99 protein-coding genes (1 of these 99 running past the window's edge) are annotated in these 115343 nt (G+C 59.9%); 53 read left to right on the top strand and 46 right to left on the bottom strand.

The window, feature by feature from the left end:
• From glnD to WJU23_RS13235, 4 genes are all read left to right on the top strand, one after another.
• Positions 1-1703: the 3' portion of a [protein-PII] uridylyltransferase gene (gene glnD, locus WJU23_RS13250; protein ID WP_346333062.1), read on the top strand. It extends 1072 nt beyond the left edge of the window; only the last 1703 of its 2775 coding nucleotides appear in the window; its start codon lies off the left edge, out of view; its stop codon occupies positions 1701-1703.
• 106 nt (positions 1704-1809) lie between these two features.
• The gene (locus tag WJU23_RS13245) at positions 1810-2790 is read left to right on the top strand and encodes a trypsin-like peptidase domain-containing protein (protein WP_346333061.1); all 981 of its coding nucleotides are present in this window, start codon (positions 1810-1812) and stop codon (positions 2788-2790) included.
• Positions 2787-4613: a hypothetical protein gene (locus tag WJU23_RS13240; protein WP_346333060.1), complete on the top strand. Its 1827-nt coding sequence runs from the start codon at positions 2787-2789 to the stop codon at positions 4611-4613. The genes WJU23_RS13245 and WJU23_RS13240 overlap by 4 nt, the downstream gene beginning before the upstream one ends.
• Before the next feature lie 46 nt (positions 4614-4659).
• Complete coding sequence (locus WJU23_RS13235) at positions 4660-6927, top strand: VCBS repeat-containing protein (RefSeq protein WP_346333059.1); 2268 nt, start codon at positions 4660-4662, stop codon at positions 6925-6927.
• A gap of 126 nt (positions 6928-7053) precedes the next feature.
• On the opposite strand, the gene WJU23_RS13230 is transcribed toward WJU23_RS13235, so the two are convergent.
• The 3 genes from WJU23_RS13230 to WJU23_RS13220 all read right to left on the bottom strand — a co-directional run bounded on the left by WJU23_RS13230 (position 7054) and on the right by WJU23_RS13220 (position 15424).
• Positions 7054-8877, bottom strand: a complete 1824-nt coding sequence (locus tag WJU23_RS13230; protein WP_346333058.1) for an SLC13 family permease — start codon at positions 8875-8877, stop codon at positions 7054-7056.
• 78 nt (positions 8878-8955) lie between these two features.
• Positions 8956-10389, bottom strand: coding sequence for a DUF1501 domain-containing protein (locus WJU23_RS13225; RefSeq protein ID WP_346333057.1), 1434 nt, complete (start codon positions 10387-10389; stop codon positions 8956-8958).
• Positions 10390-10405: 16 nt separating this feature from the next.
• The gene (locus tag WJU23_RS13220) at positions 10406-15424 is read right to left on the bottom strand and encodes a DUF1800 family protein (protein ID WP_346333055.1); all 5019 of its coding nucleotides are present in this window, start codon (positions 15422-15424) and stop codon (positions 10406-10408) included.
• Positions 15425-15618: 194 nt separating this feature from the next.
• Here WJU23_RS13220 and WJU23_RS13215 point away from each other — a divergent pair, with 194 nt between their 5' ends.
• Positions 15619-17157 carry a glycosyltransferase gene (locus tag WJU23_RS13215; RefSeq protein ID WP_346333054.1) on the top strand — a complete coding sequence of 513 codons (1539 nt, stop codon included), beginning with the start codon at positions 15619-15621 and terminating at the stop codon, positions 17155-17157.
• 167 nt (positions 17158-17324) lie between these two features.
• Here the strand turns inward: WJU23_RS13215 and WJU23_RS13210 are convergent, their stop codons facing one another.
• From WJU23_RS13210 to WJU23_RS13195, 4 genes are all read right to left on the bottom strand, one after another.
• Entirely contained in the window at positions 17325-20360 is a 3036-nt protein-coding gene (locus WJU23_RS13210) for a PSD1 and planctomycete cytochrome C domain-containing protein (protein WP_346333053.1), read from the bottom strand.
• A 56-nt stretch (positions 20361-20416) separates the two neighbouring features.
• The gene (locus tag WJU23_RS13205; RefSeq protein ID WP_346333052.1) at positions 20417-21829 is read right to left on the bottom strand and encodes a DUF1501 domain-containing protein; all 1413 of its coding nucleotides are present in this window, start codon (positions 21827-21829) and stop codon (positions 20417-20419) included.
• A gap of 67 nt (positions 21830-21896) precedes the next feature.
• On the bottom strand, positions 21897-24887 hold the full coding sequence (locus tag WJU23_RS13200) for a PSD1 and planctomycete cytochrome C domain-containing protein (RefSeq protein WP_346333051.1): 2991 nt from the start codon (positions 24885-24887) through the stop codon (positions 21897-21899).
• 188 nt (positions 24888-25075) lie between these two features.
• Positions 25076-25516: a 3-hydroxyacyl-ACP dehydratase FabZ family protein gene (locus WJU23_RS13195; RefSeq protein ID WP_346333050.1), complete on the bottom strand. Its 441-nt coding sequence runs from the start codon at positions 25514-25516 to the stop codon at positions 25076-25078.
• Between the two features lie 109 nt (positions 25517-25625).
• Between WJU23_RS13195 and WJU23_RS13190 the strand changes: the two genes are divergently transcribed.
• The 17 genes from WJU23_RS13190 to WJU23_RS13110 all read left to right on the top strand — a co-directional run bounded on the left by WJU23_RS13190 (position 25626) and on the right by WJU23_RS13110 (position 40250).
• Positions 25626-26375 carry a lysophospholipid acyltransferase family protein gene (locus WJU23_RS13190; protein WP_346333049.1) on the top strand — a complete coding sequence of 250 codons (750 nt, stop codon included), beginning with the start codon at positions 25626-25628 and terminating at the stop codon, positions 26373-26375.
• Positions 26372-27142 carry a glycosyltransferase family 2 protein gene (locus tag WJU23_RS13185; protein ID WP_346333048.1) on the top strand — a complete coding sequence of 257 codons (771 nt, stop codon included), beginning with the start codon at positions 26372-26374 and terminating at the stop codon, positions 27140-27142. The genes WJU23_RS13190 and WJU23_RS13185 overlap by 4 nt, the downstream gene beginning before the upstream one ends.
• A complete protein-coding gene (locus WJU23_RS13180; protein WP_346333047.1) occupies positions 27139-27795 on the top strand; it encodes a class I SAM-dependent methyltransferase in 657 nt (218 codons plus the stop codon). The genes WJU23_RS13185 and WJU23_RS13180 overlap by 4 nt, the downstream gene beginning before the upstream one ends.
• A gap of 59 nt (positions 27796-27854) precedes the next feature.
• Positions 27855-28568 carry a hypothetical protein gene (locus WJU23_RS13175; protein WP_346333046.1) on the top strand — a complete coding sequence of 238 codons (714 nt, stop codon included), beginning with the start codon at positions 27855-27857 and terminating at the stop codon, positions 28566-28568.
• On the top strand, positions 28568-30277 hold the full coding sequence (locus WJU23_RS13170; protein WP_346333045.1) for a GspE/PulE family protein: 1710 nt from the start codon (positions 28568-28570) through the stop codon (positions 30275-30277). The genes WJU23_RS13175 and WJU23_RS13170 overlap by 1 nt, the downstream gene beginning before the upstream one ends.
• A 259-nt stretch (positions 30278-30536) precedes the next feature.
• Positions 30537-30716: a hypothetical protein gene (locus WJU23_RS13165; RefSeq protein WP_346333044.1), complete on the top strand. Its 180-nt coding sequence runs from the start codon at positions 30537-30539 to the stop codon at positions 30714-30716.
• A gap of 11 nt (positions 30717-30727) precedes the next feature.
• Positions 30728-30988: a hypothetical protein gene (locus WJU23_RS13160; RefSeq protein WP_346333043.1), complete on the top strand. Its 261-nt coding sequence runs from the start codon at positions 30728-30730 to the stop codon at positions 30986-30988.
• Positions 30989-31037: 49 nt separating this feature from the next.
• Positions 31038-31187: a lmo0937 family membrane protein gene (locus tag WJU23_RS13155; RefSeq protein ID WP_346333042.1), complete on the top strand. Its 150-nt coding sequence runs from the start codon at positions 31038-31040 to the stop codon at positions 31185-31187.
• Positions 31188-31225: 38 nt separating this feature from the next.
• A complete protein-coding gene (locus WJU23_RS13150) occupies positions 31226-31540 on the top strand; it encodes a hypothetical protein (protein ID WP_346333041.1) in 315 nt (104 codons plus the stop codon).
• Between the two features lie 53 nt (positions 31541-31593).
• Positions 31594-33357 (top strand): AI-2E family transporter, encoded by a 1764-nt coding sequence (locus WJU23_RS13145; RefSeq protein WP_346333040.1) that lies wholly within the window; start codon positions 31594-31596, stop codon positions 33355-33357.
• Positions 33358-33447: 90 nt separating this feature from the next.
• Positions 33448-34560 carry a putative zinc-binding metallopeptidase gene (locus WJU23_RS13140; RefSeq protein ID WP_346333038.1) on the top strand — a complete coding sequence of 371 codons (1113 nt, stop codon included), beginning with the start codon at positions 33448-33450 and terminating at the stop codon, positions 34558-34560.
• Positions 34561-34801: 241 nt separating this feature from the next.
• Positions 34802-35017, top strand: a complete 216-nt coding sequence (locus WJU23_RS13135) for an entericidin A/B family lipoprotein (protein ID WP_346333037.1) — start codon at positions 34802-34804, stop codon at positions 35015-35017.
• 30 nt (positions 35018-35047) lie between these two features.
• Complete coding sequence (locus WJU23_RS13130) at positions 35048-35176, top strand: DUF3096 domain-containing protein (protein WP_346333036.1); 129 nt, start codon at positions 35048-35050, stop codon at positions 35174-35176.
• A 39-nt stretch (positions 35177-35215) separates the two neighbouring features.
• The gene (locus WJU23_RS13125) at positions 35216-35476 is read left to right on the top strand and encodes a hypothetical protein (RefSeq protein ID WP_346333035.1); all 261 of its coding nucleotides are present in this window, start codon (positions 35216-35218) and stop codon (positions 35474-35476) included.
• Between the two features lie 108 nt (positions 35477-35584).
• Positions 35585-37741 (top strand): ATP-binding protein, encoded by a 2157-nt coding sequence (locus WJU23_RS13120; RefSeq protein WP_346333034.1) that lies wholly within the window; start codon positions 35585-35587, stop codon positions 37739-37741.
• Positions 37734-38867, top strand: a complete 1134-nt coding sequence (locus tag WJU23_RS13115; protein WP_346333033.1) for a response regulator — start codon at positions 37734-37736, stop codon at positions 38865-38867. Before WJU23_RS13120 ends, WJU23_RS13115 begins: the two co-directional genes overlap by 8 nt.
• Before the next feature lie 30 nt (positions 38868-38897).
• Positions 38898-40250 (top strand): sigma-54 dependent transcriptional regulator, encoded by a 1353-nt coding sequence (locus WJU23_RS13110; RefSeq protein ID WP_346333032.1) that lies wholly within the window; start codon positions 38898-38900, stop codon positions 40248-40250.
• 8 nt (positions 40251-40258) lie between these two features.
• Here the strand turns inward: WJU23_RS13110 and WJU23_RS13105 are convergent, their stop codons facing one another.
• Positions 40259-41422, bottom strand: coding sequence for a cysteine desulfurase family protein (locus tag WJU23_RS13105; RefSeq protein ID WP_346333031.1), 1164 nt, complete (start codon positions 41420-41422; stop codon positions 40259-40261).
• A 27-nt stretch (positions 41423-41449) separates the two neighbouring features.
• Positions 41450-42007, bottom strand: coding sequence for a DNA repair protein RecO (gene recO, locus WJU23_RS13100; RefSeq protein ID WP_346333030.1), 558 nt, complete (start codon positions 42005-42007; stop codon positions 41450-41452).
• A gap of 146 nt (positions 42008-42153) precedes the next feature.
• Between recO and WJU23_RS13095 the strand changes: the two genes are divergently transcribed.
• Positions 42154-43278, top strand: a complete 1125-nt coding sequence (locus tag WJU23_RS13095; protein WP_346333029.1) for an aminotransferase class V-fold PLP-dependent enzyme — start codon at positions 42154-42156, stop codon at positions 43276-43278.
• 6 nt (positions 43279-43284) lie between these two features.
• Here WJU23_RS13095 and WJU23_RS13090 read toward each other — a convergent pair whose 3' ends face one another.
• From WJU23_RS13090 to WJU23_RS13070, 5 genes are all read right to left on the bottom strand, one after another.
• A complete protein-coding gene (locus tag WJU23_RS13090; protein WP_346333028.1) occupies positions 43285-43914 on the bottom strand; it encodes a class I SAM-dependent methyltransferase in 630 nt (209 codons plus the stop codon).
• Positions 43911-45095, bottom strand: a complete 1185-nt coding sequence (locus tag WJU23_RS13085; RefSeq protein WP_346333027.1) for a BtaA family protein — start codon at positions 45093-45095, stop codon at positions 43911-43913. Before WJU23_RS13085 ends, WJU23_RS13090 begins: the two co-directional genes overlap by 4 nt.
• Positions 45096-45228: 133 nt before the next feature.
• On the bottom strand, positions 45229-46893 hold the full coding sequence (locus tag WJU23_RS13080) for an AarF/UbiB family protein (protein ID WP_346333026.1): 1665 nt from the start codon (positions 46891-46893) through the stop codon (positions 45229-45231).
• Positions 46894-46936: 43 nt separating this feature from the next.
• On the bottom strand, positions 46937-47221 hold the full coding sequence (locus tag WJU23_RS13075) for a hypothetical protein (protein WP_346333025.1): 285 nt from the start codon (positions 47219-47221) through the stop codon (positions 46937-46939).
• Between the two features lie 109 nt (positions 47222-47330).
• The gene (locus WJU23_RS13070) at positions 47331-48797 is read right to left on the bottom strand and encodes a right-handed parallel beta-helix repeat-containing protein (protein WP_346333024.1); all 1467 of its coding nucleotides are present in this window, start codon (positions 48795-48797) and stop codon (positions 47331-47333) included.
• Positions 48798-48918: 121 nt separating this feature from the next.
• Here WJU23_RS13070 and WJU23_RS13065 point away from each other — a divergent pair, with 121 nt between their 5' ends.
• Entirely contained in the window at positions 48919-50667 is a 1749-nt protein-coding gene (locus WJU23_RS13065; protein WP_346333023.1) for an SUMF1/EgtB/PvdO family nonheme iron enzyme, read from the top strand.
• A 279-nt stretch (positions 50668-50946) separates the two neighbouring features.
• Entirely contained in the window at positions 50947-51525 is a 579-nt protein-coding gene (locus tag WJU23_RS13060; protein ID WP_346333022.1) for a cyclic nucleotide-binding domain-containing protein, read from the top strand.
• 56 nt (positions 51526-51581) lie between these two features.
• On the opposite strand, the gene WJU23_RS13055 is transcribed toward WJU23_RS13060, so the two are convergent.
• The 5 genes from WJU23_RS13055 to ssb form a co-directional block, all read right to left on the bottom strand.
• On the bottom strand, positions 51582-52175 hold the full coding sequence (locus tag WJU23_RS13055; RefSeq protein WP_346333021.1) for a sigma-70 family RNA polymerase sigma factor: 594 nt from the start codon (positions 52173-52175) through the stop codon (positions 51582-51584).
• 297 nt (positions 52176-52472) lie between these two features.
• Positions 52473-53465 (bottom strand): Gfo/Idh/MocA family oxidoreductase, encoded by a 993-nt coding sequence (locus WJU23_RS13050; protein ID WP_346333020.1) that lies wholly within the window; start codon positions 53463-53465, stop codon positions 52473-52475.
• Between the two features lie 115 nt (positions 53466-53580).
• Positions 53581-54888: a dicarboxylate/amino acid:cation symporter gene (locus tag WJU23_RS13045; protein WP_346333019.1), complete on the bottom strand. Its 1308-nt coding sequence runs from the start codon at positions 54886-54888 to the stop codon at positions 53581-53583.
• Positions 54889-54942: 54 nt separating this feature from the next.
• A complete protein-coding gene (locus WJU23_RS13040) occupies positions 54943-55173 on the bottom strand; it encodes a hypothetical protein (protein ID WP_346333018.1) in 231 nt (76 codons plus the stop codon).
• Positions 55174-55309: 136 nt separating this feature from the next.
• Positions 55310-55900: a single-stranded DNA-binding protein gene (gene ssb, locus WJU23_RS13035; protein ID WP_346333017.1), complete on the bottom strand. Its 591-nt coding sequence runs from the start codon at positions 55898-55900 to the stop codon at positions 55310-55312.
• A 200-nt stretch (positions 55901-56100) separates the two neighbouring features.
• Between ssb and WJU23_RS13030 the strand changes: the two genes are divergently transcribed.
• Positions 56101-57885 carry a 2-oxoacid:acceptor oxidoreductase subunit alpha gene (locus WJU23_RS13030; RefSeq protein WP_346333016.1) on the top strand — a complete coding sequence of 595 codons (1785 nt, stop codon included), beginning with the start codon at positions 56101-56103 and terminating at the stop codon, positions 57883-57885.
• Between the two features lie 107 nt (positions 57886-57992).
• Here the strand turns inward: WJU23_RS13030 and WJU23_RS13025 are convergent, their stop codons facing one another.
• Positions 57993-58769 carry a hypothetical protein gene (locus WJU23_RS13025; protein ID WP_346333015.1) on the bottom strand — a complete coding sequence of 259 codons (777 nt, stop codon included), beginning with the start codon at positions 58767-58769 and terminating at the stop codon, positions 57993-57995.
• A 154-nt stretch (positions 58770-58923) separates the two neighbouring features.
• On the opposite strand from WJU23_RS13025, the gene WJU23_RS13020 reads away from it, so the two are divergent.
• The 3 genes from WJU23_RS13020 to WJU23_RS13010 all read left to right on the top strand — a co-directional run bounded on the left by WJU23_RS13020 (position 58924) and on the right by WJU23_RS13010 (position 64755).
• Positions 58924-59370, top strand: coding sequence for a 23S rRNA (pseudouridine(1915)-N(3))-methyltransferase RlmH (locus tag WJU23_RS13020; protein ID WP_346333014.1), 447 nt, complete (start codon positions 58924-58926; stop codon positions 59368-59370).
• 142 nt (positions 59371-59512) lie between these two features.
• On the top strand, positions 59513-62422 hold the full coding sequence (locus tag WJU23_RS13015; RefSeq protein WP_346333013.1) for a PAS domain-containing protein: 2910 nt from the start codon (positions 59513-59515) through the stop codon (positions 62420-62422).
• Positions 62423-62448: 26 nt separating this feature from the next.
• On the top strand, positions 62449-64755 hold the full coding sequence (locus WJU23_RS13010) for a response regulator (RefSeq protein WP_346333012.1): 2307 nt from the start codon (positions 62449-62451) through the stop codon (positions 64753-64755).
• 61 nt (positions 64756-64816) lie between these two features.
• On the opposite strand, the gene WJU23_RS13005 is transcribed toward WJU23_RS13010, so the two are convergent.
• The gene (locus WJU23_RS13005) at positions 64817-65338 is read right to left on the bottom strand and encodes a peroxiredoxin (protein WP_346333011.1); all 522 of its coding nucleotides are present in this window, start codon (positions 65336-65338) and stop codon (positions 64817-64819) included.
• A gap of 82 nt (positions 65339-65420) precedes the next feature.
• On the opposite strand from WJU23_RS13005, the gene WJU23_RS13000 reads away from it, so the two are divergent.
• Complete coding sequence (locus WJU23_RS13000) at positions 65421-66209, top strand: TatD family hydrolase (protein ID WP_346333010.1); 789 nt, start codon at positions 65421-65423, stop codon at positions 66207-66209.
• A 177-nt stretch (positions 66210-66386) separates the two neighbouring features.
• Positions 66387-67259, top strand: a complete 873-nt coding sequence (locus WJU23_RS12995; RefSeq protein WP_346333009.1) for a LysR substrate-binding domain-containing protein — start codon at positions 66387-66389, stop codon at positions 67257-67259.
• A 25-nt stretch (positions 67260-67284) separates the two neighbouring features.
• Here the strand turns inward: WJU23_RS12995 and WJU23_RS12990 are convergent, their stop codons facing one another.
• The 6 genes from WJU23_RS12990 to WJU23_RS12965 all read right to left on the bottom strand — a co-directional run bounded on the left by WJU23_RS12990 (position 67285) and on the right by WJU23_RS12965 (position 71912).
• The gene (locus WJU23_RS12990; RefSeq protein ID WP_346333008.1) at positions 67285-68337 is read right to left on the bottom strand and encodes an MBL fold metallo-hydrolase; all 1053 of its coding nucleotides are present in this window, start codon (positions 68335-68337) and stop codon (positions 67285-67287) included.
• A 106-nt stretch (positions 68338-68443) separates the two neighbouring features.
• Positions 68444-68845, bottom strand: coding sequence for a TM2 domain-containing protein (locus WJU23_RS12985; RefSeq protein WP_346333007.1), 402 nt, complete (start codon positions 68843-68845; stop codon positions 68444-68446).
• 94 nt (positions 68846-68939) lie between these two features.
• A complete protein-coding gene (gene gcvH, locus WJU23_RS12980) occupies positions 68940-69317 on the bottom strand; it encodes a glycine cleavage system protein GcvH (protein WP_346333006.1) in 378 nt (125 codons plus the stop codon).
• Positions 69318-69351: 34 nt separating this feature from the next.
• Positions 69352-69948, bottom strand: a complete 597-nt coding sequence (gene leuD / locus WJU23_RS12975; RefSeq protein ID WP_346333005.1) for a 3-isopropylmalate dehydratase small subunit — start codon at positions 69946-69948, stop codon at positions 69352-69354.
• Between the two features lie 36 nt (positions 69949-69984).
• Positions 69985-70587: a hypothetical protein gene (locus tag WJU23_RS12970; protein WP_346333004.1), complete on the bottom strand. Its 603-nt coding sequence runs from the start codon at positions 70585-70587 to the stop codon at positions 69985-69987.
• A gap of 53 nt (positions 70588-70640) precedes the next feature.
• Positions 70641-71912 (bottom strand): PQQ-binding-like beta-propeller repeat protein, encoded by a 1272-nt coding sequence (locus WJU23_RS12965; RefSeq protein ID WP_346333003.1) that lies wholly within the window; start codon positions 71910-71912, stop codon positions 70641-70643.
• Between the two features lie 409 nt (positions 71913-72321).
• Here WJU23_RS12965 and WJU23_RS12960 point away from each other — a divergent pair, with 409 nt between their 5' ends.
• From WJU23_RS12960 to WJU23_RS12950, 3 genes are read left to right on the top strand one after another with little or no spacing between them, the layout of a single operon-like run.
• Entirely contained in the window at positions 72322-72540 is a 219-nt protein-coding gene (locus tag WJU23_RS12960; protein WP_346333002.1) for a type II toxin-antitoxin system HicB family antitoxin, read from the top strand.
• The gene (locus WJU23_RS12955; protein WP_346333001.1) at positions 72537-72722 is read left to right on the top strand and encodes a type II toxin-antitoxin system HicA family toxin; all 186 of its coding nucleotides are present in this window, start codon (positions 72537-72539) and stop codon (positions 72720-72722) included. Before WJU23_RS12960 ends, WJU23_RS12955 begins: the two co-directional genes overlap by 4 nt.
• A gap of 2 nt (positions 72723-72724) precedes the next feature.
• Complete coding sequence (locus WJU23_RS12950; protein WP_346333000.1) at positions 72725-74932, top strand: excinuclease ABC subunit UvrB; 2208 nt, start codon at positions 72725-72727, stop codon at positions 74930-74932.
• Positions 74933-74964: 32 nt separating this feature from the next.
• On the opposite strand, the gene WJU23_RS12945 is transcribed toward WJU23_RS12950, so the two are convergent.
• From WJU23_RS12945 to WJU23_RS12935, 3 genes are all read right to left on the bottom strand, one after another.
• The gene (locus WJU23_RS12945) at positions 74965-75846 is read right to left on the bottom strand and encodes a hypothetical protein (protein ID WP_346332999.1); all 882 of its coding nucleotides are present in this window, start codon (positions 75844-75846) and stop codon (positions 74965-74967) included.
• 78 nt (positions 75847-75924) lie between these two features.
• Positions 75925-76509 (bottom strand): hypothetical protein, encoded by a 585-nt coding sequence (locus WJU23_RS12940; RefSeq protein ID WP_346332998.1) that lies wholly within the window; start codon positions 76507-76509, stop codon positions 75925-75927.
• A gap of 23 nt (positions 76510-76532) precedes the next feature.
• Positions 76533-77573 carry an aldo/keto reductase gene (locus tag WJU23_RS12935; RefSeq protein WP_346332997.1) on the bottom strand — a complete coding sequence of 347 codons (1041 nt, stop codon included), beginning with the start codon at positions 77571-77573 and terminating at the stop codon, positions 76533-76535.
• Positions 77574-77864: 291 nt separating this feature from the next.
• On the opposite strand from WJU23_RS12935, the gene WJU23_RS12930 reads away from it, so the two are divergent.
• Positions 77865-79289 carry a porin gene (locus tag WJU23_RS12930; protein ID WP_346332996.1) on the top strand — a complete coding sequence of 475 codons (1425 nt, stop codon included), beginning with the start codon at positions 77865-77867 and terminating at the stop codon, positions 79287-79289.
• A 46-nt stretch (positions 79290-79335) separates the two neighbouring features.
• Here WJU23_RS12930 and WJU23_RS12925 read toward each other — a convergent pair whose 3' ends face one another.
• From WJU23_RS12925 to WJU23_RS12895, 7 genes are all read right to left on the bottom strand, one after another.
• Positions 79336-80265, bottom strand: a complete 930-nt coding sequence (locus tag WJU23_RS12925; protein ID WP_346332995.1) for a ribokinase — start codon at positions 80263-80265, stop codon at positions 79336-79338.
• 128 nt (positions 80266-80393) lie between these two features.
• Entirely contained in the window at positions 80394-81404 is a 1011-nt protein-coding gene (locus WJU23_RS12920; RefSeq protein ID WP_346332994.1) for a nucleoside hydrolase, read from the bottom strand.
• Positions 81405-81426: 22 nt separating this feature from the next.
• Positions 81427-82665, bottom strand: a complete 1239-nt coding sequence (locus tag WJU23_RS12915) for a PDDEXK nuclease domain-containing protein (RefSeq protein ID WP_346332993.1) — start codon at positions 82663-82665, stop codon at positions 81427-81429.
• Positions 82666-82673: 8 nt separating this feature from the next.
• On the bottom strand, positions 82674-83603 hold the full coding sequence (locus tag WJU23_RS12910; RefSeq protein ID WP_346332992.1) for an ABC transporter permease: 930 nt from the start codon (positions 83601-83603) through the stop codon (positions 82674-82676).
• A gap of 24 nt (positions 83604-83627) precedes the next feature.
• Positions 83628-84563, bottom strand: a complete 936-nt coding sequence (locus WJU23_RS12905) for a sugar ABC transporter substrate-binding protein (protein WP_346332991.1) — start codon at positions 84561-84563, stop codon at positions 83628-83630.
• An 11-nt stretch (positions 84564-84574) separates the two neighbouring features.
• On the bottom strand, positions 84575-85486 hold the full coding sequence (locus WJU23_RS12900) for a ThuA domain-containing protein (RefSeq protein ID WP_346332990.1): 912 nt from the start codon (positions 85484-85486) through the stop codon (positions 84575-84577).
• 155 nt (positions 85487-85641) lie between these two features.
• Positions 85642-87111 carry a DEAD/DEAH box helicase gene (locus WJU23_RS12895; RefSeq protein ID WP_346332989.1) on the bottom strand — a complete coding sequence of 490 codons (1470 nt, stop codon included), beginning with the start codon at positions 87109-87111 and terminating at the stop codon, positions 85642-85644.
• Between the two features lie 144 nt (positions 87112-87255).
• Here WJU23_RS12895 and WJU23_RS12890 point away from each other — a divergent pair, with 144 nt between their 5' ends.
• The 4 genes from WJU23_RS12890 to WJU23_RS12875 are packed head-to-tail and all read left to right on the top strand — an operon-like array spanning position 87256 to position 90168.
• Positions 87256-88542: a hypothetical protein gene (locus WJU23_RS12890; protein ID WP_346332988.1), complete on the top strand. Its 1287-nt coding sequence runs from the start codon at positions 87256-87258 to the stop codon at positions 88540-88542.
• Positions 88543-88574: 32 nt separating this feature from the next.
• The gene (locus tag WJU23_RS12885) at positions 88575-88778 is read left to right on the top strand and encodes a hypothetical protein (protein WP_346332987.1); all 204 of its coding nucleotides are present in this window, start codon (positions 88575-88577) and stop codon (positions 88776-88778) included.
• Positions 88779-88805: 27 nt separating this feature from the next.
• On the top strand, positions 88806-89564 hold the full coding sequence (locus WJU23_RS12880) for a Nif3-like dinuclear metal center hexameric protein (protein ID WP_346332986.1): 759 nt from the start codon (positions 88806-88808) through the stop codon (positions 89562-89564).
• Position 89565: 1 nt separating this feature from the next.
• On the top strand, positions 89566-90168 hold the full coding sequence (locus WJU23_RS12875; protein ID WP_346332985.1) for a DNA-3-methyladenine glycosylase: 603 nt from the start codon (positions 89566-89568) through the stop codon (positions 90166-90168).
• Here the strand turns inward: WJU23_RS12875 and WJU23_RS12870 are convergent.
• From WJU23_RS12870 to WJU23_RS12860, 3 genes are all read right to left on the bottom strand, one after another.
• Complete coding sequence (locus WJU23_RS12870; protein WP_346332984.1) at positions 90161-90379, bottom strand: hypothetical protein; 219 nt, start codon at positions 90377-90379, stop codon at positions 90161-90163. The two genes, WJU23_RS12875 and WJU23_RS12870, sit on opposite strands and share 8 nt — an antisense overlap.
• A 93-nt stretch (positions 90380-90472) precedes the next feature.
• Positions 90473-91711 carry an SMP-30/gluconolactonase/LRE family protein gene (locus tag WJU23_RS12865; RefSeq protein ID WP_346332983.1) on the bottom strand — a complete coding sequence of 413 codons (1239 nt, stop codon included), beginning with the start codon at positions 91709-91711 and terminating at the stop codon, positions 90473-90475.
• Entirely contained in the window at positions 91708-93546 is a 1839-nt protein-coding gene (locus WJU23_RS12860) for a prenyltransferase/squalene oxidase repeat-containing protein (RefSeq protein WP_346332982.1), read from the bottom strand. The genes WJU23_RS12865 and WJU23_RS12860 overlap by 4 nt, the downstream gene beginning before the upstream one ends.
• Before the next feature lie 48 nt (positions 93547-93594).
• Between WJU23_RS12860 and WJU23_RS12855 the strand changes: the two genes are divergently transcribed.
• The 4 genes from WJU23_RS12855 (at position 93595) to WJU23_RS12840 (ending at position 97591) form a co-directional block, all read left to right on the top strand.
• Positions 93595-94872 carry a hypothetical protein gene (locus WJU23_RS12855; protein WP_346332981.1) on the top strand — a complete coding sequence of 426 codons (1278 nt, stop codon included), beginning with the start codon at positions 93595-93597 and terminating at the stop codon, positions 94870-94872.
• 82 nt (positions 94873-94954) lie between these two features.
• Positions 94955-95761, top strand: coding sequence for an ABC transporter permease (locus tag WJU23_RS12850; protein ID WP_346332980.1), 807 nt, complete (start codon positions 94955-94957; stop codon positions 95759-95761).
• A complete protein-coding gene (locus WJU23_RS12845; RefSeq protein ID WP_346332979.1) occupies positions 95761-96531 on the top strand; it encodes an ABC transporter ATP-binding protein in 771 nt (256 codons plus the stop codon). The genes WJU23_RS12850 and WJU23_RS12845 overlap by 1 nt, the downstream gene beginning before the upstream one ends.
• Before the next feature lie 16 nt (positions 96532-96547).
• Positions 96548-97591 carry an MlaD family protein gene (locus WJU23_RS12840; protein WP_346332978.1) on the top strand — a complete coding sequence of 348 codons (1044 nt, stop codon included), beginning with the start codon at positions 96548-96550 and terminating at the stop codon, positions 97589-97591.
• Here WJU23_RS12840 and WJU23_RS12835 read toward each other — a convergent pair.
• Both WJU23_RS12835 and WJU23_RS12830 read right to left on the bottom strand, forming a co-directional pair.
• Positions 97588-97824 carry a hypothetical protein gene (locus WJU23_RS12835; RefSeq protein WP_346332977.1) on the bottom strand — a complete coding sequence of 79 codons (237 nt, stop codon included), beginning with the start codon at positions 97822-97824 and terminating at the stop codon, positions 97588-97590. The genes WJU23_RS12840 and WJU23_RS12835 overlap by 4 nt on opposite strands.
• A 62-nt stretch (positions 97825-97886) precedes the next feature.
• Positions 97887-98972, bottom strand: coding sequence for an OmpA family protein (locus WJU23_RS12830; RefSeq protein ID WP_346332976.1), 1086 nt, complete (start codon positions 98970-98972; stop codon positions 97887-97889).
• 120 nt (positions 98973-99092) lie between these two features.
• Between WJU23_RS12830 and WJU23_RS12825 the strand changes: the two genes are divergently transcribed.
• Positions 99093-100397 carry an SGNH/GDSL hydrolase family protein gene (locus WJU23_RS12825; protein WP_346332975.1) on the top strand — a complete coding sequence of 435 codons (1305 nt, stop codon included), beginning with the start codon at positions 99093-99095 and terminating at the stop codon, positions 100395-100397.
• Here the strand turns inward: WJU23_RS12825 and WJU23_RS12820 are convergent.
• On the bottom strand, positions 100387-100944 hold the full coding sequence (locus WJU23_RS12820; protein ID WP_346332974.1) for a hypothetical protein: 558 nt from the start codon (positions 100942-100944) through the stop codon (positions 100387-100389). The genes WJU23_RS12825 and WJU23_RS12820 overlap by 11 nt on opposite strands.
• 96 nt (positions 100945-101040) lie before the next feature.
• Complete coding sequence (locus tag WJU23_RS12815) at positions 101041-103698, bottom strand: DEAD/DEAH box helicase (RefSeq protein WP_346332973.1); 2658 nt, start codon at positions 103696-103698, stop codon at positions 101041-101043.
• A 168-nt stretch (positions 103699-103866) separates the two neighbouring features.
• Here WJU23_RS12815 and WJU23_RS12810 point away from each other — a divergent pair, with 168 nt between their 5' ends.
• The 4 genes from WJU23_RS12810 to WJU23_RS12795 all read left to right on the top strand — a co-directional run bounded on the left by WJU23_RS12810 (position 103867) and on the right by WJU23_RS12795 (position 107158).
• Positions 103867-104130: a hypothetical protein gene (locus tag WJU23_RS12810; protein ID WP_346332972.1), complete on the top strand. Its 264-nt coding sequence runs from the start codon at positions 103867-103869 to the stop codon at positions 104128-104130.
• Positions 104131-104341: 211 nt separating this feature from the next.
• The gene (locus WJU23_RS12805) at positions 104342-105589 is read left to right on the top strand and encodes an argininosuccinate synthase (RefSeq protein ID WP_346333308.1); all 1248 of its coding nucleotides are present in this window, start codon (positions 104342-104344) and stop codon (positions 105587-105589) included.
• Between the two features lie 74 nt (positions 105590-105663).
• On the top strand, positions 105664-105981 hold the full coding sequence (locus WJU23_RS12800) for a hypothetical protein (RefSeq protein ID WP_346332971.1): 318 nt from the start codon (positions 105664-105666) through the stop codon (positions 105979-105981).
• Positions 105982-106696: 715 nt separating this feature from the next.
• Entirely contained in the window at positions 106697-107158 is a 462-nt protein-coding gene (locus tag WJU23_RS12795) for a hypothetical protein (RefSeq protein ID WP_346332970.1), read from the top strand.
• Between the two features lie 87 nt (positions 107159-107245).
• Here the strand turns inward: WJU23_RS12795 and WJU23_RS12790 are convergent, their stop codons facing one another.
• Complete coding sequence (locus WJU23_RS12790) at positions 107246-108205, bottom strand: hypothetical protein (RefSeq protein ID WP_346332969.1); 960 nt, start codon at positions 108203-108205, stop codon at positions 107246-107248.
• 310 nt (positions 108206-108515) lie between these two features.
• Between WJU23_RS12790 and WJU23_RS12785 the strand changes: the two genes are divergently transcribed.
• On the top strand, positions 108516-108869 hold the full coding sequence (locus WJU23_RS12785) for a DUF2200 domain-containing protein (protein WP_346332968.1): 354 nt from the start codon (positions 108516-108518) through the stop codon (positions 108867-108869).
• Between the two features lie 4 nt (positions 108870-108873).
• Here WJU23_RS12785 and mutS read toward each other — a convergent pair whose 3' ends face one another.
• Positions 108874-111378, bottom strand: coding sequence for a DNA mismatch repair protein MutS (gene mutS, locus WJU23_RS12780; protein ID WP_346332967.1), 2505 nt, complete (start codon positions 111376-111378; stop codon positions 108874-108876).
• 274 nt (positions 111379-111652) lie between these two features.
• Here mutS and WJU23_RS12775 point away from each other — a divergent pair, with 274 nt between their 5' ends.
• The 4 genes from WJU23_RS12775 (at position 111653) to accC (ending at position 115182) form a co-directional block, all read left to right on the top strand.
• Positions 111653-111805, top strand: coding sequence for a small basic protein (locus WJU23_RS12775; RefSeq protein WP_346332966.1), 153 nt, complete (start codon positions 111653-111655; stop codon positions 111803-111805).
• 28 nt (positions 111806-111833) lie between these two features.
• A complete protein-coding gene (locus WJU23_RS12770; protein ID WP_346332965.1) occupies positions 111834-113108 on the top strand; it encodes a pseudouridine synthase in 1275 nt (424 codons plus the stop codon).
• A 78-nt stretch (positions 113109-113186) separates the two neighbouring features.
• Complete coding sequence (gene accB, locus WJU23_RS12765; protein ID WP_346332964.1) at positions 113187-113711, top strand: acetyl-CoA carboxylase biotin carboxyl carrier protein; 525 nt, start codon at positions 113187-113189, stop codon at positions 113709-113711.
• A 109-nt stretch (positions 113712-113820) separates the two neighbouring features.
• Complete coding sequence (gene accC, locus WJU23_RS12760) at positions 113821-115182, top strand: acetyl-CoA carboxylase biotin carboxylase subunit (RefSeq protein WP_345736802.1); 1362 nt, start codon at positions 113821-113823, stop codon at positions 115180-115182.
• Positions 115183-115343: the final 161 nt, after the last annotated feature.

Raw genomic sequence — 115343 nt, 5'->3', positions numbered from 1 at the left:
TGCTCAGTTTCATGGTGCGGCGCAAGACGGCGCAAAAGCGGGCAGATAAATTCGATGGTTTCATCGCCAGAAACGAGCGCCTCTATGCCGAAGAAAAAACGCTTTTCAAAGATGATCCATCACGGCTCATGCGCCTCTTCCTGCACACGCAGAAGCGCCATTTGCGGCTCAGTCCGGAGCTTTTCCAGATCGTCCAGGAAAGTTTCCGCCTGGTGAACGCCAGCTTCCGGTATAACAAAGGCATCCGCGAGACTTTTGAGGCCATCCTTTCCAACAAGGGAGATGTGGCCCGCGTGATGCGCCAGATGCACCGCGTGGGTTTTTTGGGGCGTTACATGCCGGAGTTTGGTGCTCTGACCTGCCTGGTCCAGCATGAGTTCTTCCACCGCTACACCGCAGATGAGCATACGCTGCGCACGCTTGACATGCTGGATGAGCTCAGCGGTCCGCCCAAAGCCGGGCTCAGCCTTTACCAGACCCTCTTCCATGAGGTAAACCAGCCTTCCATCCTTTACCTGGCGCTGCTTCTTCATGATGCAGGCCGCGCTGCCAATGCCAAGGCGCACGATGCGGAAAGCACCCTCATGGCCGATGCCGTCTGCCGCCGACTCCAGATCAAAGGCGAGCGGCGCAAGATGCTTCTGTTCCTGGTGGACAACCACCTGCTGATGTACCGCACGGCCACCACCACTAATCTGGATGACCCCAAGGTCATTGGCGAATTCTCCCGCATCGTCCGCACCAAGGAATATTTGGACGCCCTCTTGGTCATGACCTATGCGGATTCCAAAGGCACCAGCGAGGCGAGCTGGTCCGGGTACAAGGAGGCGTCCATCCGCCAGCTATATCACAACACCCTCCAGTTCATGGATGCCCCGGCGGACTTCATGCGCCGCGCCGCCGTGCCCATGGATAAAGTGCGAGCCGAGGTGGTCAAAGAACTTGGCCCCGATTTTGATCTGGAAATCAGCGCCCACTTCCAGTACATGCCGCGCAGTTATTTCAACTTCCGCGAGACGGCCCAGATCGCCGAGCACATCCGCCAGTTCCGGCAGTTCTTCACCCAGTTGATGAAGGAGGAGGCCGAAGCCGGCCTGCTTTCCGTCATGACCTGGACCGACCATGTCGAGCAGGGTTATAGCGAACTCACCGTCACCTGCTGGGACCGCCATCTTCTCCTCGCCCGCATTTCTGGTGCCCTCTCGGCGGAAAGCATCAACATCCTCAGTGCGGACCTCTACCAGCGCGGGGATAACGTCGTTCTGGATATCTTCCGGGTCTGCAACACCAACTTCGCCGCCGTGACCAGCAAGACGGCCCGCCAGCGGGTGGAGGCCTCCGTCAGGCAGGCCTTCCTGGCCCAGAAGTTTGACTTTGGTCAGGCCATAGCCAAAACCCGCAAATCCCTCCCCGGTTATGACGAGGTGATGGCTGAGATTCCTCAGCGAGTTTACATCAACAACGAGCTGTCACCGGACCAGACGATCATCGAGCTTCAGGTCGTGGACCGTCTGGGGCTTTTGTATGACGTCTTCATGGCCATCGGCAACATGGGCCACAACGTCACCCATGCCCGCATCGGCACGGAAAAGGGCGTCGCCATTGACTCCATTTATGTCCAGGATGAAAATGGACGGAAGCTCAAGGACCGGGAAATTCTGGACGCCCTGCAAAGGAGAATCGAAGAAGCGGTATTCGGCTGACGAAGGCGGTGAAATTTGGCACGCATCTGGGACCCGGACCCCAATAAACGCGTTTTTCTACACAAAATCCTCGTATCCCGCCTGCCTCTCGCTAACCTCCCGACCCGTGATCATAAAAAGGACCAGGGGTATTTGGGGAGCGCTCTTTATCAGCGTTGCAGGCAGCGCCATTTTTGCAGCCCCGCCCGTCAAGGTCACTCTCAAAAACGGTGCCCAGGTGCAGGGAGAGATCCTGCGCGAGCGGGATGACGTCCTCATGCTGGACCTCGGTTTTACCGTCTTGAACGTCCCCCGGCAGGAGATCGCCGCCCAGGAAGTCACCGGTCCGCAGAAGCAGGCCGCCGCCAGCGTCGTCCAGGGAGAGGACATGTATTTTGTCGAGCCTGGCAGGGAGCCTCTGCCCATGGATAAAAATGTCCTGAGAGTCGGTGAAGCCGTCGTGCAGATCCAGACCTCTTCCGGCCTTGGCTCCGGCTTCATCATCAACCGCCTCGGCCACGTTGTCACCAACCAGCACGTCATCGCCGGAGAGCGCGAAATTTCCGTGGTCGTCTATCGCGAGAAAAATGGCGGCCTGGAAAAGCAAGTGTTCCCCAAGATCCGCATCATCGCCATGAACGGTTTCCTGGATCTCGCCATCCTGCAAATTGATGATGTTGCCGCAAAAAAGCTGTCCTTTGTGCCGCTGGGCGATTCGGATCTGCTCACGCAGGGCCAGCCGGTTTTTGCCATCGGCAGCCCCCTGGGGCTGGAGCGTTCCGTTTCCCAGGGCATCGTCAGTGTGCGCGCACGCGAGACCCGCGGTGCCTGGTCCATCCAGAGCACCACCCAGATCAATCCAGGCAATTCCGGCGGCCCCCTTTTCAATGCCCGGGGGGAGGTGGTGGGCGTTAATAACATGAAGCTCGCCGGTGTGGGCGTGGAGGGCCTCGGCTTTTCCATTCCTGCCAACTTGCTGAAACAATTCCTGAAAAACCGGGATGCTTTTGCTTTCGACCCGCGCAATCCCAACAGCGGCTTCCGTTACCTCAGTCCCCCGGCCCCAGCCTCTGCCAAATCTCCTAAACCCCAAGACCCCCAGTCATGAGACGCCCCCCTTTCCACACCCTTTTTGCCTTGCTCAGCCTGGCCTGCACCTTTACCGCCCGTGCGGACAAGCTGGACGACTGGTTCAAGCTCCTTCCCAACAACACCGTCGGCGTCATCGCCATCAAAGATGTCCCCGAGCTCATCGCCGACTGGGACAAAAGCAGCTTCGCCAAGCTCATGGAGGACGAGGAGTTTAAAAAATGGACCGCCCCGATGATGCAGGATGGCGAGGCCCCCTGGGACAAGGCTTTTAAAGAAAATGGCGGCGAAGGCCTCCGTGATACCCTCTCCCGCTACCCCGGTGCCAGCATGGCCTTTTTTATGGGTGATGGCCCTGAAGATTTCACCGGTGAAAAACCACCCCTTTGCTCCCTCAGCGATGCCACAGGCCGGGAGAAAGAGCTGGAGGAAATGAAATCCCGCGATGTGGAGGCTGCCATCAAGGAGGACGACACGCTGAAACTGCGCACGCAGGATGTCTCCGGTGTCACGATCCACATCCTCGCGGCGGCAGATGATGCCGAAGAAGGCTGGGCGGACGGCTACGCTTTTGTGGATGGCACCCTCATTGAGGCTCCGTCTCTGAAAGACATGGCCTATCTCATCACCGCCCTGAAAAGCGGCTCTGGCGAAGGCTCGGAAGTGGTCAACAGCCACTTGGTGCGCCTGGCTGCGCTCACCGGGGGCCACACCGATGTTCTCGTTTATATGAATGGCGAGATCCTCATAGAATGGGCAGTTGCCGCCGCCAAGGCCGCCGCTTCCAGCTCAGAAAGCGCCATGCCCGTCACCCCGGATTCCATCATCGCCGCCCTGGGGGTGGAGGAGTTGCAGTCCCTCGCCCTCGTCCTGGACATCACCGATGAGCAGTCCCGCATGGAAATGGCCGTGCTGCATCCTGAGAAGCCCGCAGGTCTGGTCAACCTCATGCGCGGCACTGATGGAGAGGTCAACCTGCCTGCATTCATCCCCGCCGGCGTGCTCAGCGGCAGTGTTATGCGCTACAGCATGGTGGACCTTTGGGACAACCTCCTTGGCATGATCAACAAGCTCGGCCCCATCGCCGCCATGGCCACCATGCAGCTTGGCGGTGCCGAAGCCCAGGCCGGCATCAACCTCCGCGATGACTTCTTTGCCAGCCTCGACAGCGAATACGTTGAGGTCACAGACGGTACTCTGGACAAGCAGAGCCAGGTGCTCGCTTTCAAGGTCAAGGACCGCGAGCGTTTCGGCGGTGCTCTGGAGGGCGTGAAGCGCTTTGCCGGTGGCGGTTTTGCCGCCTTTGAGGAGATTGAATACATGGGCTCGCAGATCAATGTCATGAAGTCCGCCAATGCCCAGCCAGGTGGCACTGAGCTGGCCTTCTGCCTCACGGATGACTATTTCCTTTTCAGCACCGGACCCCAGGCGCTGCTGAAAAAAATCCTCGCGCGCATGAAGGAGCCTGTCGGTCCCAGCATTTGGGAAAATGACCGTGTCCAGGACCTCATTGGCCGGCTGCCTGCAGGTTATTCCGGCCTCGGCATCGCCGATGGCGGTAAGATGATGAAGGTCATTGTGGATGCCATGGGTATGGTCCAGGACCAGGCTGCCAAGAAGACCAAGAAAAAATCCAAGACCAAAAAGGGCAAAGGCAAAGGTCCTGGATCCGGCATCACCGAGGATGCTGCAGAAGACGAGGCCCAAGAATGGTTCGACCCCAACGCCACCCCGTCTGATGACATGTGGAAGCGTTACTTCGGTACCAGCATCAGCGGTTATTACAGCCCGGCAGATGCCATCCATTACCGCAGCGTCACCACCCCTGTCGCAGCTCCTTGATGTAGCCGCGCTCGCAAGAGCGTGCCTCTCCTTGATTCCCTCCATTATGCTCCGCCTCCTTCTCCTCGCCGCCCTCAGCGTTCAGGCTGCGGAGCCCTCCGGCCTCTATTTTGACGGCCCGGAGGTCCTCAAGCTGGACTGGAACACCTCCAGCCCGCGCGCCGGTGATTTTAATGGAGACGGCTTGCAAGACCTTGTCCTCCTCAACCAGGACCGTGCCCGTATTGAGTTCCTGCTTCAGCGCAAGGACGGCCCGCAGCCCGGCCAGCCGGAGCGCATGTCCCGCACGGACCGCTGGAATCCCGTGCTGGAAATTTCCCGCCTCAAAAAAGAACCCCTCGTCATCGGACACAGCGCCTGGTCATTGGCTGTGGGGGACTGGAATGGCGACGGCCGCCCGGACATCGCCTACACGACGGACCAGGACAAGCTCGTGCTGCGCACCCAGGGCAAGCCCGGCGACTGGAGCCAGAAAAAGGAGTTTGTCCTCGATTCCACCGCCGATGATTCCGATGTCCTCCTCGCGGTGGATCTCAACGGTGACGGTCGCCATGATCTCGCCCTCCTCACGGAGACCCGGCTCATGCTCTGGCTGCAAGATTCTCCAGGCACCTGGAGCGAACCCAAAACCTACGTTCTGGGCGAGAGCGGTTGTGGGGGGCTCCGTTTTGGGGATCTGAATGGCGATGGCAAAACGGACCTGTTTTATACCGCACCAGATGCGGATGCCCTCTGGGTCCGCCTGCAAAAAAGCGGCACCAGTTTTGGGGAAGAGTGGCGTCTGGAAATGCCGGAAAGCCGCTGCTGGGTCCATCCTGTCCGTCTGGGTAAAGAAACCGGTCTCGCCTGGATCCGCAAGGACACAGGCATGGTGGAAATCTCCCGTCTCACCACCGCCGCCACCGAGCCGGATTCCGACCGCGCCGCCACCATCCGCCACGCCATGCCCTCCACCGGCAGCAAAGGAGGGGCCACTGCCTATGGCGACCTGAATGGTGACGGCATCCAGGATGTCGTCCTTGCCGAACCCAAAAACGCCCGCCTCTGGTTCTTCGCCGGCCGTCCAGGCGGCACCTTTGCGGAGGGACGTGAGTTTCCCGCTCTCAGCGGTATTGACGGTCTTGACATCGCTGATGTGGATGCCGATGGCAAAGCCGAGCTTCTCATCCTCAGCCCGGCGGAAAAAAGCATTGGCCTGTCCCGCTGGCGGAAAAACCGTCTCACTTATCCGGAGGTCATCCATCAGACCCCGGACACCCTGCTCACTCTCCAAACTGGACGCGTGGGGGAGGCAGCCCAGCCTGCGGTGCTGGCCCTCACCGAGGTCAAAAGCAAGATCAGCCTCCTGTCCCTGCGCTGGAATGCCGCAGAGAAAAAATTCGTCCCCACTGCCCAGGAACTTCCGAGCTCGCCCATCAAGCCCAACGGCCTGCGCATTGTCGATGCCAACCAGGACGGCCTGGGGGATCTCGCCGTCTTTTCACCCATCGCCTCCATGCAGCTTCTGCTCAGTCAGAAGGATGCCAAAACCCCCTTCAAGCGTGCCGAAGGCCTCCCGGACAATTTACTCAACAAGCTTGCCCCCACCGCCTTCAGCACCGCCGATCTGGATGGCGATGGCAAGCCGGAGATCATCATCGCCCGGGACCAGATCGCCCGCGCCTTCCGCATCGGGACGGATGGCAAGGCTGTGACGGTGGAGCAGTTCAACGCGCCCGATTCCACCGCCCAGATCAGCTCCGTCATCAGCCTTCCCGGGCAGGACCGCCCCACCGTCCTCCTGGCGGATACGGCCAATGGCAAATTGTATGAGATGACCCCTGGCAGCGATGCCGTCTATCGAGCCAGCCATACCCACGCACTGTCCAGCCTCACTCCGGATGAAACCCATCTCATCACCACCGGCCAGGACGTCGGCCTCCTCCTCATCTCCAAAACCAGCTTTGAAATCACCCCGCTCCATGGCCGCGCCCTCAAGCTGGAGACCATAACTACCCTGGACAGCGAGCTGAAGGACACCTCCGCCACCGACCTCCTCATCGCTCCCTTCACCAATGCCGGCACCGATGACCTCATGCTGGTGGATTCCGGTAAAAGCCGCGTGCTTGAGATCCTCCAGGCCGATCCCCAAATGCCCCACACCTGGACCAGCGCCCTCTACTTCCGCGTCTTCGAAACCGACCCTCAGTATCGTGGCAAAACCGGTCTCGTCAGCGAGCCTCACGACTACACCGCCATTGACCTCAATGGCGATGGCCGGCTCGACCTCGCCCTCCTTGTCCACGACCGGCTCCTCCTCTACGTCAGGAAGTAACGGCCTCCCTGCCATCCGTAGGCCGGTATGTGTTCTGCGGAAAACAGGCTCGCGGTCCCGCATCAGCCCGCTCGCAGAACTATCCGGCTTTCCCCGATGGCGCCCCATTCCCCAAGTCGCCGCGCCTCACAACGGCCAGAACACCAGCAGCAGCGGGATCGCCACGACCATCACCAGAATCTCCAGCGGCAGTCCCAGCTTCCAGTAATCGCCAAACCGGAACCCGCCTGGACCCAGGATAATCGTGTTGTTCTGGTGCCCGATCGGCGTCAGAAACGCACATGAGGCCCCTAGCGCCACCGCCATCAGGAAGGGGTCGCTCTTCACCCCCAGCTCGGCGGCGATGCTGATCGCCACCGGGCACATCACGGCTGCGGTGGCCGCATTGTTCATGAAGTCGGACAGTGTCATGGTTACGATCAGCAGGAGCGCCAGTGAAAAGACCGGGCTGCCGCTCGCCACATTGGCCACAAGCATCTGTGCGAGCAAATCCGCAGCGCCCGTCGTCTCCATTGCCCCGGCCACAGGGATGAGTGCGCCCAGCAGTACGATCACGGGCCAGTCCACCGCATCGTAAACATTCCTCAGGGACACCACCCGGAAAGACATCATTGCCAGTACTCCCGCCGCAAAGGAGATCGCCGCTGGCAGCAGCCCCAGTGCGGCCCCGCTCACCGCCGCCAGCATCACCAGGGCAGAGATGAGCGCCGCCCGTTTGTCCGGAATGCGGATGGCCCGCTCCGCCAGCGGCACACAGCCAAACTCACTCGCAAAACCCAGGATGGCGTCCGCAGGTCCCTGCATTAGCAGCACGTCTCCTGCACGAATGGGTTCAGACCGCATCCGGCGGATGGACCGCTGTCCCTTTCGCGAAAGCGCCAGCAGATTGATGCCAAACCGTGTCCTCAACTGGATGTCCGCTGCTGAGCGCGAAACCAGGTCAGTCCCCGGCAGCACGGTCAGTTCCATCAGGGAGATTTCCTCACCCGCCCGTTTCTTGCTTTCCCCCTCGGCGTTTGGAACTTCTGACGATTTCTCTGGATCGGTGGCCGCCTTGGGGTCCTTGATGGCGTCCAGTTCCAATCCCACTGAGCTGAGTGCATGCGCCAGGTTATCTGGCTCCGCTTCAATGACCAGGACGTCACCTTCCTGCAGGATACGGTCCGGGTTTGGCACAGTCACCCGGAAGTTATTGCGAACCATGCCAATGACCTGTGCATCTGCCGCATCAAATAGAGGTCCTATCTCGCGCAGCGTCTTGCCCACCGCTTTCGCATCTTTGCCGATCCGGGCCTCGGTGATGTAGGCATCCGTCTCGAAGCCCTCCACCCCGGAACGCTCACGTGCAGGGACCAGCCGCCAGCCCACCAGTGCCACAAACACCACACCCGCCCCGGCCACCGCCAGGCCCACCGGGGTGAAGTCAAACATGGCAAACCCGCCCCCGCCCATCTGAGCCCGAAACCCGGAGACGATCAAATTTGGCGGCGTGCCGATCAGCGTCGTCATTCCGCCCAGGATGGAGCCGAAGGCCACTGGCATCAGTATCTTTCCAGGCGGCAGCCCCTTTCGCTGTGCCGCCTGGATGGACACCGGCATCAGCAGCGCCAGGGCACCGACATTGTTCATGAAGGCCGAAAGCACCGCCGCCACCCCGGTCAGGATGCCGATGGTCAAAGTCGGCCCCTTGTCCCGGGGGATCAGCCGGCGGGTGATCTGGTCAATCGCGCCTGTAGTTTGGAGAGCCCGGCTCAGCACCAGCACACACGCCACCGTGATGACCGCCGGGTGGCCGAAACCTGCAAAGGTCACCTCTGCAGGCACCAGCCCGCACGCCACACAGGCCAGCAGGGAGCCCATCGCCACCATGTCATGCCGCCATTTAGCCCATAAAAACATCCCCACCGTTGCGGTCAGGATGAGCAGGATCAGCACTTGGTCTTGAGTCATGGAGCCCTTCTTAATGAGGTGTTGCTCAAATAGCAAATACCAGCCTCTTCCTTGCTCCACTTCCTCTGCCGGATCGTGTTATGGCCTCAAAAAACCGACCGGTGGCACCGCAGAATGCACGTCATAAAAGTTGGCGATGTTTGGCAGCACATGATCCATGCTGGCCGCTGGCACGCCAAACCATTGAAGCATCTCCGCAAAGAAAGCATCCACGGAGGTGGTGGGGATGGTCCGGCCTCCGTAGCCTGTATCGTCCTGGCCCTCCAGGGTCAGGTCGGGGAAGGTCCCATAGATGCGCCCGCCCTGTACCGGCCCGCCCATCACCAGCGCATTGGCGCCCCAGGCGTGGTCCGTGCCGCGCCCGTTGCTGCGCAGCGTCCGGCCAAAGTCGGAAGCCGTATAAGTCACCACTCTGTCTTGCAGGCCCATCTGGTCCAGCGCCCGCTGAAAGGCAGCCAGTGCCGCGTCCAGCAGCACCAGCATTTCCGCCTGCGTTTCCAGCAGTTCAGCATGATGGTCCCAGCCGCCAAAGCTTAAAAACAAGGTCTGTCTGTGCAGCCCCAGCCCCGTCCGCAGGGCGATCATTTTGGCCGCCGCGCGGAACTGCTGCGCCACCCAGTTCCCTGCCGGAAAAAGGCTACCCACCGCGCTGTCATCGTAGCTGTTGAACTGCTCCAGGAAGAACTCCTGCAGCTCAATGCTGCTGCGCGTCAGTTGCGCATAGGACTGCTGCATCAGGCTGGCATAGTTCTCCTCGATGATGCTGCGGTGCGCGGCGTTCTTCAGTCGCATGGGATGCAGTTCATCGCCGATGTCGCTGCCGCTGAAAGTCAGTGCTCCGCTGTCTGTCACCACAAACTGCGTCGTGCTGTTGCCCACCTGCCAGAGGTTGTTGCCAGCCAGGGAAATGTTCATGGAGATGCTGCCTGCATTGACTGTCCCATGCAGCACATCCGCCGCCCGCCCCGCCCATCCGCTGAGCTGCGTCAGCCCCTGCGGCACCGAGGTCTGCCACTGGTCTGTCTGGTCGCTGTGGGAATACAGAGCCCGTGGCAGCGGTACGGTTTCGGCCAGATACTGCGCCTTCGTCACCGGCTGGATCAGGGTGCCCACATTGGCCACAAAGGCCGCCCGCCTTTTCGATGTGTCCCCGCCCAGTCCATTGAACATTTCCTGCAATCCGGCACAACTGGGATGGATTCCATAAAGCTGCCCGTCTCCGCCGTCCTGGTTCAGCGCCCGCAGATCTCCCAGGCCCAGCGCCAGCTCGCTGCGGGTCTGGGAATAAATGGCATGGCGGTCTGTGTCACGCGGGACTAACCAATTGTATGAATCATTGCCGCCGTGCAGAAAAATGCAGACCAGCGTCCGGTAGTCCGCCGGGGCCTCCTGGGCGGCCGCACGGCCGGCCAGCTTTAAATTCAGCAGCGTGTTTAGCACCGGCACACTGCTCAGCGCCGAGCAGGCGGACTGTCCGATGAATCGGCGGCGGGTGGGAGAAAAAGGGTTCATAGCGTTAATACTCCGTTCACTTCATTACCGCCCCTTCCGGGCACACAAGGGCCAGGTAGGCCGCCACCTGTGCGCGGTCTGCTGCCCGGTCAGCCGGAATCTGCTGAATCGTTTCCAGAATCAGACTGCGCGTGGCCGGGCGCATTTTGCCCGCGCAGAAAAGCAGGTTCACATGGTCCACCAGCAGCACCGGTGTGTCCGCCAGCGCTTTCTCACGGGAAAGGTTCAGCGGGAAGCGATACGTCTCCCACATGGAAAATCCTTCCCTCACCGTCTGCCACAGGCGGTTGGGGAAAGCGATGGCGCTGAAGCTGTCCGTGATCTGGAAAACCGGTCCGGCCAGTTTGTTTTGCGTGAGCAGTCCAGGAGCGCGGTAGTCCGGCCTGTAAAAGTTGAAGACGCTGGGCGAGTAAGTTGGTTCCTGACGGCTGGCATTGAAAAACTCCCCCCAGTCCCACCACAGCAGGTCCGGCACATCCTTGAGCCCCATTGCGCGGGCCAGTGCCATGGTGCGGATGACTGGCTCCTTCAGCCGCCCATAGGAGGGACGTTCCGTCAGGCGCGGATCACGGGCTTCCCCATCCAGGAGAATGGCTTTCACCACCGCTCCCAGATCTCCACGCACTCCCTGTCCATTGTCTGCAAACACGGCAGCAATGCGCTGGATGAAGGCCGGTTCCGGATTGTCCGTGACCAGAAACTGGATGAGCTGGCGGCTGATGAACACCGGCGTGTTGGAATGCTCAAAAAGGTGGCGGACCGCATCCCGCACATCCCGTTCCGCATTGGCATTGGTGGCCGCACGGGCGGGTATCACATAGCCGCCTAACAGGGTTTTCTTGCCAAAGTCATGGTAGTCTGAGCGCAGCGTCATCGGGGTGGCCATGTCAGATTCCGTCCAGCCGCCTCCGCCCCAGTTGTGCCCGCCAAACCAGAAGCCCGTCATCACCCGCGCCAGCTGGGTGATCTCCGCATTTCCATAGGTGGGTATGGGCTGCCCCTCACCATCCAGTTTCTGGCTTCCGTCCGGATTCAGCTCCCACAGGCCGATAGTGAAAAGCTGCATGATTTCCCGCGCGTAGTTTTCATCCGGGTAGCGGTTGATGGAAGGATCCGCCTTCTGGTTGCCCACATGGCTCAGATACCGGCCCATCACTGGGTGCATCGTCACGTCCATCAGCAGGTCATGATAATTCCCAAATGCCTGCTTCACAAAGAGGTCATAATAATCCGCCATGCCAATGCAGCGGCTTTCCAGATTCGCATCCCGCCGCGAGGTCACTAAAATCTGGCTCAGCGCAAAGGCGACCCGCTGGCGCAACTGGTCCTCCCCCTGGATGCTCGCGCGCGCAAAGGCGGTCATCATGTTGTTGCCAAACAGGAACGGCGCCTCAATCTCGCCCCCCCGGCTGAAGTTGCTCTGCGAGCGCTGGCCCAGCATGTCCTCATAGATGCCCCGGATGTAAGTGGAGTGCAGTGTCTGCGGCCGGGCGGCCTGGTCGGCAATCCAGCCGGCATAACCAAGAGTTTGTACGCGATGGATGTCCTCCGGCGTCGGCCCGAAGGAGGCCTGCATCAGGAATCGTGCCGCCTGCGGACGTGAGATGCCGTGCCCGCCCCCGCCTGTTCCCTCAGTGCCGGCTGCAAATTCCTCCATCAGCCGCACATAGTCGCCGCCCAGCTCACCATCTGGGGTGCCGTCGCCGTTGGCATCCGTGCTCACCGGACTGCGCAGGCTGCTGGCCACGTTGGGGTCGGAGCCCAGCACGTTCAATTCCGTCCAGTCGCTCACGCCGTCGCCATCCGTGTCCACATCCTCAATCGCCATGCGGAAAAAGGTCGGCACGGGATTCTCCAGCACATTGGCAAAGGTCTGTACGAACTCATTCCCCGCCTGCACAGGCACCCCCTCCGCCGCTGCCCAGTCTTCCAGATCATGTGACTGCCTCACGCTGGAAACCTTGTGCAGCAAGGAAGGCCAGCGGACGATAAAGTCATTTCCCTGCCGGGAAAAGTCTGGCCGGTAGCCTGATCCGGCATCGAAAGGATCTGTGCCGGCCGCCGCCTCTCCGCTGTTGGTCAGGCCGTCGCCGTCCGCATCCAGCAGCGGATTTAAAAGGCTGCCCGTCCACTGCTCCCACGCATCGGACATGCCGTTTCCATTGAAGTCTTCTCCCTGCATCCCGGTCCCCCCATAGTAGGGAGGCCGGCTGGCCGCCAGCAGCGGATCACTGCCGCTTTGCACTTCCAGCCCGTCCGGCGCTCCGTCATTGTCACTGTCCCGGTTACGCGGATTCGTGCCCGCCAGGTATTCGCGCAGGTTGCTCAGGCCGTCCACGTCGCTGTCATCCCCCGCATCCGCAGGCAGGTTTTTGTTAAACTGATGCAGGTCCTCCCACACATCCGGCATGCCGTCATGGTCACTGTCTTTGTAGGCGGCAAAAGCAGCCGTCTCCTCCAGGGGCGTGCTCAGAAAATAAACCTGCACCCCGTCATGCTGCCACAGCTCCAGCCGGTTGGCATGGGGCGGGTCGCTGCGGTCCTGCCAGGTTGCCGTATTGTGGTGCACATTGGCAGCCAGGCGGCAGCCGTTGAAAGGGCGGCTGATGACCGTCTGTCCTGTGTCCTGGTTGGAAATGCTGAACGTGAAGTTCCAGTTGGTTTGCGAGCCCGTGCTGCTGCCAATGATCTGGAAGCGCAGCCTGGCGGAGATGTCCGCACGCCCATGCCCGCTGAATCCAAGCGCCGTTTTATAATCCACCGGCTGGCTGGTCCAGTCCGCATCCCAGATGTCGCTAGCATCATTGTCCGGGTGGCTAAAGCCGCTTTCCGCGCTGGAGTAGAGAAAATGCGTCACCCGTCCCGCCTTCACCCTCAGCCCGATGTTAAACGCATCGCTGTTGGGCTGCGCGGCATTGGCAATCTGGAAGTTAATCAGGTGATTGTCCCCCCAGGGTTGATCCACCACATGCCCGCGGGTGTGGTCCCACACCACTTGCACATTGTCCACCACCCAGATGAAGTTGCGAGGTGAGGTGGTGATCACGGGCATCTGCGAGGCCGGGGCATCAAACTCCAGCGGATTGCTCCGCCGCTGCACCTCTTCCGCATCATCCCGCCCGTCGCTGTCAGTGTCTGCCAGGTTAGGATTGGTCGGCAGGGGTTTAAGGGTCACTTCAAATCCGTCCGTTAGGCCATCCCCGTCACTGTCTGCAATGAGCGGATTCGATCCTGTGTCCGTCTGGCTGATCCACACCCCGGTATGGGTCTCCACCAGGTCTGTCAGCCCGTCGCCATCCGTATCCGCTAGCCTGGGGTTCGTCTGCCGCGCCCATTCGCCGGCATTGTTCAGACCATCCCCGTCCGGATCCCCGGCTGCATCGTTGATCCGTGGATCCAGCCGGTGTGCCAGCTCCCACCAGGTCGGCAGGTCATCCCCGTCTGCATCCTCCTCCGCATTGACAATCTGCACCCCGTGGATGCCCACCTCATGCCAGGACGTGCGAAACAGCTTCAGATTAAAACTGCTGCCTGTCACCTGACGAAAACGAATTGTATTTCCCCGCCAGGGCACGGCCTGGCTGGAGACCAGCGGCTCGATGAACTGCGTTTCCGGCGCGGTGCTGGCGGTGACAAACCAGCGGTCATCTGCCTCCTCATCATTCAGCCGCAGATGCCCCAGGCCCCCGTCATACACGGAGCCCACATAGACAATGACATCATACGTTTCATACGGCACATTGCCGAAGGCCAGCGTCCCTCCCGCATCGTTGTTGACGCTGAAAAATCCGTCAAAAAGCTGCCCTGTAGAGCTGCCCCCATTCCCGCTGGCGTAAAAGCCCGAGCTCGAACTCCAGCTAAAAGTCAGGCCGGTGCTGGCCCCCGCACTGTTGACGACCTCCCCCGGCTGCGGATACGCGATAGCCTCTTGCGTTCCTGTAGGAGATCCCCAGCCGGTCAGCGGCATCGTGCTGTTCCAGTTCACTTGCGGGGCATACCCCGTCACCGCCGTCGTGGCCAGCCGGCTCAGCGGATTGAGTTCAGAGACAAAGTGGATGCCGATGGCCCCGTCCCACGTCGGGGGTTTGCTGGCATTCAGCATCGGATTGTAGCCCGTCCGCAGTTCCCACGCATCTGCTGCGCCCTCGCCATCACTGTCCGCCAACAGCGGGTTGGTGGCGGGAGTTCCATAGACCTCTTCTCCATCCTTCAGGGTATCGCCGTCGGTATCTGCCAGCAGCGGGTTCGTTCCCAGCTCCATCTCCTGGCCGTCCGTCAGCCCGTCGTCATCCGTATCCGCCTCATGGGGCAGGGTCTGGGCCAAATATTCCTGGAGGTTATTCATCCCGTCCCGGTCCGGATCCAGCGCAGCATCCCCTGCTACGGTATCTTCCAGGTTATGGTCCTCCTCCCACCAGCGCGGCAGGCCGTCCCCGTCGTCATCCCGCATGGCGGTGGGGTGGACCTCAAAGGTCAGCGCATCAAACTGCAGCCAGGCACTTGGGGATCCGCCCGTCCGGCTCAGTTCCAGCACATTGGCCCCTTCGTTCGGGGTGAAGCTGCCGGCATTCGCCTCCACCACCAGGGTACCCCGGGCGCTCACGGTCTCTGTTTTGACCAGGCTGCCATTGAGCCGCACCTCCAGATGATGCTGTCCATACCCGGCCTGCTCCCATCCCCCCCAGACATGATGCAGGACAAATCTCATCCGTAACGTCCCCGTGGCCTGCTGGGCAGAGAGGTTGAAATGAAACCGGGTGGCTGGATTGCCGCTGCTGATGGCGCGCTCCAGGTCTGTCCACGGTTCAGAGACCGCCACGCTTCCTACAGGTGGCGGGTAAACGCCGGCAAAGTAAAAATCATTGTCCCGTTCCGTGGCGCTGCCCGGGGCCGCATTGTTTCCCCAGGTTTCATTTCCAAACTCCAGGGGGTTGCTGTCCTGGGTGCCCAAGGACCAGAGGGGGCTATACTCAGCCCTGATCTCTGGCGACGCCAGCAATAGAGCCAGGGCAAGCGAAAGGGCAGGACGGGTCATGGTAAGTGATAAAAACCATAAACGGTGCCTAACCATCTGGCAATGGCGGCCATCAAAAGGGCAAAAAATGGGTGTCCCTTCCCCACATTTCATGCCTGACTTGGGGGAATCTTTAACCCACCCGGTGCCCCCTTATTGCCACTTGACGGAAGTGAACCGGCAGGGATTGGTTCGCCCGGACATCCGGACTCCCTATGATCGAGTGGGAAAAGCTTCTCTGGTTAACCAGCTACATCACTGTTTCCGTCGGATTGTCCGCTTTTGGCGCGCACAAGGTCAAAGTCCTGTACACCTACTGGAAGCACCGGAAAAACCGCCCGCAGCCCCTGCGGGAATTCGCCGAACTGCCGTCGGTGACCATCCAGCTGCCGCTTTTCAATGAGGCCGATGTCATGGAGCAGCTCGTTTCTTCCATCGCCGCTCTCGACTATCCCAAAGACCGGCTGCAGATCCAGTTCCTGGATGATTCCACCGATGAGACCGCCCAGGCCTGTGAGCAGTACGCCCAGAACCTGAGCCGCCAGGGATTCGATGTCGAATACCGCCACCGCGTCAACCGTATAGGCTTCAAAGCCGGTGCCCTGGATGCCGGTATGGCCACCGTGAAGGGGGAATACATCTGCATCTTCGATGCCGACTTCCAGCCCGCCCCGGACTACCTGAAGCAGACCATCCATTACTTCACCGACCCCCAGGTTGGCATCGTCCAGGCGCGCTGGGGTCATAGCAATTTGAAGTTTTCCCTCCTCACCCGCCTCCAGGGCATCCTGCTGGACGGACACCTCATGATGGAGCAGACCTCCCGCAGCCGGCAGGGAGAGTTTTGCAATTTCAACGGCACCGCCGGGCTCTGGCGCCGCAGCGTCATTGATGAGGCTGGCGGCTGGAAACACGACACCCTGACCGAGGACCTGGACCTGAGCTACCGCGCCCAGTTGCTTGGCTGGCGCTTCATTTATCTCAATGACGTCATCGTCCCTGCCGAGCTGCCCCCGGACATGGACGGCTTCAAATCCCAGCAGCACCGCTGGACCAAAGGCTCCGTCCAGGTCTGCAAGAAGGTGCTCGGCCGAGTTTGGCGCAGCAATGAGCCCTTCATGAAAAAGGTGGAGGCCACCGCCCACCTCACCGCCAACTTCGCCAACCTGCTCACCCTCTGCACCCTGGTGCTGCTCTATCCGGTGGATTTCCTGCCCTCCAACTCCTGGCAGAAGGCCCTCTTTGTGGACCTGCCCGTCTTCCTCTTTGCCACCGTCGCCGTTATCGCCTTCTACCTTACCGCCCAGGGCGCTCAGACCCGCTGGGGCTGGCTGAAAACCATCCCTTACATCCCTCTCTTCATGGCCCTCGGCATTGGGATGTCCATCAACAATGGCAAGGCCGTCATTGAGGCGCTGCTCGGTCAGGAGTCCGACTTCATCCGCACCCCCAAGTATGGGGTCAACAGCAAAGCCCAGGCTCAGGCCACCAAAAAATCCTTCCGTTATAAGGCCGGCAAGTCGCTCTGTTTGTGGATCGAACTGGCCCTCGTGGGTTACTTTGGCCATCTGTTCTGGCTCGCCGTCGAGCGCGAGCAATGGGGCTCGCTGCCCTTTCTGGCCCTCTTCCTTTCAGGCTTCCTCTACGTCTCCCTCAGCTCCCTGCTGAAACGCTTCTCCATGGCCACCTTCACCCCCCAGCCACCATCCGATGGCTCCCCGGAAACCGAAGAAGCCGAAGTTGTGGTTGCTTGAGTCGCGATAGCGTCCTGGAGTGCGGTGAAAGCGCAGAGCGCATCACCGCTCTTCTTTGAAGGTGCCTGACGGCCTAACAGGTAATGTGTTAAAGAGGGTGTTCCAGGGCGGCTCCGCACATCGGGACTTGGCAAGTCCCGCTCCTTGATTTTTACGCTGTCGCTTCGTTACTCTTTCGTGATGGTCTCGTCCAGGTTCAGAAGCACGCGGGCCACGATCACCATCGGCGGGGCGTCTTCGGGAGTTCTGGATGATCGCTGGCGCTGAAGCAGGCCTGTCAGCAAATCGGCTTCGGTGTCTGTTGGCTGGCGGGAGGTACAAAGGCTGAAGCCGTGGGCGATGGCTTTGGCATCGTCTCCGGCACCGGCTTCCTCCATGCGCCGGGCCAGGTGCTGGGCGGCTTCCATGCTGAGGGTTTCGTTCAGGGTCATCAGCGCCTGCAGCGGCGTGTTGCTGCGGGAGCGCTTCACGCAGGCGGTTTCTCCGGTAGGAACATCAAAGGTGCCCAGGAAAGGAAAGGGCGTGCTGCGGCGGCGGAAGACATAGACACTGCGGCGGTACTTCTGGTCATCGCCTTCCACCTTCCAGGGGAAGGGTGCGTAGCTGACAGGCTTTTCAAAGAGATACTGCGGAGCCGGTGGCATCACACTCCGGCCGCCTAACTGGGGGTTCAACAAGCCGCTGACGGCGAGCTGGATGTCGCGCACCACTTCGCCTTCCACCCGGAAGCGCGGACCGCGTGCGAGCAGGCGGTTGTAAGGGTCCTTTTCCAGAAGGGCTGGCGTCATGCGGCTGTCCTGGCGGTAGGTGGCGCTGGTGACGAGGAGGCGGTGAAGCTCTTTGTTAGACCAGCCCTTGTCCATGAACTCGGCAGCCAGCCAGTCCAGCAGTTCAGGATGGCTGGGCAGGCTACCCTGAATGCCAAAGTCTTCCGGGGTCTCCACCAGGCCGGTGCCAAAGTAAGCCTGCCAGACGCGGTTCACCCAGGCGCGCGCGGTGGTGGGGGATTCACGGGAGACCATCCATTTGGCTAATGTCAGGCGTGAGCCGTCGGCATCCTTGGGCAGGGGATTGTTCAGCATGGCCGGCACCCCGGTGGTGACGCGGTCGCCGGGTTTAAGGAAGTCACCGCGTTTCAGCAGATGCGTCATGCGCGGTTCCTCGCGGGAATCCAGGACGAGGGAGGTGGTGCCTTCGGGATGCTGTTTCCACAAGGCTTCGATCTCGTCGTTGACGGGTTTCCATTCAGCGATGGTGCTGCGGAAGTGGGCAAACGGAGCGCGGAGGCCCTCCTCCGCATTCATCGCGTCTCCCTGGTGGGAGCCTTTCTCCACCCAGGCTCGCACACTTGCTGGCAGAGGATCTGCTTCAGCATCCGGGGCATCGGTGGCGCTGATACGGTAGCGGCCCAGGTTCATGGTCTGCAAGTCGTCACTGTTCCAGCCGCCATGTTTCATGCTGAGGCCGACGGTCAGCTCCGTATCAGCCGCAAGCTCCAGGGGCGTTTCCAAAACAAAAACGGCCTTGCGAGGCACATTGCGGCGGCCCGGGCCGGCATTGATGCCCCAGGCGGTTTTCGCATCGCCATCAATGGCATAGGTGACCGGGCCAGTGACGCGCTTGTCTTTATCCGTGTCCTTGTCGCGAGCATACTCGGCCAGCGGGGTGTTCTCAGGCTCGCCATGATCGGCGGTGGCTTTGATGAATTTTAATGGGGTGAGCTTGTCACCGGTTTTGACCTCGGCGGTGAACTCCGTGAGAGCGGCCAGGCCCTGGATAGAGCGGCCCGGTCCATAAGCGGGAAGGTTCGGATCGTTGAGAAGTTCTAGACGGAAGGCGGTGATTTTTTTCGGGGTGTCCTTCTGCAGTTTCACTACAAATTTGACGTGGGACTTGGTGGGGGCGTAGCCTTGGGCCAGGATGCTGCCGTCTTTTTGGCGGATGGCTTTTTCGCCGCCGGAAGGATCGTCTTCAAACTGGAGGGTGGTCCATTTCGGCTGGTTGCCCTTGAGGCTGGCGGCCCAATTTTTCAGGCGCTGCGGCCAGTCGGGGGTTTCGTGTTTGAGCTTGTCTTCCAGCTCCTGGATTCTTTGCAGGATCTTCGCGCGCTGCATCTGCTCGCTGCTGGTATAAACGACGCGCCACGGCTCGTTGTCGTTGTTGAGGAAGGCGAACATCTGAAAGTATTCCTCCTGGCTGATGGGGTCATACTTGTGGTTATGGCACTGGGTGCAGCCGATGGTGAGGCCGAGGATGCTTTTGCCGATGGTGTCCATGCGGTCGAACATGGCCTCCATGCGGAACTGCTCCGGGTCCACGCCACCTTCTTCATTGATCATCGAATTGCGCAGAAATCCTGTGGCGACGATCTGGTCCTGGGTGGCTTTGGGCAACTGGTCACCGGCAAGCTGCTCGATGATGAACTGGTCGTACGGCAGGTCGCGATTGAAGGCGTTGATGACCCAGTCGCGATAAAACCAGATGTGGCGCATGGGGTCCTTTTCGTAACCGTTGCTGTCCGCATACCGCGCGGCATCCAGCCAGTGACGGCCCCAGCGTTCGCCATAGTGCGGGCTGGCCAGCAGCTTTTCCACCAGGCTTTCATAGGCTTTGGGAGTGGCTTTGAAATCCCGGACAAAAGCCGCCACTTCTTCGGGTGTGGGCGGCAGGCCGACGAGGTCGAGATAAAGGCGACGAATGAGCGTTTCAGGCGCGGCTTCAGGAGCGGGTTTGAGACCTTCATTGGCCAGGCGCTGCTGGATGAAGGCGTCCACGGGATGCGCCTCGGCAGGAAGCGGAGGTTTGACCGGAGCCTTGAAGGCCCAGTGGTTGATGTTGGTTTCAAGCATCACGCTGGCGCTGTCCGGCCACTCGGCACCGGCATCGATCCAGGCTTTGATCTTGGTGATTTCTTCAGCGGAAAGCGGGTCGCCCTTGCGGGGCATTCTCATTTTCGGGTCCCTGCCTTCGATGGCATGGACGAGGATGGAATCGGAACTGTGGCCTGGTTTGATGGCAGTACCGAAGTCGCCGCCTTTGAGCGCGCTGGGTTTGTGGTCCAGCCGGAAGGCGGCCTCCTGCTTGCTGCCACCGTGGCAGCTGTAGCAGCGTTCTTCAAAAATGGGCTGGATGTCCGCCACGAAGTCCACGGCTGCGGCAGCGGGCAGCGTGAGGGTGGAGAGAAGAATGAAGGAGCGGAGCATTGTGGGAGATGAAAGGGACTCGCGGGGAAAATCAGTTGAGGCCCAACTGAACTACTTTAGGCGAGGATCTTTTTCACTACGTGGCCGTGGACGTCGGTGAGGCGGTAGTCGCGGCCTTGGGCATGGAAGGTGAGGCGTTCGTGGTCGAAGCCCATGAGATGAAGCATGGTGGCCTGCACGTCGTGGACGTGGACGGGGTCTTCGACGACGTTGAAGCCGAGCTCGTCGGTGGCGCCGATGGTCTGACCGCCTTTCACACCGCCGCCGGCCATCCAAATGGTGAAGGCTTGCGGGTGGTGGTCGCGGCCGAGGGCGCGGCCTAACGCGGGATTGGTCTCCACCATCGGCGTGCGGCCAAATTCGCCGCCCCAGACGACGAGGGTGTCATCCAGGAGGCCGCGTTGTTTGAGATCCTTGACCAGCGCGGCACTGGCCTGGTCGGTCTCTTTGCAGTTTTTGGTGACGTTGCCTTCGACGTTGGAATGGGCGTCCCAGCCTTCGTGGTAGATGTTGATGAAACGGACGCCGCGCTCGATCATGCGGCGGGCGAGCAGGCAGGCGCGGGCGAAGTCGGGCTTGTCAGGATTGCAGCCGTACATCTCCAGGGTTTCCTTGCTTTCGCTGCGGAGGTCGGTGAGCTCCGGCGCGCTGGTCTGCATGCGGAAGGCCATTTCATAAGAGGCGATGCGGGTGGCGATCTCGGGGTCGCCGACGACACCGAGGCGCTTTTGGTTGAGGGCGCTAACGAGGTCCAGGGTATCGCGCTGGGCGTGGGCATCAATGCCGGCGGGGCTGGAGACATTCAGGATGGGATCGCCGCTGTTGCGGAAGCGGACGCCATTATAGATGGTGGGCAGGAAGCCGCTGGACATCAGGGCGGTGCCGCCGCTGAGGCCGGAGCCGGTGGACATGACGACAAAGGCGGGCAGGTTTTGCGTTTCGGAGCCGAGGCCATAAAGCGCCCAGGAGCCGATGCAGGGGCGGCCGGGCTGGCCGAAACCGGTCTGGAAAAAGAGCTGTGCGGGGGCGTGATTAAACTGGTCCGTCTTGACCGAGCGGACGATGCAAAGGTCATCGGCGACCTTGGCGAGGTGGGGCATGACTTCGGAGATCCAGGCTCCGCTCTGGCCATGCTGGGCAAATTTGAAGCGCGGGCCGAGGGCGGCGGCGTCCGGGCGGATGAAGGCATACCGCTGGCCGCCGATGATCTCCGGCGGGATAGGGCGGCCCTCATACTTGGTGAGCATAGGCTTGGGGTCAAAGGTCTCCAACTGGCTGGGGGCACCGGCCATGAAGAGATGAATGACGCGCTTGGCCTTGGGCGCGTAGTGCGGGCCACGGGCCTGGAGGGGATTCGTAGCGCTGGCGTGGGCCAGGGAATCAGTGAGCAGACCGGCGGCGGCCACCTTGCCCAGACCGTAAGTGCAGTCGCGCAGGAAGTGACGGCGGGAGTAAAAGGTGGGGGACATGGCCGGTTTTCAGTGTTCGGTTTTCAGTATTCAGAGCTCCAGAAGAAGGGGAAAAAGACTCTTCTCTTTAATTTTTGGTGATGAACTCGTCGGTGTTGAAGAGGGCGCGGGAGGCGAGGGTCCAGGGGGCGGCGGCAAGGGCCTTGTCGTCTTTGACGTTGGTGATTTGCTGGGCGTTGAGGTCGCCGGATTTAAGGCGGGCGCGCTGCTGGGTGAGGAAGGTCTGCATAAGCTGGATTTCCTCGGCATCGGGGAGGCGGGAGAGGATGCGGAGGTAAAGCTGGCGGATGGTAGTTTCATCATCGGCGCCGGCTTTGGCGAGGAGGGCACCAAGGGCCTGGGCACCTTCGGTGAAGATGACGTCGTTCATGATGGTGAGGGCCTGGAGGGCGGAGTTGGAGGACTCGCGTTTGACCAGGCAGGACTCGCCAGTGGGGGCGTCAAAGGTAGTGTAAAGGGCGAAGGGGGCGGTGCGCTTGCTGAAGGTATACAGACTGCGGCGGTAGCGGTCTTCGCCGGTGCTCGGTGTCCACTGGAATTTGCCATAGGCGACCTCGGTGACGCTGTCGGGCTGGGGTGGATAGACGCTGGGGCCGCCTAACTTGGGATTCAACAATCCGGCGGCCTTGAGCATGGAGTCACGGATGATTTCGGCTTCCAGTCGGACGCGGGGAAAATGCGAATAGAGTTCGTTTTCGGGATCCTTCTGAACACTGGAATCTGAAGACTGAACACTCTGGCGATAAACGGCGCTGGTGACGATGAGACGATGCAGCTTCTTCATGGACCAGCCCTGCCTGACAAACTCCACGGCAAGATAATCGAGCAGCTCGGGATGAGAAGGAAGCGAGCCTTGGTAGCCGAAGTCGTCCACGGTTTTGACCAGGCCTTTGCCAAAGAAGGTGGCCCACTGGCGGTTGACGATGACACGGGCGGTGAGGGGATTTTCCGGGGACATGAGCCAGCGGGCAAACTCGAGCCGGGTCTTGGGTGCTTTTTCCGGGAAGGGATGCAGGACGGAAAGGGTGACGGGTTCCACGGCTTCTTTCGGCTGGGTGAACTCGCCACGATGATGGCGGAAGGTGGGGCGGGTGTGATCGGCGGGGCGCTCACGCATGACCAGGGTGGTGGGCATGGCAGGCGGGGTACGGAGCTGATGGACGGTTTTTGAATGCGCGGCCAGCTCTGGCGCGGTGAGAAGGAAATGCTCCCACAAAGGCTGTTTTTCGGACTCGTTCAGCTCAGGTTTTAGCAGCAGCGCGATGAGGTTGTTGTCCATGTCGCGGGCGATGGCTTTGGCATCGGATGAGGCGGACAGGCGGAAGTGGCCCAAGGGGCAGGCGTAATGGCGGCCAAAGAACATCCGGATATGAATCTGCGCGCCTGCGGGGATGGGCTCGGCCAGGACAAAGACGGCTTCGTGACGCTCGCCATAGCGGGCGGCGCAGCTCCAGCCGGTCTGCGGATCGCCATCAGTGGCGAGCATGGCGGTGGCAGGATTTTTGCCGAAATTGTTCTTGGAATAGCTCTCGGTGGCGGAGGTGATTTTGACGGGCTGGTCATTCACCAGGACTTGGAACTCGCCCATGAAAAAGTCGCCCTTGGGCCCTTCATAATTGCACATGCCAGGACCGTGGGCGGGCAGGCTGTCGTGAGGGAGCGCTTCCAGGCGGATAGCGGAGACGGGCTGTGCCGAGGGGGCGAGGGTGAGGTCGTAGGTATCGGTTTTGGTGATATCGCCCGAGCCAAGAACGGAGCCATCGGGCTGGATGGTGAGCAGTGGGAGATTGGACGTGGCTTTTTGAGGTTTTAGCGTTTCCCAGGCGACGGAGCGGGCGCGTTCGGTTTCCAGCCATTTGGCGAAGGCGGTTTCGGCGTTGTTTTCCGGTGTGGCCTTGGGCCATTTGGCGGGGAGCCGTTTGAGGAAATTGGCGGCGCGGGTGAGGTTGGCCTTTTGCTGCGCGGCGAGCTTGGGATCGGGAAGGTCCAGGTCGGGCTCGTCCGCATTGTTGAGGAAGGCCATCATTCCATAATATTCGGTATGGGTGATGGGGTCGAATTTATGCGTGTGGCACTGGGTGCACTGCATGGTTAGGCCCAGCCAGGTGGCACCGGTGGTGGCGACGCGGTCCGTCATGGCATGGAAACGGAATTCCAGGGGATCAATGCCACCTTCTTCGTTGAGCATCGTATTGCGATGAAAACCGGTGGCGATGCGCTGGTCCAGCGTGGCCCTGGGAAGCATGTCACCGGCGAGCTGCTCGATGCTGAACTGGTCAAAGGGCATGTCGTTGTTAAGCGCCTTAATGACCCAGTCGCGATAGGGCCAGATGCTGCGCTCGCGGTCTTTTTCATACCCGTTGGTATCGGCATACCGGGCAAGGTCCAGCCAGCGGCGTGCCCAGCGCTCGCCATAAGCAGGAGAGGCGAGGAGGCGGTCCACCAGGGAGAGGAATGACGAATGACGAATTTCGAATGACGAATTCTCGGATTGCTCGCGGACGAAGGATTGGACTTCTTCGGGGGTGGGGGGAAGGCCGGTGAGGTCGAGTGAGACGCGGCGGATGAGGGCTTCCGGGGAGGCAGGAGGGGCGGGGGTGAGGCCGACGGACTGCAGTTTATCCAGGATGAAGTGGTCTATTGGATGAATGCCGGAGGGGACAGGGGCGGCGACGGGTTTGGCAAAGGCCCAGTGAGGGGCATATTCGGCCCCGGCGGCGACCCAGCGTTTCAGGATGTCCTTTTGGGCGTCGGTGATGGGTTTTTTGGCCTCGGGCGGCGGCATGATCTCGTCCTGATCATGGCTGAGGATGCGGCGGATGATTTCGCTGGTGTCGGCCTGGCCGGGGACGATGGCGACTTCGCCTGATCTGCCGGCTTTGAGGGCGTCCTCGCGGATGTCGAGGCGGAGCTTGCCTTTACGGGACTGCTCATCCGGGCCGTGGCAGTGGTAGCAGTGGTTGGAAAGAATGGGACGGACGTCACGCTGAAAATCCGGTGCGGCTGCGGCAAGCGTTGCTGGCAGGGCGAGGGCGAGAATGGCGGTCAGGCGCGGCATGGCTTAGGGGTCGATGATGGGTAACGCGCGGCAGAGGAAGATTGTGCAGGGATTGCAGGATCTTCCATGGAATCGGTGTTCGGGATGCGGTGTTCAGTTTTCAGAGATCTGAGGGCACAGGACAATGGAATATAGTTGATAATAATATTCGGGAAGGTGGAAATGGCTTTTGATACTGAGGACGGATTTTATTCTTCGCCGCTGAGGATGATGCTGCCAGTGGCGAGGCGGGTCCCGGTGGAGGTAAGGATTTCACCGCTGACCTGGACGAGGCCGGGCATGACGGCATCCCGTTTGGCGCTGATGGTGAGGGTCTCGCCGGGAGGGATGCTGCCGAGGATCTTGAACTGGCGGACGGCGGTGAGACGGACGTTTTTGAGGGGGTTTTCACCCCGGTCGCTCTGGGCGAGGATGCCGCCGAGCTGGGCCAGGGACTCGATCATGATGACGCCGGGCAGGAGGGGCCGGCCGGGAAAATGGCCTTCGAGAAAGGCCTCATCGCCCTTGAGTGTCCAGCGGGCGGTGGCGGAAACGCCGGGGTCCATGGAGATGATCTCATCAATAAAACGGAAGGCCGGACCGTGAGGGAGTGAGGAAAGGGCTTGGACAAGCGGGGCGGGCTGCAACATAATCGGCCCCCTTCTTACCGCATGCTTAAGCCTCGTGCTACTCTTGAAAATTTACCCCCGTCGTACCGCTCTGCCGCCGGGGCTTTGTGATATGGATTTTTTCCGCTGCATGTTGAACCGACTACGACTGATCTGTGCCTGGGTGACCAGCCTGCTCTATTGGGTGGTCGGGGGGGCGGGATTTTTGCTGCTATGTGTGCTGCTGCCGGTGTTCTTTGAGGAGGAGCGGGCGAGGGGGATCGGGCAGGGGAGTCTGAGGCTGGCATTCCGGGGTTTTGTGGGGGTGCTGAGGATGTTTGACATCGTGGAGTGCCGGTATGTGGGGTTTGAGAAGCTGCGGGAGCATCAGGGGGGGATGATCGTGGCACCCAATCATCCGGCGCTGTGGGATGCAGTGTTTGTGCTGGCCGAGGTTGACCACATGGCTTGCGTGTTGAAAGCATCCCTGATGTGCAATCCGATTTTGTTCGGGGGGGCCACAGCCGCAGGCTTCATCCCCAACGAACCTATCCATAAAATGCTGCGACAGTGTATTGATACCCTGAAGGGAGGCGGACGCCTGCTGTTCTTCCCGGAAGGGACACGCACGCGGGCGGAGAACGGACAGATGAACCCTTTTCAGGGCGGACTTGCCCTGGTGGCGAAAAATGCGGCGGTGCCGGTGTGGCCGGTGTCGGTGCAGACCAACAGCCGTTACCTGAGCAAAGGCTGGCCCCTTTGGCGGCTGCCGACAGAGAAGATACGCATCACCATGACAGCCGGTGAGCCGCTGCACTATGACGAGACAGTGGGTGCCCAGGCTTTCCTGGATGAACTGCGGCAACACTATCTCAAGGCTGAGGAACCCGACGCGGCATGAAGATTCTTGTCCTCATCCCCAGCTTCAATACAGGGCGCATCCTGCCGCAGACGGTGGCGGATGTGTTGAGCCGCTGGCCGGAGGTGTGGGTGGTGATGGATGGCAGCACGGACGGCAGTGCTGCGTTGTTGGAGCCCCTGAAGGAAAAGGCCCCAGGCCTGAAGGTGATCACACTGGAAAAAAACCAGGGCAAAGGGGCGGCGGTACTGCATGGGACGAAACTGGCGCATGAGGCTGGCTACACGCATGTGCTGACAATAGACGCTGACGGGCAGCACCCCGCACAGGACATCCCGCGCTTCCTGGCGCTGGCGGAAAAGTACCCGGAGGCGGTGATGATGGGGACACCTGTCTTTGGCCCGGAAGCACCGCAACTGAGGGTGCAGGGCCGCAAGATTTCCAATATGTGGGCCAACTTGGAGACGCTGAACTGGGGCATCCCGGACACCCTTTTCGGCATGCGGCTGTATCCGGTGGCGAAGCTGCTGAAAGCCTTTCGCGGCACGCTCTGTGCGCGGCGTTTCGACTATGATACGGAAATTGCCGTGCGGCTGGCCTGGCAGGGCGTTCCGATGCTGAGGGTGCCGACGACGGTGCGTTACCTGACCAAGGAAGAGGGAGGCGTTTCCCAGTTTCGCTATTTTCGTGACAACAGTGTGCTAACGTGGATGCATGCAAGGCTGCTGATCGGTTTTGGCTGGCGGCTGCCCCTTTTGCTGCTGCGGCTGGGCCGTGGCGGCAACCCCCTACGCAACGAGACCGCATGACGCCCACCCTGGCCCAACTTGAAAACATCGCCGCGCTCTGTGACAGACGCTGGGACTTCTTTTACACCCGTTCCAAACTGGCCAGCGATCCGGTTTACCAGGCGGTGGTACGGGAGATCGGTCAGAGCGACCTGCCAGTGCTGGACATCGGCTGCGGCATCGGCCTGCTGGCGCATTACCTGCGCACCTGCGGACATACGGCACCGATCACGGGATTTGACTATGACAAGCGCAAGATCACCAGCGCTGAGGAAATGGTGGTGAAGTCAGGGCATCAGGGGCTGGCTTTTTCTGCCGGCGATGCGCGTACGGGCCTGCCGGACTTTGACGGGCATGTGGTGATTTTGGACATTTTGCAGTTTTTCACGCCGGATGAGCAGAATGCGCTGCTGACGGCGGCGGCGGCACGGGTGGCCCCCGGGGGAAAGCTGGTCATCCGCACCTGCCTGCGGGACAGCTCTGGGCGGTATAAGATCACGGTGCTGGGCGATTACATCGCCAAATTCACCTTCTGGATGAAAGATGCGCCGACGGCGTATCCGGATGCGCAGCAGTTCAATGAGGTGCTTTCGGCGGCAGGCTTGCAGGTGAAGATTTCGCCACTCTGGGGGGGGACGCCTTTCAATAATCATCTGATTGTGGCCCAACGATGAACCTCAGATTCAACGCCTTGCTCGACAACGCTGTCCATCTCGGCTAGAAAACCGCCCGCATGTTGTCCACCTATCGTTTACATACTCTCTTATGCGCAGCCCTGCTCTGGCTGGGCGGGGCCGCAGGTGTTTCCGCACAATGGCTGATTTATGAGCTGGGTTTCACGCCGGAGGAGGAGTCGGTCAATTTCAGTTTTTACACAGGCGGATACATCGTGGTGCCGGCCCAGGGCGGTGCGGCCACCATTGTCCTGACGACAGAAGAAGGCGGGCGCTTTTATGCCGTGGCGGAGAGCAGCGGAAAATACTTCGTGGCGGCAAATGCCAGCGTGCGCAAGGCGGTCTTCGCTGCCGGGGCGGTGACGGCCAGTTCGCAGTCCTTTTACACCGCCTCCGGACCAATGAACCGGTCGCTCCTGCTGCGTTCTGAGGGCTCTGATCGGTCCTGGCGGGTGGCGGAAATTTTGACCGGACGGCTGATGACGGCGGATGATGAATCCCTGACCGGCCCGGCCCCGGACGGTTCTTTTGGCGTCGTTGGCAGCGCTTTGATCACGGCCACCCTGCGGGAGGACCTGACAGGCAATGCGAGCGCGGCTTTTAACACGCAGAATGCGGCAACGGCCTACCTGATCGAGCTGCTGGAAAAATACGGGTATGCGCCGGATGAAGGCAGTCTGGCGGCTCCAATGATCACTTCTGAAGAGGCAGCGGTGATTGACGCCAGTCTCTTTCCTGTCGCAACCCACGGCCAGGCTCCCGCCAACGACTGATGAAAAATATTCGCCAAGCCCTGGTGCAGTGTCTTGAGGCCTCCGGCGGATCCGGCATCCCGCTGCCTGTCGCCACCCCCAGCTCCTCCGTCATCAACCAGCTCCTGGATACCGGGGCGCTGGATGAAGAATCCTTTCTTTCCCAGTTGGCCGCGCGGGTGGGCCTGGGCTACGTCTCCGTACCTCTGCCAGACAGCGCGGATGCGCCTGAAATGAAGCGCCTGCTGCCTCCGCGTGTAGCTTTGAAGCACCGTCTGCTGCCCTTGAAGATCGAGGAAAACGAGGACACGGGGAGCAAGAAGCTCATCGTGGCCGCCTATGATCCCTTTGACCTCATCGGCCGGCAGGCCGTGGCCCGCGAGGTGGACGCGCCCGTGCGCTGGCAGATCGCCCCGCGTAAAAGGCTGCTGAATGCGATGCGTGACTTTTACGGGGTGGGGGCGGACACATTTGAAGAAATTCTCAAAGGCCGCGACGTGGACGGCTCTGACCTGGAGCAGCGGGATGAGGCCAACATCATTGACGCGGATGATGAAGAGGCCTCCGTGGTGAAGTTTGTGAACACGGTCATCCGTGAGGCGCTGGAGCAGCAGGCCACGGACATTCACGTGGAGCCGATGGAAGAAAAGCTGCGCATGCGCTACCGCATTGACGGCCGCCTGCGTGAGGTGCCGGTACCAGAGAACATCAAGCAGCTCCAGCAGTCCGTGATCGCACGTCTGAAGGTGATGGCCAAGCTGGACATCGCCGAGCGCCGCCTGCCGCAGGACGGACGCATCAGTTTGCAGATCGCCGGACAGCTCATTGACGTGCGTGTGGCGACGATCCCGAGCGTGGAAGGGGAGAGCATTTCGCTTCGTTTGTTAGGCCAGGAAAAGTTCAACCTGGACAAGTTGCGGATCGAGACGGACCTGCGGGGTGAAATTGAAGTGCTGCTCAAGAAACCCAACGGTATCATCCTGGTGACAGGTCCCACGGGGTCCGGCAAGTCCACGACACTTTACACTTTCCTGAGCCAGCTCAATACGGAGCACCGGCGCATCGTGACTATTGAAGACCCGGTTGAAAACAAGCTGCCGGGCGTGGTGCAGATCGCCGTGAGGCCTGAGATTGAGCTGACTTTTGCCACCGGCCTGCGCAGCATTCTGCGTGGTGACCCCAACGTGGTCATGGTGGGGGAAATGCGCGACCTGGAGACGGCGGAAATCGCCATCCGTGCCGCCCTGACGGGGCATTTGGTGTTCAGCACGCTGCACACCAATAACGCCATCGGCGGCATCATGCGTCTGGTGGACATGGGTGTGGAGCCGTTCCTGGTGGCCACGTCCGTGCGGGCCTTCATTGCCCAGCGCCTGGTGCGGCTTTTGTGCACCGTTTGCCGCGAGCCTGAGCCAGATGCTGAGATGAAGCTGCGCGAGCTGAAATACACCGGTCCCATTCGCACGCAGGTTTACCGTGCCAAAGAAGGCGGCTGCGAAGCCTGTCGTCATACCGGGTATAAAGGCCGTATGTCCATCTATGAACTCGTGCGGCTGACGCCGGCGATGGGAGAGCTGATCACCCACAAGGCCAGCAGCTCACAGCTCATGGTACAGGCCTACAAAGACGGTTACCGGCCCATGCGTGAATACGGCGTGCGCAAGGTGCTCGACGGGAATACCACCATTGAGGAAGTCATCAGCGTGACGGTAGCGGAATCCGAGCAGTGAGAGTTGGCAGCGGGTTTGTCATATCCTGACCCTATGCGCCCCGGTGGCTGCTGACTGTAGCCGTAACATCTCCAAGACATCCATGGCGTGTTGCAATGTGCAATTAAATAGTCGGGTTAATTGCATGAAGTGATGGTTTTGCATCTCCTGTAGGAGGTTTGCTTTACGTGTTAGTTTGTTGGTTATCAACGCATTCGTCTGAGGATGCCTGCCTTGGCATCCCCTGTGCGATAGAGGAACCCGCAACCCAATGACTCCCATGATAAACACGAACCCAAACCACGGCTACTCGCAGCTTCGTGTGGCCTCTGCAGCCGTCGCGGCCTTGGCGATGATTGCAATCCTCACCGGGTTGGCAGGTAACGCCGCAGTTCTTGCCGGGGTGGTTGCTGCCATCGCGATCACAACCTTCCTGGCCAGTTTTTATCTCAAACCTTGATTCCATTCCTTATGACACCGACACCACGCACCAACGAAGTCCTTCACGACACTGCCAACGACTTTCGCGCTCTTGGCGACGCCGTGAAACAGGACTTGAACACCCTCCGCGAGGAGGCCCGCACCCGCATTGACACCGCCGCCCATAAAGTGGTCCAGGATGCCAATAACAACCTGGAACAGGTCCGCGATTACACGGTCCAGAACCCCATGCGCGCTCTGGGCTATGCGGCCCTCGGCGGTGTTCTTCTCGGTCTTTTCATGCGCCGCTAATCGTCACTTTCCTTTTCCCATCTGAACCAACCTCAAACCTGACACCCATATGTTATACACCATCGCCGTCATTCTTCTTATCCTCTGGCTGCTGGGTCTTGTGACCAGCTACACCCTCAGTGGTTTCATTCACATCCTGCTGGTGATCGCCATCGTGGTCATCCTGCTGCGCGTCATCCAGGGCCGCAAACCTCTTTGATCGCCCTGGTCATCGTTAACCCTTAAACACATTTTCTCATGAGCCTCCTCTTTAAACGCAAACCTCTGAACACCACAGATCGCATCCATCACAGCCTGCGCACCATCTCGCATGAGGCCAAAGGCATTCTGGACAGCATCGGCAAAGATTCCCAGGCTTACACCGGCCAGGTCAAAGAACGCCTCGCCGGCATCGCAGACTATGCCGGGGAAGCCAGCCAGGACATCGAGCGCCAGCTCCGCAGCAAAGCCTCGGACCTGGATACTCTCATCCACAAGCGTCCCTATGAATGCCTAGGCATTGCCATCGGTGTCGGTCTTCTGTTTGGCCTGATGGCCAGCAGCCGCCGTTAAGTAAATAACAACGCAGATTTCCCCCCAACAACCAAGACCGGCGGAACCCATCTATGGAAGCCCTGCAACTTCAGCTGGCTCCGCTTATCCGGCTCGCCACGGTGTTTCTCACCGTGGCGATGCTGTCCATGGGCAGGGAGTTTTTCATCCCTCTGGCATTGGCGGCGCTGTTCGCCTTTTTGCTGAAGCCTGTCGTCTCCTTTTTCAACCACAAGCTCCACTTCACCCGCAGCCTGGCCGTCGTCACGGTCACCATCCTATCCTTTTCAGTTCTGGGCGCTCTCATTTGGGGGCTCGGTGTGCAGCTTCATGAGCTGGCCAAAGACCTGCCTGGCTATCGCAATACCATGCATCAGCGCATGCTCGCCTTCCGTCAGGTGGGGGAGGGCGGTGTGCTGGAGCGGCTGCAGAGCCTCGTGACTGAGATCTCCAACGCCCCAGCCAGCCAGGAGCGTGAAGCTTTTGGTGTGGAGAAGGAAGAAACTCCTGTCCTCATCGAAAAATCGACCAGCCGCCTGGAGGAAGGTGCCATGTCCGCAGTCGGCTACATCGCGGACAGCCTCGGCATAGCCGCAGTGGTCATCGTCTTTGTCATCTTCATGCTGCTGCGCCAGCAGGATGTTCGCAACCGCGTCATCCATCTTGTCGGTTACAGCCGCCTCACCACCACCACCCGCGCCCTGGATGAAGCCGCCTCCCGTGTCAGCCGTTATCTGCTCATGCAGACGCTCATCAACAGCGTGTATGGCCTCCTGCTCGCATTAGGCTTCTGGGCCATCGGACTTCCGTATATGATCCTTTGGGGCGCCATGGCTGCCATTCTGCGTTTTGTGCCTTACATTGGTCCCTGGATTGCCGCCATTCTCCCCCTCGCTCTCAGTCTTGCCGTCTTTGACGGGTGGACCCAGCCCCTCCTGGTCCTCACTTTGATTACCAGTTTGGAATTGCTCACCAACATGATTCTGGAGCCCATGCTTTATGGTCAGAGTGCGGGTGTTTCCGACTTGTCCCTGCTGGTTGCCATCGTTTTCTGGACATGGGTCTGGGGTCCGGTGGGCCTGCTTCTCGCCACTCCATTGACCGTCTGCCTCGTCGTCTTTGCCAAATACATCCCAGAACTCCGTTTCATCGAAATCCTCATGGGTGAAAAATCAGAGGTCCAGCCCGCCCTGCTGGTTTATCAGCGGCTCCTCGTCGGGGATATTGAAGAGGCTGAGCAGTTCGTCCGCGAATCCGCCAAAGACATCGGCCAGGAAAAAACCGTGGATACCGTCCTGTTGCCCGCTGCGGTTCATGCCCGCCGTGAAATGCTGGCCGGACGCCTTACCAAAGAGGAGTCCAAGGAGATTCTGGATACCCTCGCAACCCTTTCCTCAGATTCCATCATGGATGAGAGCCTTGCCCCGTCGTTTGTAGCAAAGCGGCCTCTGGTTCTCTGCCGAAGTTTTGATACGGCCGCAGATGCCATTGCCCTGCGCTGGCTCTCTCAGACCCTGGCGCCCAGCGGCGTTCAGTGGGAGTCCATTCCAAACTCCGCCCTCGTCTCAGAAGTCATCGCCCAGGTGGAGGAGCTTAAGCCCGACATGGTTTGCATCAGCGCCATGCCTCCCGGCGTCAGCAGCACCGCCCAGCTTCTCTGCAAACGCCTGCGTCATCGCTTTCCGGAATTGAAAATCCTCCTGGCCCGCTGGGGTGCGCGCAGGGTGGAGGCAACAACCGATACCGGGGCCTCCTGGGTCGTCAGTACCACAGAAAGCGCACGCGAACGTTTTCAGGACGCTTTTCATCTGGAAAAGACGGACCTGCCTGCGGAATGAAAAGAGATCGCTGCCACCTGGATCTGCCCTTCATCACACCTGTGCTCCACCACTCCGGAACCATTCTGCTTCACCCCTGTTTTTCAAGTCATGAGGACCTACCTTTGCATCTGCGGCCAGCCAGTCTTCTTTAACAACAGCGTCTGCATTTCCTGCGGACGTGCTGTCGGTTTTGACCCCGTGTCCCGGGACATGCGCGAGTTGGACATGACCGGTGAAGAAGGTGTACTTCAGCAGGCACTTGTTCCCGCCCCTCAGAAGCGCAGCCTCTTCCGCCGTGCCCCGAAGGCCCCCGCGCCTCCATTGTACCGGTTCTGTGGCAATCTCCACACCTGCGGCTGCAACTGGCTCCTTCCCGCTGATACGGATCCCGCCGCCCTCTGCCCTTCCTGTGTCACCACCCGGGTCATCCCCGACCTCTCACTGACTGGAAATTCCGAACGCTGGATCCGCCTGGAAACGGCCAAGCGCCGGCTGCTTTTTACACTGCTGGATCTAGGTCTTTGGGGCCCGAATGCCCCCGTGCAGCCTGTGCTGCCCATGACCTTTGATTTCCTGCAAAACCTCCCCGGCCAGCCAGCCGTGCTCACCGGCCATGTCAATGGCGTCATCACCCTGAATGTCGAGGAAGCCGACGATGCGTTGCGGGAAAAAACCCGCTTGGAAATGCGTGAGCCCTACCGCTCCCTTCTCGGTCACTTCCGCCATGAGTCCGGCCATTATTATTGGGAAATTCTGATCCGTGGCACCCCCTGGATTGAAGAATACCGCGCCCTTTTTGGGGATGAAAGCTCCGACTATGCAGCCGCCCTCCAGAACAACTACACCCAGGGTCCTCCCCCCGGCTGGGAGGAAAATCACATCAGCGCTTATGCCGCCTCCCATCCCTGGGAAGACTGGGCTGAAACCTGGGCCCACTGGCTCCACATGCGCGATACCCTGGAGACTGCCGAGGCCGCTCAATGCCAGAGCAATATCGTTCAGCCGAAGATTGATGCGGCTCTGCTCTGTGAGGAAGGCCAGACCCCCACTCCGGAAATGCAGGCATTTTGTGACCGCATCAGCCGCTGGGTGGCTCTCACCACCCTCGTCAATGAACTCACCCGCAGCATGGGCCAGCCAGATGCCTACCCCTTCGTCTGCGGCGGGCAGGTGCTCAAAAAGCTCTACTTCATAGACCGCGTCATCAGCTCGGTGAAGTGAACCTGTTTCTCGGTTATCATTGCAGAACAGGCATTTCGGTCTCGGCACGGCAAGCATTGAATATTGCAAAAAGCAATATCAGGCTTCTAAAAATTCGTGCGTATTGCCCGAACAGTCAGTTTTACAAAGGTCGGTTTCTCTGCCTAAGAGACTGAAATTCAACGGTTTAAAGGGGAGTTTATTACTTTGGCAAGCCGCGTGCACTAAACACACTCAGCAACCCATTAAAACTGCTTCCGCCATGAACACCTCCAATACCCCCAATCCCGTCTTCAATGCAGGTGGTGAAGAAAACACCGCCCGGAACCTCGGCTACTTCATCTTCGTTTTTGGCATGTTCATTTTGACCATGTCTTTCCTCAGCAGCTGCAACACCACCCGCGGTTTTGGCCGCGACGTCCAGAAAGTCGGGAACACCATCGAGCAAGAGGCTGCACGCGTTCAGTCTGGTCGTTAACCCCCTCTGAATCCCCGATACCCTCCTCTCATGAATGTCCACATTACACCCATCATGTCCATCATCGCAGGGCTCTGCGTGCTCATCTTTCCCCACCTGCTGAACTACGTCGTGGGCATCTATCTCGTCCTCACCGGGGTGCTTGCCCTCATTAACTAACCGTCTCCTCCACCCATCCGATAACCATCCATTCATACCATGAACGCTACCCAACAAAAGATCCAGACCGCCTTCGCTGCCACGCTTGCCCTGCTTTTCGGGCTCACCCTCACCCTGGTCAGCTGCAAGGAGAAACCCATCGTCATAGAAAAGCATGACACCGTCGGTGAAAAAGTTGAAGACAGGATCAAAGACGGTCTCGACGCCCGGCCTAACGAAAAGGTTCGTGATGCTGTCGAAGACATCGAGGACGCCGCCAAAGAGGCCAGGGAAGACGTGAAAGACGCTGTCAACAACTGACCGCTATCCATGGTTTGCACCCCTGTCTTGCGGAGACACTGTTTCCAGCCAGGCAGGGGTGCGGATAGTATGACAAGGCGCTGTCATTAAACCCGCCTACCCCTTTTTATGCTTCGTTCCTGGCACGGCCTTTTTCTGATTTTCACCACCCTCCTTCTTCTGTTGGTCATGGGTACGGTGATCCGCAGCGGACGGCTGGCAGAAGAAGGCAGCGAGCTTGTGGCGCACACCGACCAGGTCATTGGTGAATACCTCAAACTTCGTTCGGTCATCACGGAAGCTGAATCTTCCACCCGCGGCTACGCCATGACCCGCCAGGCTGGTCTTCTTGAACCCTTGAAGGGGGTCGGCGCACAGACCCGCGTGCTCATGGAAAAGCTCGTTCGCCTCACAGCTGATAATCCCACCCAGCAGCGCCTCCTGCCTGAACTCCAGACCCTCGTCAATCAGCGCCTGGAGTCCCTGCAAACCCTCGCGGACACCGCCGCCGCCAGCGATGCCGATCTCCCGCTGCGTCAGATCATCATTGAGGAATCGGGGGTCACTGACCAGATGCTGCAGAAAATGGATGAAGGCATCCTGACTGAGCGCCGCCTTCACTCGGACCGCGAGGACCAGCTCCAGAATGTCCTCCGCACCATGACCGTCACCGGCATCGGCGGGAGTGTTCTGGCCGTCATCACCGGAACCGTCAGTTTCATCATGCTCCAGCGCAGTTACCGCGTCGCCCTCCGCACCGCCGAGCTCGAATCTGAAAAGGAACGTGCCATTGAGGCCGATGTCCAAAAGTCGCGCTTCCTGGCCAACATGAGCCACGAAATCCGCACCCCGATGAATGCCATCATCGGTTTTGCCGACCTGCTCAACGGCCTCGTTCATGACGAACGCGCACGCGGTTACCTCCGCGCCATCCAGAGCAGCGGACGCTCCCTCCTGGACCTCATCAATGATATTCTGGACATCTCCCGCATTGAAGCCGGTAAGCTCTCCCTGCGGCCCGAGCCGGCGAATGTCCACGAAATCGTCGAAGGGGTCGCCATCGTCGTCAAAAAACTGGCTGAGGACAAAGGCCTCGCCCTGGAAACCAAGATCGAAAAACAGGTCCCCAAAATGCTGGAAGTGGATGCCCTCCGCCTCCGCCAGATCCTGCTGAACCTCACCAGCAACGCCGTCAAATTTACCCATAAAGGCAAGGTGAAGATCCACGTTAGCACCTTGAATGAAGTGAAGCCAGGTGCCGCGTGTGACCTCCAAATAACCGTTAGCGACACCGGCGTCGGCATTGCCGATGAAGACCGCGAGCGCATCTTCTCCGCCTTTGAGCAGATCAGCTCCCAGAGCCGCAGCGGGGCCCAGGGGACCGGCCTCGGCCTCAGCATCACCCGCCGTCTGGTGGAGCTCATGGATGGCGATATCAGCGTCGTCAGCGAGCCTGGAAAAGGCAGCACCTTCACCCTCCTCCTTCCCGGCATTCCCCAAAGTATAGAGACCAATGATCCCCCCAGCGACCACTCGGCGGATTTCAACCGCCTTCGTCCTGCCACGATTCTCGTCGTGGATGACAATGCCACCAACCGCGAGCTTATTGCCGGTTACCTTCATGGTACCCATCACGAAATGCTCTTCGCTCAGGATGGCATGGAGGCGCTGGAGCTGGCCCGCACCGCCAAGCCGGATGTCATCCTCATGGACATCCGCATGCCCCGCATGGACGGTAAATGGGCCCGGCAGATTTTGCGGGAGGATGACCGCACTTCCAGCATTCCCGTCATCGCCCAGACCGCCTCCTCCATGCCGGAGGAATCTGCCCGGTTGAGAGAAATGTTCGACGGTTACCTGCGCAAGCCCTTCCACCAGAACCAGCTCTACCGTGAGCTGGAATCCGTGCTCGGCCATGTCACCATGCGCTTCACCACCCCCCGTCCGGACGAGCACCCGCCCGTGGACCTTCCTGGCCTCGTCATGGAGTCGCTGGATGCCAGCACCACCGCTTCCTGGCCGGGCCTCGCCGCCCGCCTTCAAGTGCTGGAAGACGGGGACATCTCCCGTTTCCTGGACACCTTCCCCATGCTGGAAATCGCCAGCTTTGGCCACCAGCTCCATCAGGAGGCAGCCCGCCACGACTGTCCGCCCCTGGCCCGCTACGCCAGCGCCCTCTTTGAGGCCGCTGAAGCTTTTGAGGTGGACCAGGTAGAGCGTCTTCTGCGCGATTTCCCCGCCTTTTCCCGTCGCATCACCGGCATCAAAAAATCAACTCATGACTGAAGAACCCCAGCCTCCCCTTTGTCCCAGCACCGCCCGCGGCGTCGTGCTTGTGGTGGATGACCAGATGCAAAACATCCAGGTCGTCGGTACCGTGCTCACCCGGGAGGGGTATGAAGTCATCCCTGCCACCAGCGGCGTCCAGGCCCTTCAGCGCATCGCCGCCCGTCTGCCGGATCTCGTCCTGCTGGATGTCGTCATGCCGGACATGGACGGCTTCGCCGTTTGCAAACGTCTCCGTGACCATCCGGACACCGCCGGTCTTCCCGTCATCTTCGTCTCCGCCGCCAATGATTCAGAAACCATCGTCCGCGGCCTGGAGGCCGGCGGCGTGGACTACATTACGAAGCCCTTTAACAAGGCCGAGCTGCTCGCCCGCGTCCGCACCCAGGTGGACCTCCAGCGTGCCCGCGAAACCACCTCCCGCATCCTTCGCGAGCGGGAAAACATCGTCAGCATGGTCGCCCATGATTTGAAGAATCCCCTCGGGGCCATCCGCTTCAGCGCCCAGACCCTCATGGAGCTGCCACCGGAAAAGTACAGCACCGCCAACGACCTCACCAGCCACATCGTCACGACCTGTGACCAGATGCTCAAGTTCATTGACCGCTTCCTCAACAACCGCGCCCAGGAGGCTGACCGCGACCGCATGAACACGGTCCACATCACCACCGCGCAGCTTAAAGAAATGCTCAGTGCCTGGTATCCCACTGCCAAGCGCAAAAATACCACCCTTTCAGTTAGGCTGCCGGATGAGCCTTTGCTCGCCAGCGGTGACCTTTTCACCGTCCGCCAGGTCGTGGACAATCTGATGAGCAATGCCGTCAAGTTCTCCCCCCTCGGCAGCCAGATCGTCTCCCGCATTCATCCCAAGGACGGCCACCTTTTCATTGATATCGAGGACGAAGGCCCCGGTTTTACCGATAGCGACCTCGCCCGCATTTTCCAGGATTACACCCGTCTCAGCGCCCGCCCCACCGGTGGCGAATCCTCCACCGGCCTTGGCCTTGCCATCGCCAAACGCGGCGCTGCCCGCATGGGTGCTGAGCTCACCATTGATAACCGGCCTAACCGTCAGGGTGCCATCGCCAGCCTCAGGCTGCCATTGGCCGCAAACATCACCCCCTGACCCAAAAATAACTCCAACCCCCCAATCATTATGGACATTCTTATTGTTGATGACGAAGCCAGCATCCGCCGTGCCACCAGCCTGGCACTCGATGCCGCTGGACACTATGTTGAGACCGCAGAGAACGGTGCCGTTGCTCTGAAAAGTCTCAAAGAATCCTCCTTCGACCTCGTCTTGCTCGACCTTTATTTGGGCGAGGAAAGCGGCCTCCAGGTCCTGGAAACCATCCGCCGTGACCATCCCGGCGTGCACGTGGTCATTTTCACAGCCAATGCCACCATTCCCAATGCCATCGAGGCCACCCGCCTTGGTGCGGTGGATTTCCTGGAAAAGCCCTTCAGCCCGGACCAGCTCCGGCAGGCCCTCAAGCGCATCGCTACCCTCCGCACCCTGGAGCGCAAGGTCGAAGAGCTGACCACCGAAGTCCGCACGCAGGCCCCGCCAGCCCAGGTCGTCTCCAAAAACCCCGGCCTCCAGCGCCAGCTCGACGTTCTCTTTCGTGCTGCGGATACCCAGGCCTCCATCCTCATCCTTGGGGAAAGTGGCACCGGTAAAAGCATGATCGCGCGTGCCATCCATGACCAGAGCCCTTTCCGTGACAAACCTTTCGTCACCGTCAGCTGCCCCAGCCTCTCCCGGGAGCTTCTGGAAAGCGACCTCTTCGGCCACGTCAAAGGTTCCTTCACCGGCGCCATGCGTGACACTTGGGGCAAGGTCAAAGCGGCCGAAGGCGGCACATTGTTTCTGGATGAGATCGGCGAGCTGCCTCTCGAAATCCAGCCCAAGCTCCTCCGCCTCCTCCAGGAGCGCGAATACGAGCGCCTCGGCGAAACCACCCCGCGCAAGGCCAATGTCCGCGTCATCGCCGCCACTAACCGCGACCTCAAGCAATGGGCCTCCGAGGGTCGCTTCCGCGAAGACCTCTTCTATCGCCTCAACGTCATTTCCGCCACCATGCCTCCTCTGCGTGACCGGCCTGAGGATCTCGTGGCCTGCGCCGAAAACTTCCTGAAGTTCTTTGCCGACCAGTTCCGCCGCAAGGTCCGCCGCTTCAGCCCTGCGGCTATGGTCGCTGTCCGCAACCACCCCTGGCCGGGTAACATCCGCGAGCTGCGCAATGCCATCGAGCGCGCCGTCATCCTCGCCGAAGGTGATGAAATCACTCCTCGTGACCTCCCTGAAGCGTCGGCCAGTGCCTCCGCCCTCAACGGCCACGATCATGGGGCCGAAGTCGGCCAGCGCATCAGCATCGAGAAGCTGGAGTGCGAGCACATCCGCCGCATCATGGCCGCCACCGACTCCCTCCAGGAAGCCGCCGAAGTCCTCGGCATTGACGCCGCCACCCTCTACCGCAAACGCAAACGCTACCAGCTCGACAACTGAGCCGGCACTCACCCCGCCACCGTCACCACCACCCCGGGATCCCATTGCTCCCGGAGGTGGCTGACTGCCGCCAGGATTTCCACCGCCGCCTGCTCGATCTCCACACTTGTCGTTAGGCGCGACAGTGAAAAACGCAGCGTGCTCCCCGCATGCCGCGCATCATATCCCATCGCCTCCAGTACGTGAGAAGGTTGCAGCGCCCCCGCATGACAGGCAGACCCGCCTGAGCACGCTACGCCTTTCTGGTCCAGCCGGATCATCAGCCCGGCCGAGTCCACCCCTGGGAAGCAAACCGATGCCGTATTCGGCAGTCGCGGCGCATCTTTTCCGTGAATATGAATCTCCGGCAGCGCCGTTTGCAGCCGCTCCTCCAGCAGATCCCGCAGCCCGCGTACCCCTGATTCATCCACCTGTTGCATCGCCAGCTCCGCCGCCTTGCCCAGCGCTACCATCCCCGGCACATTCTCCGTACCGCTGCGTCGCTCCCGCTCCTGCCCGCCGCCGATGATCAGTGGTTCATACCCCGCGTACCGGTTCACATAAAGCGCCCCGATCCCCTTCGGCGCATGCATCTTGTGCCCGCTCAGGCTCAGGAAATCCACGCCCGCCGCCCGCACATCCACCGGCACCTTGCCCGCCATCTGCACTGCATCCGCATGCACCAGTGCCCCCGCCTCATGCGCCAGGTGGGAGATCTCCGCCATCGGCTGGATCACTCCCGTTTCATTGTTCCCCCACAGCATGGACACCAGCGCCGTCCTCCCCGCCTCCAGCGCACTTTCCAGCGCCTCCAGGTTCAGCAGCCCGTTCGGATAAACCGGGATCATCTTCACTCTTCCGCCCTGCGCCTTCCATCGCTCCGCACAGGCCAGCGTCGCCGCATGTTCCGTCGTGCTCATCACCAGTAGCGGCCGCTCTGGCATCGTCCGCTGCGCAGAAAAATGCACACTGTTGATGCTCTCCGTCGCCCCGTTGGTAAAAAGAATCTCCTCCGCCTCCGCGCCAATCATTGCTGCCACCTGCCCCCGCGCCTTTTCCACCGCCCTCCGCGCATAGCGTCCGCCTGCATACGTTGCCGAGGGATTTCCAAAATGCTGAGTCAGAAACGGCAGCATGGCTTCGATCACCGCTGGGTCGGGCGGTGTCGTCGCATTGGCATCCAGGTAGATCATCAGGGTAGGGGAGGGGATACGGCTGCATCAGCCAGGGTGTTGCTCCATCCACGTCATGAGCTGTTTTCGCTGCACCGGCAGGCGTCGGTGAAAGCTGTCTTCAATCGCATACGCCGCCTCGCTGCCTCTTGCCCCTTGCGGCCCCACCAGCCCCAGATCCTCCGCCAGCCTCAGCTCAAATCGCTCCATAAACGCCCGGCTCGGATCCCGCTCATTCAGAAAATCCAGTGCCTTGGTCAGTAGTTCATAGATCGCCGGCAGCGGCGCATGCGGCTCCACCACCAGCGCCATCAGTTTCACCAGATACGTCGCCGCCAGCACCCTCCCGTAGTTGCTGCGCATCCCCAGCCGCGGGTTCAGCCAGTGCGCCTCCACCAGCGTATGCAGGTCACTCTTTCGCGCCGGAGTATAACGGATGTCCGCCGTCACAAACAGATCCAGCAGCCCCGCAAACGCCGACTTCGGCCTCAGCGCACCCTTCGCAATCGTCCGGAAAAGCCCCTGCTCAGCACTGCACCACTGGACGATCAAAGTCGTCTCCGAGTACTTCATGCGCCCGATCAGGATGGCCTCCGTCTTTTCCATTCCCACCCATCCCATTCAAAATCCTATCCCGCAAGCCCCCCTCTTCCCCTCATAAATCTTCATCCTGATCTTGTTCCAAACCTTCATCTTCACCGGCCCACTTCCTCTGCTTGCAATCCCCTCCGCTCCCCGTTCTATCCTCACCCATGCTCACCGACTCCTCCCGCCTCCGCGATTTCCCCTCCCTGCAAGGCCGCACTTATCTGAACACCGCTGCCGAAAGCATCCCGCCGCTCTGTGTCGGCCAGGCGCTGGAGGCTTACTGGCAGGACAAACTGCGCGGCATGGCCGGTCGTGAGGGCCACTTTGCTGCGGTCGAGTCCTGCCGCGAGATCAGCGCCCAGATGCTCGGCCTCACCCCCGCTGAAGTGTCCTTCTGCTCCTGCAGCTCCGAGGCGTATAACCTCCTCGCCAGTGCGCTGGATCTCACCAACGCTGACGAAGTCGTCGTCACCGATCTGGATTTTCCCGCCGGGGCCACTCCTTGGCTCCGCGCCGCACGTCCTCCCGTCGTCCGCCTCTGGCAGGCCCAGGCTGGTGAGCTTCTCGCCGACGACATGCTCCCTCTTTTGAACGAAAAAACCCGCCTCGTCCAGGTCTCCCTGATCAGCTTTTACAATGGTCACCGCATTGATTGGCCAGCCCTTCACGAAGCCGTCCGCACCCACGCCCCCAATGCCCTCATCTCCGTGGACATTACCCAGGCCTTCGGCCGTGTGGAGCTGAACTGCCCTGGCGCAGACATCCTCATCAGCAGCACGCATAAATGGACCCTTGGCGTCCATGGCGGCTGCATCATCGGCATCCCGGTGCACAATGCCAGCCGCCTCACCACTCATGCGGGTGGCTGGTATCATCTGGAGAACGCTTTCGAGTCTGACCGATTCCAGCGCGCCATCACCAAAAACGGCGCACTCAGCTTCTCCGTCGGCATGCCGAATTTCGCCGCCCTTTACGCCCTCAATGCCGCGCTTCGTTACGTCGCGGCTGTCAGCGTCGCCGCCATCTCCGCCCACGCCGATCCCCTCGTCCGCACCTTGTACGACGGATTGTTAGACCTCGGCCTCGCCCCCATGTGCCCCCTGCATGACGACCACCCCACCGGCATCCTCGCCTTCATGCACCCCCGCAGCGTGGAACTCCACGCCGCCCTGGAAAGCGAAAACGTCCACGTCATGCACAGCGCCGGCCGCATCCGCCTTGCCGTCCATGGCTACAACACCCCCGCCGATATCCAGCACGCCCTCGACATTTTGAAGAAGCTCCTTTGATCCCCCTCACCCCGCCTTTCGCCCCAAAAACATCACATACCGCCACAGGTCCCCGTAGCCATGGTGTACCTGACACACCAGCGGCTGAAAGTGATGCCTCAGGCAGTCCAGCACCTGGCCCTCCATGCGCACGTGGTTCACCCCCATCCAGCGTTGAAACCACCGCCAGCGGCTTTCATGAAAGTCCACCACCGCCACCATTCCGCGCTCGCTCAGATCCTTCTGGCACTGCCTTAAAACCTCATCATACCCGGGATTGATCATCGTTAGCGAGTAGCTGAAAACGATCAGGTCAAACTTCGCTTCGCCACCCACCGGTCCCTCATAGGCCTGGTGCATCAGCTTCACCCGCTCTCCGTATTTGGCCACTTTTGGCCGTGCCCGCTCCAGCATGTCGGCGGACAGGTCCAGGCCGGTGATCTGCGCCTTCGGAAAAGCCTCCGCCAGGTGCACCAAGTTCTTTCCCGTCCCGCAGCCGATCTCCAGGACCCTCCCCGGCTCCCCCGCCAGCGCCGCCGCCTGTCTGATGATCTTGTGCCGGCCAAACAGGAAGGCCCAGCGCGTCAGATCATAGATCCGCGCATGCCAGCGATAATAGCCTGTGAGAGACTTGTTGTTAGGCGCTTCCGTGCTCATGCCGTGACATCTGCCAAAAGGGTGCAGCCATAGGTCCCCACCCGGTCCTTCAAATGCAGCGCCTCCGCCACTGGCCGGTTCAGCTTAAGCCGTTCCAGCGCAAAGTCTGGGATGAAATCAATCACCGGGCTCGCCGACCGCATCAGGATGCGCGTGCCCGCCCGGCTGTTTTCCAGGATCAGCCGCCACTCCTCCTCCAGCGCCTGCGGCTGGTGCGCCGCCAGCCAGTCCTGATGGTCCAGCAGCACGTAGTGTGAATAGGCGGCCGGGTTCTCCCGCAGAAAATTCGCCACCGTCGTGCTGTGCGTGGTGATCCTCTCTCCCAGCGCCTGCATCAGCGGCTGGTGCTCTTCCTTCAAATAATTCGGGCAGCACTCTCTTGTATAATAACCTGTTAGGTAGCCCCGCCAGAAGTAGTTGTCCTGAAACGAAACCTCCGTCAGTACCTGCTCCATTTTTGACTGGATGAAGCCCGTCAGCCCGCCCGGAAACTGTGTCTCGATCAGCCTGATCTGCGCCCTCGGTACCCCCAGCATCGTCATCGCCATCGGCTGCCGTACCAGCCAGGACACCAGCCCGTTCCACAGCGCCGGTTTCACATGCTCATACAGCCGCTTCTGTTCATCCAGACTCTTCGCATGCAGCAGCGCCTCCACATAGTCCCGCACCCGCCCACTCCTGAAAAACGTCTGCAAAGCGATCCAAGCCATCTGCCCCGCCGTCCCCCGGTAATAAAAGGAGGGGTTCATCGGCGACGCCTGGAAATAGTAGTGCTTCGCATCCCAATACTTTTTGGCAAAGGGATGCAGCGTCCCGTCCAGCTCCCTCAGCACCCGTTTAAAATCCGCATGGCTGCCGCTGCCAAAAAGCCGGAACAGGTCCTCAAAATTCCCCCTCTGGATCATCGCCAGCTTCAGTTGCAGCAGGGCATTTTGGCGCGGGTTCATGTCCACCGCATGGATCTGCGCCGGGGCATCCAGCAGATAGTCCAGCGCATTGCATCCCGCGCTGGTGATCATCACCACCCGGCTCTCCGGCTTCAGCTCCATCATCTCCCGGTCCAGCCTCGGGTCCTCCCAGCACATGTTATACACCAGGTTCCCCCCATGCACCCGGTTGAAAATGGCATCATGTGCCTTTTGCACAAAGGGCGGCTTGGATCGGGGAGCGCTGACAACCATGGCCCTCATCAAAACCTCACTCGCCACACTTCGCAGTCACCTTCGTGCAACGAATTCGCCAGAGTCCCACCCTCAAAATCCCTTTCCTGTAAATCCTGACAATTCTGTAATCCTGTCCAAAATCAGTGTCCCCTCAATCCCTCGAATCAATGTTCCCCGATTTCCGGATCGCCCTCAGCAGCCGCCATCCGAGATAAACACTCACCACATACCCCAGTGCCCCAAAGACAGATACCCCCCACAGCAGCGGTTTCGCTTCGCTGCTCCACAGTTGGGATGACCCCAGAAAAATCGCCGCTGTGAGCACCCCGAGCACCAGCCGGTTCACAATCGGGTCCAGGTGCCGATGGTCCAGATGAACGGTTAGTGTCCCGTCGCGAAACCGCGCCAGCAGATCCGTCAGATCTCGCGGCAGCGCACTGATCAGCCGGTCCCAGTCGCGATACGTCCGCCGCACCCGCCTAACCATCCGTTTAGGAGAAAGCCGCCGCAAAACCATCCGTTGACAGAAAGGCTGCATCAGCTCCGCCAGGCTCAGCTCGGGATTAAACCGGCGGCTTGTACCTTCCAGCACAATGATCGTCTTCAGCAGCACCGCCAGCGGCGGCGGCAGGGTGATGTGGTAGCGCCGGATGATCTCGATGAGCGATGTCAGCGCATGGCCCACATTGATCTCGCTCAGCGGATGCCCCACATAGTCCGCCATGAAGTCATCCAGGTCCGTGCGCAGCCGCTCCCGGTTAAAGTCCGGCGGCACCGAGCCGAGGCTCAGCACCTGCTCCGTCACCTGCGTGGAGTCATTCTCCACAATCGCCAGCAGCAGCGTTTCTACCTCATCTCGCAGCTCATCGTCAATGCGCCCCACCTGCCCGCAGTCAATCACCCCTACCACACAGCCTGGCAGCATCATCAGATTTCCTGGGTGCGGATCCGCATGGTAAAAGCCGTCCCGGAACACCATCTCCAGATACATGTTTGCGCCTCGTTTCGCAAATTCCGCCAGGTCCTCTCCGCAGGCCCGCAGCGCCTCAATGTCCGTCCCTGAAATCCCGTCCAGCCGCTCCATCGTGATGATCTGGTGCGAGCACAGCTCCGCATGCACCGCCGGGATGCGCACCGTCGGGTCTCCCGCAAAATGTTGCGTGAACTCTTCGATGTTCCGCTTCTCATACGTGAAGTCCATCTCCCGCAGCAGCGCCTTGCGGAACTGCCGCACAATCGCCACCGGCTGATACGGCCGCAGGGCAGGGGAGTGCTTTTCCATCAGCTCCGCCATCGCCTGTACAATCTCCAGGTCCGTCGTCGCCTTCTTCTCGATTCCACCCCGCCTCACCTTCACCACCACCCGCTCCCCCGTATGCAGGCGCGCCGCATACACCTGCGCAATGGACGCCGCCGCCAGCGGCACCGTTTCAAATTCCGCATACAGTTCCTCCAGCGGCCGCCCCAGATCCGCCAGGATGATAGCCCTTGCCGACTCCACACCCTCCGCAGGCACATTCGATTGCAGTTCCGCCAGTTCGTCCGCCATCTCCAGCCCCACCAGGTCAGGCCGCGTGCTCAGCATCTGCCCCAGCTTGATAAAGGTCGTCCCCAGTTCCGTCATCGCCAGCCGCACTCGCGCCGGAGTCGTCATATCAGACAGCATCTGTCCGTCAGAGCTCAGCAGCCGCTTGTTCAACCAGGGATAGTCAAAGCCGCCAAAAAGATCCGCCAGCCCATACTTGCCCAGCACCCCTGCAATCTCCCCCAGGCGTTTCGCGTGGCGTTCCAGTCGGGCGAGCGGTTCAATCTTCATCCCTCAAATGTATCCGTCATTCTCCCTCCGTCATTCGTCATTCCTACAACTTCGATTCCCCCTGCAAAATCCTTTTCAAGAGCTGCCCCCTCACTCCCACTCCATCCTGCGTCAGCTTCAGCAGCTTGGCATCCACCTTGTCCTGTTCCACCAGCGGCAGATTCGCCCACGGCAGGGTGATGCTGTGCGGCCCCTGGCAAAGAGCATCATAGCGGATCAGTCCTTTGACATAGGCCGACCAGGAGGGATAGCCCAGTACTTTGGCCCGCTTTTCTGCAACATCGAGTAGATCCGGGGGCAGTTTGAGAGATCGGGTGCTGGAAGCCATAAGGAAATTATTTTATGGGGTGATCCGAAGGAATGCCACATTCTTGCACGCCTTTTTCTCTTGTCGAAGCTGTTCTTTTGAACTTCCGTGCACCACAGGGCACCTATTTTCACTGCTCCACTTTAAACCCATCCACCTCCCTTAAAGTCGCTCCAATGACCGTGGGGTTGATCAGCCGGATGTTCAGTTCCGCCTTTTGTGCCCGGTCACTTGTGGAAAAGCCCACCTCCATCGTTTTTGGATAGGCCACATTTTCCGCCCGGCAGTCCCGCAACGTGATGTTCCTGGGCGAATGCCCTTCATCAAAACTCAGATCAAAACCGGCAATCCCATTTCTTGCCCGTCCCTCCCGCACCCAGCGGCCATGCAGCCCAGTTTCCAGCGCGGCACAGTTGATAAACTCGATGTTCTCACACTCTGCCCCGATGGTAAAACTGCGGTAATCCGCCCGCTCGGAGGTGCAATTGATCACCTTGCCGTTTTTTTGCGGATGCGCGTACTTGAAGCCGTAGGCAAAGGTGTCGCGGATGTGGATGTTTTCCTGGATAAACCCGTCCACTCCCTGGCCGGTAAAATCAATGCCCTCCCAAGCCTGGCTGATCTCACAATCCCGCATGACCAGTCCCTTGACGCCGGAGATGGTCATGGCATCTGCTTGCCAGGGCAGGAATTCCCCATCAACAATGCTGCCGATCCGCTCAACACGCGTGTTCAGAATCTCAACATTTGCGCAGTCTCCCAGGGTCAGTCCCGTGAGCTGCTCCTGGACCCGCACGCGGATGAACCGGCCCGCCCTTTCGTCAAAGTCATAGATGGGGCTGTTGTTCCAGCCGAAGTCCCGCCCCAGTACCTCTGCGCTGAAGGCCACATCTCCCCGGTAGGGGGCCCAAAGCAGGTCATGGATGTAAACCCCGTCCATCCGCACCTTCTGGCAGGCATGGATGAACATGCCCGCGCCCTTGCCTTTTCCAGTCACCTCCACGTCTTTCAGCGTCACCGGGCTGGCATAACGAATAAAAACCGCCGCCGAGTTCGAGTGCATGCCCGCCTCCGCATCCTCGCCCATGAGGATCTTTACTTTCTCCAGCTTCACGGGCACCGGCTTCCCGACCTCCCCGTAAATGAACAGCGTCCGGATGTTTAGCATCTCCCGCATCGCCTCCAGCTCCGCCCCGGTCACCACCGGATCTTCCGCATACGTGGCCACGCCGTCATGGCGCATCAGAGGCACCCCGTTGACCATGCTGCGCAGCGCGTCCGGCGGTGTTACCTCCGGCGTCAGGGTATTCCCGGCGGAGCGGAGCCACTTCGTGGTATCCAGGCCGGTCAGTGTCTGCCGGATCGTCGCATTCCGCAGGTCCACTCCGGTCCGCACCTGCACAGATCCTCTCACCGCATACGTCAGCCCCTCTCCATCCACCGGCTGCCCGGCGCTCTTGGCAAAGGCCGCCTCCAGAGCCCTCCGGTCATCCGTCGTCCCGTCGCCCGTTGCGCCCAGAGACCGCAGGGTCACCGCCGCAGGCAGAACCTGGCACAGTCCAAAAAACACACAGAGAGGAAGGAAGGAGATTTTCATGAGAAAAAGCGGCATCACCTTTGCGGCCATCGTTTCCCTTTTCTTGCAAAAAGCCTCTCACCTTTGCCTCTCTCCCTGACCAGTGGACAAAAACCTCACCCCATGCTAAACGTTTCCTTCCATGTCTGACCACCACCCTTTGACCTCTGCCTTCTTCGCCCTCGTTGCGTTGCCCGGACTTTCCCTGGCTGCCGCCCCGAAGGTGGATTTCAACACCCAGGTGAAACCCGTTCTTGAGGCGGCCTGTACGCACTGCCATGGCGCTGAAAAGGACAAGGGCGACTTCCGGCTCCATACGAAGGAAGACATGATCAAGGGCAACGAAAACGGCCCCGGCCTCACCGCTGGCGACCTCAAAAAAAGCGCCGTTTACACCACTCTCATCCTCCCGCATGACGACGACATGGTCATGCCACCGGAAAAGGAAGGCCTGCTGGCCCCGAACCAGATTGAGGTCATCAAAGGCTGGATCGAGCAAGGTGCCGAGTGGCCTGCCGGTGTGACCCTGGAGGTGACTCCCCGCATTGATTTCGTCAAAAACATCCAGCCCATCCTGGAGCAAAACTGCGTCACCTGCCATAACCCCGACAAGGACAAAGGCGACTGGATCCTCAGCACTAAAAAGGAAGCTTTCGAGACCGGCGAAAACGCGCCCAATATCGTTGCCTTCGACCCCGCCAAAAGTGCTCTTTACCACCTCACCGCCCTCGCTGAAGACGAGGACGACCTCATGCCTCCAGCGAAGAGCGGCGGGCCTTTGAAGAAGGAGGAGATCGCCATGCTGAAAAGCTGGATTGAGCAGGGGGCGGTCTGGCCCGATGACGTCAAACTCAAGGCCAAGGAAAAAGGTGCCGATCCCACCAACAATCCAGACACCCTGGAACTGGTGAAAAAGATCCACGCCAAGATCGTCGCCACCGCCCAGGAGAAGACCGAGGCCGAGATGAAGTCCTACGACACCAAGGTCCCCAAGACCGGTGCCCCATACTCCATGGTCGTCATCCCCAGCGGCGAATACCTCCTCGGCAGCCCCGCCAGCGAGGCTGACCGTGCCGATGACGAAGGCCCGCAGGTGAAGGTCAAAGTGAAGCCCTTCTGGATGGGCAAATACGAAGTCACCTGGGACGAATACGAGCCCTTCCAGCTCACCGCCGAAGGCCGGAATAAAGACGGCAGCCGCAAGGTCTGGTCCCCGGATGACAAGCCGGAGGACCTCATCTCCCAGCCCACGCCGCCTTATCAGCCCATGGATTTCGGCATGGGCCGCAATGGTTTCCCCGCCATCTGCATGACCCAGCACGCGGCGAACAAATACTGCCAGTGGCTCAGCGCGCAGACCGGCCACTTCTACCGCCTTCCCACCGAGGCCGAGTGGGAATACGCCGCCCGCGCCGGCACCACCACCGCCTACTTCTTTGGCGATGACGTCAAAGACCTTGGCGAATACGCCTGGTATTTCGATAACGCCCCGAACTTCCAGTATAGCCTCGTCGGCAAGAAGAAGCCGAATCCCTGGGGCCTCTATGACATCCTGGGCAATGTCTGCGAATGGACGCTGGACCAGTACAAAGAGGACACTTACGCCGCCTGGGCTGATAAAAGCATCTCCAGCGACCAGTGGGTGAAATCCACCACCCCGTATCCCCACACCACCCGTGGCGGCACCTATGATGACGACGCCGAGTTCCTCCGCATCGCCTCCCGCCGCGCCTCCGAGCCCGCCTGGAAGCAGCAGGACCCGCAGCTCCCCAAGAGCATCTGGTACCTGACCGATGCCACCTGGCTCGGCTTCCGCATCGTCCGACCCCTGGAGATCCCCACCGTCGAGGAAATGTACTCCGCCTGGAACAACGGCGTCGCCCGCGAATAGCACTTCCTGATCAACCCCGCTTCCAAAAAGCCCCATGCCTTATGGTATGGGGCTTTTTATTGGTGTGCCAGACACCAGGGCGTACCCGCGTGCGAGGCATTCCCTCCATGCGCGACCGTCATGAATGAGCGCTGCTACCCTGTGTCATGGTTGGGTGATGCGGGTGGACCGCTGCTTTAGTGCATGAGTCATCCCCTGTCTGGGGGACAAAAAAGTTGTCTTTGCACGGGGATTGCTCTGTCATTCCATGCGGAGACGTGAAATAGTCAGCCGCATTCCATGAAAGAGTATGCTTACATTCACGAGGAAGGCCAGTTGCCAGCACCGCTGAGTTCGGTGCCCTTCCTGAACAGCTTTACGGAGGACCAGCTCGACGAAGTGCTGAATTCTTCCAGCCTGCTCCAGTGTGACGCAGGAGACACCATCATCAAAGAGGGCTCCATTGACTCGCGAATTTACATTCTGCTGAGCGGGGAGCTGGAGGTGAAGGTGGCGGGTAAAAAAGTGGCCACTATTTCGCGGGTCGGAGATGTGTTTGGTGAGCTGGCCCTGGTCAACCGTGACAAGCGGGCGGCCTCCGTCATCGCCGGCAGCCGGGCTTTATGCCTGGCGGTGGACCAAAAATTCCTTCAGGACATCCATCCTCGGGAAGAGGATCCGGAATTCCATGCCGCTCTTTTCGAATTTGTCGCCCGTTTGGTGGCGAAAAAGCTGGATGCGACTTCCCGCCGTCTGGCGGAGGTGGAAAAAGAATTGCGTTTGCTGAAGGAGTCTCTCTCCGGGGAAGCGGTTGCAGCGGATGGCAAACTCCCTGCCAAAGCGAAAAGTGCCCCTAAAAAAGCAATGGCACGCCATTGAGGCGTGCCATGCGGAGTTTTTTCACTGTGTTTCCGTAACGTGAACCTTTCTAGGGGTCACGCCAGACGGGGCTTCACCAGCGTCTCAAGACGGCTCACGCCCCGGCGGATACGGGCTTTGATGGTGCCCAGCGGTTCATTCAGGCGTTCAGCCACCTCGGCCTGCGTGAGACCGCTAAAATAAGCCAAGTGAATGGCCTGACGCTGGTCATCATTAAGTTTGGAGACGGCGCGCTGGACGATGGAATCCCGTTCCTTTTCCTCCAGGATTTCATGCCCGGACTCCTGGAATTCGAACTGAATTTTTTTGTTCTCAAGTTCAAAGTCATCATTGAGCCGGGAGCGTCTTTGCTTGGACCTGATGCGGTCAATGGCACGGTTGCGGGCCATGGTGGTCAGCCAGGTGAGGGGCTTGCCCTTGCGAGGCTCATAAAGGTGAGCTTTGTTCCAGAGCTGGACGAGCACTTCCTGCATCACATCCTCCGTGTCATGATGGTCATTCAAGACATTGGAAATGGCGGCAAAAATCAGGCCGGAATATTTGCCGTAAAACTTCTGGAAGGCTGCTGAGTCACGTTCAGCGATCCGCTGGATCAAATGAATGTCTTCCTTTATCTGACGCTCCTGTTCGAGATCGATGGCTTCAGTCATAATTTTTGGGGGGTCAAAGTGTGATGCCCATGGGACAGAGTTATTCCAGACATCGACAAATTGATCTTTGTTCAATGATTTGTCAATTAAATGTCGAATAAAATCTGTCTAATGTTGGATCTTTGTCTAATATTTAGTGATGCCTACAGCGCAGGTCACGGCCTGCGGCTGGTGCCGTGCGTGGGTCTTTTCTAACCTTGCAGATTTTAACCCGAACTCTGCGGTTGATCATGGCGATCGGCGGCGAACCCCGGCCTCATGCGGTCCGCTGCCTGCGGAGCCCAGTATGCTGCCGGTTCAGCTTTTGGGTTCAACTGCTTCTGGTGGCAGCCATGCCTCAGGCGCCCCGGCTTTTGCCAGTACCTCGCGTAAAGTCACCGGCTTGCCATCCTTGGCTTTGCTTTGCTGGGCAGCCTCCATGAACGCATAGATTTCCAGTGTTTGCCCGGCAGAGACAGGCGGCTGGGAGGTCTGGAAAAATTTGACAATCTCCCTCAGCATTGGGGTGTAATCACCTTGGTTCTTTTGTTCGACAACGCCGTTTTGTCCAAACCGGGTCAGTTTATAGTTTGTCGAACCCATGGGCATCGCATGGATGGCATGCAGGGTGCCGAGACGGTCGCCCTGCCATTTTCCAGTGACGATGGATGCAGCCTCAGAGGCGGTACAGCGTACTTCCTGACAGCCTGAGCCCATGACGGTGAACAACGCCTCCGTCGGGTGGATGCCATAAAAAAACAGATCCGGATGATGAGGCAGGCGGGGAGACGGGCCATAGGAAATGGCTGCGATGGCAGGGGTGCTCTCTGCCGTGGCCACTTCCACCACTCCTGGATACCAGCGTATTGAGGAGGCGCTGAACATGGGGACCTTGGCGTCAGCGGCCAGGCGGTAAATTTCCACCACTTCCTTCAGGGAAGCTGCCACTGGCTTGTCCAGGAAGAAAGGCTTTTTGGAGAGGATCACCTCGCGCACCTGTTCCAGGTGGGGGCGGCCATCCATGCTGAGGATCATCACTGCATCCACGGCCGCACAGACTTCAGTAATGCTGCCCAGAATTTGAACTCCGTATTTGTCTTTCAGCGTGGCGGTGAACCCTGCGACGCGTTCCGCACTTTCTGGCAGATCCGGGCTGCCGCCTGGAAAGGCCGCGACCACCCGGGCTCCAGGGATGTGGCTTGGGTTGGCAGGATCGTTCAGCCGCAGGGTAAATTGTTCACTGTGGGAGGAATCCAGGCCGATGAGGCCGATGCGCAGATTTTCAGCCATAAGGAGACGGGGAAAGAGCATGGCTGCAAAAGCCATGATGAGCGCGGACAGGAATCTGGGGTGCCTGGCGACCATAGTCTAAGTTCGCACGGGAATGCGGGGGCATGCAAGCTGTGAAACAGCTCCTTGTTTTGCATCACCCAATTTCATTCGGCGGCGGGGGCGTGATTGGATCACTTAAATTGGCCCGCAGCGCTTCAGCTGTCACTTCTCCCTCCCAGCGGCTGATGACCACTGTCGCCACGCCATTGCCCACCAGGTTGGTCAGGGAGCGGCATTCGCTCATGAAGCGATCAATGCCCAGGATGAGCGCCATGGCCTCCACCGGCACGCTGGGCACGGCGGAAAGTGTGGCCGCCAGGGTGATGAATCCGGCACCCGTCACGCCACTGGCCCCTTTGGAGGTGACCATCGCCACCAGCAGCAGCGCCATCTGCTGGCCCAGATCCAGCGGAGTGTTCGTCGCCTGGGCCAGGAAGACTGCGCCCATGACCATGTAAATGTTCGTCCCGTCCAGATTGAAACTGTAGCCGGTGGGAATGACCAGCCCGACGGTGGAAGGTGCACAGCCCAGGCCACGCAGCTTTTGGATCATCTGCGGAAGCACGGTTTCAGATGAACTGGTGCCCAGCACCACCAGCAGCTCCTCCTTGATGTAGATGAGGAAACGAAAGATGGAAAAGCCTGCCACCCGGGCAATGAGGCCCAGCACCACGATGACGAACAGGGCCGAGGTGGTGTAGAAACCCAGCATCAAAGCCAGCAGTTGCTGCAGGGAACCGATGCCGTAATTGCCAATGGTGGAAGCCATGGCCCCAAGGGCACCGAGGGGTGCCACTTTGATGACGATGCGCATGATGCCAAAGAACAGCTCGCCGACATGGTCCACCACATGCAGGATGGGTTTTCCGCGTTCACCAAGGCCCGAGATGGAAAAGGCGGCCAGCAGGGCCACAAACACGACCTGCAGCAGGTTCCCTTCCGTGAACGCCCCCGCAAAAGCATTGGGGATGATGTTGAGCAGAAAGTCCACCGTGCTCAGCGACTGGCCCTTGCTGGCATAGGCCTGCACTGCCGCCACGTCCTCTGCGTTTAGCTGGGTGAGGTCCGCATTGAAGCCCACGCCCGGTTTCAGTGTATTGACCACCACCAGGCCGATGAGCAGCGCCAGGGTGGACACCACTTCAAAATAAAGCAGCGTCTTCCCGCCCACACGGCCCAGTTTTTTCAGGTCGCCCACGGAGGCGATGCCATGCACCACGGTGCAAAAGATGATCGGGGCGATCATCATCTTGATCAGCTTGATGAAGCCCTTGCTCAGCGGGTCCAGGGCCTTGCCTGCGTCAGGGAAAAAATGGCCGATGGCAATGCCGATGACCACCGCAATGAGCACCTGAATATACAGGACACGATACCAGGGCGTGCGGGTGGGAGAGATGTGCATGGCGGGAGCGGCCTGATTCAAGCCTGTACTCCCTGCCAAATGCAAGCAGCGTCTTTATTTGTCTGCCTTTGGCTGCACTTTGTAGCGGCCGGGACTCTTTTGATAGCTGTCCAGACAGGTGGCGCAGCAGAAGATGATGGTGCCCTGGTCAGAGAAAACGCGGTAAATTACCCGCCCGGGCTTTCCATCTACCGGGCAGAGGTCGTTGATGGGGAGTCCTCCTTTGGCAAAAAGGGCAGTGAAGCCGGAGGCGAGGAGGAGCAGGGCGGGGAGGAGTGCTTTCATGGCAGTCAGGTCAGGTTTCTGCCGGGCAAAAGGACCGTCCTTTCACACGGACATAGCGCCAACGCCCCGTCCGACCCTTTTCCTAGAGAACTGCCAATGCCTGCGTGCGGATGCACAAACCACGCGCAGTCAGCCATCAAAACGGGATGTCATCGTCTTCCATGCCTTCGGTGATGGGCCCCTCGCCGAAGTCATCCTGCTGGGCCGGAGCCGGGCGCTGGGCCGGCTTCTGCTGCTGGGCCGGGCGCTGGTAACCACCACCACCACCACCACCGCCATAACCACCGCCGCCTGCTGGGCGCCGCTGCTGGGCGGGCGGGGCGCTGTAGCCATCGTCATCACCGGCATAATTGCCGCCACCACCGCCGCCGCCCCCTGCAGGGCCGCCAGCGCCTTTGCTGTCCAGAAACTGCATGTTTTCAGCCACCACGCGGATCTTGCTGCGCTTCTGGCCGGTGGCCTTGTCTTCCCAGGTGTCCATTTGAAGACGGCCTTCGATGAAGACGGAGCGTCCTTTGGCCAGGTACTGCCCGGCCAGCTCGGCTGTCTTGCCCCAGAGGACAATGTCCAGATAAGTCACCTCTTCCTGGCGCTCTCCGCTGTCAGTGAGGTAGCGCCGGTTGACGGCAATGGCCATGTCACAGACCGCGCTTCCCTTGGGGGTGTAACGCACCTCCGGATCGCGGGTGAGATTGCCGATAAGCATGACTTTATTGAGCGAGGCCATAATCCCCCACCTTATCCACCCGCCAGACACTGCGACAACTTTTTTGTGGGGCTTTCAGAAAGAGCGGGCGGAGGCGCCTCCCCAGGAGTGTTTTTTATGCAGCCAGGTTAAAACGCTGTCTTGACGTGCGGGCCAGGTTCATTGCAGCATCAGATTTACGATCAAAGCCTCCAACCTTCGGCGTTGATTGCAGCCTAACCATGTCCACAGCCACTGTTCCACCGGTGTCGTCATCGACGACTCTTCGCAATGCAGTCATCCGTCTTGCAGGCAATTCGCAGGACGGGATCCAGTCCATCGGAGGGTTTCTCGCGCGGCTTGCGGGGCGGACCCAGCACGATGTGATGACGTATATGACGATCCCGTCCACGATCTCGGGCGGGCCGTCCATTTTCCAGCTTCATCTGGGCTCCGGGGAGGTGCTGCATCCGGGGGATGAGAGTGATGTGCTGGTGGCCTTTTACCAGCACAGCTACGAGGCGCACATCAGTGCTCTGCGGGAGGGAGGCATCTGCTTTTATGACAGCGGGGAAGTGACGGAGGTGAAGAATGAGCGTGGCATCCACCACATTGGCATCCCCTTCACGGCGGCGACGGTGGAGGCCATTGGCGGCAGTGCGCGGGACCGGGGCAAGAACATGTTTGTGCTGGGGCTGCTCTGCGCGGTCTATCAACTGGACCGGGACAAGCTGGCGGGCATTGTGAGCCGCCAGTTTGTGAAGAAGGATGAGAGCGTGCTGCGCAATGCGCTGCTGGCCTTTGATGCGGGGTATGCCTATCCCATTGGTGACATGGGCACCTTTAATTTTGAGGAAGGTGAGCATAAGGACGAGCACCGGCTGAGCACGGACGGGAATACGCTGATGACGATGGGGCTGATCGCCGCCGGGGTGAGGTATGGCTCCGCGTATCCGATCACGCCGTGGTCCAGCATCATGGAGACGCTGCGCAGCGAACTGCCGAAGTATGGCGGCATGTATGTGCAGGCGGAGGATGAGCTGGCGGCGGTGTCCATGACCATCGGGGCCGCCTACGCGGGGCACCTGGCGGTGACAGGAAGTGCGGGGCCGGGGCTGAGCCTGAAAATGGAGGCGCTGAGCTATGCGAGCATGGCGGAGATCCCGCTGATCGTGATCAATGTGCAGCGCGGGGGGCCCTCCACCGGCCTGCCGACAAGTGTGGAGCAGAGCGATCTGATGCAGGCGATCTATGGCAGCCACGGGGACTGCCCGCGCATTGTCCTGGCACCGAAGGACGTGGAGGACTGCTTCTATATTGCGCTGGAGGCGGGAAAACTGGCCCGGCAGTATTCTTGTCCGGTGATCATTTTAAGCGACCAGGCGCTGAGCAGCCGCATTGAGGCATTTACGGAGCCGGACCTGGATCTGCACTGGGTGGAACCGGGACTGGATCTGTCAGACCGGCCGGCCGATTTCAAGCCGTATCCGCTGGACCAGGTGACCCGGCATGCACCGCCGGGGGCAAAGATGACAGGCGGGCGGTATCCCCATGTGACGGGGCTGGAGCATGATGAATGGGGCCACCCGAGCGGGAACCCGAAGATGCACCAGAAGATGACGGACAAGCGCCGGAACAAGCTGGTGGATCTGGCCAACAGCCTGCCGCTGCCGGAAGTATACGGGGACGAGGAAGGTGATGCGCTTTTAATCGGCTGGGGCAGCAGCTATGGGCCGATCAAGGAGAGTGTGAACCGCCTGCGTGCGGAAGGGCACAAGGTGGGGGCGGCGCATCTGCGGAATCTGCACCCGATGCCGGCAAAGCTGGACACCCTCTTCGCCAAGTATAAGAAGGTGGTGGTGGTGGAGATGAATGACGTGGGGATGTATGGCTACGGACAGCTGGCCATGCTGCTGCGGGCCAGCCTGGCGGATCCGAAGATCCGGTCCGTCTGCAAGACGGACGGATTAAATTTCCGAATCCATGAGATCGTCACCGGCGTAGAAAAGATAATGTCGGATGTGTGAGTGTGTGTGTTTGCGGGAGCGCAAACGCCAGATAAAATAAAAACCCCGCCTTGGCCATGAGCCGGGCGGGGTTTTTTCTCACAACGAACGGGAGGTTCGAAAAGGGGCTACTGCGGTGGCACACGGAAAAGTTTGCCCGTGTAGGGGCACTTCACTTCCATGCCGGTAGGCAGTCCGGTCACGTCCACGAGCTGATGCTTGGCGGCGTAAGGGCTGTTGACGAAGCCGGCGCGGCCAGGGATGGCGGAGCCATAAGGGAGATCCGAGGCGGGCTCAGGAGCAGGCGTGACTGAAGGAGCCGGGGAAACATCTGGCGTGGTCGCCGGAGCAGGTTCAAGACTAGGTTCGGACGGGGTGATGGAGGCTACTTTGTCCGGAGTCGAAGAGGGCACAGGCACCGTCACGGAGGACCGGGGCTTTGACTGCTGAGGCTTGGGCTTCGGAGTGGCCGCGATGCGTGGCTCCGAGGAACTGCTGCTCATTCCTCCAGGGACGATGAACGGCTTTTGTGTGTAGGGACACACAACTTTGGATCCTGCGCTCATGCCGCGAACATCTACCAGGCGTCCTGGGCTGGTGTAAGGCGTGCGGACATACCCTGGAAGATCGTTGGCGGCGCGGGCGACAGGCAGGCTCCCCGCCTGGACAGGGGCGGACTGGCGTTTGGGAGCCACTGCGGGAGATGTATTCTGCGCCACCATCTCCCTGGAAGGGGAAGTAGAAAGCGGAGCGCCCGAAGAACTTCCCATATAATAAGAGATCAGGCCTTTGTTCTGGATCTGATTCCACGCTTCACGGGGAGGCATCGAACAGGAGGCGAGGACCAACAGGGATGAGCCCATGAGGGGCAGACGGAGCCGGGAGAGCATCTGGGAGTAGATCATGGCAAGGGCGCGTTTTTTTGAATACGCTTTCGCATTCTAGTGAATTTTTTAGATTATGCAACAGCAATGGTAAAAAGAGGCTTCAATAACCGCTTAAAATTCAACTTTTATTAGATTTACCATAAGGTTGCGAAAGCTGATTTTGCAGCGAGACATGGAAATGCACTGGAGAATCATCACCGTTGGAAAACCTGCCCTGACTTGGGCCCGTTTAGGCATGGAGGATTATTTTCACCGGCTCCGGCGGGTGGCCAAAGTGGAGCATGTGGTGATCAAAGAAGGACCTCGGGATCAAGTGGAAGGGCAGCTGTTAAATGCCAGCGCGGACAGCCTGCGTGTGGTCCTTGATGAGCGTGGCAAGGCTTATCGCAGCTTGGAACTGGCGCGCTGGATTGAGCAGAAGGACCTTCATGGAACCAAGCGGGCCAGCCTGATCATCGGAGGTGCGGACGGACACAGTGAATCTTTCCGCAAGCAGGCTGATGAATGCTGGACCTTATCAACGTTTACATTGCAGCATGAAATCGCGCTGGTTGTACTGGCTGAACAGCTCTACAGAGCTTATAGTATCCTACGAAATGAGCCCTATCACCGGGAATAATACGCAAGTCATGTTTTTCGCCAAAATGAGACGCATTTCTCTCAGGATTCGCCTTGTTGATAACTTGGGATCCGCTTATATTTAAAAAAATACGATTTTCAGCCTTGAGGCATTCTCAATGTCAACCTCTGTCCTCCGAAACGTGATTCAACCCAAGCAGGCACCACCTTCCCACCCGAGGGCGGGTGCGGTGGAGACTGGGGACATGGAGCGCCCGGTGGAGGAGATGGAAGTCATCCTTGGGGTGTTGATTGAAAATGCGCCTGTGGCGATGGCGATGTTTGACCACCAGATGCGCTACCTCCTGGCCAACCGGTCCTGGGTGGAGGAGTTTTCCCTTCAAAGCGTGCAGCCATTGATCGGGAGAAACCAATATGAGGTCTTTCCAGGAATGCATCCTGGCTGGCGGCAGGTCTATGACCGGGCCTTGCAGGGGCATGTGGTGCGCAGCGAGCATGATGCGCTCTCCGGGCCGGACGGACGCCGGGTGGTTTACCGCTGGGAAGTGAGGCCGTGGAGAAGGAAAAAAGACGCCAGTGTGGGCGGGCTGATGGTGACTTGTGAGAAGTTTGGCAACGCGGCCGCCATTCAGGCCCTGGCATCTGACGAGGAGACGCAGGCTGAGGAAAAGGCCCGGCCTAAACCGGGGAATGGAGACCTGACCAATTCCACGCTGCCGATGGCGCTGCTGGATGAAGCGGGCATCATCCGGCAGACGAATGCAGCGGCCACTGAACTGGGCCTGGCCCGCGGAATCCAGGAAGGAGTCTCCGCCTTCTGGGAAGTGTTTGCAGACATGCGGGAGGCGGCGCGTCTGCAATTGCAGTGGGGTGTGGCTTTGGAAAAACTGGCGGGGGAGAGCAAAACCACCGGCTGGGTGATGGAGCTGCCTGCAATGCAGTGCCAGGCCTTCACGGATGTGCAGAAGCTGCCGCCCCAGCGCTGGCTGGTGACGCATTGTGAGAGCCATGAAGGAAAAAGATTCCTGGCCTTGCAACTGCCGTCGTCCCTTGGAAGTGCCGGCCGGCCCAATGCCGTCACACCGCCCAATTTGCCTGCCATTGCCAATGCAGTGGCCAGCATATCCCAGCCGCCTTCCCAGGCAGAAGCGCCTGGCCAGGCGCTGGAACTGCGCCGCTTGCAGGATGAACTGGCCCGTGCCCGGCAGGAGCTGCGTACGCTGCATGAGGCGGAACGGATCTTTACTCAAAGAGAGACGCGGGTACGCCAGTATCTGGACGCCCTGCCGTGTGGCGTGCTGGTGCTGGATGAACTGGGCACGCCACTCTACCAGAATGAACCTCTGACGAAGCTGCTGGGACGGCCCATCCAGAAAGAGGAGACGGTGGAGGCCTGGCTGGGTGCGGCGTGCCCGAATGATGAACACCGGGAGGAAGTGAATGCGCTGTGGCGGGAGGATGTATGGCGGCGGCAGCTGACACGCCTTTTCTCCCTGGCGACGGCGGACGGTCTGCTGAAGGAACTGGAATTTCAGCCGTCCGGCCTGCCGGGCGGCGGGCTGCTGGTGTGCATCCAGGATGCGACGGAGCTCTGCCGGCATGAGGAGCAGTTGCGTGCGACAGAGGCGAAGTTCCGCACCTTGCTGCATGAATCCCCGCTGCCTGTGGTGCTGATGGACAAGGCCGGCGCGGTCTTTGAGGTCAATCATCTGGCGGAAAGTTTGTTAGGCCATCCGAAGGCTGAGCTGCGCCGCCACCCGCTGGACACCTGGCTGGAGCCGGAGGATGCCCGTGCGCGCCGCGAAGCCCTGAAGCAGATGCTGGAGACGGGCGGCAGAAGCTCTTCACTGCAGGTGCGTGTGCAGCAGCCGGGGCAGAAACCTGTCCCTGCCATGCTGACGCTGGCCCCGGTGATGGACTCCATGGGCCAGCCGCACTGCACGGTTCATTTCTTCCAAAAAAACCCGGTGGCTGAATCTGCCGTGCTACCTGCCGCTCCGGCACCAGCGGCAGATGCCCGCGCAACTGCCAGTGCTGCCCCGGATTCCGGTCCAGTGCATTATGAGCCGCTGGAGCAGCTTTTGCTGCAGACGAATGTGAACGGCCGGATCAAGCAGATCACTCCGCGCGGTCTGGAGCTGCTGGGGCTGACGGAGGCGGAGGCCAGGGGGCGTGCGCTGCATCTGCATTTCCGTCCGTCCGATCCTACCGGCTTCTATGCGGAGCTGACGCGGCTTGCAAAAGATGAGGATCCGGTGGCCGAGCTGCCTTGCTACACCCGCTCCGGAGAGCGCCAGTCCTGCCGGCTGAAGGTGGCAGCAACTGACGGAGGCGGATTTGACTTTGAACTGACGGAGCTGACGGAGGTGGCCATCACCGGCTCCGGCGCGGAAGATGAGGCGGAAGCAAAGGCGGACCATGGCCACGGCCAAAGTCTGCTGTCCTCGGCGTGGCCGGTCGCAGATCTTTCCCGGGAGAAGCTGCTGCTTAGCGAGACGCATCACCGGATCAAAAACCACCTGCAGATCATCTCCAGCCTGCTCAACCTGGAATCCAACACGCTCCATGAGCAGGATGCGCGGAGCGCACTGCGCTCCAGCCAGAACCGGGTGCGGGCCATTGCGGAGTTGCACCAGCATCTTTACCAGATCGCCTTGGGCACCGCAGAAAACTTCAGCGTCTTTGCCGAGGGGCTGGTTCAGCGTTTGCGCGAGTGCTACCAGATCCCGCCTGAGCAGGTGAAGGTGGACCTGGAACTGGAGGAGGGCAGCATCCAGCAGGAGTGGATGATGCCGCTGGCGCTGACGCTGAATGAAACGCTGTCCAACAGTTTTGAGCATGCCTTTCCTGAGGCCCGTGAAGGCTATGTGAAGGTAAGCCTGACTTTTGGTGCCAATGGCGGGCGGCTGCTCGTATCTGATGACGGCATCGGATTGCCAGAAGGCTTCAGTGCTTCTGCCTCAACCGGACTTGGGCTGAAAATACTGGCAGTTTTTGCGGAGCAGATGAAAGGACAGCTAACTTTTCAGGCTGGAAATTCTGGGGGGACCGAAATTCAGTTGCGATTTCCTATAGCCAATGCTGATATTTAGAGTTAGCGTAGTATTGTTAACTCAAAATGAATGGTTCTGACCGCATTCGCATACTGATTGTCGAGAACGAAGGGCTCGTTGGCTGTGACATGGCCGCCTGTCTCAACGGGCTGGGCTATCGCGTCGTCGGAACCTGCGCAACAGGGGAGGACGCCCTGAGGCTCTATGATGAGCTGCAACCGGACCTGGTACTGATGGACGTACATCTGGATGGTACCCTGGACGGGATTGAGACCACCAGGCGCCTGCAGCAAAAAGGTCACGTGGGCGTGGTCTATGTGACAGCCTGTGCGGATCTGGAGACGGTGCAGCGTGCCCGTGAGACCCAGCCCCACGGCTATCTCCTCAAGCCATTTAACCAGGATGAGCTGAGGCTGACCGTGGAAGTCGCCGCGACACGGCACCTGAAGGAAATGGACCGGGTGAGGCGGGAGCAGAGCTATTTTGAGACTTTTGAAAGTCTCGCGGACGGAGTGATTGCAGCCGATCTAGCAGGGGTCATTGTTTTTATGAACCCGGCGGCGGCGCGCATCACCGGCTGGGAGCAAGGCCAGGTGGTGGGAAGATCGCTGCATGAGGTTTTCCGCATCTATCATGCCAGCGGTGAGCCGGCGGCGGTGGAACTGAGCACGGCGGCGCACTCCGCCAATGAACGGACCGTGTGGCTGACGACGCTCAACGGCAATCGCGTGGCGGTGCAGGACCGGTCCACGCCGCTGCGGGACCAGTCGGGCCAACTGACAGGCGTAGTCATCCTTTTTCGCGGGCTGCCCGTGCCGGCTTCTGAAGCGCCATCTGCAAGCGCGGCGGCGGAACGCGCAGCCCAAGCACCTTTGGTGGACGTGGTGGAAAGCATCTCCGATCCGCTCATCGCCCTGGATGGCGGATGGAACCTTATCTATGCCAATGCCAGTGCGCAGAGGCTTTTTGAACGCGGGCCGGACAAGCTTTTGGGAGCCAACCTCTGGGACCTGCTGCCGACCGCCACGCGAGAGTCACACTATGAGGCGCTGGCCCATGCGCTGCTGCACCGGGAATCGGTGACGCGGGAGCTGTATTTTGAGGAGAAGCAGACCTGGCTGGAGATCCGCGGGCATCCCTTTGCCGAAGGGCTTCTGGTGCTGATGCAGGACATCACGAGCCGGCGTGAGGAGGCGGAACGGCGCAACCGCATGGACAGGCTGGAATCCCTGGGACTGCTGGCGCGTGGTTTTGCCCACGAATTTAACAACCTGCTGACGGTGCTGCTGGGGAACATCTCCCTGGCGGAAATGCGCCTGCGCAGTGCGGTGCAACTGCCGGAACTCCACACGGCCAAACAGGCCACCCTGCAGGCTCAGGGACTGGTGCAGCAACTGCTGACCTTTGCGCGCGGCGGAGCCCCGATCAAACGGCCGACGCAACTCGGGGATCTGGTGGAGCAGTTTTTCCTGCATCACAGCCGGGCCACCCGCATCGAATACCGGCTGGAGCTGGCTCCGAACCTGCCCAACCTGGCCGTGGACCCGGCGCAGATACGCCGTTTGTTAGGCAATCTGATCCGCAATGCGGAGCAGGCCCAGGGGGACGGCGGTGTCATCACCGTGCGCTGTGTGGCGGCGGATCCGGGGGAAATGTTTCCGCATGAGATGCTGGCCGACCATCCGTCCCTGCCCACGGGGATCGTGATCGAGGTGAATGACCAGGGGGAAGGCATCACGACGGAAAATCTGGCGCATATTTTTGAGCCCTACTTCAGCACCCGCAAGGCGGAGAATGCCACGGGCTTGGGCCTGACGGTGTGTGAATCCATCGCCAAGGCGCATGGAGGTTCCATCTCCGTCAGGAGTGAGGGTGAGAAGGGCACGTCGGTGCGCTTCTACCTGCCCGTGGATGCAGAGGGCGAGGAAGTGGATGCCATTGGCATCAGTACAGCTTTTGAAAATGCACCCCATTCATCCGTGCCGCGCATCCTGGTGCTGGAAGATGATCCGCTGGTGCGCAGCCTGATCGTACGCAACCTGAGCAGCCAGAACTACGAGATCACCGAAAGTGCGGAAGGCAGTGAGACCGTGCGCTTGTATCAGGAGTCGCTGCAGGAGGGACGTGCCTTTGACCTGGTGATCCTGGACCTGTCGATCCCCAATGGAATGGGAGGCGTGCGGGCGATGGAACGCCTGCGCCAGCTTGATCCGGACGTGCTGGCCATCGTCTCCAGCGGGTATTCGGACGACCCGGTCATGGCTAAACCGGCAGCTTATGGTTTTGCTGCGGTGCTGCCCAAACCGTATGAACCTGCGGACATGATCCGTCTGGTGAAGACGGTGCTGGCACAGCGGACAGTGAGGCAGTAGGGCGAAAAAAAGCGCCGCCTGGTGAAAGGCGACGCTTTTAATAATAACTAAAAGGGCTGGCTTACTTGGTTTCCGCCAGGACGCGCTTGATGTCATCGGCCTGGTCGGCGGTGGAGGCCTTGGTGTCTTTCCAGATGATTTTGTCACCCTTGACGAGGAAGGCCTGGCGGCTGGCGAGGTTGGCGGTGCCTTTGACGATGCGGTCCACCTTGAAGGCGTCCACAATCTTGCCTTCGGGGTCGGCGATGAGGTCGTAGGGGAGCTTGAAGTCGTCCCTGAATTTTTTCTGCGCTTCCGGCTTGTCGAAGGAGACGCCCAGGACCTGAACGCCGTCCTTGGTCAGGTCGGCAAAGGCATCGCGGAGGGAGCAGGCCTGCTTGGTGCAGCCGGGGGTGTTGGCCTTCGGGTAAAAGAAAACGACGGTGGGGCCTTTGGCATAGACATCGGTGAATTTGACGGTGTCGCCGTCCTGGTTGATACCGGAAACTTCAGGGGCTGGAAGGCTCACTTTTTCTCCTTCACTGGCGTGGGCGCTGGTGAAAAGGCTGGCGGCGAGAGCAAGGATTGTCAGGGTGTGTTTCATGGGTTTGAATGGGGAAGAGGATCAGCGTGTAGCTGACGCTTCATAAAACGCACGGACCCGCTCACATATTCCCAAGACTGTCATGCTGTTTGATGCCCATAACCATCTGCACGATTCACGCCTGGACCCCTGGCGTGCGGAGGTGATGAAGGTGCTGGCAGGCTGTGATTTGGCAGAAATGGTGGTCAATGGCACCCGTGAGGACGACTGGCAGGCGGTGGCAGATCTGGCGCGGCAGCATGCCTGGGTGCGGCCTGCCTTTGGCCTGCACCCTTGGTTTGTGAAGGAGAGGGCGAAAGGATGGGAGGAAAAGCTGGCAGCCTGGTTGCGTGAGTTTCCACAGGCGGTGGTGGGGGAGATCGGCCTGGACCGGTGGATCGAAAATCCTGATGTGGAGGCGCAGGTGGAGTGTTTTCGTTCGCAGCTTGAGATGGCGAAGGAGATGGAACGTCCAGCGACGATCCATTGTCTGCGTGCCTGGGGGCTGCTGGAGGAGGAACTGCGTACGCGGGCTCTGCCGGGGCGGGGTTTCCTGCTGCATTCTTATGGCGGACCGGCGGAGATGATTTCTGGCTTTGTGAAAATGGGGGCGTATTTTTCACTGTCGCCGTATTTTGGACATCCGCGCAAGGCGGCGCAGCTGGCGGTTTTTAAGGAGGTGCCGCTGGAGCGTCTGCTGGCGGAGACGGACGCACCGGATATGCGACCGCCGGAGGAGATGAATCCGCATCCATTAGGCGGGGAGGAAGAGCCGCTCAATCATCCGGCGAACCTGAAAGTGAGCTATGAGCTGCTGGCCAGGGGGCGAGGACTTCCGATGGAAGAACTAAAAGGCCAACTGGAGGAAAACTACCACCGTCTTTTCGGTTAGGCCACTCTGAACGCAGGTGGTGGCAAGCAGTCCCCTCATCCTGCCTCTATCGTCAAGAAGCTCACGGTAAGGATGAGAGGGCGCCTGGGCCGGGGGGAACCACGTGACGATATTGACAGTTAACAATGAATTGATCTAATTGATAATGTGTGAATCAATGATTGATAAAATCGATCAATGAATTTTCGCGATCTTGAATATCTGGCTGCTGTAGCGGACCATCTGCACTTTGGCCAGGCGGCTTCGGCCTGCCATGTCAGCCAGAGCACGCTGAGCCTTCAGTTGCAAAAGCTGGAGGCCGGGCTGGGTGTGCAACTGATCGAGCGCACCAACCGGCGGGTGGTTTTCACGGCTGCCGGGCAGGCTTTCGTTTCCCGGGCCAGGGACATTTTGCGCGCGCGCCAGGAGATGATGGACGAAGCGGAGATCGAGGCCGGGCAGATGCCTGCGGAGATCACGTTGGGGCTCATTCCCACCATCGCGCCGTACCGGCTCGGGGCGGTGCTGACGGCGATGAAAAAAGCCTGTCCGGACACGCTGGTGAGGGTGGTGGAGGATGTGACCGGTGAGCTGGAAAAAGGCGTGGCGACGGGCAGGCTGGATGCGGCCATCCTGGCCACGGACTGTGGGGATGCCCTCATCGAGGCCACCTGGCTGATGGATGATGAGCTGCTGCTGGCCGTGCCGGCCGGCCATCCGCTGGCAGCCCGCAAGCGGCGGATGGACCCCGGTCTCATCAGCGGGGACAAACTGCTGCTGCTGAAGGACGGGCACTGTCTGCGGGACCAGGCGCTGGATTACTGCACGGCGCATGGGAGCGGGCGCGGGCATGAATCCGTTGCCACGAGCATCGAGACGCTCTTGACGCTTGTCCGCCATGGTGCTGGCGTGACCTTGATTCCCAAGATGACCCTGGACCACCGTCCATCCGCGGCGGGGGTGGTGTTTGTGAAACTGAACCCGCCACCCATGCGCCGAATCCGTCTCATGACGCGAAAAACTTCCCGGCTGGGCCACCGGCTGGCCAAGGTGCTGATGGCCATGGGATGAGGTGAAAAAGCCGGTCCTCGGATGACTATTTTGCGCGTGTCTGAAAGGTGCGGGAATGCTGCCGGGAGGGGACTTCCAGTGTGTAGCTTTTGGCGTCGGTACTCACGGAGCAGCGGATGTGCCGCGCGGTGCAGGCCTCGCCCTCGTCTCCGTGGTTGGCGATCATGGTTTTGTCCGGGGTGTTCTGGGCATCGTCGCGGATGTTTTCATGCACCTGGTACATGGCGATGATGGAGGGGGTGGATTTCAAGGCCTCCATGGCGGAGGTGCTGGTGCCTTTTTTGGGACCGTTGTTCATCACGGAAACGGTGGGCTGCAGGCTGCGGACGAGCACCGGGTTGTTGCTGCTTTCCAGACCGTGATGGTTGACCTGATACAGGTCCACGGTGCCGGCGAGATTGACGGGGGTGACGAGCTTTTCCTCGGCATTCCAGGTGAGGTCGCCGCCGTCAAAAAAGCGGAACTCCCCGAACTGGAGCAGGAGCACGATGCTGTTGGCATTGTCGCTGGGGTCCGGTGCTTTGGGTGGCACGCTGCCGGTGAGGGGATTTTGAGGAAAGCCGGCTGGCGGGCTGATAAACTTTTGGTTAGCGCCGAGGCAGCGCAGGCTGAGGGTGGGCGCGCCTTGGGGCTGCTTCAGCGGCACGGTGTCCCCGGCAGCGAGGGTGATGCGGTTTGCCACTTTGGCATTCAGATAAGGGCGGCGCATCAGAGTCCAACGCATGTCCTGCGGTTTGCCATCGGGGCTGCCTTCAGGCACGCCTTTGTCATACAGGGTGCCGATGGGCATTAGCTCCGCCAGCTCTGCCAGACCACCGAAGTGGTCGCCATGAAAATGGGTGATGATGACGTGGTCCAGGCGCTTCAGGCCGGCTTCTTCAGTGGCCACCTGCTTGATGCGCAAGGGATCGCGTCCGCCCGGATTCCCGGTATCCACAAGAATGGATTCACCCGCCGGCGTGACGATGAGGGTGGAGCCGCCACCCTCGGAATCTATCCAGTAAATGTCCAGGGTGCCCTCCCGCGCCTGGACGAGGGAAAGGGAGGCAAAAAAGAAAACGAAAAGGAGATGTTTCATGGCGGGTTGGCTGACATGAGGGAGACGGCGGGTCTCTCACGATGTGTGATGATGCAACGCCGCCTCCCTGTTGTGCAAGCTTTCCCGGATGAAACGAAGTCTGCGGTCAGGCTTTTTTGTTCAGCTCATCCAGCTGGTCATTCAGCGTGCAGAAGTCATAGATGACGCCGATGAGGAAACCGCCGCCAGTAAGGAGGTAAAGCAGACCGGTGAGCCACTTGCCCTGGTAAAACCGGTGGACGCCGAAGATGCCAAGAAAGGTCAGCAGGATCCAGGCGAGGGAGTACTCATACGGCCCCGGTGTGTAGCGGCGGTCCGCCTGGCGGTCCATGGACGGAATGAGGAAGAGGTCCACGATCCAGCCGATGAGAAGAAGGCCGCCAGTGAAGAACCAGATGACCCCGGTGACCGGCTTGCCAAAATAAAAGCGATGCGAGCCAAGGAACCCGAAGATCCAGAGGATGTAACCGAGGGCTTTGTTGTGAGTGGAGATGGGAGCGGTATTCATAACACTGCCAGCATGCTCTCACACAAGGGATGATCCAGTGCAATCTGGGGGCGGGTTTGGAACGCAACGCCCCGGCCTCGTTAAGCTGAGAAGCCTAACCAATATGCACCTGATAAGCCGCTGCATCCATGAGGGAGGCAGCTTCATCGGGGCTGGAGAGCTTCATTTTGAAGATCCAGCCGGCTCCGTAGGGATCGGTATTGATGAGGCCTGGCTCGGCATTGAGGGCATCATTGACCTCGACGATCTCACCACTGACGGGGGCGTAGATGTCGCTGGCGGCTTTGACGGATTCTATCACGCAGACCTGCTGGCCGGCGGTGACGGAGCCAAGTTTAGGCAGGTCCACAAAGACGACGTCGGTCAGCTCCGCCTGGGCGTGGTCCGTGATGCCGACGGGGGAAATGTCCTGCGTGGGGTCCACCCACTCATGGGAATCGCGATAACGGAGCTGATCGGGAACGTTGCTCATGGCGGGTGGCGGTGTGGGGAGAGTTGAGGGAAAATTAGACCCAGCCCATGGTGGTCATGCGGCTGTGAATGGCGTCTTTGGCCTCCAGCAGCTCGGCGATGGGGTCCCATTTGCCACTGGTGAGGGCTTCGTGGGCGGTGGCGGGGATGTTGACGCTGAAGCTGTCGTCACCATAGATGACGCGCTTGTTTTCCACATCCACGGTGACCTGGATGGCGGGATTCACTTCCACAGCGGCGGCGACTTTGGCGATGTCTTCTGCTGAAGCCATCACGCAGGGGATGCCGAGGGTGGTGCAGTTGCCAAAGAAGATCTCGGCGAAGCTCTGGGCGATAACGGCGCGGAAGCCGAAACGGTAGAGGGCCTGCGGGGCGTGCTCGCGGGAGCTGCCGCAGCCGAAATTGGTGCCGGAAAGCAGGATGGATGCGCCTTTATGCTTGGGGTCATCCACAGGATGGCCGGTGGGCTTGCCATCCTTGTCAAAGCGGACGTCATAAAAAGCGAATTCACCCAGGCCGTCAAAGGTGACGCACTTCATGAAGCGGGCAGGGATGATGCGGTCCGTATCAATATCGGAGCCTGGGACGTGGACGGCAGTGCCGGAAACTTGGGTGATCTTTGCGAGGGCCATGGTGAGCCGCCACTCATAGCAGGAAAAAATCTCCGCTCAAGCTCCAACGCGGGCCCGGTTGAAGACCCAGCCGATTCCGGCTCCGAAGCCGAGGCCGTAGCACAGCCCCCAGGAGAGCTTGCCCATGAGGGCGGCGTGGGCCTTGTCCGCAGGGGCGAGGTCGTGAAAGGCGGGTTTTTTCAGCCAGTAGTCATACATGGCCCAGTCCCCAGCGAAATAACCGGCGGTATGGAGGACAAAAAGGGCCACGGCGGCGGCGATCCAGCCCCGCGTGCTGCCCAGGAGCTTCATGCTGAGCCAGGCGAAAACCAGGCAGCCTGCGGCCGCGCCCACCCATTCGCCTGTGCGGCCTTTCAGGCCAAACCAGGCGATGCACCACACGAGGGAGTAAAGCAGGAAAGCGGGCAAAAAGGCCTTGTAAAACCGCCCCATGCCACCTGCGAGAGGACTGAGCAACAATCCAGACAGGCCGAGAAACACAGCGGCGATGGCCGCATACATGCCGAGCTCCCCGCCAAAGTTTTTGAAAGCCTTGGCAGCGAATGCCCAGACGGAGAAAGCGGCGACGCTGACGAAGGCGAAGCCGAGGGCCCCGTGGACCAGGTCCAGGGCAAGCGGGCGGACGGTTGGAGAGGACATCACTTTTTAAACGAAAGAAGGTCAAGGAAACCTGCGGAGACAGGGCGCGGGTTTCAGCGCCGTTTGCCAATGCAATAAACAAACCGGTCGGAGCGGAGATAAAACTGGCCGTCCGCGACGGCGGGGGTTGCATTGACGACGCTGCTGTCCAGAGGCGGGCTCTGGGCGAGGAGTTCAAACTCCGGCCGGGCAGCGACGACAAAGGTGCCTTGGTCCCGGCTGACGTAATAAAATCTGCCCTCGCTCAAAATGGGGGAGGCGAAGACGCGGTTGCGCCGCTCCCGGCTGAGGGGCGTGGCAAAGACTTCCTCGCCAGTCTCGGCACGGACGCAATGGAAGATCCCGCGAGAGTCATTGGCCCAGTAGAGGTGGCCCTCATGATATACCGGGGAGGAGACATTGGAGCCGATCTTGAGCTCCCACAGCACATGGGTATCGGAGACATCGCCGCTGCCACCGGCACGCACGGCCATGGCACCGCCCGCGCCCGGCAGGCCGATGACATAGGCCACGCCCTCATGCACGGTGACGGAGGGGCAAAGCTCGGCTCCGCGCAGGGCACGGCAGGTCCAGAGTTCCTGGCCGGTGGCAGGGTCAAAGGCGTGCAGCTTGCCGCTGGAGTTGACGATGAGTTCATCCCGCCCGCCGATGGTGGCGATGGCCGGGGTGTTCCAGGAGGCGGGGAGGCCGCCACGTACGGACCAGATGACCTTGCCGTTGGTTTTGTCCAGCGCCACCAGATTGTCACCCTCCAGGGCGGCATTGACGATGAGCAGGTTTTTATAAAGAAGGGGGGAGGCTCCATTGCCCCACTTGTGCGCCTTTTCACCGACATTGGCCTGCCACAGTTCCTGGCCGCGCAGGGTGTAGGCATGGACTCCGGCGGGGCCGAAGAAAAAGTAAACATTCACGCCATCGGAGACGGGAGTGCTGGAGGCATAACCATGCATGGTGATGTACTCGCCAGTGTAGGCTTGATCGGGGCCGTCGGCCTGGATTTCCTTGTTCCAGAGGATGCTGCCATCCGCCCGGTTCAGGCACAGGGCGTGGCGTCGGAGGCGGGTCATGTCGCCAGGCTCTTTGACGTCGCTGCCGTAGCCGCTGTAGCAGGTGAGGTACATCACCCCGCCGACGATGATGGGGCTGGAGGATCCCGGGCCGGGCAGTTCCGTCTTCCAGGCGATGTCTCCGGCATCCCACTTCAGCGGCAGGCCAGTCTCTGCCGTGCTGCCATCGCCATTGGGTCCGCGAAAGCGCGGCCAGTCGGCGGCGCTGGCCGACAGCAGAGACAGTGCGGCCAAGGTGAGTTGGAGGAGTCGGTGCATGGTTGGTGAGTTAAAACGTCCCCCTCCTGGTGAATATTAGCTCGGTCGCGCTGGGAGGTCTCTCTTCGAACGCGCCTTGTCCAAGCGCGGGCTTTGATTTATAATGTAATCATGGTTCTCGGACTCCATCCCGCACTCCTCGGTCTCTCAGTGGAAGACAAGCTTCGGTTGGCCGAGGAATTGTGCATGGAAGTCATGTTGGATGTCGCAGGTAAAATCGGCTCTGGCGTCCGTGGTCAAACAACGCCTGGATGAATACAGGGGCATTTCCAAAAAGTTGCATTCTTTGGGAGGAACTGAAAAGCCGTCTGATCGGGCGTCAATCTGTCCAGTGACAACGTATTTTGTAAAGCCGGCAACCGGCATACCGCCACTTGATGATTCCCTTGTCCTGTTTTAATCTTTTTCCATGAATTTTACCGCTGTTTATGAACCCTCAAGCGAGGGTGGGTACTCTTGTTATGTGGAGGAGATTCCTGCTGCGATCTCTGAAGGTGAAACTTTGGAGGAGGCCGAGGCAAACCTCAGGGAAGCATTGCAACTCGTGCTCGATTGCCAGCGGGAGCTGGCTGAGCAGTCTCGCAGTCCTTTAAGTGTGAAGCGCAGTTTCCAACTGGCGACTGCATGAAGCTGAGTGATCTCGAAAAGCATTTGCGCCAGCATGGATGCATTCTCTACCGGCAAGGAGGAAACCATTCCATCTGGTTCAACCCGGCCAACCGAAAACTGACCAGCGTACCCCGTCATCGGGAAGTGAAAGAGAATACGGCACGAGCCATTTGCAAGCAGTTGGAGATCCCCCAGCCTTGATCATGTCCTCCCCCTTCCAACTCAACCGCGAATACGAGCCGAAAGGCGACCAGGCCCAGGCGATTGCCAAGCTGGTAAAATCGGTACGTGCCGGTAACCGGCATCAAACTTTGTTAGGTGTGACGGGATCGGGAAAGACCTACACGATGGCCAACATCATTGCCGAGGTGGGAAAGCCGGCGCTGGTTTTCTCGCACAACAAGACGCTGGCGGCGCAGCTCTATTCGGAGTTTAAGAACTTCTTCCCGAACAATGCGGTGGAGTATTTTGTGAGCTACTTCGATTATTACCAGCCGGAGGCCTACATCCCGCGCACGGACACGTACATTGAGAAAGACAGCAGCATCAATGACGAGATCGAGCGCCTGCGGCTTTCGACCATGGGCGCGCTGATCACCCGCAAGGACGTCGTGGTGATCGCCAGCGTATCCTGCATATACGGTTTGGGATCGCCTGAGGATTATGAAGGCATGATGGTGCCCATTCATGTAGGCCAGCAGATGACGCGAGAGACCTTCCTCACGAAGCTGGTGGACATGCTGTATGAGCGCAATGACATCCAGCTCAAGCGCGGCAGCTTCCGCGCCCGGGGTGATGTGGTGGAGGTCATCCCGGCCTACCTGGACAGCGAGGCCATTCGCATTGAGTTTTTTGGCGATGAGATTGAGCGCATCAGTGCGGTGGACGTACTGACTGGCACGGTGACGCTGAAGATGAACAGCTACACCATTTTCCCTGCGAAACAGTTTGTTACGCCGGGTGACAAGCTGAGGAAGGCCGTGGTGAAGATCCGCGAGGAGATGGAGGGCTGTGTGGCGGCCTTTGAAAAGGAGGGCAAACTTCTCGAAGCCCAGCGGCTGAAGATGCGCACGGAGCATGACATCGAGATGATGCAGGAAATGGGCTTCTGCCAGGGCATCGAAAACTACAGCCGCCATCTCACAGGCCGCGTGCCGGGGGCCACGCCGGGCACGCTGCTGGATTTCTTCCCGGATGACTTCCTGTGCCTGGTGGATGAAAGCCACGCCACCATTCCGCAGATCGGCGGCATGTATGAGGGGGATCGCTCGCGCAAGACGACACTGGTGGAGCATGGCTTCCGTCTGCCGAGTGCCTTGGACAACCGGCCGCTGAAGTTCCCAGAGTTCATGGATGCGGTGGGCCAGCTTGTTTATGTGAGCGCCACGCCCGCGCGTTTTGAAATTGAAAACAGCGTGGTGGGAAATGAAACCTACATCCCGCACAAGCGCGAGCGCATCGGCCAGGAGGAAGGGGTGCCCGCAGCGCTGCCGGGCGTGGCCGTGCGGGTCAGCGGCAATGCCCAGCCGGTGGAAAAGTTCGATGTGGTGACGAAGGGCAAACCGCTGGTGGTGGAGCAGATCATCCGGCCCACCGGTTTGCTGGATCCTATCATCACCATCAAGCCGCTAAAGGGCCAGATTGATGAAACCATCGAGCTGTGCCGCCAGCGCATTGAAAAAGGGGAGCGCGTGCTGGTCACCACCCTGACCAAACGCACAGCGGAAGATCTGACGGATTACCTGCGCAACCTGGACATGAAGGTCCGCTACTTGCACAGCGACATTGATGCGATCGAGCGCGTGGAGATCCTGCGCAGCCTGCGCAAAGGTGACTGCGATGTGCTGGTGGGCATCAACCTCCTGCGTGAGGGGCTGGACCTGCCAGAAGTCAGCCTGGTATGCATCCTGGATGCAGACAAAGAAGGCTTCCTGCGCAGTGAGACTTCGCTTATTCAGACAGCCGGACGAGCGGCACGACATGTCGGCGGGGAGGTGGTGCTTTTTGCGGATATCGAGACGCAGAGCATTCGCGCGCTGCTCAGCATCAGCACTTATCGCCGCCAAGTGCAGACGGACCATAACGAAAAATTTGGCATCACTCCGCAGACGGTGAAGCGGGCCGTGCAGGAGTCCTTGCAGACCCTGGGCAAGGCCAAGGAGATGGAAGAAAATGTCCTGCGCGAAGGCGGTGGCGCGGACTATGCGGTCACCGAAGTCATTCGAGAACTGGAAGGCGAAATGGCTGAGGCGGCGACGAAGCTCGAGTTTGAGCGAGCCGCGCTTCTGCGCGACCAGATTCGCGAATTGAAAAAACAGGCTGGCTTGAGCACCGACGATGGCGGCGTGCTGCCGAAACCAAAGAAGGTGATGTATGGCAAGCCAAAGAGGGGAGCCAAGAAGGGTAAATGACTCCAGGTGGAAGCAATGATCACTGAATCACATCAACGCCGCTGATAGACGATGCTGTCCATGGCCTGCTCCAGCGCCAGGCCCTTGAGAAAAGGCTCCAGCTCCGGGTTGCTGGCGGCACTGACGACCTGGGGAAGCTGCATGAGGCCGGCAAAGTCCTGGCGGGAAATGGCCTGCCGGACTTTTTCATCGCGACCCAGGGCGGCAATTTCCGGATGATTTAGCGCCTGGGCTGTATTCGGGCCTTTGGCGGCGATCTGCTGCCAGACACGGCCATCCGGCCAGAGGATGAGGAGGCGGGCCAGATTGGCAGTTGCGCGGAAGTCATAGGGATCCATCTTTTCGGCAAAACGGCCGAAGGAGGTGTGGTCCACCTTTTGGGCGAGCTGTTGTACCCAGGCACCAAAGTCGCTCTTTTCACCTTTGCCAGACTGCTGGATGGAGGCGTTTTCCAGACCGTAAACACTTCCGACCAGGCGCAGCACCATCGTGCTGAGCCAGACGAGAACGCCCGAGGGCAGCAGGCTGAGAAGCCCCGCCTTCCAGCCGGTGATGCTGGCCAGAAAGGTGAGCAAACCAAAGCCGGCGATGATGTTGATCAGGGCACGGGCGAGGAAAAAGGTCAGGAGTGCCGCAGCCCCGGACATGATGAGCAGGGTGTCCGTACTCATGTTGGCCCCATAGGCCCCGAAGACTTCGGCACGATGGCGGAAGATGTAGAGCCCGGCCATGACGGACAGCCCGAGGCTGAGCATGGTGAGAATTTGGGAGACGATGCCGCGTGCAAAAGCAAGGCCAGCCAGGAAGGCGACCAGGGCCAGACCTCCCGCCGTCATGCTGCTCCCAGAGAAAGTGCTCTTCACACTTTCCAGGATGCCGCTGAGGTCTGGCAGGGTAAAAGCAAGGTCTTGCATGGGTCGCCCGCATCAAAGGGGTTTGCATGCCCGGCTGCAAGCCGTTTGTGAGGTGGCAGCATGGGGAGTCACATGTCATTAACGCCGCCGGCCAGGTGCCGGTTCTTTGAGAAGACTTGGCGGATTCAACGATTTGCCCTTCAAAAAGGTGCCATCATGTTGGCGGTGGAGATCATCCTCCGTCCACATCTGGCGGTCAGGCCCGGCACTGCGGATGTCCACCCGGTCATGGGCAACGACATGGAAGTGAAGAGGTGTGCCCCATCGGTCAACAAGCTGTGACCGGGCATTCAACGCTCGGTGACCATCCGAAAGGAAACGCAATTTTGCACGGTTCTTGCCACGCAAAGCGGCGGCAAATTCCTCATTGGCTCCCATGTGGAAAGGGGCATCGCCTTTAACCAGGAGGAAAAGATTGGAAAAGGTATGGGCCAGGGCTTCCAGGTCCTCCTGGGGCCGGGTGGCTGGGAGGGCATAATTTTTCAGGATGTCATCGCCAGGAAGATGGGAACTTCCTTCTGCGGCTTGCTGCTGACGCTGCATGCCGGCTTCGACGATCGCCCGGGTGCTGGCTTCTTGAACGCTACGCCAATGCCACCATAGGGCCGCAGTTCCCAGCACAATCCCCAACGCGAAGGCGGTGAAGAGGAGCTTTTTTTTCATGCGGGGCGTTTTTTCGCAGGGGTTTAGAGCCGCCTGAGGCCGTCTTCAGTCATGGGATTGGGAATTTCGACCTCAACTTCGTCAATGCGGCGAAGGGTTTCCGCATCGAGGATCAGTTCCGCTGCCTGCAGGCTTTCATTGAGCTGGTCCACGGTGGTGGCGCCAATGATGGTGGAAGCAACGAAGTCATGCTGACGGCTCCAGGCTACCGAGAGGGCGGTCACGCTTGTGCCGATATCGGCGGCGATTTCCATCAGCCGGGCGGTGGTGGCCAGGCTGCGGTCATTGACAAAACGCCGGGCCATTCGCTGCTGGCGCTCACCCCCATTGACGAGGTATTCGCTAAAACGTGCTCCGGGCGGGAGGGCGCCGCCATTGTATTTGCCGGTCAGCACGCCTCCGCCGAGGGGGGAATAGGGCAGGAGGCTGACGCCTTCCATCCGGCAGACCTGGGCCAGCTCGTTCTGGCAGCGGCGGTTGATGAGGGAGAAGTTGTTCTGGACGGTGTCAAAGCGGGCCAGGTGGTGCTTTTCGGAGGCCCAGAGGTTTTTCATGAGGCCCCAGCTGGTTTCATTGCTGCAGCCGATGGCGCGGACTTTTCCCTGTTTTACCAGGTCAGTGAGGGCTTCCAGGGTGTCCTCCTGGCGCATGCCATGGTCGGGCCAGTGGGTCTGGTAGAGGTCAATGTAGTCGGTCTGCAGGCGGCGCAGGCTGTCCTCGCAGGCCTGGAAGATCTGCCGGCGGTCCAATGCCGTAAAACCGCCGCGTATTGGCGGGCGGAACCAGCCGTGGCCGGGCCCGGTGATCTTGGTGGCGAGGATGACCTCGCCACGGTTTTTCGTTTTCAGCCACCGGCCGACGATCTGTTCGGTGATGCCAAAACGCTCTGCGCTGGGTGGGACGGGGTACATTTCCGCCGCGTCGAAGAAGTCAATTCCCGCCTCATAAGCCCGGTCCATGACGGCGAATGAGGTGGCCTCGTCCGCCTGGAGACCAAAGGTCATGGTCCCCATGCAGATGTCTGTCACCACAATGCCGCTTTTTCCAAGTCGTTTGCGTTCCATGCGGTCATGCTAGGGAAAAGTTGCGGCGGATCAACTTGTGTGACGTTTTTCGGGCTTTGTGACGGTGCTTTGTCACAAAACAGGCGTTTTTGACGGCAAATGTGACGAACATGTCACAGAGCATCGGTACGCATTCGGGCAAAATCTTTCCATGTGACAGTCATGTCACTGCGAAACCGCATGCCCACCACCGTTCTGTCTAAGTTGTCACAAAGCCTCCGGGCTTTGACTGTCGTCTGCACTCTCGGCACCCTTGCGTTGCCCCCCCGGGTAATGGCTGACAATGCTGCCTTGCTTAAGTTGTTTGAGATTCTGAAGGCCAAAGGCTCCATCTCTCAGGAGGAATATGACCAGTTAGTCATCGTTGCGCAGGCAGACGAGGCCAAAGCCGCCTCCACTCCTCCCGCTGTGGCAGCGGTTGCTCCCGTGGAGCAGCCTTCGATGGAAAGGCTGGATGCCATGGACCGCCGGATTTCCGAAACCGAGGCGGAAATGAAAGCGCTGGATGCCCAGATCGCCGAAAGCCGCCAGTCCCTGGCTGAGCTGGACAAACTGTCTGCTGAAACCCCGAAGGAGCTGATGGACAGGATGCTGGAGGATAAATGGTATGAGAATCTGAGCTTCCGCGGATACGTGCAGTTGCGGTACCATGCTCTATATGGAGAAAATTCCGATGGATTAAACGTCCCGAATGACCGCTCCGTGAGTGATACGGAGTCCTTCATGATCCGCCGGGGACGTCTGATTCTCAGCGGAGATGTGTCCGATCACGTTTACCTTTATGCGCAGTCGGATTACAATGCTTCCAATGGCAGTGGAGATTATGTGCTGCAAATGCGCGACCTTTATGCGGATATCGCCCTGGATACGGACAAGGAATTCCGCTTCCGGGTGGGCCAGTCGAAGGTTCCCTTTGGCTTCGTCAACCTTCAGTCCAGCCAGAACCGTGCAGCCCTGGAGCGTCCGGATGCGCTGAATTCGGCGGTGGAAGGGGAGCGTGACATCGGGGCTTACTTCTATTGGGCACCGAAGGAGAAGCGTAAGCTCTTCAGCAGACTGGTCAAAGAGGGGCTCAAAGGCTCCGGCGATTATGGGGTGTTCGGCATTGGTGCGTATTCCGGCCAGGGCCTGAACCGGAGCGACCTTAACGGCCAGCCGCATTATGTGGCGCGGTTCTCTTATCCGGTGGAGTTCAAAAACGGACAGATCATGGAATTTGGCGTGCAGGGTTATACCGGCAGTTTTGTCTCCCGCGTCTCCAATATTCCTGGATCTGGCACGCCATCTTCACCCGCGCGGGGGAACACGGACCAGCGGGCGGCACTGACCTATGTGCTTTATCCGCAACCTTTCGGGATCGAGGCCGAATGGGCCTGGGGACAGGGGCCGCAGCTCACGAATGATATGAAATCCATTGAGACGGCCCCCCTGCAGGGCGGGTATGTGCAGGCCAGCTATCGTATCCAGGACGGAAAGAGCAACTGGCTGCCTTTTGTACGCTATAACCACTATGAGGGCGGGCGTAAATTTGGCACAAACTCTCCCTGCGACAATGTCTCGGAGCTGGATATCGGCCTGGAATGGTCACCCGTGCCAGAGCTGGAGCTGGTGCTGATGTATACGCATACCTTTGCCCGCACGAATACGGCGGTGGCCCCGTATGATGAAGTGAACAATGCGGACCGACTGGGCCTGCAGCTTCAGTGGAATTTCTGATCTCTTCAGACACGGGCGTCTCGCCCGTGCTCCATGCGGGGAGAGTTCAGGCGTTCAGGGCGCTCTGGACATCTCCCCGGTGGGGGACGCCTTCCTGGGCACCCACTTTAAGGGTGGCCAGAGCCCCGGCGACGTTGGCCCAGCGCACGCATTCCAGAATGGGGGTGCCTTCCGCCAGCTGGGTGGTGAAGGCTCCGGCGAAGGTGTCTCCCGCACCGACGGTATCCACGGCCTTGATCTTGTGGGTGGCGACTTTTTTCAAGCCGGAATCGCTGAGTACCAGGGTGGATTTTTCACCCCGGGTGATGATAAGGGTGCGTATCTTTTTCTGAGCGATGCGCTCTTTCCACGCCTCAAGTTGGTTGCTGATTTCCTCCACATCGGCGTCAAAGATCTGGCGGGCTTCCCCGGCATTGACGATGAGGACATTGATGGTGACCTCCCCCCAGGGAAATTCAGGCGTGATGGGGGAGGGATTGAAGACGACGGGGACTTCCCGGCCATTGGCCAGCTTGATGGCCTCCACGACGGTATCCAGGGGCACTTCAAGCTGGATGAGCAGAGCCTTGGCCACCTCAATGCGGGAGCGCTGCATTTTCAGCGATGGTGCGGTGAGGGCGGCATTGGCCCCTGGGATGACAATGATCTGGTTTTCCCCCTTGGCATCCACCGCGATGAAGGCATTGCCGGTGCCGCCGCGCACGGTGTTCACGGCGCTGCAATTGATGCCTTCCCGCCGGAGGTGGTTGCGGTAGTCGCGGCCATCCGGGTCATCTCCCAGGCAGCCGATGAGGGTGACCTGCGCCCCGTGACGAGCTGCGGCCAGGGCCTGGTTGGCTCCTTTGCCACCGAACCGTTTTTCCAAGGATGAGGCCGAGACGGTTTCTCCCGCGCCGGGCAATTTTTTCACGGAGGCGATGAGGTCCACATTCATGGACCCCACGACGACGACGGTGGCTGCTGAGTTCCTGGCCATGTAAGTTGGTTGTTAGAACCCACGACGTGACGCTATCGAGATGGCAATGCAAGAGCGGGCCAACTATCTTTTTTCTGATTCAACGGAAACGCGACATGGATTGTCGGTGGCGGGTGCCTGATGCGTAATCAGCGCTTGGCAGGCGGCTCCACACATAGCTGGACGATGGCTTCACGCACTCGGGCGGCCTGGTCGGCGGACATGATGAGGTAACGGTGGCGGCCTTTGGCGTCTTTGGAAGGGCGGTACCAGGTGGCACCATTGTCCTCCACTGTCACGCCGCCCACAGGGGAAAGGTCAAAGTACCCCCGGTCCGGATAGATGGCATAAAGGACCGAGGTGGGGTCCCAGGTGGGACGGTCATGGGGCGGGGGATTGTAGGCGTAGTAGGCCTCTTTGATGGGGTGGTGCTCCACGTAATCGAAGTCGCGTTCAATGCTGACATGCGGATAGGCGGCGGCGATGCCGATTTCAAATCCGCTCCAGACAATCGGCGTGGGCCAGTGGATGGCCAGTTTTTGGGCGGAGGGGATGTCCTTGATGACGTTGTATTCCAGGTGGCGGGTGTTGAAGTTCACCGTCTGAAAAGCGCCTGCCATGATGGAGAGAACGGTGACTTTTTTCTTGATGAGATCCCGGCCGCTGAGAGGAGAGTGGTCATCGGGTTTTGAGTCCAGAAGGCGGACAAAATTGGTGAAGAAACCCACCTGGGTCAACGCCACGGACTGGTCCGGCTGGGCGGCCAGGACCTTGCGCAGCAGGCCCACGGCCTCCGGTGCATCGGTGCCGCTGAGGAGATCATGCGGATAACGAAAGGTGCCGTCAGCATTCTTCTGGTCGGCAATGAGATTGTATTTGCCCGGCTCAGGCGTGACGCCATTGCGGACGACGCCGATGGGCACGTCGGGATAGCCATAAAAGGTGTTCACAGCATCCACAAAGGAGGCCGCCTGGGGATGATCTTTGGTGATGGTGACGGCCAGGAGCTCACAGGCTCCGCGTTTTTGCAGGTTGTGGATCATGGCCAGGGCCATGGCATCATCCACGTCATTGCCCATGTCGGTGTCAAAGATAAGTTTGACCGGGGCTGCGTGGCAGAGAGCCGTGGTTAGAAGGAGGGTGAGAAGGATGTGTTGCATTGAAGAGGGATCAGGGGGTGGTTTATAAAGGTCGTCTGCGGTCAGACTTAGGTTGCATTTGTGCACGGTCGGCTTCGACGAGGTTTTTGAGCTGGTCTGCCGTTGGCAAGGCGGTGAGATAACGTGAGACGAAGAGCTTCTGATCCATGCCTGCGGTGGCGAATTCTACTTCGGTGCCTTCTTTGTCAGTGCAGAGTAGGATGCCGACAGGGGGAATATCCGTTTCCTGCTTCATCCGGGCTTTGAACCAGTTCAGATAAAAGTTCATCTGTCCGGCATCCTCCGGTTTGAATGCCCGCGTTTTGAGATCCAACAGTACATGGCATCGCAGAACGCGATGATAAAAGACCAGGTCCACCCGGTGATGTTTGCGTCCCTCGGTCATGCGGAACTGGCGTGCCTCGAAACAGAATCCGTTGCCCAGTTCCAGCAGGAAGCGCTGAAGGTGGTCCAGCAGGGCAGATTCCAGATCATTCTCGCTGTATTCTGGACGTTCTGCGAGTCCGGTAAACTCCAGAATGTAGGGATCGCGCATCAGCTCCGCGATTGATTCCGGAGCGGCGGAGCCTGCTTGCTTCCGTGCTCGCTCTATCACCGCCTTTTTGTGTGTGGAAAGGCCGGTGCGCTCATAGAGCAAGCTTTCGATCTGGCGCTGGAGTTCGCGTTTTGACCACTTTTCAGAAAGGCACTGATTTTCATAAAACGCGCGTTTCCAAGGATCGCTGATCCGCATGAATTCCAGCAGCTTGGCCCAGCCAAGTTCGATTACAAATTCCGTAGGCAAGAGAGTCGGCAATTCGGGAACCAGTGGACCCCGAATGGGCTGTTTTAATTCGGGGTCTGCCGGACACCGAATCTCCAAAAGTTTTGGGTCGTCTATGGATGCAAGGATTTTAACAACCGGGTCTTTCGACAATTGATCTGTCCATTGAGGGTTCAGGGAAAAACGAAGCTGAGGATACATTTGGCTAAAGGCGCGGCAGTGACGGAGGGTTCTCTCATCCAGCCCTCTGAGGTTTTTCTTCGCCAAATCCTCAGCCAGTTTTTCCAACAAGCGCTCTCCATATTTGGCCCGGTCTGCACCGCCTTGCTCAAACTCCACGATGTAGGCACCGACGGTCCAGTTACGCAGCACCAGTCCCTGATTGGCGACGGAAGCCACCCGGTGTGACATCTTAAGGCTGAGCCGGGTAATCGCAGTAACAAGGTGTTTGTAACCTTGCTGCTTGGCAGATGAGCTTGAGGTCTTTTTGGTTTTCATGATCTCCATTATTTCCTGCGCCAGCCATCGGCCAGGACGGCGGCGACGATGACGGCTCCGGTCACGACGCGTTTGATGGGTTCAGAGGCTCCGATCTGGACCAGTCCGGCTTCCAGGGTGGCGATGATGAGGACGCCGAGGAGACTCTTGATCACGGAACCGCGCCCACCCATGAGGCTGGTACCACCGACAACCACGGCGGCGATGGCGGAGAGTTCAAAGCCGATGCCTGCATTAGGATCGGCTGAGCCCAGGCGGGAGCAGTTGAAGACCGCCGCCAGGCCTGTGAGCGTGCCTAACAGGGCATGGGCAAGGATGCGCGGACGGTCCACCGGGACGCCTGAGATGAGGGCGGCTTCGCGGTTGGCACCGATGGCCAGCAGGTGGCGGCCTAACGCCATGTGTGAAAGCATGATCTGGCCGCAGGCCACGACGATCAGTGCGATGATGAAAGCCGGGGAGATCACCCAGCCGCCGATGGGCGCGCCGAGAGATTCCACCGGCGCACCAATGTATTTGGTCTGCGAATCCGTGGTCAGGAACGCCAGCCCCCGGGCGATCTCCAGCATGCCGAGGGTGACGATGAAGGAAGGCAGCCGCAGCTTCACGCTGACGACTCCATTGATGCTACCTACAAGAGTGCCCACGACAAGACTGGCCAGCAGTGCGCCAGGCAGACCCCATTGCCAGTCCGCCATCACGACACCTACCACGGCTCCACAAAGACCCAGCACAGAGCCAACCGAGAGGTCAATGCCACCCGTCACCATCACCAATGTCATGCCCGTAGCGACCAGGGCCAGAGCCGGAATGCGGTTGGCCACCGAGCCAAGTGTGGCCGCGCTGAAAAAGCTGTCCCGCAGGAGACCGAAGAGCAGGATCATGCCTGCCCAGACGGCCAGGAGCACGAGGAAGTCAGTCCAGCGGCGCAGGTTCATGACGTCGGGGTGACTGCCGCAAAATTATTTTTCGATGACATCCACCGTCGTGGTCTGGTCTTCAGGTGAGGCGCCACCTTGGATCACCTTCAGGGCGGCTTCGATGCCGAAGACGGCGAGCTGGTCGGCGTGTTGATCCGCCGTGGCGGTCACGCGGCCATCGGTGAGGAGAGGTTTCAAAGCGCTGATGTTGTCGAATCCGACGATGAGGACCTGGCCGGTTTTGCCTGCGGACTGCACCGCGGCAGCGGCACCGAGGGCCATGTTGTCATTGGCGCAGAGGAGGGCTTTGACATTGGGATGGGCACTGAGGATGCCGGAGGCTATGTTGCTGGCTTTTTCCATTTCCCACTGGCCGCTCTGCACGGCCACGATGTTCATGCCGGCGGCCTTCATGGCATCTTCAAAACCGGCTCGGCGCTGCTGCCCATTGAAGGCGGTGGTGACGCCTTCGATGATGGCGACTTCTGCCCCGGCGGGCAGCTTTTTGGCCAGGACTTCGCCCACTCGCTTTGCGCCTTCGCGGTTGTCCGGGCCGACGAAGGGCACGGACAATTCAGCCTGTTTCAGGACTTCGGCATCCAGCTTGTTGTCTATGTTGATGACGAGTACACCGGCCTGCTGCGCACGTTTGAGGGCGGGGATCAAGGCTTTGGAATCTGCAGGAGCAATGACGATGGCCTTGGCTCCCTGCGCGGTCATTTGTTCCACCAGGTTCACCTGCTCGGTGAGGTCGGTTTCATTCTTGATGCCGCCAACCAAAAGTTCGTACTCGTCGCTGTGGGCGGCCTGGTGCTTCTTGGCCCCTTCGGCCATGTTGCTGAAAAACTCATTGGCCAGGGATTTCATCACCAGGGCGATCTTGGGTTTTCCTGGCGTTGAGGATTCTGGGGAGGTGGGTTTGCAGGCGCAGAGGCCGAGCACCAGGGAGGTCAGCAGGAGGCGGGAGAGGAGTTTCATGAATGGCGACGTTATTTCACGGCTTTGGCGGGCTTCTTCAGGAAGACTTTGCGGTCCCAGTTTTTGGCGAGGGCCTCGGGCGTCGTTTGGGAGTCCATTCCCTTTTCAGGCACGTCTAGCTTGCTGGTCCAAAGGATGCCGTTGAGCAGCAGCTTGCGCTGGTTGGCCTCTGCCCAGTTGCTGTGCAGATCGCAGCCGGTGAAGCCAAAGCTGCGTCCGCCATCCGGCCGGTCATAAGCCCAGGCGACGGTTTCGGCGCGGCCTGCATTGGCCTTGGCTGCGTCGTTTTTGCGGCTGCTGTCGGGCATAGGGCTTGTCAGGAGATGGGTCACACCCTGGTCGGCAAAATGAAGGTTGTAGAGCCAGCCGTCCTTGAGCAGTTTAAACGGAGACAGGCCCTGGTTGATGGGATGGGCGGGCACGGAATCAAACTTTACATCCCAGTGGCCCCGGCAGCCGATGTCGCTCTGGAACACCGCGCCGAACCAATTTTTAAAATCCGCCGCGCGGTCCGGCGGGCAGTCAATGGCCTGGTGAAGGATGACCAAACCGGTGCCGCTTTCCGCCAGGGCTTTCATGCGTGCCCAGCGGTCCGGGGCCAGGAAGGAAAGCTTGTCCCCACCATCCATGAAGATCACTACGCAGCGCGCGCCATCCAGCACCGCTTCATTTTTAGGCCAGCCCTCGGCGACCATGACTGGTGCGACATTGGGGGCGCTTTTCAGCCAGTCCATCAGCAGGGCGCAACCGGCGAAGTATTCGTGCTGGCCGGGTTTGTTGCTCGGGGTGCCTGCCAGGAGGACCACCTTGGCTTTCGTGGCATCCGTGGGCAGCACTTCCAGGGGGACCTGCTGCTGCTCGCTGGTGAAGTCAGCCCGGACGGAAGTGGCCAGGAGAAGGAAGGGCAATAGAATAAGTCGCATGGTAGGTAGCGTGAGGACTGCCGGATGAACAGGCAAGATCAAACGTCACCACGACCGATGCCTTTGCAGGGAAGTCTTGGGAGAAGCTGCCGCTCTTCGCGGCGCTGGAAAAGCAGGGACTTTGGCAAGTCCCGCTCCTTGAGGAAGACGGTCTCTTAGCGGCCCGAAAGGCGCTTCCATAGGCTGCGCTTGCTGCCGCTTTCGGAGTCAGAAGACGTGCTGGAGGCTGTGGAGTCGCCCTGCGGGCGTCCCTGGCCTTGGCGTGGGGGTCGGGCATTGCCCTGAGGGCGGGTATCGCGTGCGCCACCTTGCGGCCGTGCCTGCCGGTCACCGGAAGCTCTGCCGCCGCCATCCTTACGTGGCTGGCCGCCTTGTCCACCCTGACCGTTTTGGCCCTGGCCACCTTGGCCCTGTGGGCGTCCACCACGGCCACCTCCCTGTTGGCGGCTGCGGGGATCGCGATAACGGGGCGGCTCTTCGCTGCGTGGAGGAGCGGAGGCATTGTAGTCAAAACCTTCCGCTTTTTTGCGGATGAGACCGCGATTGATGAACCGCTCCAGGCTGCGCAGAGGAGCCTGGTCCTCAGGGCTGATGAAGCTGATGGCATCGCCAATGGCCTGGGCACGACCGGTGCGGCCGATGCGGTGCACGTAATCTTCCGCATGCATGGGGAAGTCGTAGTTCACCACATGGGAGATGCCGTCCACGTCAATGCCGCGTGCGGCGATGTCGGTGGCCACCAGGACGCGAACCGCGCCGGATTTGAAATCGGCCAGGGCTTTGAGGCGCTGGTTTTGGGAGCGGTTGGCGTGCAGCGTGGCGCATTTGACACCGGTCTGCTCCAGCTTGCGGGCCACGCGGTCGGCACCGTGCTTGGTGCGGGTAAAGACGAGCACCATGTCCATCTGGTCGTCCTTCAGCAGGTGGCTGAGCAGGGAGGGTTTCAGGTGAACGGGCACCTCATAAACAAGCTGCGTCACCGTTTCCGCCGGATTGGAGCGGCGGCCGATCTGGACGATCTTGGGATGATTTTGAAACTCGTGCGTCAGCGATTCGATCTCCTTGGAGAGCGTGGCGGAGAACATCAGCGTCTGGCGTTTGCGCGGCATCTTTTGGACGATGCGCTTGATGCTGGGCAGGAAGCCCATGTCCAGCATGCGGTCGGCTTCGTCGAGGACCAGGTGCTGCAATCCGCTGAAGTCGCCGTGGCCCTGGCCCATGAGGTCAATGAGACGACCGGGGGTGGCGATGACGATGTCGCAGCCGTTGCGCAGGGAGTTGATCTGCGGGCGCTCGCCGACTCCGCCGAAGACTTTGGCGATGGTCAGCGGCAGGTGCTTGGCGTAGGCCAGTACGTTTTCTTCAATCTGGACGACCAGCTCGCGGGTAGGGGCGAGGATGAGCACTTTGGTACCGCGTTTGCCCTGCGCAGCGGCCAGCAGGGTGAGCACGGGAAGGGTGAAAGCGGCGGTTTTCCCAGTGCCTGTCTGGGCAATGCCGATGAGGTCGTTTCCGGCAATGATGGGCGGGATGGCGGCGGCCTGGATGGGCGTCGGTTCAGTATAACCGGCTTCGGAAATGGCTTGGAGAATTTTGGCGTCGAGGCCCAGAGCTTTGAAAGGCATCGGAGACTATGCACGGAATCGGGCCATGTGCGAGCGGCGTTTTGCAAGGGGTGGGAGATGAGATGAAAATTGTAACTGGCAATGACCGCAGATGCGGCATTCTTTGCGATTGTCTGTGCAGAGCAACCTTCAGATGTCACCGCCATGAATGCATCCTTCCTTAAATCTGCCTGCCTGGCCGCTGTGCTGGGGCTCTTGACTCTTGCCCCCGCCACGGCTCAGGAAACTCCGCCTACGCCTGAAGCAGAGTCACTGGCCAAAAAGCTGCGTGCGGACATGATCGTGCCTGGGGTGGCCCTGGCGGAGGGCGTTTCAGAAATCACCGGCGTTGCCATCAGTCCGCTGCTGGGCATGAGCGCCATCGGTGCGTGGAAATATTATGACACCGTACCGGAGATGCGTCATCGCCTGCCCTGGTACTGCCATCCGTATGCCTGGGGCACGGGGCTGGCCATCATTGGCATGTGTTTTTTGAAGGATTTCCTGGGAGCCGCTGCGCCTGCGCTGGTGAAGAAGCCGCTGGATTTTGCCGAGCTGTTTGAGGACAAGGCCAGCGCCCTGGTGGCGAGCACTGCTTTTGTGCCCCTGGTGGCTGTGGCCATGTCCACGGTGGAGCGCATCCAGCTGCAGGCCATGGCGGGCATGGCGGATTCCGGTCTGGCCATGCTTCCGGTGGCGGGCATCCTGGATGCCACGCTGCACACGCCCTGGCTGACGGTGCCGCTGGCCATGTTTGCCTTCACGGTCGTCTGGCTGAGCTCGCATGCTATCAATGTGCTGATTGCCCTTTCGCCCTTCGGCATTGTGGATGCCAGCCTGAAGCTGGCCAAGCTGGGCCTCCTGACCCTGGTGACCGGTGCGGCGGCACTCATTCCTTACAGCCCCATTCCGGCGCTGGTCCTGTGCTCGATCATCCTGCTCATCGGGCTGTTTTTGGCAGGGTGGTCTTTCCGCCTCACCCTTTTTGGGACCCTGATGGGGCGCGACTTTTTGCTGAACAAGCGGGCGCTAAAAGAAGATCTGGATGGCGGTGTGAAAGGCTTTCTGGCCCGCCGCACCGATGGCATTCCTGTGCGCACGATGGGTCGGCTGACGCAGGATCCTGCTGGTGTCACTCACTTTGCCTTCCGGCCCTTCCTGGTGATGCCGGAGAAAAAGGTGGCCGTCGCCGGCCAGGGCATGGTGATGTGCCGGGGTCTGCTGCACCCCAGCGTGGCGCATCGCGGACAGACCGGCACCCGGCCCCGCAGTGCCCTCATCCTGCTACCCCGTTACCGCCGCCTGGAAGAGACCATCGCCGCCAGGTTCGGTTGCCAGGAGGTCATGGACAGCACCCTGATGCGCGGCTTTAAAGCCATCCGCCAGTGGCTCGTGGACATGCTTTCTTCCGGGAGAAATCTGGTAGAGGGACGGGCTGCTTCGGCGGGGTAAATGAAACTGCACGGGCCAAAAATCGCCTAACCATGAACTTGGCAGACATCAAACATGAAATCCTTCAGCTTGCTCCATCTGAGCAATGTGAGATCAAGGCTTATTTGCAGGAGCAAATGAAGAAAACCGAAGCTCGTGAGCTGTCCAAAATCAATGCCGAAATGGATGCAGGCGACAGGGTTTCATTGGATACATTGATCGCCGCGCACGAAGATTTGGTGGCACAGGGTCGCTGAACCTTTATAGCCAGATTTACATCCACCATGAACCTCACCGACCTCACCAACCACCTGGACACCCTTTTGCGAATCCGTGACCTGCCGGATTATTCGAATGCGGTGAACGGCCTGCAGCTGGCCAATCGCAAGGGCACGGTGAGCAAGGTGACGGCGGCGGTGGATGCGACGTTGCCGGTGGTGACGAAGGCCATTGAGGCAGGGGCAGATCTTTTGATTGTTCATCACGGCATGTTTTGGACCGGCTTGCAGCCCTGGACCGGAGCAGCCTTTGAGCGGATGAGCCTGGCGCTGGAAAACAACCTGGCCATCTACAGCGTACACCTGCCGCTGGATGCCCAGCCGGAGCTGGGAAACAATGCGCAGATTGCCAAGGCCATGCAGCTTGTGCCCAGCGGCGGGTTCCTTGATTACAAGGGCCTGGCGGTAGGGGTGACTTGTGAAGCCGAGCTGCCTTTGGATGATGTGCTGGCTCGCTTCACTTCAGCATTGGATGGCGGTCGGGTGCATGTCTGTGCTGGCGGGCCAAAGGTGACAAAGCGCATTGGCATTTCCTCCGGCGGCTCAGGCTCTGAAGTGGCTGCGGCTGCCAAAGCGGGGGTGGATACCTTCATCACGGGTGAGGGGCCGCACTGGAGCTACACGCTGGCGGAGGAGCTGGGCATCAATGTTCTCTACGGAGGCCATTACGCCACGGAGACCTTTGGCGTGAAGGCGCTGGCGCAGCATTTGCAGACGCAGTTTGGCCTGCCCTGGGAGTTTGTGGACCATCCCACGGGACTTTGATATGGCGTTTCTAACCACCGGTTTTTTCGAGCGCGATGTGCTCACCGTGGCACGCGATCTCGTAGGCGTGGAGCTTGTCTGGCAGGGCTGCTCGGGTATCATCGTGGAGACGGAAGCCTATGCGGTGGAAGGGGATCCTGCCTGCCACACGGCCTCGCGTCCCAGTGCGCGGGAGTTTGTCAAAAACAAGCCGTCTGGCAGTGCCTATGTGTATTTTAACTATGGCATGTACTGGCTCTTTAACATTCTCGTGAAGGGTGGCGAGCGGGATGGACTGGTGCTGGTGCGTGCGCTGGATCCACGGCATGGGATTGATGAAATGAAGCAACGGCGTCAGAAGGAAAAGCTGACAGACCTGTGCTCCGGCCCGGGCAAGCTGGCACTGGCGTTGGGCATTGCTGGCATCCATCACGGCACACCGCTGGTGGGACGCAGCAGGCCCGCTGGCTGCGGTCTTCGCGCAGCAGGCTCAGACGTGGAGGTGCTGAGCGATGTGCGTGTGGGCATCAGCCAGGCGGCAGATTTTCCCTGGCGTTTTCTGGCCCGTGACAACCCGCATGTCAGCGTGAAGCACGGGCGGGTGAAGATGCCGCCGGTCAGATGACACCGCCGCCGAGGAACAGGCGCAGCGCAGCGATCAAGGCCACGGCAAGGTTGATGGTTAGGCCGATTTTTCGCTTGGGGAAAGCACCAAAGATGATCCCGATCAAAGCACCGAACAAGGTCGCCCAGAGCGTCCAGCCCAGCAGCGGGATGAGCCCGGGGACCAGCAGAACCGCGCAGACGATACCGATGAGAACAGAGATGGTTTGCATAACGAGTCCAACTTCAGCCCTGCATAAGGAATCGCAAAGGTAATTCGAGGACGGTTTTGTAAAGGGATGGCGGGCGAGGGCACTCGCACTCCGTTAGCAAAAATGCGCGCCGTTGGTATTCACATACACCGAGTAAAGCGACTGGCTTGCGGTGATGAACAGGCGGTTCCTTTTGGGTCCGCCGAAACAGAGGTTGCTGCCGGTCTCGGGCAGCTTGATGAAGCCGATGCGCTGGCCTTCTGGTGAGAAGACATGCACACCGTCATAGTTATCGCCGATCCAGCCGGCGGTGGCCCAGACATTGCCGTCCACATCACAGCGGATGCCGTCGGAGCCGCCTTGGCCCTTGGTGCGGGAAGTTGAAAAGTTTTTACGATGCGTTTCCCATCCACGAAACTTGCGCTCCAGGTCTTTAATTTCTGCGAGCTTCGGTTGAAGCTCTTCAGCGGACATGTCCGTAGCGGTAAGCAGGAGGCGGATCCCTGATCCAGTTGCAGGTCGCCCTTGAGAGTAAAGCTCTTGGTGGAGACGCTCGGAGCGCTGATATTCGGCAGGTAGCCCTTTGGAAACATCTTCATTCATCACAGCAAATTCCTTGCCCTCCCCCAGCTTCACGCTGTCCTTCACATCATATACGCGAATGTTTTTGGCGCTGCCAGTGTCCACCACATAGAGCTTCTTGTAATCCGGGCTGAAGCATAATCCGTTAGGCTTGGCTTCGGCCTCGGTCACTTTTTCGATCTTGCCGCCGGGGTCAATGCGATAGACGGCTTCTTTGTGGTGGAGCTCGCCTTTGTTGCCTTCATAGTCGCCCATGCTGCCGTAGCCGGGATCGGTAAACCAGACGCCGCCATCGGGATGGACGACGACATCGTTGGGAGCATTGAGCGGCTTGCCTTCAAACTCGGCGGCCAGCACAGTGATTTTGCCGTTGAGTTCATACCGGGCCACACGGCGGTTGGCGTGCTCGCAGGAGATCTGGCGGCCCTGCCAGTCAAAGGTGTTGCCGTTGCTGTTGCCGGAGTTGTTGCGCATCACGCTCACATGACCGTCCTCGGGCAGGTAGCGCATTTGGGCATTGTTCGGGATGTCGCTCCAGACGAGGTAGTTGCCCGCGCCGTTCCAGGCCGGGCCTTCGGCCCAGAGCATGCCGGTGTGCAGGCGGCGGATGGGCGAGTTTCCCTGGATGTATTTGGAAAAGGCAGGCTCCAGAGCGATGACATCCGGGTCCGGATAACGCTCTGGCGTCTGCCCTGACCAGTCGCGGGCAAAGGCGGAGGTGGCGGCGCTGGCAGCCAGGGAAGTCAGGAAAGTGCGGCGGGAGGTGCTCATGATTGGGGCGTGGTTGTACCGGAATCCTCAACGGAGGACAAGACCGCTTTTGCACGGCGAAGTGCCTGCAGCGTCCAGACGACGGGGTAAAGTTTTTCGTGATACCACAGTCGCGCAAAGTAGAGGCCGATAGGGGCTGTTGGGAAATGTGTGCCGTTTTGCGTCACCGAGATGAGCCACTCCGCCGCCCGGAGCGCGGACGCCCTCGTCCGCTCCCCTTGCAGCAATAGCGCATTCATGGCCACTGCCGTCTCTTCAATCGAAGCCGGAGACTGTTTGTCGCCGCCCCAGCTTCCATCGGGTTTTTGCGTGCTTTCCAAATAAGCGCAACCGCTGCGGATGAGATCGCCAGCCTGCACGACCAGCGCCTCGCAACCGCTCAGATAAGCGACCACCTGGGCTGTGCCATAGACCGGATTATTCTCATCATGCGTGTGTTCATTGCCGAACCAAAGAGGTATCCAGGAGCCCTCAGGGAGCTGATTTTTGCGAAGGTAGTTGAGTGCCTTTTGGGTGCCATGTTGGATTTCATCACGCATCGATTTCGGCATCTCCTTCTCCCACAGCCACCAGGCGAGCAGCGCATGGGCGGTGAGTTCAGGAGTGCTTCGGTCAAAAGGCAGTGTGCCCCAGCCCCGGCAAAAAGTGGGGATGCCGCCGTCGCGGTTTTGCAGGTCCAGCAGCCACCGGATACCGGCTTGTGCGGAGGCTTCGGAGCTGGTTTCTTCATGCAGCTTGAGGCCGATTACCGCACCTGCCGTATCATCCGCATCCGGCACTCCGCCAGGGAGATCCGTCCACGCCCAGCCACCGGGGGCGGCATTGGTGAAGGGGTGAACTTTTTGGTACTGCTGTGCTTGCAGCCACTGTCGGACAGTGGAGTCGGCACTGCCCAAAGCCTTGCAAGCCAGTGTTGTCCCCCAGGTGGCCAGATTGGTGTCGATGGGCCAGCTTCCATCTGGGCGCATGGATCGGCGGAGAAACGCGACCGCACCAGGAATGCATGGATGATCTTTGTCCCCAGACGCCGCCAGAGCCATGGTCACAAAACTGGTTAGGGGTGTGGCCTCTAGATAACCGCCGCTGCTGGGTTGCAGGGTCTTCAGCATCGGACGGATGCGTTTCCATAAAAGACCACGCAGCCAGCCGAGCGGATTCCACCACGCGGGCGGTGCCTTTTTAAACCGCGCATGACCAATGGCGATCAAAGCCGGCAGGGCATAGCTGACCACGGGCAAGCCCACCGCGCCAAACCAGGAGCGTGGCAGCGCCGCCAGCTCGAAGGGCAGGGGAAGCACCCGTTTCCAGGCATTCTCCCCCATCGTGCCGCCAATGGTGCAAAGCATCAGGATGGGCACAGAGAACGTTTTGTCTTTACCATACCTGCCAATCACCGCTTTGGCGATGGCATCTGGCTCCAATGATCCGACCTGTCCTTGAATCCACGTGGACGCTCCCGCCAGCGCTGTAGCTGCGCTCGCCAGAGCGTGGGGTTGGGGAGCCTCGAAAGCCATGGGATCACTCGCTCCGACCACCTGCTTGCGCAGGCAGCCACTCAACGCGCTCCAGCAAAGCAGGGTCGTGGACAGATTGCTTTTGCTGAGGGTCGTATCACCCCAGCCGCCATCCGCATTCTGATTCGCCACCAGCCAGCGAAGCCCGGCGGATATCAAATCCTCATAGGCCGCTGCATCCACCTCATGCAGCGCCACCACGGCGGTGGCCGTGGAGAGCGCACTGCTGGACAGCTCCCCCTCCCAGTGTCCGGCGGCATTGCACAGGGACAGCAGGTGGCTGCGGGTGTTGGCGAGGGCTTGATCCAGAGAATTTAACATGGGCGTCTGATTGTTCGTGCCGATACGCTCCGTTCAAGAAGAACCACCATGAGATTCTTCCTCCTTCCGATTCTTTTTATCGCCGCTACCATCATGGCCAGCGCAGACGAACCGCGCTGGTTTAAAGGCAATACACACACGCATTCCCTTTGGAGTGACGGCAACGACTTCCCGGACATGATCTCCGCCTGGTACAAGGACGAAGGGTACGACTTCCTCTGCATGTCCGATCACAACACTCTGGCTGAAGGCGAGAAGTGGGTCGCGGAGACGACGATCGAAAAGAAAAAGCTCACCCTGGGCCGCAAGGTCATGGACAAATATGTGGACCGTTTCGGCAAGGACTGGGTGACCACCCGCAACAATGACAAAGGCGAAGTCGAGGTGAAGCTCAAAACCCTGGAAGAATACCGGGTGAAGCTGGAAGAACCTGGCAAATTTTTGCTCGTGCAGGCGGAAGAAGTGAGCGCCGGATTTGCCAAATCACCCATTCACATCAATGCCATCAATCTCACCGAGGCCATTCAGCCGGTCAAAGATCTCGTTTCCATCCGGGAAACGCTGCGGGCGAACATGCAAGCCATCGCCGCGCAGGCGGTGAAGACAGGCCGCCCGATCATGTCACACTTGAACCATCCCAACTTCCGCTGGGGCGTGAGTGCGGAGGACATCGCCCATGTCATTGAGGACAAGTTTTTCGAGGTGTATAACGGCCACCCTTCCACCTATCCCGAGGGCGATCCTGCCCGTGCTGACACCTCCACCGACCGCATCTGGGACATCGCGAATACCATCCGGCTGGTGGAGCTGAAGGCAGAACCGCTGTATGCCCTGGGCACCGATGACAGCCATCATTATCATGGCGGCACCGCCACCTCCGGCCGTGGCTGGGTAATGGTGAAGGCGGACAAGCTGGATCCCAATGCTCTCGTGGAGGCCATGCAACGCGGGGACTTTTATGCATCCACCGGCGTGACCCTGGAAGACGTGACCTTTGACAAAACCGCCCGTAAACTCAATGTGAAGGTCAAAGCCGAACCCGGTGTGAAATACACCATCGAGTTTCGGGGCACGCCGAAGAACTATGACCGTGCCGTCAAGGAAGTACCCGCGCCTGCGGATGACAACTACCCGATCCGCCTGAAGCACAGCGAAGACGTGGGCAAGCTGCTGGCCAGCAGCGAAGGCACGGAGGCCAGCTATCAGATGACCGGTGACGAGCTTTATGTCCGCGCCATCATCACCACGGACAAAGTCATGAAGAATCCTGCCACTCCGGGCCAGTTGCAAAAAGCCTGGACGCAGCCCGTGGGCTGGAAGCTCTGAGGCCTTTAGGGCATCCTTTACGAGAGGCGCAATGCGGGTCTGCGGGTTGCCTTATTCCCGTATGGTGCCATCGTAGAAGCTAATGGCTGCAATCACTGGAATCCTGGCTCTGCCAGGGCGCTCATTTTTAAACTTCCTGGCCTATCTGGGGCAGTTGGGCGTGCTTTTGCGTGAGCTTTGGGACTCAGTCACCAAGGGAACCTGGCGGTTGCGGCTGATGGCGGAGCAGATTGTCACCATCGGATTTGGCTCCCAGGCAGTGGTGATTGTCACCGGGGCCTTTACCGGGGCCGTTTTTACCGCGCAGTCCTACTTTAAGTTCAAGGACTTCGGCATTGAGTCCACCGTTGGCGGCATCGTCAGTGTTTCCCTATGCCGTGAGCTGGGGCCGGTGTTGGCGGGCCTCATGGTCACTGGCCGTGTCGGTGCCTCCATGGCGGCGGAAATCGGCACCATGAAGGTCAGCGAGCAGGTGGATGCCCTCCGGGTCATGGGCGCGCATCCGGTGGACTACCTCGTGCTGCCACGATTCGTGGCAATGATGATCTCCATGCCGCTGCTCATCGCGGAGTCCATTGTCTTCGGATTAGCCGCTGCTGCCGTGGTCGGTACCGGGGTCTTTGGCATCCCTTTCGCCTGGTTTTGGGATCATGTGAAGGACCATACGAATCATGAAGATCTCAGCTTTGCCATGATCAAAGGCTTCATTTTTGGCATCCTGATCGTATTGATTTCCTGCCACCAGGGCTTGAAAGCCTCCAACGGCGCCGTGGGTGTGGGCCTTGGCACCACCCGAGCCGTGGTCTTTTCTTCATTGGCCCTGCTGGTGGCCAATTTCTTCCTCACCATGCTGCTGAACTACTTCTTTCCTCTGGGGACCGCCCTGTGATGAGCACGCCTGCCGCCAGATCAGATGTGCCCTTCATCCGCATCACCGGGTTGAAGAAAAGTTTTGGCACGCAGAAGATTCTCCAGGGGGTGAATCTGACCATCAAACACGGGGAAACTGTCGTCCTCATCGGTCCCAGTGGCGAGGGCAAAAGCGTGCTTCTGAAGCACATCATTGGTCTCATCCATCCGGAGGAAGGCACCGTGGAGCTGGACGGAGTGGACCTTTGCAGCCTCAACGAGCGCAAGCTGGTCAGCTTCCGCCGCCGCATGGGCTATCTGTTTCAAAATGCCGCGCTTTTTGACAGCCTCACCGTCGCGGAAAACGTCGCCTTTCCGCTCAAGGAAGCTGGCATCCGGGACAAGGCGGAGATCGAGCAACGGGTGCATGAAGCCCTGGAACTCGTGGAGCTGGAGGAGCACAAGGACAAGATGCCCATCAACCTCTCTGGCGGCATGCGCAAGCGCGTCGGCATCGCCCGTGCCATCATCGGCAGGCCGGAATGCATTCTTTACGATGAACCCACCGCCGGCCTGGACCCCATCGTCACCGATGTCATTGACCAGATGATCCTGCGCCTGCAAAAACGCTTCAAGGTCACCAGCATCGTCATCACGCATGACATGAACAGCGTCTTCAAAATCGCCGACCGTGTCGTCATGCTAAAAAATGGCGTCGTCTCCTTCACCGGCACGGCAGATGACCTCCGAAACTCCCCCGAGCCGGACATTCAAAACTTTATCGCCGGCCGCTCCGGCATGTGTGCCTGATTGATCCCTCCTTTGTATGAACAACGAACGTAAAACCGAAATCCTCGTGGGCGTCTTCCTGCTGGCAGGCCTGCTGATGCTTGGAGGGCTGATCATGGAGTTCGGCAGCCTGCGGACCTACTTCCGGGATACCTATGAACTGAAGGTGGCCTTTCCCAATGCGTCTGGCATCAAAATGGGTTCCCCTGTTTTTCTGGGCGGGTCCAAAGTAGGCAAAGTGCTCGTCCATCCGGAGCTGAATGAGACCTTCACCGGCGTCATCATGACCTTGGAGATTTTTGACAGTGTGGACATACCCTTGGACGCCTCTTTTGCCATCGGCTCCAAGGGTCTCATGGGGGATGCCCTCGTGGAGATCAAACCCAGCGGCAAGCTCACCGACCAGTTCCTGCCTCATGATTATGATGAGATCATCGAAGGTGCCAAATCCGGCGGCCTTTCGGATCTCCAGGGCCAGGCGGAGGTGGTCGCCAAAAAAGTGGACCTTGTCCTGGATGACGTCCGCACCGCCCTGGTGGATGTGAAAGCGGCCATGGTCAAAATCAACAAAGACGCCCTGGCCGATACCACCATCCAGGATTTCAAGGAAAGCATGGAGCACCTGAACAAGACCATGACCCGCGTGGACGAGCAGGTGCTGGGGGATGAAAACGCCACCAATCTCAAAACCGCCATCGCCGACATGAAAGATGCCGCCGCCAGCTTCAAGGTCTCTGCGAAAAACGTGGAGGCCACCACCGAGAAGCTCGGTCCCATGGTAGACAAGCTGGATCCCGTCATCGCCAAAGCCGACAAAGCTATGGGCACGGCAGATGAGACCCTGAAGTCCGTCAAAACCGCCGCCGACAGCTTCTCCGTCGCCGCGCGCAATATTACCTCCGGCAAAGGCCTTCTGGGCGCCCTGACCAATGACGCCGAACTCAAGAACGAGTTTAAAGACCTCATCTTCAACCTCAAGCGCAACGGCGTGATCTTCTACCGCAACAGCGCTGAAAAAGAACGTGCGCGGGATGAGCCGCCAGCATCAGCCACAAAACCGGTTTTCCCCCTGCGGCGCTAAGTCATATCTGAGCTCAGTACCGAATGGGCGGAGCGCATGGCCAGATCCTTGGCCTGGGCCACCACGCGCACGGCGGTGGCATCAAATTTATAAGCATGGCAGCTGGGGCAGGTGATGGCCCGGGCGACCACGATGGATCCGCAACCTTCACACACCTTATACTGCTCAGGGTGGCTGGTGATCTTCTCGGCCTGTTTCAGCCGTTGATCTTTGGATTCGTCGGGGGCACTCATGAATGTCTTTTGCATGTTACGTCGCTGCCACCGAAAGCGCAACGTTCGGGACGGAAGAAATTTTATTGCCGGGGCCGGACCTTGATTTCCACGCGGCGGTTCAGGCCCTGCTCCTCCACGGTACCGGAGGTGGCCACGAGAGGTTTGGTTTTGCCCATGCCCGCCGCCTGGATGCGGTCTGTGCCCAGGCGCAGGGAGGTTTGCAGCCATTCCACTACGGCATTGGCGCGGCGCAGGCTGAGCTGGAGGTTGTACTCGTCACCGCCAAAACTGTCGGTATGGCCTTCGATGATAAACAGGGAGTTCGGATTCTTCTGGATCAGGAAACCCAGCTTCATCAGGCTCAGCCGCGCTCCTTCGGCCAGCTGGTCGCTGCCGTATTCAAACAGCAGGTCGGTGGGCATCAGGATGGGAGCGGTGCTGCCGCCCATCGTGCCGCCGCCGCCCAGAAGGTCGTCCAGATTGCTAAAGCCCTTCACCCGGTCACCTGCCCCGTCGCCGATGCCCTGGGCTTTCACCTGATCCAGCAGCTTCATGTCCACCTGCCCGCCATCTGCCGGATCCAGTCCGCCGGAATCCAGCAGCATCTGTTTTTCAGAAACCGGTTTGGAAAGCACGTCCCGGCGCATGGCGGCCATTTCAGAAGCCAGGTCCGGAGTCGCAATGGCCTGAGGCGTCAACAGGGCCGCCATGTCAGGCATGGCACCGCCGGGTGTTTTGCCATCCCCAAGATCATCAGCCCGGAGGAAATTGGTCACTTCCTTGACGTTCGGCGTCAGGTCGATTTCCTGGTTCTCCGGGATCATCTGGGCCTGGTCAAAGCTGTCCAGATCCGCTTCAAAGGCCTTGATGTCCGGTTCATTGCCGGGGGCGATGATCTCCGGAATCTCCTGGATGGCCTGCTGCTCCTGAAGCAGTTTGGGGTCAATTTTGAACCGTTCGGTCACCTCGCTGCCCACCTTTATCGGCGGGGCGCTGTGCCCCAGAAAGCGGCTGATCTTGTCAAAACTCACGTAAAGCAGCCCATGCAGCAGAAAGGAGAGGATGAGTGCAAACATGATCCACCACTTCAGGCTCCAGTCCTCGCGGGAGCGGAAAGAGGAACTCGGAGCCGTGCTCCAGGTGGGGGTGTGGTGGACGTTGGCCATAAGGGCAGCAGACAGTAACACGCATTTCCCGTTCAGGAAAATTCAATCTCCGCATACCAAATCCCATCAAAAGGAAGGCCGGGAGTGAACTCTTTTTCGTATTCTACGTCAGAACTCATCGTGTCCCCCGCTTTTCGTCTGCTGCTCCCTCTCATCTTCGGGCTGTCCATCCTGCCCGCCAGGGCGGAGCAATGCGTCGTCCTGGGGGACAGCCTCACCAAGGAATATGAATTGGAATTTCCCATTTTGTTCCCGACCAACCCGGCCTCCTGGGACTCCCGTAACTGGATCGAAATTCTGCACGAGCGCCGCAACACCTGGTTCGACCTGGGGGAGATCAACGGTTACGTTGACCCGCGCCTGACTGGTCATGAGCACAACTGGGCCTTCCCTGGGGCCACAGCGGTGGAGATTAATGACCAGCTCAAAAGCTGGCAAAGCCTGATCTGGAGAACCGAGCTCAATGGCCAGATCAAAAATGCTGCTGAGCGCGCTGTGGTCTTCGCAGGGGGAAACGATGTGGACAGTTTTTACGGTCTGATTTACAACGGGGCCTCCCCCACCTCCTACATCAATGCCACCCGCGATGCCATCAAGGGCATCGTCAATTACGTGCTGGGGCAGAAGAGCTCCCTGCCCATGGTCCTCGTCTCCGTTCCGCATCTCGGCTGCGCCCCCGACATCCAGCGCCAGTATCCCACGGACCCGTTGAAAACCGCCCGTGTCACCGCTGCACTCGACAGTCTCAATACCCAGCTCGCTGCCTTTGCCCAGTCCAAAAACATCGCTTTTGTTCCCGGCGTTTACCAGCTTACCAAAGACATCATTGAAGGTCCCTTCCGCATCGGCGGCATTGATTTTTACAAAGAGGCGGACCCGGACTCCCGGCCCCGTTATGTCTTCTCAGGCGACGGCTTTCACCCCGCCACCAGCGCCCATGGCAAGATCGCCCAGATGGTCATCGAGGCTTTTCGCAACCGTTACCCCGCCAAGCAGATCACTCCGATGACTGATCGCGAGATCGTGGCCAGCATCCTTGGTCTGGACCCGGACATCCCGTTTAATGAATGGATCGCCACCCAGGCGCTGCCTCCAGGGCAGTCAGGCATGAATGATGACCCCGATGGTGACGGGCTGGTAAATGCGGCGGAGTTCGTCCTGGACGCAGCCTCCGCCTCAGTGGCCACCCCAGATGTTTTGCTTCCGCAAGCGGATGCAGACGCCACACCACCAGCCCTGACCTGGACCGGCCGCTTCCGGCCCCAGGCGGCTGAATGGTCATCTGCCAAGATGCAGCATTCGGTGGATCTGCTGAACTGGACCGATGCAGACCCCAGCGTCACCACCCAGAATCCCGACGGCTCCCAGACCCTTCGGTTTCCTCTGCAAGGCCGCCGGTTTCTCCGGCTGAGGGTCATCCCTTAGTGCTAGTGCGCGCCTCACGGCGCAGCGCGGCGGCTTTGGCCCGCAGTTCAGCCACTTTTTTGGCCAGCTCAGCCGTCTCCGGCTGCCGGGCGTAGGCCGCGTCTTTTTTTGCCATGTAGCTGGCCCCCAGGTTAGCCGCCTCATCCATCATCGCCTGGATTTCCGGCACGGTGCGGCCCTGCGTCTTGACGTCCTGTTCCGCCTGTGCGTAGGCATCCTTTGCTGCCTGGTGGGCGGCGGGGTCCCCTTTGCCAATGGTGTGTGTCAATTGAGTAAAGGCCTGGTCCCTCTTCGCCCTCATATCGGCCAGTGCCGGATGGGTCTTCAAGGCCTCATAGATTTTTCGGTCCGTTTCTTTGGCCTGCTCCGTCAGCACCTTCAGTTCAGGAACTCGATCCTCAATATCCGGGACCAGCTTGCGCATTTCCGCCTCCAGTTTGTAGGATTCCCGGCTCAGGAGCCGCGCCTCCTCCGCCGGTCCGGCGGTGATTTGGGAAACACTCAGGGCGAGGAAGGCGCATAGAAACAGATGGTGGATATGAGGCATAGGATTTTGGCAGGTACCAGACAAATACCCCTTCGGCCCTCATTGGGTTTCCATTCTTTTTTGGAGATCGGCGGCTGGCCCGTCCTGGAAGAGTGATCATCCCACCAGCGCCGCATTCACATCCAGCGAGACCAGGTGCAGCAGCTCGTCCGTGCTCATGTGCGTGAGCATGGATTCCGCGCTCCCGTCTTGCGAAAGCAGCGCATCTGAAAGCGCCATTTTCTTTTCCAGCAGCGCATCAATGCGCTGCTCGATCGTGCCCTGGCAGATGAATTTGTGCACCAGTACATTCTTCTTCTGACCAATGCGGAAGGCGCGGTCCGTGGCCTGGTTCTCGATGGCCGGATTCCACCAGCGGTCAAAGTGGATGACATGCGTGGCCGCCGTCAGCGTCAGCCCCGTGCCGCCGGCCTTGACACTGATGACCATAAACGGCGGCCCGTCTGGTTGCTGAAATGTGTCCACCAAATCAGGCCGCTTTTTCACTGGCGTGCCGCCATGCAAGACCAACCCATCGCGGCCAAACACCCGCGCCAGGAAGCGCGCCAGCGGATCGCACGTCTCCTGGAACTGTGTAAACACCAGCACGCGCTCGCGACGCTCCGTAATGTGGCCGCATATCTCCGCCAGCCTCGCAAACTTGCCGCTGTCTTCCGCGCCCCACACGCCGTCGCCATTCCAGTGGCTGGGGTGATTGCACACCTGCTTGAACTGGATCAGGAAGCTCAGCACCAGCCCCTGCCGCCGCACCGGGTCCATGGTGGCATCGTTCATCAGCTTCGCCATCTGGTCCACCAGCTTGGCATAGATCGTGGTCTGCCTTCTGGTTAGGCCGCACCAGGCTTTGGTCTCGATCTTTTCCGGCAGGTCGTTGATGATGCTGCGGTCCGTCTTCATGCGCCGCAGGATGTAAGGCTGCACCAGCCTGCGCAACGGCGCATAGCCCTCGCGGCTCGTCGCGCATTGTTTCACCACCTGGGCAAAGACGGAGGCCGGACCCAGCAGCCCAGGATTCAGGAAATCAAACAGGCTCCACAGATCCCCTGGACGGTTCTCCACCGGCGTCCCCGTCAGCGCGATCCGTGCCGGAGCCTGCAATCTCTTCACCGCCTGCGTGCTGCCACTGGCCGGGTTTTTGATCGCCTGCGCCTCATCCAGGATCACCAAGCTCCACGGCTCGGTCTGCCAGCTCTCCGTGCGTTGTAAAAAAGTGTACGTCGTCAGCATCACATCGCAGCCGCGCAGCATCGCCGCCGGTGCCCGCGCCAGGCGGTCCAGATCCTTTCTTTCCATCATGGAAGGATGCGCAATCACCACCCGCAGATCCGGCGCAAACCGGGCCATCTCCGCCTTCCAGTTCCCCACCAGCGACGCAGGCACCACCAGCAACGCCGGTTCTTTAAACTGCCCCTGGCGCAACAGCAGCAGCGCAATGACCTGCAAGGTTTTCCCCAGCCCCATGTCATCCGCCAGACACGCGCCTAACCCCAAACGTGTCATGAAATGCAACCAGGCCATCCCCTTTTGCTGATAGGGTCGCAGCGTCGCCTGCAGATTCTCCGGCGGCTCCGCCTGGGCAGGATCCAGCATCCTTTCCAGCACCTCCGCCAGCCCCTTGCCCGCCACAATGTCCGACCAGTCGTGCAGCGTTTCCGCCGACACATTTTCCTCCACCCCCGCCATGGGTACATACCTGGCCAGCAACCTCATGCCGTCTAAAAAGCCGATCAGCCCCTCCCCCACCGCGTTTTGCACCCGGCTCCAGTGATCCAGCACCTGTTGCAGCTTCGCCCCCTGCACCTCCACCCATTGCCCCCGCAGGGAAACCAGCCCCGTCTCCGCGCTCAGCAGCCGCTCCCACTCCTCCGCCGTCAGCGGGCTGCCTTGCAGAGTCGCCTCCGCTTTAAAAGACAGCAGCGCGCCCGCATGCAGCTTCCCCTCCGGCGGCGCATCAATCGTCACCTGCACCGTCGGCCGTGTCCCCTTGCCCTCACGCCACCAGTTGGGCAGCTTCACCACGATCCCGCATTCCTGGAAAATCTGGCTGTCGCGAAGCCACCGGTACGCCTCCTGCGGATCCAGCGCCAGCGGCTGGAACAGACGCCGCGTCTCCAGCCATTCCCGCAGCAGCGCACTCTGCGCCGCCGCCGCCCTCACCGGCTCCAGCAGCGCCTGCATCGCCGCCGGGTCCTTCTGCCCGGAGTACATCTGCAGCGCCCGCGCCAGCGGCAAATGCTGCACCTGCCCACCCGCCCCCAGCTTCTCCGTAAAGGTCGCCAAAAAGGCGAAGGGCCGCTGCGCATCCGTCTTGTTTTCCGCCAGGTGAAACGTCACCCGCCCCACCAGATGCCACGCCGGGTTCGCCTCCCTCAGCCAGCCCTCCAGCCCGCCCGGATGCACCGCCATCCTCTGCGCCGCATGCTCCGCCATCGCCTCCCACCACCGCGCCAGCAGGGCAGGGGACAAATGCTCCGCCCCCGGAAAAGGCGGTGCCGTTTGGATAAACGCCCCCCTCTCCTCCTCCCCCGGCACCTCCGTCAGCCGCAGATCCTTCCGCTGACAAAGCCGTGTCAAAAACTGCCGAGCCCACCCCCGCAGCCAGCGCCACGGCACTTCCACCTCCGCCACCAGCAGCTCCGTCCCCAGGCCGATGAAGAGCGCCCCCGCCCCCTCCCGCGTCAGCACCCTCAGCCGCCTCTCCTCCGCAGTCGCGCCCTCCCCCTCCGTCAGGAGAAGGCCATCTGGCGTGAGCACCGGTTGCAACATGCCGCCTAGTGCCCGAAAAACCACAGCCCGGCAAGCAAGCACGTACCTCGATTTTCCAAAATCAAGATTCTCTGCTGTTCCGTTGCCTGACATGTCCGTGTGGCAGATTCAAAGTTGTTTTCTGCCCTGGTCCCGTTCTATGTTAGAATCATCCCCATGACCGCATCGCAAACCCCTCCGATACGCGTCGGCTGGTATGCAAAAAAAGGCAGCAGCCTGGATGACATGCGCACCGAAAACATCCGCTTCTGGCAGAAGCAGGGCGGCGCTGTCATCAGGCAAGCCGCATGGGACCTGGTCGAGGAAGCTTGGAAGCAGCAAAACCGCAATCCCGATGAACTCCGATTTCAGCGCTGCCCCGTTCAGCCGCAGAGCGGCGACCGGCCATTAGCCCGGCCTTTCAAGGCCGGGAACGAGTAACGTCTTCTGATTCCAAACCAAGAGTCGCAGAGCGACGACCGAACCGCCCCTCGCCCTTCATTCCCGCCTCACGGGATCATTCGCCATTCGACTGCGCACTGAGAACTGCGGACTGCGGACTGCGCACTGAGAACTCTTCCCCCCTCCCCCCACCTCTCCATTCGACAACGCCGCCGTCCCGCTTATCCTCTCCGCTCCTTTCCCCGAACCCATCATGAAAAAGAAAATCGTCCTCGCCTATTCCGGCGGCCTCGACACCTCCGTCCTGCTCTCCTGGATCAAAGAAACCTATGACGCCGAGGTGATCGCCTTCTGTGCCAACATCGGCCAGGACGATGAGCTCAAAGGCCTCAACGCCAAAGCCAAAAAAACCGGCGCGCTGAAGATCTACGTGGACGACCTCCAGGAAGAGTTCGCCAAGGACTTCATCTTCCCCATGATGCAGGCCGGGGCCATCTATGAAGGCCAGTACTTCCTCGGCACCAGCATCGCCCGCCCCCTCATCGCCAAGCGCATGGTGGAGATCGCCAAGCTCGAAGGCGCCACCGCCATCGGCCACGGCGCCACCGGCAAAGGCAACGACCAGGTCCGCTTCGAGCTCACCACCGCCGCCCTCGCCCCGGACCTCGAAATCATCGCCCCCTGGCGCGACGAGCGTTTCCGCACCCAGTTCCCCGGCCGGGCCGAAATGATCGCCTACTGCGAAGAGAAAAAGATCCCCATCCAGGCCAGCGCGAAAAAGCCCTTCTCCATGGACCGCAACCTCCTGCACATCAGCTACGAGGCCGGCATCCTGGAAGACCCCTGGTTCAATGCCGGCGACGTCAAATACCGCGACTACTTCACCACCCTCTCCGTCTTTCCTGAGGACGCCCCGGACAAGTCCGAATACGTCGTGCTCGACTTCGACAAAGGCAACTGCGTCGCCGTGAATAGCAAGCCCATGAACCCTCTCCAGGTCATGAAGGCCCTGAACAAACTCGGCGGCAAGCACGGCGTCGGCCGCGTGGACATGGTGGAAAACCGCTTCGTCGGCATGAAGAGCCGCGGCGTCTATGAGACCCCCGGCGGAGCCATCCTCCACTTCGCCCATCGCCAGATCGAGTCCCTCACCATGGACCGCGAAGTCATGCACCTCCGCGACAGCCTCATCCCCGAGTACGCCAAATTGGTTTATAATGGCTTCTGGTACGCCCCCGAGCGCCTCGCCCTCCAGGCCCTCGTCACCGAGAGCCAAAAGAACGTCTCCGGCACCGTCCGCGTGAAGCTGTATAAAGGCGGCATCCACGCCGCCGGCCGCCAGAGCCAGTTCAGCATGTACAACCCCCACATCGCCACCATGGAAGCCGACCCCACCAAAGCCTACAACCAGGACGACGCCACCGGCTTCATCCGGCTGAATGGCCTGCGCCTGCGCGTGAATTCGCAGGTGAATGGGGCTGGGAATATCGGCGGCTGATCGAATCAAAAATTTATTAACTTCACACATGCCCGGACGCCGCAAGGTTTCCGGGCTTTGTTTGAACCCACACTATGAGTTACGACCTCCTTGTCAGCATCAGTCCCCTGGCGAAGCATTGCCCGGCGATTGTTGGCGCCATTGAATTCGATGACCTTACGCCATTGAAGGGTATTTCCGAGCGACATCGCTGCTGGTTATTTGACCGGCTTCTCAATTATTACGAAGATCAGTCCTTTACTATAGCCGAGTTGCATAAAGCTGTGGATATTATCGACAGTGCAATCTTGGCAGAGCACGGCGAACCTGAACGGCGTATACTCTACAAAATTTCTGCCATTTTCTCGATGGCTATTCGCAAGAACCTCCCCGTTCATGGTGTAGCCGATTGAACATGTCCCGGCCGGATAAGAGCCAGCCTAACTGTTAAATCAAATCCGCCTAACCAATTAATCATCAATAGCCTGTTCGCCTCAGTCAATTCTCCCCTTAATGTCCCAACATTGGAAAAAGTGTTTAAACACTACGAAGCATCGCGATTTCATGACTGATACACATAATTTAGATGCAAACTCACAATTTTGGAGGCCCCCAATCGCCTCATCCCAAGCCCAACGGGCTTCCGTAATTTAGCCCAGGGTTCGCAGAACCCCGGGTCACTCAACCCACGCATCATAGGCCGTCGAACCCTGAAAGGGTTCCGTCCCTCTCACCGGCTGAAGCCCGCTCAACCTAAATTGCGCAGTGGCTTGAACCAGATCGAATCATCGCACATTGATTATAATAAGATGCCAAATAAGATGCCAGGCTCATAGTTGAATCACTCCACCTAACCGATTGATCCTCAAGAGCCTTCTCGCCTCCGGCAGAAGCCTGCACGGCGCGCGATCTGCCACGATTCTAGTCCCTGGCACACAGCTCCCCTCTTCATAACCCCCGGATGCCAGAGGCATCCCAGCCGGTAGCCAGGCGGTCAGGGAGCCTCAGCGACCGCACCCCTGGTTAGGCGAGAGCGTAAAACTCAATCAACGCGGCATCCTGGGAGGATGCCAGCGGCGCCTCCTCCAGCTTGCTCGCAGCGCAATCTATGCGTCAATTCCAGTCATCATGACAGACTACGCCACCATCAGCACAGAGACTTGGAAAGTTCGCCTGCCGAGCGATTGGTCAGAGCGGGAGTGTTCTGCAAAGCAGAACATTTACTTCGAGTCCGCAGACGGGGCAATGGGCGCGTATTTTTCGACTTGGTGCTTTAATGACGACCCTCGTCCAATGCGTGAGATATTAGAGTCGTTCCATCGCCTGGAGGTGCAGGCGCTTCATGAGATGGAAGACAGTGCTTGGCAATCAACCGGTGAGTGGAGTTCTGAGAGTACTGAGCTGAGCGTGCTCGGAGGTGACTTTCTTGACCGTCAGAAGTGCTATCGCATTGTGTGCCATCTCATCGCCAGTATGCCATGGGTAGTGCGCTCGGCGTTCCACCACTATGACTGCACAAATTATCAAAGATCGAAGCGATTCTTCCAGCCGATCATTGAGTCATTACAGATTCACACTGAAGAAACCTAAGCGTCAGTTGGCATCTGGCCCTGCTGTTCTATGCCGACTAAACACCGGCACTTCACCATAGGCTTCGCGTGCATCAATCAAGACCCCTCAACGCAGCTTCTGAAACTCGTTCCAGCCTTCCCAGGCGATGCGCTGGAGGTCGGCGCGGTCTTTGGCGGAGAAGGTGCGGGTGAGGGGGAGGCCGTCGCGGTCTTTGGTTTTGTCGGCCGGTTTGCCTTCGAAGGTGCGGATGTCGGTGATGGAATCCACGGGGAGGCCGACGGGGCTTTTTTCAAAAATGGTGGCGTACAGGGTGCAGGCGGTGAGGTAGGCGAGGTTCTGATTGAGATGCGCGTCATTGATGAAGCGGTGGGTGATGTCCGGGCGCTGCTCCTGGCAGCGCTGGGTGACGAGGGCCATGGGGGCCACGGAGGCACCGATGCTGTTGGCCAGCGTGGCGATGGCGCGGGTCTTGGCCAGAACCGGGGCCGGATCCGGAGCGGCGGCCAGGGGTTTTTCATTCTGCGTGGTGGGGGTGGTCTCGTAGAGGACCACCCGTGCTCCCTGCGCCTTTGCGAGCGAGGCAAACTTGGGCGCATACTGGGCATAAAGCGTGGGATCGCCGCTGAGGTCGTCGCGGTAGGACTGGAGGACGATGATGTCCCAGGGCTGGCGGTTGGACTCCAGGACCGGCAGTAGCGCGCGGTGCCGGGCCAGGGCGCTGGCGGCATACTTGTCCTTGGGATCTGCGGCCACGGCCTTCTCCAGCGCAGCTAGGGTGGCCTTTTCCTCAGCCTCCGTGACGGTGGACTGGCTGACGATGTTTTGCGTGCCCAGCCGCCAGTGATCCTTCAGCGTGCGACCGCCGTAGATGACATCCGTCCGGTTAAACGTCAGCCCCGGATTCCCCGCCTCCGCCATGGCCTTGACGACGGTCGAGAGGTTATGCCGGGCGGTGTAGCTGTTGCCGATGAAGAGGACATTCAGCGTTTTCTTTTCCTCCTGCGCGGTGGAAACGACAGGAAGCGCGAGAGCGGCAAAAGCGAGCCAGTGGGAGATGCGTGTCATGGGAGGTAAGAGGTGTATGCGGCAACGGACGGATGAGGCAGGGTCTGTCAGCGGATTTCGCGCAGGCGGGTTCAAGGCTTACAAATCAAAATCCAAGCTTTGAAAACCACTAATGGTCACTAATCCCGCCTTGCGGGACTAATGATCCAAACAGTTTCTGATGATTAGTGTCTATTAGTGGATATGAGTGGTTTAAGAAAATGCCTGTTCAGGAAGGTGGCGCTGGACGACTTCATCAACCAGGCCCCCATGGACATCAGCGCTTCAAAGACCCGCCTGTTGGATGACGTTGTTTGCAGTGCCTAATATTATGCCCACCAAACACCGCATCTTCACCACCCCCTTCGCGGACGTCTATCCCCACTATGTCGCCAAGGCCGAAAAGAAAGGCCGCACGAAGGCCGAGGTGGATGCCATCCTTTGCTGGCTGACCGGCTACACCCAGCAGCAACTGGAAGCCCAGTTGGAAAAGCAGACCGACTTTGAAACCTTCTTCCAGGAAGCCCCCAAAATGAATCCTTCACGCACCTTGATCAAGGGCACCGTTTGTGGTGTGCGTGTGGAAGAAGTCCAGGAGCCGACCATGCGGGAGATCCGCTACCTGGACAAACTGGTGGATGAGCTGGCCAAAGGGAAGGCGATGGAGAAGATCTTGCGGGCCTGACTGATCACCCAAAGAGCACCATCTGCCCCTCATCCTCCCGGGCGGCCCGCGTCGCCTTTTTCACCTTGGCGGGCACACTGGTCGGCACGGGGACGTCGGTCACGCTTTCGGCCGGTTGATGGCCGGCTTCCAGTTGGGCCAGCACCTCCTTGGCGCGGGCGATGACATTTTCCGGCAGGCCGGCCAGCCGGGCGACCTGGATGCCGTAGCTCTTCTCTGCGCAGCCGGGCAGGATCTTGCGCAGGAAGATGATCTGCTGGTTCCATTCCTTCACCGCCACGTTGTAATTTTTCACGGCGCTGCGGCTCTGCGCCAGGGCGGTGATCTCATGGTAATGGGTGGCGAACAGCGCCCGCGCCCCGATGTGGTCATGCAGATGCTCCGCCACGCTCCAGGCGATGCTCAGGCCGTCGAAGGTGCTCGTGCCGCGGCCGATCTCATCCAGGATCACCAGGCTGCGCTCGGTGGCGTTGTTTAAAATGAGCGCCGTTTCGTTCATCTCCACCATGAAGGTGGACTGACCGCGTGCCAGGTCATCACTGGCGCCGATGCGGGTGAAGATGCGGTCCACCAGGCCGATCTCCGCGCTGGATACCGGCAGGTAGCTGCCGATTTGCGCCATCAACGTCAGCAGCGCCGTCTGGCGCAGGTACGTGCTTTTGCCCGCCATGTTCGGCCCGGTAATCAAAATGAGCCGGCTTTCCTCTGGCTCCAGCGTCACGTCATTCGGCACAAAACGCTCACCGCTGGTCAGGTTCTGGTCCAGCACCGGATGCCGCCCGTCGCGGATGAACAGGTGGCGCGTGTCATTCAGCACCGGGCGGGTGTAGTTAAACAGCCGCGCCGTCTCCGCCAGGGAGCACAGCGCATCCAGCACCGCCAGCACGCCCGCGGTTTCCTGGATCTCCGCCAGATGCGTCAGCACCTTGCCGCGTAGCGCCACAAATTCCTCATACTCCAGCGCCTTGCTGCGCTCCTCGGAGCCGAGGATCTTGTCCTCCATGCGCTTCAGTTCATCCGTGATGTAGCGCTCGCCATTTACCGTCGTCTGTTTGCGATGATAGTCCGCCGGCACCGCCCCCACGTTCGCCTTGGTGATCTCGATAAAATAACCAAACACGGCGTTATACTTGATCTTCAGGCTCTTGATCCCCGTGCGCTCGATCTCGCGATTTTGCAGATCCGCGATCCACTGGCGGCCTAACGTCGAAGCATCGCGCAGCTCATCCAGCTCTGCCAGATAGCCCGGCCGGAAAACGCCGCCTTCTTTGATCTGCATCGGCGGTTCATCCACAATCGCCGCCTGGATCTCCGCCGCCAGCGCCGACAGGTCATGCAGATGCGCCAGCAGCCGCTCAAACCCCGTATTCCGCGCCTCCTCCATCGCCATTTTCAAAGACGGCACCACTTCCAGAGAGGTGGCCATGGCCAAAAGATCACGTCCATTCCCGCTGCCCTGGCTCAGGCGGCTGCTCGTCCGCTCCAGATCCCGCACCTCTTTTAAAAGCGTGCGCAACTGGCCTAACAAAAGCGGCTCCGCCAGCAGCGCGGCGATCATGTCCTGCCGGTCCGTGAGCTGGTCCAGATCCCGCAGCGGATGCAGCACCCAGTGCCGCAGCTTTCGCCCGCCCATCGGCGTGCAGGTCCGGTCCAGCGCGCTCAGCAGCGTGTGCTGCGCCCCGCCGCGCGCCGTCACCAGTTCCAGATGCACCTGGCTTGCCGCATCAATGAGCACAAAATCACTCGTCTGCGCCACTTGCAGCCGCTGGATGTGGTCCACATTCCGCCGGAGCTGAAATTGCAGATACTGCAGGATGCACCCCGCCGCGCACAGCGCCGCCGTCAGCCCCTGGCAACCGAAACCGTCCAGCGACTTCACTTTAAAATGCTGCGTCAGTGCATGGTCCGCCTGGTCCGCCAGGAACAGATACCCCTCCACCCCCAGTGCATACGCCGGGCTGTTCAGCGCCTCCACCAGGTCGCGCTGCTCATCGCTATACAGCAGCTCGCTCGCCTGGATGCGCTCCAGCTCGTCCACCAGGTCCACGGCTTCCTTGAATTCCGCCACCTCAAATTCCCCCGTCGTCAGGTCCACATAGGCCAGGCCCAGCTTTTTTCCTGCGCGGAAAACGGCCGCCAGGTAATTGGCCCGGTTGGATTCCAAAAGGTTCAGGTCATTCACCGTCCCCGCGCTCAGGATCTGCGAAACCGCCCGCTCAACGATCTTCCCTGGAGTCGGCTCCGAGGTCTGCTCCGCGATCGCCACCCGCTTGCCCGCCTTGATCAGTTTTGCAATGTAGCCCGTGGACGCATGATGCGGCACCCCACACATCGGCACCCCGTTGCGTTTCGTCAGGGACACATTCAGCAGCGGTGCCGCCGTCTTGGCATCCTCAAAGAACAGCTCATAAAAGTCCCCCAGCCGGAAGAACAGCAGCACGTCCTCCGGCAGCTCCCGCCGGATGGCGAGGTACTGCTTCATCATGGGAGTGGCGCTGGCGTCGGACATGGTTCAATCAGGCGGCCAAGGCTTGGCTGTCAACACCCCACTGGTCAAGACTGGATGCCGCCCAATGCCGAAAAGCCTGCCTCCACCGCCAAATAATCTTCTCTTCATTTCCGGCGCAGCCTTCCCCAAAACCCAAGAAAAAATCTTTTTACCCCCAAATCTTTTTACCCACCCCGGCATTCGTTTCCCTCCATTCAACAAACCTCTTGCGCACTTCCCATCCTCGCCTATCCTCAAAACCCTTTTTCGTAACCCCGAACCTTCTTTTCTTACCATGTCTCAGCATCGCAGCCTCAAAACCGCCGGTTCCGTTGGCACCAAGCGCAGCGTCCTTAAGCGCGGCGAGCGCATCAAGCTCATGAAGGCCCGCGGTCAGTGGAAGGAAGGTCGCCTGCCGACCAACCTGCCCAAGACCAAATCCGAATAGTCTGCGCGGGTAACTCCCGCCTCCCACCGTGCGCCTTAACCGTTATCTCAGCCTGTGCGGCCTCGGCTCCCGCCGTGGTTGCGAAGTACTCATTCAAGAAGGTCGCGTTTCCATCAATGGGCATGTGATCAAGGACCTGGCCACCCAGGTCACCGATGAGGATCGTGTGGTGGCCGACGGCAAGCCCGTCAAAGCCGAAGGCGGGGTGGTCATCGCCCTGAACAAGCCGCGCGGTTACATCTGCAGCCGCAGTGACGAGAAAGATCGCATGACGATCTATTCCCTCCTGCCCAAGCAGTTCCAGACCCTCCATCACGTTGGCCGTCTGGACAAAGACAGCGAAGGCCTTCTCCTCATGACCAACCGGGGGGAGCTGTCCCACCGCCTCATCCACCCCAGCATGGGTGCAGAAAAGGAATACGAGGTCATCGTGGACAAGCCCATGGACCAGGCCACCATGGCCCGCCTCGTCAAAGGCATGCTCACTGAAGAAGGCCACGCCAAGTGCGAGCGCGCCTGGATGATCACCGAATACCGCGCCCACGTCGTCCTCAAGCAGGGCCTCAAGCGCCAGATCCGCCTCATGTTTTACCAGCTCGGCTTTGAGGTGGAGCGCCTCACCCGCACCCGCATCGGCTGGCTGGAGCTCAAAGGCCTGCAAAAAGGCGGCTGGAAACAGCTCACCGAAGTGGAAGTGGAACGCTTCTTCTCCAAAGACGGCGCCACCGGACGCCCGGCCAAAGCGCCCAAGGCCGCCAAAGTTCCCTCCGCTGACGACGCTGGCGATGAAGACGCCCGGCCCAAGCGCCGCACCGGCCCCGCCTCCCGCACCCCTCGTGGCCGCAGCGCCTCTTCTTCCGAAGACCGCCCGCGCACTCCGCGTGGCCGCTCTGCCTCGTCCGGCGCAGGCCGTTCCCGGTCACGCCCGGAGACATCAGACCGTGAGGAACGTCCACGTGCCCCGCGGAAGCGCCCCGGTTTTGGAGACGAAGAACGCCGCACGCCCCGCGCACGCCCGACTTTTGGTGACGTCGAACGTCCCCTAGGTCCTCGCTCACGCCCTGCTTTTGGCAATGATGACCGCCCACGCGGCCCTCGTTCCCGTTCCTCTGGCGATGACGAAGCCCCGCGCTCACGCGGAGGCAAATCCCGCGATGACGGTGACCGCAAGCCCCGCTCCAGCGGCGGTGCCGGCCGCAGCTCAGGCAAATCCCGCACTCCCCGTGGCGATTCCCCCAGCCGTCCGCCGAGAGCCTCCGTCAAGCGGTCTTCGGACAAAAAAGGTCCACGGCGCCGTCAATAAAGCGCCCGTTTCTTTATCCTTGCCACGGCAGGCAGAGCCGCTAATCTCGAAACCGCTAACTGCACCCATATCCCGGAAATGGACGAAACAAAATCTAACGACAAGGAGGCTACCGCTTTGGACCTGAAGCAGATCAAACAGATCGTCGCCCTCATGGCTGAAAATGACCTCAGCTACTTTCACTTTGAAAATCAAGGCTCCAAGGTCGAGCTGCGCCGCGGGTCCGACTTCCAGGCCGCCAAAGAGCTCCTGAAGCATCTGCCCGTGGCCTCCGCCGCCGCTCCTGTAGCAATGGCCGCCGCCCCGGCCGCCGTGGGCGCTGCCCCCGCTCCAGCAGCCGCCGCCCCGGCCGCCGCCGAGCCTGCCGGTCCCACCATCAACAGCCCCATGGTCGGCACCTTCTACCGCTCCGCCGCCCCTGGCGAAAAAGCATTCGTCAACATCGGGGATTCCGTGGACGAGAATTCCAATGTCTGCATTATCGAGGCGATGAAGGTGATGAACGAAATCAAGGCCGAGCTTCGTGGCACCATCGCCCGCGTTCTGGTCGAAGATGGCAAGCCCGTTCAGTACGGCCAGCCCCTCTTTGAGCTCAAGGCCTGAGCCCCTTCGCCCGTGCATCCTTGACTGTTTGACCTCTTGACGGTCGGTCACTTCAGCAGGTCAACCGTTACAACCGTCAAGATCCGCCAAACTCCCTCTCCCGTCCCACATGTTCCGCAAAGTCCTCGTCGCCAACCGTGGTGAGATCGCCGTCCGCATCATCCGCGCCTGCAAAGAGCTTGATGTCAAAACCGTCGCCGTTTATTCCGAGGCCGACGTGGATTCCATGCACGTCCACCTCGCGGATGAGGCCATCTGCATCGGCCCCGGCCCCAGCAGCGAGAGCTACCTGAAGATCAGCCGCATCATCAGCGCCGCCGAGATCGCCAACGTGGATGCCATCCACCCCGGTTACGGGTTCCTTTCGGAAAAGGCCGAATTCGCCGACGTCTGCGAGCAGTGCAAAATCAAGTTCATCGGCCCCAGCTCCCGCGTCATCTCCATGATGGGGGACAAGAACGTCGCCCGCGCCACCGCCCGCAAGGCCGGCGTCCCTGTCACCCCAGGCTCCGACGGCCTCATCCATAACGAGGAAGAAGCCCTCATGTGGGCCCGCAAAATTGGTTATCCTGTCATCATCAAGGCTAGTGCCGGCGGCGGTGGCCGTGGCATGCGCCCCGTCCTGAACGAGGCCACCCTCATCTCCAGCTTCCAGGCCGCCTCCATGGAGGCCCTCAAGTGCTTCGGCGACGGCTCCATGTACATGGAAAAGCTCGTCGAAAAGCCCCACCACATCGAGTTCCAGATCGTCGCCGACAGCCAGGGCAACGTCGTCCACCTCGGCGAGCGCGACTGCTCCATGCAGCGGCGTAACCAAAAGATCATCGAGGAGTGCCCCAGCCCCAAGATGACCGACGCCCTCCGCAAAAAGATGGGCGATGCCACCGTCCGCATCTGCAAAGAGATCGGCTACGAAAACTGCGGCACCATCGAATTCCTCGTGGATAACAACCGTGAAGATTTCTACTTCATGGAGATGAACACCCGCATCCAGGTGGAGCATCCCATCACCGAGGAAGTCTATGGCTGCGACCTCATCAAGGAGCAGATCCGCATCGCCGCCGGCCTCCCCCTCAGCGAGCACGTCGTCAACGCCGTCCCCCGTGGCCACTCCATCGAGTGCCGCATCAATGCCGAAGACCCCTTCCGCAACTTCGCCCCCAGCCCTGGCAAGATCAATCTCTGGTACACCTCCGGTGGCCGCGGCGTCCGCGTGGACAGCCACGTCTATTCCGGCTACGAAGTGCCCCCGTATTATGATTCGATGATCGCCAAGCTCATCGTCACCGGCGCCACCCGCGAGATCGCCATCCGCCGCATGCGCCGCGCCCTCGGCGAGTTCGTCGTCGAAGGCATCAAGACCACCATCCCCCTCCAAAGCAAAGTCCTCACCACCAGCGACTTCCAAAACGGCCAATACGACATCACCTGGGTCGAAAACTTCCTCCGCCAGGAAGGCCTGAAGGGGTAATGTGACCGCACGGCTTTCCTGGGATCGAATGCCTTGCTCGCTCGTGTATCCCGGAGATGTCTTTTGAGGTGCAACGCAATTCTGGACCGGTGTCGCTTAGTTAGTTGAGGTTGCTGTGCTGATTTTCAAACTGGTTGGGGGTGAGGTAGCCGAGGGCGGAG

Origin of the sequence: Prosthecobacter sp. SYSU 5D2 (genome assembly GCF_039655865.1) — a bacterium.
Lineage (GTDB): Bacteria > Verrucomicrobiota > Verrucomicrobiia > Verrucomicrobiales > Verrucomicrobiaceae > Prosthecobacter.
This window is presented reverse-complemented; position numbering and strand designations above follow the sequence as displayed.

Coding starts and splice junctions, on each gene's coding strand:
- WJU23_RS13185 (WP_346333048.1), top strand. CDS start 26,372: ATGAAGATTCTTGTCCTCATCCCCAGCTTCAATACAGGGCGCATCCTG.
- WJU23_RS13230 (WP_346333058.1), bottom strand. CDS start 8,877: ATGACTCAAGACCAAGTGCTGATCCTGCTCATCCTGACCGCAACGGTG.
- WJU23_RS13175 (WP_346333046.1), top strand. CDS start 27,855: ATGTTGTCCACCTATCGTTTACATACTCTCTTATGCGCAGCCCTGCTC.
- WJU23_RS13080 (WP_346333026.1), bottom strand. CDS start 46,893: ATGAAGATTGAACCGCTCGCCCGACTGGAACGCCACGCGAAACGCCTG.
- WJU23_RS13055 (WP_346333021.1), bottom strand. CDS start 52,175: ATGACTGAAGCCATCGATCTCGAACAGGAGCGTCAGATAAAGGAAGAC.
- WJU23_RS12885 (WP_346332987.1), top strand. CDS start 88,575: ATGAACTTGGCAGACATCAAACATGAAATCCTTCAGCTTGCTCCATCT.
- WJU23_RS12970 (WP_346333004.1), bottom strand. CDS start 70,587: ATGTCCTCTCCAACCGTCCGCCCGCTTGCCCTGGACCTGGTCCACGGG.
- WJU23_RS12985 (WP_346333007.1), bottom strand. CDS start 68,845: ATGAATACCGCTCCCATCTCCACTCACAACAAAGCCCTCGGTTACATC.
- WJU23_RS13070 (WP_346333024.1), bottom strand. CDS start 48,797: ATGAAAATCTCCTTCCTTCCTCTCTGTGTGTTTTTTGGACTGTGCCAG.
- WJU23_RS12905 (WP_346332991.1), bottom strand. CDS start 84,563: ATGAAACTCCTCTCCCGCCTCCTGCTGACCTCCCTGGTGCTCGGCCTC.
- WJU23_RS13150 (WP_346333041.1), top strand. CDS start 31,226: ATGAGCCTCCTCTTTAAACGCAAACCTCTGAACACCACAGATCGCATC.
- WJU23_RS13155 (WP_346333042.1), top strand. CDS start 31,038: ATGTTATACACCATCGCCGTCATTCTTCTTATCCTCTGGCTGCTGGGT.
- WJU23_RS13090 (WP_346333028.1), bottom strand. CDS start 43,914: ATGAGCACGGAAGCGCCTAACAACAAGTCTCTCACAGGCTATTATCGC.
- WJU23_RS12900 (WP_346332990.1), bottom strand. CDS start 85,486: ATGCGACTTATTCTATTGCCCTTCCTTCTCCTGGCCACTTCCGTCCGG.
- WJU23_RS13225 (WP_346333057.1), bottom strand. CDS start 10,389: ATGAACCCTTTTTCTCCCACCCGCCGCCGATTCATCGGACAGTCCGCC.
- WJU23_RS12795 (WP_346332970.1), top strand. CDS start 106,697: ATGACAGACTACGCCACCATCAGCACAGAGACTTGGAAAGTTCGCCTG.
- WJU23_RS12890 (WP_346332988.1), top strand. CDS start 87,256: ATGAATGCATCCTTCCTTAAATCTGCCTGCCTGGCCGCTGTGCTGGGG.
- WJU23_RS12965 (WP_346333003.1), bottom strand. CDS start 71,912: ATGCACCGACTCCTCCAACTCACCTTGGCCGCACTGTCTCTGCTGTCG.
- gcvH (WP_346333006.1), bottom strand. CDS start 69,317: ATGAGCAACGTTCCCGATCAGCTCCGTTATCGCGATTCCCATGAGTGG.
- WJU23_RS12870 (WP_346332984.1), bottom strand. CDS start 90,379: ATGCAAACCATCTCTGTTCTCATCGGTATCGTCTGCGCGGTTCTGCTG.
- WJU23_RS13135 (WP_346333037.1), top strand. CDS start 34,802: ATGAACACCTCCAATACCCCCAATCCCGTCTTCAATGCAGGTGGTGAA.
- WJU23_RS13050 (WP_346333020.1), bottom strand. CDS start 53,465: ATGCTCTTTCCCCGTCTCCTTATGGCTGAAAATCTGCGCATCGGCCTC.
- recO (WP_346333030.1), bottom strand. CDS start 42,007: ATGGAAAAGACGGAGGCCATCCTGATCGGGCGCATGAAGTACTCGGAG.
- WJU23_RS12850 (WP_346332980.1), top strand. CDS start 94,955: ATGGCTGCAATCACTGGAATCCTGGCTCTGCCAGGGCGCTCATTTTTA.
- WJU23_RS12880 (WP_346332986.1), top strand. CDS start 88,806: ATGAACCTCACCGACCTCACCAACCACCTGGACACCCTTTTGCGAATC.
- WJU23_RS12790 (WP_346332969.1), bottom strand. CDS start 108,205: ATGACACGCATCTCCCACTGGCTCGCTTTTGCCGCTCTCGCGCTTCCT.
- WJU23_RS12845 (WP_346332979.1), top strand. CDS start 95,761: ATGAGCACGCCTGCCGCCAGATCAGATGTGCCCTTCATCCGCATCACC.
- WJU23_RS13170 (WP_346333045.1), top strand. CDS start 28,568: ATGAAAAATATTCGCCAAGCCCTGGTGCAGTGTCTTGAGGCCTCCGGC.
- WJU23_RS12895 (WP_346332989.1), bottom strand. CDS start 87,111: ATGCCTTTCAAAGCTCTGGGCCTCGACGCCAAAATTCTCCAAGCCATT.
- WJU23_RS13130 (WP_346333036.1), top strand. CDS start 35,048: ATGAATGTCCACATTACACCCATCATGTCCATCATCGCAGGGCTCTGC.
- WJU23_RS13030 (WP_346333016.1), top strand. CDS start 56,101: ATGTCCACAGCCACTGTTCCACCGGTGTCGTCATCGACGACTCTTCGC.
- WJU23_RS13085 (WP_346333027.1), bottom strand. CDS start 45,095: ATGGTTGTCAGCGCTCCCCGATCCAAGCCGCCCTTTGTGCAAAAGGCA.
- WJU23_RS12910 (WP_346332992.1), bottom strand. CDS start 83,603: ATGAACCTGCGCCGCTGGACTGACTTCCTCGTGCTCCTGGCCGTCTGG.
- WJU23_RS13235 (WP_346333059.1), top strand. CDS start 4,660: ATGCTCCGCCTCCTTCTCCTCGCCGCCCTCAGCGTTCAGGCTGCGGAG.
- WJU23_RS13120 (WP_346333034.1), top strand. CDS start 35,585: ATGCTTCGTTCCTGGCACGGCCTTTTTCTGATTTTCACCACCCTCCTT.
- WJU23_RS12955 (WP_346333001.1), top strand. CDS start 72,537: ATGAAGCTGAGTGATCTCGAAAAGCATTTGCGCCAGCATGGATGCATT.
- WJU23_RS13210 (WP_346333053.1), bottom strand. CDS start 20,360: ATGCTCCGCTCCTTCATTCTTCTCTCCACCCTCACGCTGCCCGCTGCC.
- WJU23_RS13010 (WP_346333012.1), top strand. CDS start 62,449: ATGAATGGTTCTGACCGCATTCGCATACTGATTGTCGAGAACGAAGGG.
- WJU23_RS13075 (WP_346333025.1), bottom strand. CDS start 47,221: ATGGCTTCCAGCACCCGATCTCTCAAACTGCCCCCGGATCTACTCGAT.
- WJU23_RS13060 (WP_346333022.1), top strand. CDS start 50,947: ATGAAAGAGTATGCTTACATTCACGAGGAAGGCCAGTTGCCAGCACCG.
- WJU23_RS12995 (WP_346333009.1), top strand. CDS start 66,387: ATGAATTTTCGCGATCTTGAATATCTGGCTGCTGTAGCGGACCATCTG.
- WJU23_RS13065 (WP_346333023.1), top strand. CDS start 48,919: ATGTCTGACCACCACCCTTTGACCTCTGCCTTCTTCGCCCTCGTTGCG.
- WJU23_RS12920 (WP_346332994.1), bottom strand. CDS start 81,404: ATGCAACACATCCTTCTCACCCTCCTTCTAACCACGGCTCTCTGCCAC.
- WJU23_RS13025 (WP_346333015.1), bottom strand. CDS start 58,769: ATGATCTACTCCCAGATGCTCTCCCGGCTCCGTCTGCCCCTCATGGGC.
- WJU23_RS13195 (WP_346333050.1), bottom strand. CDS start 25,516: ATGTTGCAGCCCGCCCCGCTTGTCCAAGCCCTTTCCTCACTCCCTCAC.
- WJU23_RS13110 (WP_346333032.1), top strand. CDS start 38,898: ATGGACATTCTTATTGTTGATGACGAAGCCAGCATCCGCCGTGCCACC.
- WJU23_RS12875 (WP_346332985.1), top strand. CDS start 89,566: ATGGCGTTTCTAACCACCGGTTTTTTCGAGCGCGATGTGCTCACCGTG.
- leuD (WP_346333005.1), bottom strand. CDS start 69,948: ATGGCCCTCGCAAAGATCACCCAAGTTTCCGGCACTGCCGTCCACGTC.
- WJU23_RS13005 (WP_346333011.1), bottom strand. CDS start 65,338: ATGAAACACACCCTGACAATCCTTGCTCTCGCCGCCAGCCTTTTCACC.
- WJU23_RS13165 (WP_346333044.1), top strand. CDS start 30,537: ATGATAAACACGAACCCAAACCACGGCTACTCGCAGCTTCGTGTGGCC.
- WJU23_RS12960 (WP_346333002.1), top strand. CDS start 72,322: ATGAATTTTACCGCTGTTTATGAACCCTCAAGCGAGGGTGGGTACTCT.
- WJU23_RS12820 (WP_346332974.1), bottom strand. CDS start 100,944: ATGCCTCATATCCACCATCTGTTTCTATGCGCCTTCCTCGCCCTGAGT.
- WJU23_RS12830 (WP_346332976.1), bottom strand. CDS start 98,972: ATGGCCAACGTCCACCACACCCCCACCTGGAGCACGGCTCCGAGTTCC.
- mutS (WP_346332967.1), bottom strand. CDS start 111,378: ATGTCCGACGCCAGCGCCACTCCCATGATGAAGCAGTACCTCGCCATC.
- ssb (WP_346333017.1), bottom strand. CDS start 55,900: ATGGCCTCGCTCAATAAAGTCATGCTTATCGGCAATCTCACCCGCGAT.
- WJU23_RS13205 (WP_346333052.1), bottom strand. CDS start 21,829: ATGTCCCCCACCTTTTACTCCCGCCGTCACTTCCTGCGCGACTGCACT.
- WJU23_RS13095 (WP_346333029.1), top strand. CDS start 42,154: ATGCTCACCGACTCCTCCCGCCTCCGCGATTTCCCCTCCCTGCAAGGC.
- WJU23_RS13145 (WP_346333040.1), top strand. CDS start 31,594: ATGGAAGCCCTGCAACTTCAGCTGGCTCCGCTTATCCGGCTCGCCACG.
- WJU23_RS13180 (WP_346333047.1), top strand. CDS start 27,139: ATGACGCCCACCCTGGCCCAACTTGAAAACATCGCCGCGCTCTGTGAC.
- WJU23_RS12860 (WP_346332982.1), bottom strand. CDS start 93,546: ATGTTAAATTCTCTGGATCAAGCCCTCGCCAACACCCGCAGCCACCTG.
- WJU23_RS12810 (WP_346332972.1), top strand. CDS start 103,867: ATGACCGCATCGCAAACCCCTCCGATACGCGTCGGCTGGTATGCAAAA.
- accB (WP_346332964.1), top strand. CDS start 113,187: ATGGACGAAACAAAATCTAACGACAAGGAGGCTACCGCTTTGGACCTG.
- WJU23_RS13220 (WP_346333055.1), bottom strand. CDS start 15,424: ATGACCCGTCCTGCCCTTTCGCTTGCCCTGGCTCTATTGCTGGCGTCG.
- WJU23_RS12775 (WP_346332966.1), top strand. CDS start 111,653: ATGTCTCAGCATCGCAGCCTCAAAACCGCCGGTTCCGTTGGCACCAAG.
- WJU23_RS13125 (WP_346333035.1), top strand. CDS start 35,216: ATGAACGCTACCCAACAAAAGATCCAGACCGCCTTCGCTGCCACGCTT.
- WJU23_RS12935 (WP_346332997.1), bottom strand. CDS start 77,573: ATGGAACGCAAACGACTTGGAAAAAGCGGCATTGTGGTGACAGACATC.
- WJU23_RS13040 (WP_346333018.1), bottom strand. CDS start 55,173: ATGAAAGCACTCCTCCCCGCCCTGCTCCTCCTCGCCTCCGGCTTCACT.
- WJU23_RS12915 (WP_346332993.1), bottom strand. CDS start 82,665: ATGAAAACCAAAAAGACCTCAAGCTCATCTGCCAAGCAGCAAGGTTAC.
- WJU23_RS12785 (WP_346332968.1), top strand. CDS start 108,516: ATGCCCACCAAACACCGCATCTTCACCACCCCCTTCGCGGACGTCTAT.
- WJU23_RS12855 (WP_346332981.1), top strand. CDS start 93,595: ATGAGATTCTTCCTCCTTCCGATTCTTTTTATCGCCGCTACCATCATG.
- WJU23_RS12865 (WP_346332983.1), bottom strand. CDS start 91,711: ATGAGCACCTCCCGCCGCACTTTCCTGACTTCCCTGGCTGCCAGCGCC.
- WJU23_RS13190 (WP_346333049.1), top strand. CDS start 25,626: ATGTTGAACCGACTACGACTGATCTGTGCCTGGGTGACCAGCCTGCTC.
- WJU23_RS13215 (WP_346333054.1), top strand. CDS start 15,619: ATGATCGAGTGGGAAAAGCTTCTCTGGTTAACCAGCTACATCACTGTT.
- WJU23_RS12800 (WP_346332971.1), top strand. CDS start 105,664: ATGAGTTACGACCTCCTTGTCAGCATCAGTCCCCTGGCGAAGCATTGC.
- accC (WP_345736802.1), top strand. CDS start 113,821: ATGTTCCGCAAAGTCCTCGTCGCCAACCGTGGTGAGATCGCCGTCCGC.
- WJU23_RS13105 (WP_346333031.1), bottom strand. CDS start 41,422: ATGATCTACCTGGATGCCAATGCGACGACACCGCCCGACCCAGCGGTG.
- WJU23_RS13045 (WP_346333019.1), bottom strand. CDS start 54,888: ATGCACATCTCTCCCACCCGCACGCCCTGGTATCGTGTCCTGTATATT.
- WJU23_RS12840 (WP_346332978.1), top strand. CDS start 96,548: ATGAACAACGAACGTAAAACCGAAATCCTCGTGGGCGTCTTCCTGCTG.
- WJU23_RS12925 (WP_346332995.1), bottom strand. CDS start 80,265: ATGGCCAGGAACTCAGCAGCCACCGTCGTCGTCGTGGGGTCCATGAAT.
- WJU23_RS12990 (WP_346333008.1), bottom strand. CDS start 68,337: ATGAAACATCTCCTTTTCGTTTTCTTTTTTGCCTCCCTTTCCCTCGTC.
- WJU23_RS13000 (WP_346333010.1), top strand. CDS start 65,421: ATGCTGTTTGATGCCCATAACCATCTGCACGATTCACGCCTGGACCCC.
- WJU23_RS13200 (WP_346333051.1), bottom strand. CDS start 24,887: ATGCCGCGCCTGACCGCCATTCTCGCCCTCGCCCTGCCAGCAACGCTT.
- WJU23_RS12940 (WP_346332998.1), bottom strand. CDS start 76,509: ATGAAAAAAAAGCTCCTCTTCACCGCCTTCGCGTTGGGGATTGTGCTG.
- WJU23_RS13140 (WP_346333038.1), top strand. CDS start 33,448: ATGAGGACCTACCTTTGCATCTGCGGCCAGCCAGTCTTCTTTAACAAC.
- WJU23_RS13240 (WP_346333060.1), top strand. CDS start 2,787: ATGAGACGCCCCCCTTTCCACACCCTTTTTGCCTTGCTCAGCCTGGCC.
- WJU23_RS12945 (WP_346332999.1), bottom strand. CDS start 75,846: ATGCAAGACCTTGCTTTTACCCTGCCAGACCTCAGCGGCATCCTGGAA.
- WJU23_RS13020 (WP_346333014.1), top strand. CDS start 58,924: ATGGAAATGCACTGGAGAATCATCACCGTTGGAAAACCTGCCCTGACT.
- WJU23_RS13160 (WP_346333043.1), top strand. CDS start 30,728: ATGACACCGACACCACGCACCAACGAAGTCCTTCACGACACTGCCAAC.
- WJU23_RS12950 (WP_346333000.1), top strand. CDS start 72,725: ATGTCCTCCCCCTTCCAACTCAACCGCGAATACGAGCCGAAAGGCGAC.
- WJU23_RS13115 (WP_346333033.1), top strand. CDS start 37,734: ATGACTGAAGAACCCCAGCCTCCCCTTTGTCCCAGCACCGCCCGCGGC.
- WJU23_RS12835 (WP_346332977.1), bottom strand. CDS start 97,824: ATGAGTGCCCCCGACGAATCCAAAGATCAACGGCTGAAACAGGCCGAG.